Source organism: Natrinema sp. LJW11 (assembly GCF_056135975.1).
Map to the genome: position 1 here is coordinate 392,214 of NZ_JBWBDM010000004.1, position 112,416 is coordinate 504,629.

The 112,416-nt window shown below is 65.5% G+C and carries 105 protein-coding genes (2 of these 105 running past the window's edge); 53 read left to right on the forward strand and 52 right to left on the reverse strand.

Annotated elements, in window-relative coordinates:
• Both AC0QDI_RS13730 and AC0QDI_RS13735 read right to left on the reverse strand, forming a co-directional pair.
• Nucleotides 1-1,009 carry the 5' portion of an acyl-CoA dehydrogenase family protein gene (locus AC0QDI_RS13730; RefSeq protein ID WP_474669040.1) on the reverse strand. It extends 854 nt beyond the left edge of the window, so 1,009 of the gene's 1,863 nt are visible here — the first part of the coding sequence; its start codon is at nt 1,007-1,009; its stop codon lies off the left edge, out of view.
• Between the two features lie 133 nt (nt 1,010-1,142).
• Entirely contained in the window at nt 1,143-1,766 is a 624-nt protein-coding gene (locus AC0QDI_RS13735; RefSeq protein WP_474669042.1) for an SWIM zinc finger family protein, read from the reverse strand.
• Nucleotides 1,767-1,962: 196 nt separating this feature from the next.
• On the opposite strand from AC0QDI_RS13735, the gene AC0QDI_RS13740 reads away from it, so the two are divergent.
• Nucleotides 1,963-2,235, forward strand: coding sequence for a DUF7472 family protein (locus AC0QDI_RS13740; RefSeq protein ID WP_474669044.1), 273 nt, complete (start codon nt 1,963-1,965; stop codon nt 2,233-2,235).
• A gap of 42 nt (nt 2,236-2,277) precedes the next feature.
• The gene (locus tag AC0QDI_RS13745) at nt 2,278-2,670 is read left to right on the forward strand and encodes a hypothetical protein (protein WP_474669046.1); all 393 of its coding nucleotides are present in this window, start codon (nt 2,278-2,280) and stop codon (nt 2,668-2,670) included.
• A gap of 54 nt (nt 2,671-2,724) precedes the next feature.
• Here AC0QDI_RS13745 and priL read toward each other — a convergent pair whose 3' ends face one another.
• Complete coding sequence (priL, locus tag AC0QDI_RS13750) at nt 2,725-3,816, reverse strand: DNA primase regulatory subunit PriL (protein ID WP_474669048.1); 1,092 nt, start codon at nt 3,814-3,816, stop codon at nt 2,725-2,727.
• A 261-nt stretch (nt 3,817-4,077) separates the two neighbouring features.
• Here priL and AC0QDI_RS13755 point away from each other — a divergent pair, with 261 nt between their 5' ends.
• Nucleotides 4,078-4,947, forward strand: coding sequence for an alpha/beta fold hydrolase (locus AC0QDI_RS13755; protein WP_474669049.1), 870 nt, complete (start codon nt 4,078-4,080; stop codon nt 4,945-4,947).
• A 50-nt stretch (nt 4,948-4,997) separates the two neighbouring features.
• Here the strand turns inward: AC0QDI_RS13755 and AC0QDI_RS13760 are convergent, their stop codons facing one another.
• Both AC0QDI_RS13760 and AC0QDI_RS13765 read right to left on the reverse strand, forming a co-directional pair.
• Entirely contained in the window at nt 4,998-5,312 is a 315-nt protein-coding gene (locus AC0QDI_RS13760; RefSeq protein ID WP_474669051.1) for a HalOD1 output domain-containing protein, read from the reverse strand.
• A 78-nt stretch (nt 5,313-5,390) separates the two neighbouring features.
• A complete protein-coding gene (locus tag AC0QDI_RS13765; protein WP_474669244.1) occupies nt 5,391-6,134 on the reverse strand; it encodes a DNA polymerase sliding clamp in 744 nt (247 codons plus the stop codon).
• 254 nt (nt 6,135-6,388) lie between these two features.
• Between AC0QDI_RS13765 and AC0QDI_RS13770 the strand changes: the two genes are divergently transcribed.
• Complete coding sequence (locus AC0QDI_RS13770) at nt 6,389-7,165, forward strand: 23S rRNA (uridine(2552)-2'-O)-methyltransferase (protein ID WP_474669052.1); 777 nt, start codon at nt 6,389-6,391, stop codon at nt 7,163-7,165.
• Between the two features lie 8 nt (nt 7,166-7,173).
• Here AC0QDI_RS13770 and AC0QDI_RS13775 read toward each other — a convergent pair whose 3' ends face one another.
• Both AC0QDI_RS13775 and AC0QDI_RS13780 read right to left on the reverse strand, forming a co-directional pair.
• A complete protein-coding gene (locus AC0QDI_RS13775) occupies nt 7,174-7,350 on the reverse strand; it encodes a ribbon-helix-helix domain-containing protein (protein WP_098725150.1) in 177 nt (58 codons plus the stop codon).
• A gap of 445 nt (nt 7,351-7,795) precedes the next feature.
• Nucleotides 7,796-10,123, reverse strand: a complete 2,328-nt coding sequence (locus AC0QDI_RS13780; protein WP_474669054.1) for a twin-arginine translocase subunit TatC — start codon at nt 10,121-10,123, stop codon at nt 7,796-7,798.
• A 140-nt stretch (nt 10,124-10,263) separates the two neighbouring features.
• On the opposite strand from AC0QDI_RS13780, the gene tatC reads away from it, so the two are divergent.
• The 5 genes from tatC to AC0QDI_RS13805 all read left to right on the forward strand — a co-directional run bounded on the left by tatC (nt 10,264) and on the right by AC0QDI_RS13805 (nt 17,865).
• Nucleotides 10,264-11,280, forward strand: a complete 1,017-nt coding sequence (tatC, locus tag AC0QDI_RS13785) for a twin-arginine translocase subunit TatC (protein ID WP_474669056.1) — start codon at nt 10,264-10,266, stop codon at nt 11,278-11,280.
• A gap of 524 nt (nt 11,281-11,804) precedes the next feature.
• Nucleotides 11,805-13,967 carry an assimilatory nitrate reductase NasA gene (gene nasA / locus AC0QDI_RS13790; protein WP_474669246.1) on the forward strand — a complete coding sequence of 721 codons (2,163 nt, stop codon included), beginning with the start codon at nt 11,805-11,807 and terminating at the stop codon, nt 13,965-13,967.
• Nucleotides 13,968-13,973: 6 nt separating this feature from the next.
• A complete protein-coding gene (locus tag AC0QDI_RS13795; RefSeq protein WP_474669058.1) occupies nt 13,974-15,323 on the forward strand; it encodes an MFS transporter in 1,350 nt (449 codons plus the stop codon).
• Between the two features lie 401 nt (nt 15,324-15,724).
• Nucleotides 15,725-17,494, forward strand: coding sequence for a nitrite/sulfite reductase (locus tag AC0QDI_RS13800; RefSeq protein WP_474669060.1), 1,770 nt, complete (start codon nt 15,725-15,727; stop codon nt 17,492-17,494).
• A gap of 83 nt (nt 17,495-17,577) precedes the next feature.
• Entirely contained in the window at nt 17,578-17,865 is a 288-nt protein-coding gene (locus AC0QDI_RS13805) for an amphi-Trp domain-containing protein (RefSeq protein WP_474669062.1), read from the forward strand.
• A gap of 68 nt (nt 17,866-17,933) precedes the next feature.
• Here AC0QDI_RS13805 and AC0QDI_RS13810 read toward each other — a convergent pair whose 3' ends face one another.
• Nucleotides 17,934-18,290, reverse strand: a complete 357-nt coding sequence (locus AC0QDI_RS13810; protein ID WP_474669063.1) for a hypothetical protein — start codon at nt 18,288-18,290, stop codon at nt 17,934-17,936.
• A gap of 234 nt (nt 18,291-18,524) precedes the next feature.
• The gene (gene larE / locus AC0QDI_RS13815; protein WP_474669065.1) at nt 18,525-19,379 is read right to left on the reverse strand and encodes an ATP-dependent sacrificial sulfur transferase LarE; all 855 of its coding nucleotides are present in this window, start codon (nt 19,377-19,379) and stop codon (nt 18,525-18,527) included.
• Between the two features lie 175 nt (nt 19,380-19,554).
• Here larE and AC0QDI_RS13820 point away from each other — a divergent pair, with 175 nt between their 5' ends.
• Nucleotides 19,555-20,115 (forward strand): DUF6789 family protein, encoded by a 561-nt coding sequence (locus tag AC0QDI_RS13820; protein ID WP_474669067.1) that lies wholly within the window; start codon nt 19,555-19,557, stop codon nt 20,113-20,115.
• On the opposite strand, the gene AC0QDI_RS13825 is transcribed toward AC0QDI_RS13820, so the two are convergent.
• The 4 genes from AC0QDI_RS13825 to AC0QDI_RS13840 form a co-directional block, all read right to left on the reverse strand.
• Complete coding sequence (locus AC0QDI_RS13825; RefSeq protein ID WP_474669068.1) at nt 20,112-21,266, reverse strand: glutamate-cysteine ligase family protein; 1,155 nt, start codon at nt 21,264-21,266, stop codon at nt 20,112-20,114. The genes AC0QDI_RS13820 and AC0QDI_RS13825 overlap by 4 nt on opposite strands.
• A 202-nt stretch (nt 21,267-21,468) precedes the next feature.
• On the reverse strand, nt 21,469-21,972 hold the full coding sequence (locus tag AC0QDI_RS13830; protein WP_474669070.1) for a YciE/YciF ferroxidase family protein: 504 nt from the start codon (nt 21,970-21,972) through the stop codon (nt 21,469-21,471).
• Nucleotides 21,973-21,985: 13 nt separating this feature from the next.
• Nucleotides 21,986-22,570, reverse strand: coding sequence for a YciE/YciF ferroxidase family protein (locus tag AC0QDI_RS13835; protein WP_474669072.1), 585 nt, complete (start codon nt 22,568-22,570; stop codon nt 21,986-21,988).
• Between the two features lie 36 nt (nt 22,571-22,606).
• On the reverse strand, nt 22,607-22,936 hold the full coding sequence (locus AC0QDI_RS13840; RefSeq protein ID WP_474669074.1) for a DUF5789 family protein: 330 nt from the start codon (nt 22,934-22,936) through the stop codon (nt 22,607-22,609).
• Nucleotides 22,937-23,392: 456 nt separating this feature from the next.
• Between AC0QDI_RS13840 and AC0QDI_RS13845 the strand changes: the two genes are divergently transcribed.
• Complete coding sequence (locus AC0QDI_RS13845) at nt 23,393-23,734, forward strand: hypothetical protein (RefSeq protein ID WP_474669076.1); 342 nt, start codon at nt 23,393-23,395, stop codon at nt 23,732-23,734.
• On the opposite strand, the gene AC0QDI_RS13850 is transcribed toward AC0QDI_RS13845, so the two are convergent.
• The 3 genes from AC0QDI_RS13850 to AC0QDI_RS13860 all read right to left on the reverse strand — a co-directional run bounded on the left by AC0QDI_RS13850 (nt 23,731) and on the right by AC0QDI_RS13860 (nt 26,834).
• The gene (locus AC0QDI_RS13850) at nt 23,731-23,946 is read right to left on the reverse strand and encodes a hypothetical protein (RefSeq protein WP_474669078.1); all 216 of its coding nucleotides are present in this window, start codon (nt 23,944-23,946) and stop codon (nt 23,731-23,733) included. The two genes, AC0QDI_RS13845 and AC0QDI_RS13850, sit on opposite strands and share 4 nt — an antisense overlap.
• 97 nt (nt 23,947-24,043) lie before the next feature.
• On the reverse strand, nt 24,044-25,003 hold the full coding sequence (locus AC0QDI_RS13855) for a DUF368 domain-containing protein (RefSeq protein ID WP_474669080.1): 960 nt from the start codon (nt 25,001-25,003) through the stop codon (nt 24,044-24,046).
• A gap of 238 nt (nt 25,004-25,241) precedes the next feature.
• Nucleotides 25,242-26,834, reverse strand: a complete 1,593-nt coding sequence (locus AC0QDI_RS13860; protein WP_474669082.1) for a SagB/ThcOx family dehydrogenase — start codon at nt 26,832-26,834, stop codon at nt 25,242-25,244.
• A gap of 80 nt (nt 26,835-26,914) precedes the next feature.
• On the opposite strand from AC0QDI_RS13860, the gene AC0QDI_RS13865 reads away from it, so the two are divergent.
• The 3 genes from AC0QDI_RS13865 (at nt 26,915) to AC0QDI_RS13875 (ending at nt 30,444) form a co-directional block, all read left to right on the forward strand.
• Nucleotides 26,915-28,975, forward strand: coding sequence for a MutS-related protein (locus AC0QDI_RS13865; RefSeq protein WP_474669084.1), 2,061 nt, complete (start codon nt 26,915-26,917; stop codon nt 28,973-28,975).
• A gap of 110 nt (nt 28,976-29,085) precedes the next feature.
• Nucleotides 29,086-29,253: a DUF1059 domain-containing protein gene (locus AC0QDI_RS13870; RefSeq protein WP_474669086.1), complete on the forward strand. Its 168-nt coding sequence runs from the start codon at nt 29,086-29,088 to the stop codon at nt 29,251-29,253.
• Between the two features lie 60 nt (nt 29,254-29,313).
• Nucleotides 29,314-30,444: an ORC1-type DNA replication protein gene (locus tag AC0QDI_RS13875; protein WP_474669088.1), complete on the forward strand. Its 1,131-nt coding sequence runs from the start codon at nt 29,314-29,316 to the stop codon at nt 30,442-30,444.
• 37 nt (nt 30,445-30,481) lie between these two features.
• On the opposite strand, the gene AC0QDI_RS13880 is transcribed toward AC0QDI_RS13875, so the two are convergent.
• On the reverse strand, nt 30,482-32,533 hold the full coding sequence (locus tag AC0QDI_RS13880) for an SLC13 family permease (RefSeq protein ID WP_474669089.1): 2,052 nt from the start codon (nt 32,531-32,533) through the stop codon (nt 30,482-30,484).
• A 237-nt stretch (nt 32,534-32,770) separates the two neighbouring features.
• Between AC0QDI_RS13880 and AC0QDI_RS13885 the strand changes: the two genes are divergently transcribed.
• Entirely contained in the window at nt 32,771-32,899 is a 129-nt protein-coding gene (locus AC0QDI_RS13885) for a hypothetical protein (RefSeq protein ID WP_474669091.1), read from the forward strand.
• Between the two features lie 72 nt (nt 32,900-32,971).
• On the forward strand, nt 32,972-33,388 hold the full coding sequence (locus AC0QDI_RS13890) for a DUF2267 domain-containing protein (RefSeq protein WP_474669093.1): 417 nt from the start codon (nt 32,972-32,974) through the stop codon (nt 33,386-33,388).
• A gap of 75 nt (nt 33,389-33,463) precedes the next feature.
• Here the strand turns inward: AC0QDI_RS13890 and AC0QDI_RS13895 are convergent, their stop codons facing one another.
• Nucleotides 33,464-33,733 (reverse strand): DUF7553 family protein, encoded by a 270-nt coding sequence (locus AC0QDI_RS13895; RefSeq protein ID WP_474669095.1) that lies wholly within the window; start codon nt 33,731-33,733, stop codon nt 33,464-33,466.
• A gap of 134 nt (nt 33,734-33,867) precedes the next feature.
• Here AC0QDI_RS13895 and uvrB point away from each other — a divergent pair, with 134 nt between their 5' ends.
• The 5 genes from uvrB to AC0QDI_RS13920 all read left to right on the forward strand — a co-directional run bounded on the left by uvrB (nt 33,868) and on the right by AC0QDI_RS13920 (nt 40,834).
• On the forward strand, nt 33,868-35,922 hold the full coding sequence (gene uvrB, locus AC0QDI_RS13900) for an excinuclease ABC subunit UvrB (RefSeq protein WP_474669097.1): 2,055 nt from the start codon (nt 33,868-33,870) through the stop codon (nt 35,920-35,922).
• 851 nt (nt 35,923-36,773) lie between these two features.
• A complete protein-coding gene (locus AC0QDI_RS13905) occupies nt 36,774-37,289 on the forward strand; it encodes a hypothetical protein (RefSeq protein ID WP_474669099.1) in 516 nt (171 codons plus the stop codon).
• On the forward strand, nt 37,279-37,815 hold the full coding sequence (locus AC0QDI_RS13910) for a hypothetical protein (protein WP_474669100.1): 537 nt from the start codon (nt 37,279-37,281) through the stop codon (nt 37,813-37,815). The genes AC0QDI_RS13905 and AC0QDI_RS13910 overlap by 11 nt, the downstream gene beginning before the upstream one ends.
• Complete coding sequence (locus AC0QDI_RS13915; RefSeq protein WP_474669102.1) at nt 37,815-38,777, forward strand: hypothetical protein; 963 nt, start codon at nt 37,815-37,817, stop codon at nt 38,775-38,777. Before AC0QDI_RS13910 ends, AC0QDI_RS13915 begins: the two co-directional genes overlap by 1 nt.
• Complete coding sequence (locus AC0QDI_RS13920; protein WP_474669104.1) at nt 38,777-40,834, forward strand: AAA family ATPase; 2,058 nt, start codon at nt 38,777-38,779, stop codon at nt 40,832-40,834. The genes AC0QDI_RS13915 and AC0QDI_RS13920 overlap by 1 nt, the downstream gene beginning before the upstream one ends.
• Before the next feature lie 147 nt (nt 40,835-40,981).
• Here the strand turns inward: AC0QDI_RS13920 and AC0QDI_RS13925 are convergent, their stop codons facing one another.
• Nucleotides 40,982-42,409, reverse strand: a complete 1,428-nt coding sequence (locus tag AC0QDI_RS13925) for a sodium-dependent transporter (protein WP_474669106.1) — start codon at nt 42,407-42,409, stop codon at nt 40,982-40,984.
• A gap of 518 nt (nt 42,410-42,927) precedes the next feature.
• Here AC0QDI_RS13925 and AC0QDI_RS13930 point away from each other — a divergent pair.
• The 5 genes from AC0QDI_RS13930 (at nt 42,928) to AC0QDI_RS13950 (ending at nt 47,297) form a co-directional block, all read left to right on the forward strand.
• Nucleotides 42,928-43,224: an SUI1 family translation initiation factor gene (locus AC0QDI_RS13930; RefSeq protein WP_474669108.1), complete on the forward strand. Its 297-nt coding sequence runs from the start codon at nt 42,928-42,930 to the stop codon at nt 43,222-43,224.
• A gap of 118 nt (nt 43,225-43,342) precedes the next feature.
• Nucleotides 43,343-43,819 (forward strand): N-acetyltransferase family protein, encoded by a 477-nt coding sequence (locus AC0QDI_RS13935; RefSeq protein WP_474669110.1) that lies wholly within the window; start codon nt 43,343-43,345, stop codon nt 43,817-43,819.
• A 99-nt stretch (nt 43,820-43,918) separates the two neighbouring features.
• A complete protein-coding gene (locus AC0QDI_RS13940; protein WP_474669112.1) occupies nt 43,919-44,401 on the forward strand; it encodes an N-acetyltransferase family protein in 483 nt (160 codons plus the stop codon).
• A 100-nt stretch (nt 44,402-44,501) separates the two neighbouring features.
• The gene (gene nrfD, locus AC0QDI_RS13945; RefSeq protein WP_474669248.1) at nt 44,502-45,824 is read left to right on the forward strand and encodes an NrfD/PsrC family molybdoenzyme membrane anchor subunit; all 1,323 of its coding nucleotides are present in this window, start codon (nt 44,502-44,504) and stop codon (nt 45,822-45,824) included.
• Between the two features lie 246 nt (nt 45,825-46,070).
• On the forward strand, nt 46,071-47,297 hold the full coding sequence (locus AC0QDI_RS13950; RefSeq protein WP_474669114.1) for a putative manganese transporter: 1,227 nt from the start codon (nt 46,071-46,073) through the stop codon (nt 47,295-47,297).
• A 176-nt stretch (nt 47,298-47,473) separates the two neighbouring features.
• Here the strand turns inward: AC0QDI_RS13950 and AC0QDI_RS13955 are convergent, their stop codons facing one another.
• Entirely contained in the window at nt 47,474-49,255 is a 1,782-nt protein-coding gene (locus AC0QDI_RS13955; protein WP_474669116.1) for an excinuclease ABC subunit C, read from the reverse strand.
• A gap of 26 nt (nt 49,256-49,281) precedes the next feature.
• Complete coding sequence (locus AC0QDI_RS13960) at nt 49,282-50,040, reverse strand: hypothetical protein (protein ID WP_474669118.1); 759 nt, start codon at nt 50,038-50,040, stop codon at nt 49,282-49,284.
• A gap of 169 nt (nt 50,041-50,209) precedes the next feature.
• On the opposite strand from AC0QDI_RS13960, the gene AC0QDI_RS13965 reads away from it, so the two are divergent.
• From AC0QDI_RS13965 to AC0QDI_RS13985, 5 genes are all read left to right on the forward strand, one after another.
• Nucleotides 50,210-50,479, forward strand: a complete 270-nt coding sequence (locus AC0QDI_RS13965; protein ID WP_474669120.1) for a DUF7967 family protein — start codon at nt 50,210-50,212, stop codon at nt 50,477-50,479.
• A 119-nt stretch (nt 50,480-50,598) separates the two neighbouring features.
• Nucleotides 50,599-51,531 carry an ABC transporter ATP-binding protein gene (locus AC0QDI_RS13970; protein WP_474669122.1) on the forward strand — a complete coding sequence of 311 codons (933 nt, stop codon included), beginning with the start codon at nt 50,599-50,601 and terminating at the stop codon, nt 51,529-51,531.
• Nucleotides 51,528-52,487 (forward strand): ABC transporter permease, encoded by a 960-nt coding sequence (locus AC0QDI_RS13975; protein WP_474669124.1) that lies wholly within the window; start codon nt 51,528-51,530, stop codon nt 52,485-52,487. The genes AC0QDI_RS13970 and AC0QDI_RS13975 overlap by 4 nt, the downstream gene beginning before the upstream one ends.
• 100 nt (nt 52,488-52,587) lie before the next feature.
• Nucleotides 52,588-53,592, forward strand: a complete 1,005-nt coding sequence (locus tag AC0QDI_RS13980; protein ID WP_474669126.1) for an ArsA family ATPase — start codon at nt 52,588-52,590, stop codon at nt 53,590-53,592.
• 57 nt (nt 53,593-53,649) lie between these two features.
• Entirely contained in the window at nt 53,650-53,835 is a 186-nt protein-coding gene (locus AC0QDI_RS13985; RefSeq protein WP_474669128.1) for a multidrug transporter, read from the forward strand.
• Between the two features lie 267 nt (nt 53,836-54,102).
• Here AC0QDI_RS13985 and ligA read toward each other — a convergent pair whose 3' ends face one another.
• The 4 genes from ligA to AC0QDI_RS14005 form a co-directional block, all read right to left on the reverse strand.
• A complete protein-coding gene (ligA, locus tag AC0QDI_RS13990) occupies nt 54,103-56,205 on the reverse strand; it encodes an NAD-dependent DNA ligase LigA (protein WP_474669130.1) in 2,103 nt (700 codons plus the stop codon).
• A 93-nt stretch (nt 56,206-56,298) separates the two neighbouring features.
• Entirely contained in the window at nt 56,299-56,673 is a 375-nt protein-coding gene (locus AC0QDI_RS13995) for a 2Fe-2S iron-sulfur cluster-binding protein (protein ID WP_474669132.1), read from the reverse strand.
• 34 nt (nt 56,674-56,707) lie between these two features.
• On the reverse strand, nt 56,708-58,120 hold the full coding sequence (locus AC0QDI_RS14000; protein WP_474669134.1) for a selenium-binding protein SBP56-related protein: 1,413 nt from the start codon (nt 58,118-58,120) through the stop codon (nt 56,708-56,710).
• 61 nt (nt 58,121-58,181) lie between these two features.
• Nucleotides 58,182-58,550: a 2Fe-2S iron-sulfur cluster-binding protein gene (locus tag AC0QDI_RS14005; RefSeq protein ID WP_474669136.1), complete on the reverse strand. Its 369-nt coding sequence runs from the start codon at nt 58,548-58,550 to the stop codon at nt 58,182-58,184.
• A gap of 165 nt (nt 58,551-58,715) precedes the next feature.
• Here AC0QDI_RS14005 and rio1 point away from each other — a divergent pair, with 165 nt between their 5' ends.
• Both rio1 and AC0QDI_RS14015 read left to right on the forward strand, forming a co-directional pair.
• Nucleotides 58,716-59,591: a serine/threonine-protein kinase Rio1 gene (rio1, locus tag AC0QDI_RS14010; protein ID WP_474669138.1), complete on the forward strand. Its 876-nt coding sequence runs from the start codon at nt 58,716-58,718 to the stop codon at nt 59,589-59,591.
• Nucleotides 59,592-59,678: 87 nt separating this feature from the next.
• Complete coding sequence (locus AC0QDI_RS14015) at nt 59,679-60,182, forward strand: metallophosphoesterase (RefSeq protein WP_474669139.1); 504 nt, start codon at nt 59,679-59,681, stop codon at nt 60,180-60,182.
• 49 nt (nt 60,183-60,231) lie between these two features.
• On the opposite strand, the gene AC0QDI_RS14020 is transcribed toward AC0QDI_RS14015, so the two are convergent.
• Nucleotides 60,232-60,990 carry a proteasome assembly chaperone family protein gene (locus AC0QDI_RS14020; protein WP_474669141.1) on the reverse strand — a complete coding sequence of 253 codons (759 nt, stop codon included), beginning with the start codon at nt 60,988-60,990 and terminating at the stop codon, nt 60,232-60,234.
• Nucleotides 60,991-61,234: 244 nt separating this feature from the next.
• Here AC0QDI_RS14020 and AC0QDI_RS14025 point away from each other — a divergent pair, with 244 nt between their 5' ends.
• The 5 genes from AC0QDI_RS14025 to thrC all read left to right on the forward strand — a co-directional run bounded on the left by AC0QDI_RS14025 (nt 61,235) and on the right by thrC (nt 67,383).
• Complete coding sequence (locus tag AC0QDI_RS14025) at nt 61,235-61,792, forward strand: KH domain-containing protein (protein ID WP_273738640.1); 558 nt, start codon at nt 61,235-61,237, stop codon at nt 61,790-61,792.
• Between the two features lie 331 nt (nt 61,793-62,123).
• Nucleotides 62,124-63,791: a thermosome subunit alpha gene (thsA, locus tag AC0QDI_RS14030; protein ID WP_474669250.1), complete on the forward strand. Its 1,668-nt coding sequence runs from the start codon at nt 62,124-62,126 to the stop codon at nt 63,789-63,791.
• A gap of 385 nt (nt 63,792-64,176) precedes the next feature.
• Complete coding sequence (locus AC0QDI_RS14035; RefSeq protein ID WP_474669143.1) at nt 64,177-64,950, forward strand: class I SAM-dependent methyltransferase; 774 nt, start codon at nt 64,177-64,179, stop codon at nt 64,948-64,950.
• A gap of 122 nt (nt 64,951-65,072) precedes the next feature.
• Nucleotides 65,073-66,071 carry an ornithine cyclodeaminase family protein gene (locus AC0QDI_RS14040; protein WP_474669145.1) on the forward strand — a complete coding sequence of 333 codons (999 nt, stop codon included), beginning with the start codon at nt 65,073-65,075 and terminating at the stop codon, nt 66,069-66,071.
• A gap of 88 nt (nt 66,072-66,159) precedes the next feature.
• Nucleotides 66,160-67,383, forward strand: coding sequence for a threonine synthase (gene thrC, locus AC0QDI_RS14045; RefSeq protein WP_474669147.1), 1,224 nt, complete (start codon nt 66,160-66,162; stop codon nt 67,381-67,383).
• Between the two features lie 191 nt (nt 67,384-67,574).
• On the opposite strand, the gene AC0QDI_RS14050 is transcribed toward thrC, so the two are convergent.
• The 4 genes from AC0QDI_RS14050 to leuS all read right to left on the reverse strand — a co-directional run bounded on the left by AC0QDI_RS14050 (nt 67,575) and on the right by leuS (nt 74,452).
• Nucleotides 67,575-68,336, reverse strand: coding sequence for a YqjF family protein (locus AC0QDI_RS14050; RefSeq protein WP_474669149.1), 762 nt, complete (start codon nt 68,334-68,336; stop codon nt 67,575-67,577).
• Nucleotides 68,337-68,475: 139 nt separating this feature from the next.
• Entirely contained in the window at nt 68,476-69,240 is a 765-nt protein-coding gene (locus AC0QDI_RS14055) for a bacteriorhodopsin (RefSeq protein ID WP_474669151.1), read from the reverse strand.
• Nucleotides 69,237-71,486, reverse strand: a complete 2,250-nt coding sequence (locus AC0QDI_RS14060; RefSeq protein WP_474669153.1) for a methyl-accepting chemotaxis protein — start codon at nt 71,484-71,486, stop codon at nt 69,237-69,239. The genes AC0QDI_RS14055 and AC0QDI_RS14060 overlap by 4 nt, the downstream gene beginning before the upstream one ends.
• A 308-nt stretch (nt 71,487-71,794) precedes the next feature.
• Nucleotides 71,795-74,452 carry a leucine--tRNA ligase gene (gene leuS / locus AC0QDI_RS14065; protein ID WP_474669155.1) on the reverse strand — a complete coding sequence of 886 codons (2,658 nt, stop codon included), beginning with the start codon at nt 74,450-74,452 and terminating at the stop codon, nt 71,795-71,797.
• A 275-nt stretch (nt 74,453-74,727) separates the two neighbouring features.
• On the opposite strand from leuS, the gene AC0QDI_RS14070 reads away from it, so the two are divergent.
• Complete coding sequence (locus tag AC0QDI_RS14070; protein WP_474669157.1) at nt 74,728-75,498, forward strand: SDR family NAD(P)-dependent oxidoreductase; 771 nt, start codon at nt 74,728-74,730, stop codon at nt 75,496-75,498.
• Between the two features lie 87 nt (nt 75,499-75,585).
• Here the strand turns inward: AC0QDI_RS14070 and AC0QDI_RS14075 are convergent, their stop codons facing one another.
• The 3 genes from AC0QDI_RS14075 to AC0QDI_RS14085 all read right to left on the reverse strand — a co-directional run bounded on the left by AC0QDI_RS14075 (nt 75,586) and on the right by AC0QDI_RS14085 (nt 77,478).
• Complete coding sequence (locus AC0QDI_RS14075) at nt 75,586-76,374, reverse strand: hypothetical protein (RefSeq protein WP_474669159.1); 789 nt, start codon at nt 76,372-76,374, stop codon at nt 75,586-75,588.
• A gap of 166 nt (nt 76,375-76,540) precedes the next feature.
• Nucleotides 76,541-76,960, reverse strand: coding sequence for an Hsp20/alpha crystallin family protein (locus AC0QDI_RS14080; protein ID WP_474669161.1), 420 nt, complete (start codon nt 76,958-76,960; stop codon nt 76,541-76,543).
• Nucleotides 76,961-77,019: 59 nt separating this feature from the next.
• Nucleotides 77,020-77,478 (reverse strand): peroxiredoxin, encoded by a 459-nt coding sequence (locus AC0QDI_RS14085; protein ID WP_474669162.1) that lies wholly within the window; start codon nt 77,476-77,478, stop codon nt 77,020-77,022.
• A gap of 124 nt (nt 77,479-77,602) precedes the next feature.
• Here AC0QDI_RS14085 and AC0QDI_RS14090 point away from each other — a divergent pair, with 124 nt between their 5' ends.
• Nucleotides 77,603-77,761 carry a hypothetical protein gene (locus AC0QDI_RS14090; protein ID WP_474669164.1) on the forward strand — a complete coding sequence of 53 codons (159 nt, stop codon included), beginning with the start codon at nt 77,603-77,605 and terminating at the stop codon, nt 77,759-77,761.
• Nucleotides 77,762-77,851: 90 nt separating this feature from the next.
• Here AC0QDI_RS14090 and pheA read toward each other — a convergent pair whose 3' ends face one another.
• The 3 genes from pheA to AC0QDI_RS14105 form a co-directional block, all read right to left on the reverse strand.
• A complete protein-coding gene (gene pheA / locus AC0QDI_RS14095; RefSeq protein ID WP_474669166.1) occupies nt 77,852-78,667 on the reverse strand; it encodes a prephenate dehydratase in 816 nt (271 codons plus the stop codon).
• 70 nt (nt 78,668-78,737) lie between these two features.
• Complete coding sequence (locus AC0QDI_RS14100) at nt 78,738-80,048, reverse strand: MFS transporter (protein WP_474669168.1); 1,311 nt, start codon at nt 80,046-80,048, stop codon at nt 78,738-78,740.
• A 455-nt stretch (nt 80,049-80,503) separates the two neighbouring features.
• Entirely contained in the window at nt 80,504-80,812 is a 309-nt protein-coding gene (locus tag AC0QDI_RS14105) for a non-histone chromosomal MC1 family protein (RefSeq protein ID WP_098727332.1), read from the reverse strand.
• Between the two features lie 238 nt (nt 80,813-81,050).
• Here AC0QDI_RS14105 and AC0QDI_RS14110 point away from each other — a divergent pair, with 238 nt between their 5' ends.
• Nucleotides 81,051-81,248 (forward strand): SymE family type I addiction module toxin, encoded by a 198-nt coding sequence (locus tag AC0QDI_RS14110; RefSeq protein ID WP_098725211.1) that lies wholly within the window; start codon nt 81,051-81,053, stop codon nt 81,246-81,248.
• Nucleotides 81,249-81,462: 214 nt separating this feature from the next.
• Here the strand turns inward: AC0QDI_RS14110 and pheT are convergent, their stop codons facing one another.
• Together pheT and pheS are read right to left on the reverse strand one after the other, a co-directional pair.
• Entirely contained in the window at nt 81,463-83,226 is a 1,764-nt protein-coding gene (gene pheT / locus AC0QDI_RS14115; RefSeq protein ID WP_474669170.1) for a phenylalanine--tRNA ligase subunit beta, read from the reverse strand.
• A complete protein-coding gene (gene pheS, locus AC0QDI_RS14120; protein WP_474669172.1) occupies nt 83,226-84,752 on the reverse strand; it encodes a phenylalanine--tRNA ligase subunit alpha in 1,527 nt (508 codons plus the stop codon). The genes pheT and pheS overlap by 1 nt, the downstream gene beginning before the upstream one ends.
• Before the next feature lie 452 nt (nt 84,753-85,204).
• Here pheS and AC0QDI_RS14125 point away from each other — a divergent pair, with 452 nt between their 5' ends.
• Both AC0QDI_RS14125 and AC0QDI_RS14130 read left to right on the forward strand, forming a co-directional pair.
• Nucleotides 85,205-86,152 carry a UbiA family prenyltransferase gene (locus tag AC0QDI_RS14125; protein ID WP_474669173.1) on the forward strand — a complete coding sequence of 316 codons (948 nt, stop codon included), beginning with the start codon at nt 85,205-85,207 and terminating at the stop codon, nt 86,150-86,152.
• Between the two features lie 84 nt (nt 86,153-86,236).
• Entirely contained in the window at nt 86,237-87,943 is a 1,707-nt protein-coding gene (locus AC0QDI_RS14130; RefSeq protein ID WP_474669175.1) for a histidine kinase N-terminal 7TM domain-containing protein, read from the forward strand.
• An 11-nt stretch (nt 87,944-87,954) separates the two neighbouring features.
• On the opposite strand, the gene AC0QDI_RS14135 is transcribed toward AC0QDI_RS14130, so the two are convergent.
• Together AC0QDI_RS14135 and AC0QDI_RS14140 are read right to left on the reverse strand one after the other, a co-directional pair.
• Nucleotides 87,955-89,301: a hypothetical protein gene (locus tag AC0QDI_RS14135; protein ID WP_474669176.1), complete on the reverse strand. Its 1,347-nt coding sequence runs from the start codon at nt 89,299-89,301 to the stop codon at nt 87,955-87,957.
• A 137-nt stretch (nt 89,302-89,438) separates the two neighbouring features.
• Nucleotides 89,439-91,085 (reverse strand): tryptophan--tRNA ligase, encoded by a 1,647-nt coding sequence (locus tag AC0QDI_RS14140; RefSeq protein WP_474669178.1) that lies wholly within the window; start codon nt 91,083-91,085, stop codon nt 89,439-89,441.
• Between the two features lie 105 nt (nt 91,086-91,190).
• On the opposite strand from AC0QDI_RS14140, the gene AC0QDI_RS14145 reads away from it, so the two are divergent.
• Both AC0QDI_RS14145 and AC0QDI_RS14150 read left to right on the forward strand, forming a co-directional pair.
• On the forward strand, nt 91,191-91,586 hold the full coding sequence (locus tag AC0QDI_RS14145) for a methylated-DNA--[protein]-cysteine S-methyltransferase (RefSeq protein ID WP_474669180.1): 396 nt from the start codon (nt 91,191-91,193) through the stop codon (nt 91,584-91,586).
• A gap of 87 nt (nt 91,587-91,673) precedes the next feature.
• Nucleotides 91,674-92,603: an ornithine cyclodeaminase family protein gene (locus AC0QDI_RS14150; protein WP_474669182.1), complete on the forward strand. Its 930-nt coding sequence runs from the start codon at nt 91,674-91,676 to the stop codon at nt 92,601-92,603.
• Between the two features lie 15 nt (nt 92,604-92,618).
• Here AC0QDI_RS14150 and endA read toward each other — a convergent pair whose 3' ends face one another.
• The 8 genes from endA to AC0QDI_RS14190 all read right to left on the reverse strand — a co-directional run bounded on the left by endA (nt 92,619) and on the right by AC0QDI_RS14190 (nt 98,890).
• Nucleotides 92,619-93,695 carry a tRNA-intron lyase gene (gene endA, locus AC0QDI_RS14155; protein ID WP_474669184.1) on the reverse strand — a complete coding sequence of 359 codons (1,077 nt, stop codon included), beginning with the start codon at nt 93,693-93,695 and terminating at the stop codon, nt 92,619-92,621.
• Nucleotides 93,696-94,007: 312 nt separating this feature from the next.
• Nucleotides 94,008-94,784, reverse strand: coding sequence for a DUF91 domain-containing protein (locus AC0QDI_RS14160; protein WP_474669186.1), 777 nt, complete (start codon nt 94,782-94,784; stop codon nt 94,008-94,010).
• Between the two features lie 95 nt (nt 94,785-94,879).
• Nucleotides 94,880-95,110, reverse strand: a complete 231-nt coding sequence (locus AC0QDI_RS14165) for an Lrp/AsnC ligand binding domain-containing protein (protein WP_474669188.1) — start codon at nt 95,108-95,110, stop codon at nt 94,880-94,882.
• An 81-nt stretch (nt 95,111-95,191) separates the two neighbouring features.
• Nucleotides 95,192-95,896 carry a hypothetical protein gene (locus AC0QDI_RS14170; protein ID WP_474669190.1) on the reverse strand — a complete coding sequence of 235 codons (705 nt, stop codon included), beginning with the start codon at nt 95,894-95,896 and terminating at the stop codon, nt 95,192-95,194.
• A gap of 112 nt (nt 95,897-96,008) precedes the next feature.
• Entirely contained in the window at nt 96,009-97,166 is a 1,158-nt protein-coding gene (locus AC0QDI_RS14175; protein WP_474669192.1) for a DUF7345 domain-containing protein, read from the reverse strand.
• A 192-nt stretch (nt 97,167-97,358) separates the two neighbouring features.
• Nucleotides 97,359-97,709 (reverse strand): hypothetical protein, encoded by a 351-nt coding sequence (locus tag AC0QDI_RS14180; protein ID WP_474669194.1) that lies wholly within the window; start codon nt 97,707-97,709, stop codon nt 97,359-97,361.
• A 268-nt stretch (nt 97,710-97,977) separates the two neighbouring features.
• Nucleotides 97,978-98,352, reverse strand: a complete 375-nt coding sequence (locus tag AC0QDI_RS14185; protein ID WP_474669196.1) for a hypothetical protein — start codon at nt 98,350-98,352, stop codon at nt 97,978-97,980.
• A gap of 10 nt (nt 98,353-98,362) precedes the next feature.
• Nucleotides 98,363-98,890 carry a hypothetical protein gene (locus tag AC0QDI_RS14190; protein WP_474669198.1) on the reverse strand — a complete coding sequence of 176 codons (528 nt, stop codon included), beginning with the start codon at nt 98,888-98,890 and terminating at the stop codon, nt 98,363-98,365.
• Between the two features lie 264 nt (nt 98,891-99,154).
• On the opposite strand from AC0QDI_RS14190, the gene AC0QDI_RS14195 reads away from it, so the two are divergent.
• The 3 genes from AC0QDI_RS14195 to AC0QDI_RS14205 all read left to right on the forward strand — a co-directional run bounded on the left by AC0QDI_RS14195 (nt 99,155) and on the right by AC0QDI_RS14205 (nt 101,378).
• Entirely contained in the window at nt 99,155-99,763 is a 609-nt protein-coding gene (locus tag AC0QDI_RS14195; RefSeq protein ID WP_474669200.1) for a DJ-1/PfpI family protein, read from the forward strand.
• Between the two features lie 257 nt (nt 99,764-100,020).
• Nucleotides 100,021-100,479 carry a TRAM domain-containing protein gene (locus AC0QDI_RS14200; RefSeq protein WP_474669201.1) on the forward strand — a complete coding sequence of 153 codons (459 nt, stop codon included), beginning with the start codon at nt 100,021-100,023 and terminating at the stop codon, nt 100,477-100,479.
• A 242-nt stretch (nt 100,480-100,721) separates the two neighbouring features.
• A complete protein-coding gene (locus AC0QDI_RS14205) occupies nt 100,722-101,378 on the forward strand; it encodes an HAD family hydrolase (protein ID WP_474669203.1) in 657 nt (218 codons plus the stop codon).
• A 52-nt stretch (nt 101,379-101,430) separates the two neighbouring features.
• Here AC0QDI_RS14205 and AC0QDI_RS14210 read toward each other — a convergent pair whose 3' ends face one another.
• From AC0QDI_RS14210 to AC0QDI_RS14220, 3 genes are all read right to left on the reverse strand, one after another.
• Nucleotides 101,431-103,791, reverse strand: coding sequence for a DEAD/DEAH box helicase (locus AC0QDI_RS14210; RefSeq protein ID WP_474669205.1), 2,361 nt, complete (start codon nt 103,789-103,791; stop codon nt 101,431-101,433).
• Nucleotides 103,792-103,898: 107 nt separating this feature from the next.
• Complete coding sequence (locus AC0QDI_RS14215; protein ID WP_474669207.1) at nt 103,899-104,495, reverse strand: DUF7978 family protein; 597 nt, start codon at nt 104,493-104,495, stop codon at nt 103,899-103,901.
• Nucleotides 104,496-104,628: 133 nt separating this feature from the next.
• Nucleotides 104,629-105,144: a PH domain-containing protein gene (locus AC0QDI_RS14220; protein WP_474669209.1), complete on the reverse strand. Its 516-nt coding sequence runs from the start codon at nt 105,142-105,144 to the stop codon at nt 104,629-104,631.
• Between the two features lie 107 nt (nt 105,145-105,251).
• Between AC0QDI_RS14220 and lipA the strand changes: the two genes are divergently transcribed.
• From lipA to lpdA, 5 genes are all read left to right on the forward strand, one after another.
• Nucleotides 105,252-106,292, forward strand: coding sequence for a lipoyl synthase (lipA, locus tag AC0QDI_RS14225; RefSeq protein ID WP_474669252.1), 1,041 nt, complete (start codon nt 105,252-105,254; stop codon nt 106,290-106,292).
• A gap of 270 nt (nt 106,293-106,562) precedes the next feature.
• Complete coding sequence (gene pdhA / locus AC0QDI_RS14230; RefSeq protein ID WP_474669211.1) at nt 106,563-107,669, forward strand: pyruvate dehydrogenase (acetyl-transferring) E1 component subunit alpha; 1,107 nt, start codon at nt 106,563-106,565, stop codon at nt 107,667-107,669.
• A gap of 4 nt (nt 107,670-107,673) precedes the next feature.
• A complete protein-coding gene (locus AC0QDI_RS14235) occupies nt 107,674-108,669 on the forward strand; it encodes an alpha-ketoacid dehydrogenase subunit beta (RefSeq protein WP_474669213.1) in 996 nt (331 codons plus the stop codon).
• 1 nt (nt 108,670) lies between these two features.
• Nucleotides 108,671-110,335: a dihydrolipoamide acetyltransferase family protein gene (locus AC0QDI_RS14240; RefSeq protein WP_474669215.1), complete on the forward strand. Its 1,665-nt coding sequence runs from the start codon at nt 108,671-108,673 to the stop codon at nt 110,333-110,335.
• 71 nt (nt 110,336-110,406) lie between these two features.
• Entirely contained in the window at nt 110,407-111,870 is a 1,464-nt protein-coding gene (gene lpdA / locus AC0QDI_RS14245; RefSeq protein ID WP_474669217.1) for a dihydrolipoyl dehydrogenase, read from the forward strand.
• A 358-nt stretch (nt 111,871-112,228) separates the two neighbouring features.
• Here lpdA and AC0QDI_RS14250 read toward each other — a convergent pair whose 3' ends face one another.
• Nucleotides 112,229-112,416 carry the 3' portion of a DUF7521 family protein gene (locus tag AC0QDI_RS14250; RefSeq protein ID WP_474669219.1) on the reverse strand. Its footprint extends 109 nt past the window's final position, so the window shows 188 of its 297 coding nt (coding positions 110-297); its start codon lies off the right edge, out of view — the gene reads right to left on this strand; its stop codon occupies nt 112,229-112,231.

Sequence of the window (112,416 nt, forward strand, 5' to 3'; positions counted from 1 at the left end):
TCTCGAGCAGCGCCCGACCCATGACGCCACAGGAGGCGGCGGCGTTCGCCAGCCGCTCGAGGTTGAGCATCTCCGTCATCTGCCTGAAGCCCGCCTCTCGCTCGCCGACGAGGAACGCCTTCGTCTCCTCGAAGTGGACTTCGCCGGTCGGGACGGCGATCGTTCCGAGCTTATCCTTCAGTCGTCGGTAGCGCTGATCGTTGAGCGCGTCTCCCGGCGGCGCCCCCTCGAACTCGCGGCGGTCGCCCTTGGTCAGGACGCCCTGGTCGGGATCGCCGTGGGGCACGAGAAACATCGAGAGCCCGTCGGTCCCCGCCGGCGCGTCGTCGACCCGCGCGAGCGCGAGCGTTCCCTCGGCGTCGATATTGGAGCAGAACCACTTCTCGCCGGTGAGCCGCCAGCAGCCCGCCTCCTCGTCGTAGCGCGCCGTCGTCTCGTTCGCGCCCACGTCGCTGCCGCCTTGCTCTTCCGTGAGGAACATCGCGCCCTCGATCAGCTCGTCGTAGTCGCGGCTGGTCAGGCCCCGGTAGTAGGGCTCGAGGTCGCCGTCGTCGACGCGCTCCAAGACGTGCGCCGCGCCGGCGGTCATCGCGACGGGACAGCCGAAGCCGGCGTCGGCGTAACACAGCAGCTGTAACATCGCGAGGAAGTGAGTGAACGGCATCGGCTCGTCGCGGCCGGGCGGGGCCTCGAACGCGTCGGCCACGACGCCCGACTCGTAGACCAGTTCGTCGCTCTCGAGCTGTTCGGCGGGATAGCGAACGTAGTTCTGCACGTCGCCGTACTTGTCGTCGGCCCGGAGTTCCGGTCCGTGGTCGTCGACGTAATCGGCGTTGTCCGCCACGGTGTGGCCGATTAACTCCCCGAAGTCGGCGAGCCTGGGTTCACCCCACTCGAACGCCTCGGCGTCGGAGACCCGACGCAGCTCGCGCCGGAGCGTGCGGTCGAGTTCCCAGTAGTTCACGTGTCGTCCCTCGTCGAACTCGCCGTAGTCGATTCCCGAACCCATGCCTCGCTAGTCGATACCGTCCCACAAGAAAACGGGTACTGTCAACCGGCGGCGCGTTGGAAGGCGTTGTCGACGCGGCGGCAGCGGCGGTGTCTGCCGGCTCACTACCTCCCCGCGAAGCCGGCTCGAGTCGCTACGTCGCCTTCTCGAGGCGCGTCCGCGGGAAGACGTAGACTCGCAGCGATGAGGGGACGACGCCGTTGGGCGCGACGGTGGCGTGGGGGTAGATCGCGCCGACGACCGGGACGTCGGGATCGTAGTCCGCGTTGGTCTCGTACTCCGCGACGGTGGTGTCGGCAGCTCCGATTTCGACCGCGTCGGCCCGCAGTTCCGAGACGTCGACGACGGTGAGCCGATCGCCGGTCTCGCGGTCGACGACGGTGTCGCCCGCGTAGATCGCGTGCTCGTCGCAGTAGAACGGCGCGGGTTCGTCCTCGTCGACGAAGATCGTCTCGCCGCAGTCGCGACAGTCGACCGCGACCTCGCCCGGCGGCGGGGTCCGGCCCTCCGTGATCTCGATCGCGACTCTGCGAATGTGCTTGCAGCGCGCCTCGCGGAAGACGTGATCCGGACAGGTGCACCGACCCGCCTCGAGGTCGACGAGGTAGGTGTGGTCGCTCGCGGACTCGACCTCGTAGAGGCCGTCGCCCAGCGGCAGGACCGACATCGGTTCGGTGCGCGCCCGGCGCGATCGCTTCGTGAGGTGGTCTGTGGACGGTACGGGAAGCGGTGCTTTCGGTGACGCTGTTGTTTTCATCGGTGCGTCGAAGTGGGTTCGCTGGTCGGCTGGCTATTCGATATGGATAGGGGCTCGACGAGCATAACGGGCCTGCTTGCGAGATCATGGCCGCGGTTTATACGGTGGCTGCGGACGACTGACGACCGCAGTCGACGATCCGCCACGAGGGACCCTTCGAAGCGCTTTTCACCGGCCCGGCGAAACCGCTGGGACAATGCTCGATCGCGAACAGCTCATCGAAATCGTCGTCGCCGTTACTACCGTCTTCCTTATGCTGGGGGCTATGATCGCCGTCGGATCCTCCTACGGGACCGAGAACAGCACGCTCTCGCCCGAAGGCGGACAGATGCTCGTGGCGGTCATCGCCGGCTTCATCCTCCTGATGACCGCGGCCGGCATCCTTCTCGCGTACCTGCTCAACGACTCCGGGAACGGCCTCGAGGCCAACGACGATGACGACGATGCGGACGCGAAGGGAACGTTCTGAGGGCGTCGGTACGTTTTTCACTTTGGAAAGTTGACAACATCTATGGGTAGTGGTGACTCCAGTTCGACTCGAACGAACGGATTCCGTTTCGGCCAAGCTGGCGCCGTCGTCGTGCTCGTGCTGCTCTGTTCGTCGCTGCTCGTGGGCGTCCTGTCCATCGTCGACCCGGTCGTCGCCGCCGGCGCGGTGGCGGGGCCGACCGTCCTCGCGCTCGCGCTCCTGTGGCGACTGGCCGCGACGGACGGGTCCACGGCCGATCGCGAGGCCGCCGACGACGAGGGTGAGGACTCGAGCGTCTGGAACGCGATCCCCTCGGACCAGTACGACGGTCGACACGCCGAATCCGGCGGTATCGCCCGCGGCGAGCAGGAACGGGCGCTACGGGACATCCAGCGACAGGCGGACGAACTGTCCGACGAGCCCCAGAAGAAGTGACGAACCGAGCGGAATTACCACATTTCGACTACCCGCGATCACCATCTCTCGTCCTCAGTCGCCGCTCGCGGCACTGTCCTCGCCGTCGGACTGCTCCCGCCAGTCCTCGATCTCGTCGTCGTCGGCGTCGTCGATCCGCTGTTCGTAGTAGGCCATCGGATGCGGAATGCGCTCGCAGAGGTCGTCTTTGTTCACGCAATCGCCGTAGGACTGCATCGTCGCACACGAGGGCGGCGAGTACTCCGTGGGGGAGCTATCGCCACGGATGTGATCGGTCTGGTAGCGGGTCATCTCTTCCCCGAACGACGAGTTGACGCGGTAGAGGTCGACGATCTGATCGGTGGTCATCCCGATACTCGTCAGGAACGCGGTGATCGCGAACCGGGAGTGGTGCGCCAGGTGCTCGCCCTTCTGGATCTGGTCGAGCAGGGCCTTCATACACGGCGGGAACAGGTCCGGAACGACCGTGTCGATGTCCTGGGTCAACTCGAGATCGGCCAGCACCTCGCGGATCTCGGCGGCGTCGTCCTCGAGCGCGGTCGCGATGGTGTCGGGTACCTCGAACGGGAGGCCCTCCTCGATACGGCTCCGGATCGCCTCGCGCAGGAGCGCGAGCAGTTCGTCGGCGTCGACCGGCACCTCGCCGGCGACCAACGGACGATTAACCAGCCGCCACTCGTCTTCCCACAGGTCCTCGGCCAGCGGGAGGTAGGTGCCGACGTCGATCCGATAGCCGTCGCCGTCGGGCGCCTCGCGAACGTCGTCCCGCAGGTCGAACTCGGCGAGCAGATCCTCGAGTTCGAGCCCCGTCGTCTCGACGCTCTTCAGTTCGGTGGTGTCGGCCATGTCGGCGGTGAAGCGGTCGTAGGCCGTCGCGGCCTCCCCGCGAGCGTACTTGCGGACGAGCACTCGCTCCCCGACCAACGAGACGAGCACCCGTGCGACGGGATAGGAGAGCAACTCGACGCGGGCATCGCGGTGTGAGTCCTCGACCTCCCCCTCCTCGAGCGCGGTAATCACGCGTTGGCGCGCGCGGTCGACGACCGCCTGGTCCTGCTCGACGACGGTCGCGAGATCGACCGCCTCCGTCGCGACGGACTCGCGAGCGGCCTCGAGAAACGGGTACCGCGCGTGCAGTCGCTGCATCGGTAACCATATTTTACCGAGACGGGATAAACGCGCTGATTACCACGATCGGTCTTTATCCGCCGAACCGTTCCGAGGGGTGGGTCTCGAGGAGGATCGGCGGTCGAGCGTCACTCAAGCGCCCGTCTCGCGGCCGTCGCGAGGCCGGCACCGCGGCGATAAAATCGGATTACCGGTTCCCCAGTCGATCCCACGACACGGGACGACACCACCCACAGTTCGAGGATCGATTTCAAGGGTGTTCGACGCGTCAGTCCGGGTATGCCACAGGCGACGAGAGACGGCATGTCGATCTACTACGAACACGAGCGGGGCGACGGAGACGGACGTGCGCCGGTCGTGTTCGTGCAGGGACTCGGATTCGGTCGGTGGATGTGGCGGTGGCAGCGCGAGGCGGTCGCCGACGAGTACGACGTGATCGCTCCGGACAACCGGGGCACCGGCCGCTCGGACGTCGGCCTGCCGCCGCTCGTGGCGCGACTGCCGGGAACGCTCCGCGGCCTCGTCCTCCTCAAACTGGCCGGCTACTCGATGGGCGGCCTCGCAGCGGACCTCGAGGCCGTCCTCGACGACGCGGGGATCTACGACGCCCACATCGTCGGCGCGAGCATGGGCGGGATGATCGCCCAGCGCTACGCGCTGGAGTACTCCCGGGCGAAATCACTGACGCTGTGTTGTACGTCCCACGGGGGCCCCGACGCGGCACCGGTGCCCGAGGAGACGCAAGAACGCATGTTCGAGACGCCCGACGGAGCCAGCGAGCGGGAGACGATCCGTCACCGAATGCGCCCCGCGTTCAACGACCGGTTCACCAACCGGAACCCTCACCTGCTGGATCGGATCATCGAGTGGCGACTCGAGCAGGACGCCGGTGCTCCCGCCCGCGAGGCCCAGGCCGCCGCCGTCCAGAACTTCGACGTCAGCGACCGCCTCGACGGGCTTCGAATTCCGACGCTGCTCCTCCACGGGACGGACGACCGGGTCGTCCCCGTCGAGAACGCGCGGCTGCTCGCGGAGAAGATTTCGGACAGCCGCCTCGAACTCGTCGAGGGCGGCTCGCACCTCTTCTTCATCGAAGACGACGAACTGGTCAACGAGCACCTGCTGGCCTTCCTCGACGAGCAGGCGTGACGAGGGGGGCGCGACTTCCGGCCGTCGTGGCGATGTTCGAGAGCCGCTCGTCAGCTGGCTGCAGCGCCGTCCCGGATCCGGATCTCGCCGTCGCTTCGGACCCCCACGTCGAGGCCCTCGTAGGTGAACCAGACCAGATGGGTGCCGTCGGTCTCCCCTCGCTGGGCGTGTTCGACCAGGTCGTTGAGCGCGCCCGGATCCGTGACGTCGTACAGCGGCGCTAGCTCGGCGGGTTCGGCCTCGAGAACCGCGGCGACTGCGGTGACGACGGCCTCGCTCGGCCGTCCGTCAGCCGGATCGAACGTGGTGACGTAGCTGTGATCGGGCGACTCCGACTCGTCCGTCGAATCGTTCGGGGAGGGCATACCCTGCCATTGTCGAGAACTCCGGTAGCCACTCGCCTGCCTATATCGTCGTATTAAGTAGCCGATGACGCTCGAGCGTCAGTCGCTCTGGATGCGCGGCGCGAGCATGTAGGTGACCTGTCCCTGCCCCTCCGCGAAGCCGAAGTAGATCTTGACGGGGAACTCCTCGCCGAGATCGAGCGTGACCTCGGTGTCCGTTGGGATCGCCTTGTTCATGTCCTTCAGGTAGTCCAGCGAGAACAGCGAGCGGGCCGGGCCGACCTGCAGATCGATCAGATCGTCCCGGGTGAGCTCGAGGTGGACGTCGTCGGTGTCGCCCTCCGCGTTGACGTAGAAGAACTCGTCAGTTTCGTCGACGCCGAGTGCGATGTGATCGGAGACCATATCGGCGGCGGTCACCGACCGGTTGACGTCTTTCCCCTCGAGGACGACTTCCGCGGGCAGATCGAGGTCCGGAATGTCGGGCTCCTGGCGAATCGAGTCGGGATCGATCAGCGCGAGCGTGTACTCGAGCCCGTCGATCTGGATGTGGAGCTTGCGGGTCTCCTCGTCGAGTTCGAGCTGGATGAGCTGGCCGGTGTCGGCCATACCGGCGATATCCTCGAGCCGCGAGAGGTCGACGCCGATCAGTCCGCCGTCCGCCTCGTAGGATTCGAACGCAGACGCATCGAGCGAGAGGTCGACCATCCCGACGTTCGCGGGGTCGACGGCGCGGATCTCCAGTCCGTCTTCCTCGAGGTGGATCTTGCACTCGTCGACCAGCACGCTCACCGAATCGAGCGCGCTGGTGAGCGTTTCGGCGCTCACGATGGCCTTGAACATATAGGTCGGCGTACGGACGGTTGCCATAAAAAGGCACCCTTTACGCGCGAGCGGACTCGAGCAGTATCGACTCGTAGCTCGGCGGTGATTGCCGGACGACACCGCCTCGAGTCGGCGCTCCGGGGACCGCTCGATCGAACGGGCGGTGATGGACGCGGCTTCTCGAGCGGGACCGCGTATTCGCGGCCTGAAACCGCGAGTCGCGGCACCTATCCGTCTCGACCGTCTAGCGACGCTAACTGAGTGCAACTTCGATGGCAGGCAAAGACCACTACTACAACAAGGCGAAGCAGGAAGGGTATCGCTCTCGAGCGGCCTACAAGCTCAAACAACTCGACAACCTCGAGAACGTCATCGATCGCGGCGACACCGTCGTCGACCTGGGGGCGGCCCCCGGCGGCTGGCTCGAGGTCGCCGCCGAGGCGGTCGGCTCGGAGGGGAACGTCATCGGCGTCGACTTCCAGCGAATCAAGGACTTTGCGGACCACGACAACGTGGAGACGCTCCGGGGGGATATGACCGAAGACAAGACCCGCGATCGGGTCATCGACGCCGCCGGCGGCCCGGTCGACGTCGTCATCTCCGACATGGCGCCCAACATGTCCGGGGAGTACTCGCTCGATCAGGCCCGCTCGCTGCACCTCGCGCGGCAGGCCTTCGAGACGTCCATCGAACTCCTCGACAGCGGCGGGGACTTCGTCGTAAAGGTCTTCGAAGGGCCCGACGTCGACGACTTCCGAGCGGATGTCGAGGAGGAGTTCCAGTACGTCCGCGCGACGTCGCCGAAGGCGAGTCGGGACGAGTCCTCCGAGGTGTACTTCATCGGCAAGGGACGGCTCACCGCCACGGTGCGGCCGGGCGACGAACTCGAGGTCGAGATCGACGCCGTCGGGAACGAGGGCGACGGCATGGCGAGCGTCGACGGCTACCGGTTGTTCGTCCCCGACACCGAGGAAGGCGAGACGGTCACGGTGCGCGTCGAGGACGTCAAGCCGAACTTCGGCTTCGCACAGCGGATCGACCGGGACTGACCGGTCGGCTACTCCTCCGTCTCGAGGCGGTCGTGGCGCTCGTCGATCTCGTCTAAGATGTCCAAATTCTTTCGGATCGAGGATCGAATCGCGTCGCTGCGGTTGACGAACTTTCCGTCGTCGCCGACGTGGTCGTCCAGATCCTCGAGGAGCTCCTGCGGAATTTCGACGCTGATCTTGGGCATCAGTCTGGGTAGTCGTTCGCGCGTCCTCGTCTTAAGAGGGTTGATCGCTCGATTTTCGAGGGCTCGAGAGCGACACCCAGTCGGACGACTCGATCCGAGATCGAATGAACGGTCTGGTTCGGGAGTGAAAACGACGACGAAGCGGCCCTGCCACCGTGGTACCAGGGGACCGCCACGCCCTCCCCAGCCGATTCGCTCACTGCTCACGGTTCCTATCGGTCACCGTTCGCGATCGAGGGATTCACTCCGTTCATCCCTCGCACCGTTCGCTCATCCCTCGCACGACTTCGGGCCGCGGTTCACTGGCGTTCACCACGCTCCAGCGCGCGCCACCGCAGTTGGGTGACCAGTTTGAGCGATAGACGGATCTCCTATACGAAGCAGTTCCAAGACTGAGCGAGCGATGAAACGTCGTGGAGGAACAGTGAACGTGCGGTGAACGCCGTCACTCCGTCGCGGTCGCACCGGTGTCCTCGGCGTCCGGTGCCGCCGAGCCGCCGCCACCACCGCCGAACAGCCGGCCGCCGCCCGTGAGGACGTAGAGGACGGCGAGGCCGAGCAGGTAGGTCAGCGAAATCGGGATGGCGAACAGCAACATCATCAGGATCCCCTTCGGGCTGAAGAAGGCGGCGATGACGAAGATGCCGACGACGACCGGCCGCCAGCGCTCGAGCATCGAGCGGTAGCTGGCGACGCCGCCGACGTGGAACAGCGCCATCGTGACGATGATGTTGAGGAGGAAGCCGATGCCGACGGTCGTGGCGATCACGAGCCAGAAGAAGCTCTTGATCCGATAGGAGATGACCATTCCGTTGCTGATCGCGTCCGAGACCAGATACGAGATGATCGTGGGCGCGACCCAGAAGAACCCGAGGTAGGTTCCGACGGCGAAGCCGACGAGCAAGCCGCCACCCCAGACGACGAAGGTGCGCCGGTCGCCGTACACTAGCCCGCGCTCTTTGGCTGCCGGCCAGGCGTAGAACAGTACCAGCGGGAGGGTGGCGACGAGTCCGGCGAGGGCGCTCACCTTCGCCTCGAAGATGAGGACCTCGACCGGGTGCAGGGCGACGACGATGTCCATCGCCTCGACGAGTTCGCCGAGATCCATCCCGCTCGGATCGATATCGTTGCGGGCGGCGACCTCGTCGAGCACGTGCTGGGGAACCCGATCCAGGAAGAGCCTGAGGATGTCCCCGAGACCGCCCGAGTAGAGCCAGAAGAAGGTGCCGCCCATGACGACCATGAACAGCCCGACGATGCGGAACACCTTCGAGGTGAGACTGTTGAAGATGAAGGCGATGTCGTAGGCGTAGCCGCCGATGTCGTCCTCGGTGGTCTCGTCCTCGGTAAAGGGATCGAGCATACCGGCGGCGGTGTTCGCGAAGAGGCTCTCGTCTTCGCCGGCGTCACCGTCCGCACCGCCTGCGGCGCTCGCGGCACCGCCCGCGGCCGCGCCGTCGTCCGCCGCCTCTATCGAATCGAACCTGTCGAGGATGGCCTGCGCCTTTTCCCGGTCGTCGTCGTACATCGCCTGCCGGGAGTACTCGAGCGCCTGGTCTTCGCTCATGCTCAGGAAGACCTGCGTCGACACGTCGTCGATGTCCTCGACCGCGAGCGTCTCGAAGTCGACGTCCTCGTGGGTGTCGGCTCGTCGAATGTCGTCCGATCGCGGATAGACCGGCTGCTGGAGCACGTGGATCGTATAGCCCAGCAGGACGACGAACCCGACGGCCGCGGTGACCAGGAGACCGACCGCGATCTCACCGGCGAGACCGTGCGTGTTCGCCATCGTCTCGAGCCCGAGTGTCCCGCTGGGGCGCAGCCACGACGGGAACGTGGGGTAGACGGACTCGCGGAGGTAGCCGAAGCCGCCCTGGTTGACGGCGACGGAAATCGCGGCCGCGACGACGGCGAGCACGCCGCCGAACTGGAGGAGACGCCGCTTGACGTGGTCGGTTCCCGTCCCCTCGGATTTCGCCGCGCCGCGCCGGCGGACGTTGGTGACGACCTTGGCCAGCCCGAGGCTGAAGACGTAGAGGATGACCATCGGCATGGCCCACATGACCTGCGTGAACGGGTCCGGCGGCGAGAACAGGGCGCCGAAGACGACGATTCCGACGACGGCGTGTCGCCACTTGTCCCGGAACGTCTCGTAGGGGATGATCTCGGTGTAGGACAGCACGCCCATCAACAGCGGGAGCTGGGCGGCGAGTCCGAACGAGAGCGTCAACAGCGCCATGAACTCGGTGAACTCGGTGATCCCGTAACTTGGTTTGACGCCGGCGCTGACGGCGTTCCCCGCGAGGAAGCCGAACGCGTACGGGAAGAAGATGCTGTAGGCGTAGATGACCCCCGCCACGAACAGCGAGAGCGCCATCACGACGAAGCCGGCGATGTACCCCTTCGAGATCGGGACGGCGCTGTGATAGCCGCGGCGACGGATCGCCTTCCGAGAGAAATAGAGCAGTGCGGGAATCGCGACGACGGCGCCCGTGATCATCCCGATCTTGGCCTGTAAGAGGATCACCTCGAACGGCGTTCGCGTGATGATGTCGGTCGAACCGGCAATCTCCTCGTTCATCTGACCCTTCGCGGTCGCCTCGAGGAAGTCCCAGACGACCACGCGGAGCGCGTAAAAGGAGCTGACGAAGCCGATGAGAAAGACGATAAACACCTTCTGCAGGTGCTCTTGGGCACCCGAGAGGAGCGCGCCGATCGTCTCCCGGCCGCCGTTGATGGCTCGGGCGGTGTCCTCGTCGACGGCAGAACTCATTGGGTTGGGGTAACTGACATCCAGTTATCAACCTTTCGAGTGGGTGTGCGGGTTCGTGGGGCGAGCGAACGGCCTTCTCACTCTCGAGGGGTGGTCGTAAGAAAAAGGCCTATAACCGGTGGCCTATCAGTATTCCGTAGATGTCGGACGAGCCGGCGGACGATCGCGATGGCGAGTCTCCCGAAGAGTCACGGGACGACCCCGATATCGAGGGTCCCGAGGAGTCACGGGACGACCTCGACGAGCGACGGCCGGCTCCCGACGATGCCGCCGTATCCGACTCCGACCCCGCCTTCGATACCGAATCGTCAGCGACCGCCGGCGTGGAGTCGTCGACCCTCGAGACCGACGGCGAAGGCGTCGTTAGCGATCCGCACAACCCCGAGCAGTCCTACCCGGATCCCGACGACGATATCGGGGGGCTCTCGACGCCGCCGGACGACGAGGAGATGCCCCTGGCCGATCACATCGAGGAGATGGTGCTCCGGCTGGCGGTCGTCTTGCTGTTCGGGGCCGGCGGGACGGCGATCGGGCTGTTGTGGGCCTCCGACGCGATCGAGTTCATCTGGTTCAACGTCTTCCCGTACGACGCTGGCGAGGTCCCGCCGCCCCACGTCTACAACCCGCTCGAGCTGTGGTTGACCCGGATCAAGATCTCGTCGCTGCTCGGGATCATGATCGCGCTGCCGGCGTTCGTCTACGAGTGTTACCTGTTCATGCGGCCGGGACTGTATCCGAACGAGCGAAAGTACTACCTCGCGGCGGTCCCGACGAGCGTCGTTCTCGGTGCGATCGGGATGCTGTTTTCCTACGTGCTCGTGTTGCCCATCCTCTTTCGGTACTTCACCTACTACGCGGAGGAAAGCGCCGAGATCGCGTACGCGCTGGGCGAGACGTTCAACCTGATCATCACGCTCATGGGCTTTCTCGCGATCGTCTTCCAGATTCCGCTCTTCATCATGCTGGCGATCATGATGGGCGTGACGACCCGCCGCTGGCTGGCCCAGAAGCGGCTGTACTTCTGGGCGGCGTTCGCGGGGCTCTCCTTTATGTTCACGCTCGACCCGACCGGGATGGCTCCCATCCTCGTCGCCGTCACGATGATCCTGCTGTTCGAAGGGACGCTGTTCGTCCTGAAGTGGGTCGGGCGGACGTAACCCGACGCGGACCGTTTTCGAGCCGGTAGCGAGTCGATCGTGTCCCTCTCGTCCGTCATACGAACTGCTGTCAGTCAGCTCCGGCGCGACCGCAATCGGCCTGCGGTCGTACCGGGACATCGGTACAGCAGACCGTCTCAGTCCGTGCGATCGATCGGACGATCTTCCGAGCACTTCTCGACGGCTGCGATCGGTCGCTCGCTATTCGACGATCCGTCCCTGCCAATCCCGCGGAATACATTCGTGGACATACGTCCGCTCGACGCGGCCGAATAGCCGCCGTTTAATCCCCTTATATTCTCCCTATCCGTTCGCATATTGCGGACTCTCTCTGATTCGACTCGAAAAATACGCGATTTGTAAACGATCACCGTTTAGTAGTTGTGTATGTTTTCTTGAGGCGTGAAACTCTGAATGATATCGCGCAAATCTCTCTCCGATGGGTGTGATTGTAAACCACACGTCCCCGTCCGCGCCGCGCCCCGGAGGTGTGAGCCGTGACCGAGCTGGTGCCGACCACGTGTATGCGGTGTGCGGTCGGCTGCGGGCACGTCCAGCAGGCCCCCGATCGCGGCTACGGCCTCGGGACCGTCCGCGGCGATCCGAGTCATCCGGTCAACAGGGGACTGGCCTGTCAGCGCGGCGTCAGCGAGACCGCCGACCCGGGCGGCGAGTGGCTCACCAGGCCGCTCGTCCGCAAGGACGGCGAGCTCGTGGCGACCACCATCGAATCGGCCCTCGAGCGCGCGGCGGAAGGACTCGGTACCGCGCTGGAAGACGGCGGGAGCGACAGCGTCGCGGTACTGGGAAGCGGGCAGCAGACGAACGAGGCCGCCTACGCGCTGGGCAAACTCGCCCGCGGCGGCTTCGGAACTCGCTACTACGACGCCAACACGACGCTGTGTATGGCCTCGGCCGTCACGGCCTACTACGACGCGTTCGGCAGCGACGCGCCGCCGCCGACCTACGACGACATCCCCGAGGCCGAGACGCACGTCGTCTGGGGCGCGAATCCGTCGGCCGCCCACCCGGTCATGTTTCGCTGGATTCGCCAGTCGGCAGACGAGGACGACTCCGAACTGATCGTCGTCGACCCCGTCCACAGCGAGACCGCCGAGGTCGCCGACCACCACGTCCCGCTCGAGCCGGGCGGCGATCTCGCGCTGGCTCGAGCCGTTCTCGCTCGCATCGTCGAGACGGGCCGCGTTGACGAGGAATTCGTCGACGAGGCGACGGTCGGCTTCGACGAACTCCGCGCGGAACTTCCCGACGCGGCCGAGGCCGCCGAGATGGCGGGCGTCTCGATGGCCGACGTCGACCGCCTCGCGGACGCGCTCGAGGATCCCGCGCTGCTCTACTGGGGAATGGGCATCAATCAGAGCGTCAACGGGACCGCGTCCGCGGGCGCGCTGATCGATTGCTGCCTCGCGACCGGCAACCTCCGGCCGGGGTCGGGCCCGTTCTCGCTGACCGGGCAGGCCAACTCGATGGGGACCCGCGTCTGCTCCTCGAAGGGATCCTGGCCCGGTCATCGCCCGTTCGCGGATCCGGACCACCGCAGGGCGGTCGCCGAGACGTGGGACGTGCCGGTTTCGCGGTTTCCCGACGACGCGGGGCCGGGACCGGTCGGCGTCGTCGACGCGATCGGCGACGACGTCGATGCCGTCTACGCGGTCGCGACCAACCCCGTCGCCGGCATGCCCGACGCGACGCGCGTCCGCGAGAAACTCTCGGACGCGTTCCTCGTAGTGCAGGACGCCTTCCAGAGCGAAACGATCGAGTACGCCGACGTCGTCTTGCCCGCGGCGACGTGGGGCGAATCCGAGGGGACGACGATCAACATGGAACGGACCGTCTCCCGGGTTCGGGCCGCGACGGAGACTCCCTCGGGCGTCCGGACGGACCTCGCGTTGATCGGCGATCTCGCCGATCGCATCGTCCCCGACCTGTTCGACGAGACGCCGAAACCCGAAGCGGTCTTCGACGAGTTCGCGGCGCTGACAGCCGGTACGCCGGCGGATCTCTCGGGGATCAGTTACGACCGCCTCGAGGCCGAACGCGCGGTTCGCTGGCCAGCACCGGAACCTGACGTGTCGGCGGGGTATCGGTACTACGAGGTCGGGGACGTCGACGAGCGAACGGCCGACGACGGAGATGGGGTCGGCGACGGGACCGATTCCGGCGGCTCGACCGACGAATCGTGGTCGTTCTACACCCAGTCCGGCCGCGCGCGGTTCTCGACGGGCGAGGCCCGGCCGCTTCCCGAACCGACCGACGAGTCCTATCCGTTCACGCTGACCACCGCACGCCGCCCGGACGCGTACAACACCGGGGTTCGGACCCGCGAGGACGAACCGCCGACGGCGCGGGTCGGCCCGGCGACGGCCGCCGCGATCGCGGACGAACTCGAGGCCCTCGACGACGGCCACGTGGGCGACGAGGGAGACGAGGACCGGCAGTACGGCCGCGTGGTTTCTCGACGGGCATCGGTCACCGTCAGCGTGGAGACCGACGAGGCGATCCCCGACGGGGTCGTCTGGCTGCCGATTCACCACCCCGACGTCAACGATCTCACGCTGCCCGACGTCGACCCGCGCTCGAACGAGCCGAACTTCAAGCAGTGTGCGGTCCGCCTCGAGCCCCCGCGGGAGCGGGATGTCAGGGCGGTCGCGGAAGCGAGTGCCTGAGGACTCATGACCGCGAAACCGACACCCGAGTCCGCGAGCGGCGGCACACCCCCGATCCGGGGGAATCCGCGCCGGGGCGTCGCGTCCGCGACGCTCGGCTTCTTCGTCGGCTTCGCCGGCGTGGTGCTCTACGGCCCGGTCGCGTCCGAACTCGAGGGGGCGATGGGCTTATCCGGGCTCGCGCTCGGACTGCTGGTCGCAGCGCCGCAGTTGACCGGCTCGCTCCTTCGGATTCCCTTCGGCGCGTGGGTCGAAAATGTCGGGGCGGCGAAGCCGTTCCTGGTGTTACTCGGCGGTGCCGTCGTCGGGATGGCGGGCCTATCGACGATTCTCGTGACCCTCGGGACCGACGGTCTGACGATGGCCCACTATCCGCTCGTCTTCCTCTTCGGCGCGCTTTCGGGCTGCGGGATCGCGACGTTCTCCGTCGGGGCGGCCCAGACGTCGTACTGGTCGCCCGAAGACCGACAGGGGACGATGCTCGCGGTGTACGCGGGCCTGGGCAACAGTTCGCCGGGGGTTTTCACCCTCCTCGTCCCCGTCGCGCTCGCCGCGCTCGGACTGACGGGCGCATACCTCGCGTGGTTCGCCTTCCTCGTCTGCGGGACGTTCGTCTACGGCCTCGTCGCCGTCGATCCCCCGTTTTTCCAGCTCCGGAAGCGGGGTCTCGACGGCGACGCGGCGAAACGGGCGGCCGAAACGCGAGGGCAGGACCTGTTCCCGAGCGGGGACGCGACGGCGTCGATCCGCGAGGCGGCCGGCATCCCGCGAACGTGGGCGCTCGTCGCGCTCTTTTTCGCGTCCTTCGGCGGCTTTCTCGCGCTGACGACCTGGTTCCCGTCCTACTGGACGGCCGTCCACGACCTCGACCTGCAGGCGTCCGGTGCCCTCACCGCGGTCGCGTTCACGCTGCTGGCGGCGCTCGTTCGCGTTCCGGGCGGCGTCATCAGCGATCGCATCGGCGGCGAACGGACCGCGATCGCGAGTTTCGCCCTCGTCGCCGTCGCCGCGGCCGTGCTGATGGCGGCTCCGACCGTCTCGATCGCAGTCGGCGCGACGGTCCTGCTCGGTATCGGGATCGGCGTCGCCAACGCGGCGGTGTTCGGACTCGTCCCGAAGTACGTGCCCGAGGCCGTCGGCGGGGCGTCGGGGCTGGTCGGCGGACTCGGCGCGTTCGGCGGCTTCGCCATTCCGCCGGTGCTCGGGCTCTTCGTCGACCTGCAGGGGACCGCCGGCTACGCGAACGGCTTCGTCGTCTTTCTGGTCCTCGCGATCGCCTCGATCGGCCTCTCGGGCGGGCTGTACCGCGCTCGAGTGGTACCGACGCCGGACGGCCCGGTTCCGTCCGACGATTGAACCCGTCCGGTTTTCGATCCGATTTCTGTCCGGCCGTCGAGTCCGAGGCCAGCTACACGCTCGGTCGTGATCCCATCCTGGCCCCGTCACCGCCGCGAGTCGACCTCGCGTCTCGAGATCGAAGCCGATCGCCGCGATTGCTCGCGTGAACGGGGCCGAGTCGCGCCGACCGGCTTTGAAATCGGCCATTCTCCGCCCCGCTGATCCGCGATATACATCCTAATACAGACCATATCTCCTTGGATATCCCACGCCCGGCTCCGAATACGCGCTAAAAATAGTTATTTGTAAACGATTACCGTTATATGCTTTAGGAACATGGCGTAGAAACGTGAATTACGAGATGTTTGGCGAGGAACTTTGCAGATTCGAATCCGATCGTCCGGTCGGGGTGGTCCGCAGTGGCGCATAAGAAAGAGGAACTCAAGGCGGGCTGTTACGGCGACGAGGTCCGCGAACACATCCTCGAGTTCGCCGACAACGGCGGCTACGAGGCGATTCCGGAGGACGAACGCGAGAAGTGGTTCACCCGGTTCAAGTTCTGGGGTCTGTTCCACCAGCGCTCCGGGCAGGAGTCGTACTTCATGATGCGGCTGACCAACGCCAGCGGCATTTTAGAGCCCGATCAGCTGCGAACGATCGGGGAGGTCGCCCGCGAGTACGCGAAAGGGCCCGTCGCTAACCCCGAGTTCGGCAACGGCTGGATCGACCTGACGACTCGTCAGTCCGTCCAGCTCCACTGGCTCGAGCTCGAGGACGTGCCCGAAATCTGGGAGCGACTCGAGTCCGCCGGCGTTCACTCCCGATCCGCGGGCGGTGACACGATGCGTAACATCTCGGGCTGTCCGCTCCACGGGAAGGCCGAAGAGTTCGTCGAGGCCGGCCCCCTGCTCGAGCGCTTCGAGGAGGAGCTCCGGACGGACGACGCGCTCGCGAACATGCCCCGAAAGTTCAACATCAGCGCGTCGGGCTGTACGGTCGGCTGCGCGCAGGACTCGATCAACGACGTCGGGTTCGAGCCGGCGACGAAGGAGATCGATGGAGAGACCGTCAGGGGATTCAACGTCCGCGTCGGCGGCGGGCTCGGCGGCCGACAGCCCCGCGCCGCGACGCCGCTCGATATCTTCGTTCGCCCCGAGAACGCCTACGAGGTCGGTCGCGGCTTCGTCGAGCTCTACCACGACTACGGCAACCGTCAGAACCGTTCCAAGAACCGCGCGCGGTTCTTCGCCGAGGACTGGGGGATGGAGAAAATTCGGGAGACGCTCCAGGAGGAGTACGTCGAGTTCGAAATGCACACGGCGGGCGAGGACTTCCGCGAGGAGTACACCTACAACGCCGGCCGCCCGGTCGCGGACGGCCGACACGACCACGTCGGCGTCGGCGATCAGAAAGACGGACAAAAGTACGTCGGGCTGAGCGTTCCCGTCGGTCGGCTCCCGGCCGAGGACGCCATCGAACTGGCCGACTACGCCGACGAGTACGGCTCCGGCGAGGTCCGCCTGACCCGCCGCCAGAACCCCGTCATCGTCGACGTCGCCGACGAGGATCTGGACGCCCTGCTCGCCGAACCGCTGCTCGAGGAGTATCCCCCCGAGCCGAGTCCCTTCGAGCGCGGCGCGATGGCCTGTACCGGCACCGAGTTCTGTTCCATCGCGCTGACCGAAACGAAGGGCCGGATGGCCCGCATGCTGCGCTGGTTCAACGGGAACGTCGAGCTGCCCGACGACGTCGGCACGATCAAGATGCACTACTCCGGCTGTACCGCCGACTGCGGGCAGGCGATGACCGCGGATATCGGTCTGCAGGGGATGCGCGCCCGCAAAGACGGCGAGATGGTCGAGGCCTTCGACATCGGCGTCGGCGGCGGCGTCGGCGAGGAGCCCTCGTTCATCGACTGGGTGCAACAGCGCGTGCCGGCCGACGAGGCCCCCGGCGCGATCCGGAACCTGCTCGAGGCCTACGCGGCCCACCGTTCGAAGGGCCAGACGTTCCGTCAGTGGGTCGAATCGACTGGCACCGAACAGCTCGTCGAGTTCTGCGAGCCCGAGGAGACGGACTTCGAGGCACCGTACATGGCCGACGCCAAGCAGTCGTGGTATCCATTCGCGGAGAGCGAGTCCGCGGCGGCCGCGACCGGCGAGGAGTCCGCGGCTCCATCGGACGACTGAGACTGAACGACCGCGGTTTGCTCGCGGTCTCGAACCGATTTCTCGAGCACGTATTTATCAACTTCCGGACCGTATACTCTCGTATGCCCGAAGACGTACTCTTCAAATCCGAGAGCGAACAGAGCCGAGCGGATATCGCGACGTTACTCCGTCGCGTCGCGGACAACCTCGAGGACGACGAGGCGATCACGCTCAAAGCGGGATCCGAATCCGTGACGCTCGACCCGCCCGCCCGTCCCACCTTCGAGGTCAAAGCCGAGCGCGAGGGGCCGACCGACGCGCCCGGCGAACTGAGCGTCGAGTTCGAACTCGAGTGGGACGAAGCCGACGACGGGGACGAGAACGGCGGTGGAGCGCTCGAGATCGAATAAGCCAGCCGGTCGGCTTCGTGCGTCGGTGCGCGCGATGACCGCCCGCAGTCGACCGGCGAGCGACGCCGTCAGCGGTGCTCACGCGTCCGTTCGTACGCGTAGCCGAGGGCGTCCTCGAGCGAGCCGGGGCCGTCGTAGCTGGCCGAGAACAGGTCCATGAACTCCCGGGCGATCCGGTTGCACCGTTCGAACGTCAGGACGGTTCTGACCCGCATCGTTTCGGAGAGGTCGAGCCCCGGATAGCTCGTCGCCGTCAGCGAGTAGCCGGGATGATCTTCACCGTCGAGCGAGGCGGGCGCGACCTTGAGCCGCAAATCACCCGAGTCGTGGAGATACGTCCGATACTGCATTTCCCGGTCCGCGTCGGCCGGGGTGTAGGTCCGACACTCTTCGGTGTTCCACTCGAGCGGCACGTCGGCTTCCATCGATCACTGATACTAACTCGAGTGCTACGTTCGTATCGCAACGAGCAATATTATCGGACGCAAGTCCAGAATCTGAAATATCAATGAGTTCTATGGGCCGTTCCCGGTTATATACTGGCTGAACGTCTATTTCCCCCACGCAGTATCCGACCGATCGACGAATCCGTCCTCGTCGCGGCAGCCGGTTTCGCTCTCACGACCGGTGATCGGTCGGGAAGGGACAGTCCGTCGTTGTCAGTCGTCGCTCGAGGAGTCTGCCTCGGCGGCCAACGCCTCGTCTCCGGCCTCGGGACTCACGCTCCCGGTCCGGTAGCCGTGGAGATCGAGCGTGACGTGGTCGAAGCCGAGCTTCGAGAGCGCCGTCCGGACCGTCTCGACGAATTCGCGTTCGAGGGCGCGCTCGAGCTCGTCGGGCGCGACCTCGATGCGGGCGAGTCCGTCGTGGTCGCGGACGCGGAACTGGTCGAACCCCCACTGGCGAAGCAGCGCTTCGGCCCGCTCGATCCGCGCGAGTCGGTCGTCGGTGACGTCGAGCCCGGTCGGAATCCGCGAGGAGAGACAGGCCATCGAGGGCTTGTCGGCGACCGACAGCTCGTAGCGGTCGGCGATCTCGCGGACCTCGTCTTTCGCGATGTCGTGGGCCAGCAGCGGCGAGTGAACGTCGAGTTCCGCCACCGCCTGCAGTCCGGGCCGATGGCCCGCGCCCGGATCGTCCGCGTTCGTGCCGTCACAGACCGTCCCGACCGCGAGGTCGCGAGCGGTCTCGAGCATCTCGCCGAGTCGCATCGTCCGGCAGTGATAGCAGCGGTCGTCGTCGTTTTCGACGAACGCGTCGCTCTCGAGTTCGGAGAAGGAGACGATCTCGTGGCGGATGCCGATCTCGCGCGCGACCCGCTCGGCGTCCTCGAGCTCTGCCGCGGGGAGCGTCTCGCTCTTTGCGGTGCAGGCGACGGCGTCCTCGCCGAGCGCGTCGTGGGCGAGCGCGGCCACCACGCTCGAGTCGACCCCGCCGGAGAAGGCCACGAGGACCCCGTCCCGGCCGGCGAGGTCCTCGCGCGCGGCCTCGAGTTTCTCCTCGACCGATGTCATGGTCGTCGTTCGAACCGGACGGGCAAAAGGACGTTGTCGTCGCTTCGAAGGGAGTTCCCCGCCCGACGCGAGCGGCCGCGCGGCGGTTTCCGAATGCGTCTCGAGACCGGTTGCAGTCACCAGCGCGCCGGAGGGTTAAGGGGGTATCCGTGGTATCGCCGGCATCGAGACTACGATGTCCGTATCCGATCTCCTTCGACCGATCATCGACACCGAGGGCGACACCGAAGCCACCGACGAGCACTCTCGGCTGGAACACGCCGCTGGGGCGGCTGTCCGCGGGATTCAGGCGGGGTTCGTCGCGACGCTCATCATGACCGCCTTTCGCCTGCCGATCCTGCGCTCGCTGCCGCCGTCGGCGAACTTCTGGTCGCAGTACGTCGCCGGCGGCGATCCGGACGACCATCCGGTCGCCGGCCTCGCCCTCCACCTGGTCTACGGGGTCAGTTCGGGCGTGATATTCGGCGGGCTGTTCTCCCTGTACGACGCCGGCCGGTCCATCGAACCCGAACAGCGCGGGCTCGTCTGGGGTTCGATCTACGGCATGGTCCTGTCGGCTTTCGGCGCGCAGGTCATCCTGAAGGAACTGCTCGACATCCGCCTCGAGGCCGACGAACTCGCGCTCTTTCACGCGGGCCACCTCGTCTACGGCCTCTCGCTCGGAGCCTGGATCGGTTCGCGAACCGAGGGCGTCGAGGATCCGGAACGGGAGTACGAGTACGACGACGGCAACTAGCCGTCGGCCCCGCTCAGCGCGTCGACGTCTTCCTCGAGTCGGCTCGCGTACTCGAGTCGTAGCTCGCGGGCGTCGGCTTTCGTCACGTACTGACGGCCGTCGATCTGCGTCGAGATCGGGTGGTAGTCGCCGACGGTGAACCCCATCCGCTCGAGGTAGCTCGCGACGGCCGCCGACTCGAGGCCCCGCTCGATCGCCGCCTCGGCGAGACCGCGGACGGTTTCGAACGCGGGGAGGGCGATCCCGTCGTCCGTGACATGGCCGGGTCGAGCCCGCGGAACGTCGCCGTCGCTCGCGATTCCGCCGTCGGCGCTCCCCCGGCGGCTGCCGTTTCTCCCGCCCGCATCGTCGATCCGGACGGTGGTGTGGTGGAGCCGCTCCATCACCGTCTCGAGCTCGTCGACCAGTCGGAGCAGCTGGCTCGGGAGGGCGGCGTCGGGCGAGCGCCACTCGACGGTCGGCATCGAATCGCGCAGTCGCACGGGCGTCCAAACCACGTCGTCGGGCGAGAACTGCTCCTCGACGGCCGCCTCGTCGACGCCCGCCGCGACGGCCGCCGTTTCGAACTCCTCGTAGCAGTGCTCGAGCCGCCGGTGCCACTCGCCGACGTTTTCGACGTAGCGCCACAGCTGGCCGTGCTTTGGGAACGCCTCGTAGCTCTTCTTCCGGTAGCAGTGGGCGCGGGCCCCGTTGGCGATCCGTTCCCCTCGATGGTACGGCGACGAGTTGACCAGCGCGAGCGCCGGGTCGAGGGCGATGAGCGCGTTGAGCTGGTCCGTCACGTTTCGCTTCTCGACGTGGACGTGGGTCCCGGCGCAGTACTTCGCGTAGTCGAAGTTCTCGCCGATCACTTCCTTCTGGATACGGCCCCGCTCGTCGGGGCGGCGGTCGATCTCGTCGCCGTTGATCGGCGTCCCCAGCGGGACGAGATGCTTGTCCAACTCCGCGGCTCTCGAGAGAACGTCCTCGAGTTCCGTGACGAGTTCCGCTCGGAGCTCCGCGACCGTCTCGCAGGGCGGCGTCTTCAGTTCGAACAGCGGTTCGACGAACTCCCGCTCGGTTTGGGCCGACACGTCGGCGAGCGGCCCCGGTTCGACGAGGTTGCCGTCGCTATCGACGACCCAGTACTCGACTTCGATGCTCGTTTTCATGCTCGAGGTGACTGCGTTCCCACCGGTCGGGCGGACGGCGTCGGTTTCGGACGGTCGCAACGTCGTTAGACGGACTCGATCGGCTCGGTCGGCCGGCTCGAGGACCGGTCTTCGAATTCTGTGATCGTGTCGGTCCAGTAGGACGGAGTCGCCGAAGTGACCGCGCCCTGCAGCCGCCACCGCTATTTCACCGGGGCCGCTGTTACGACGACCGGCCCGTTTCCAGCGAATCGACGACCGAGATCTCGGTCTCGATGCCCTCGAGTCGCCGGAGCGTCGCTCGTTCCTCCTCGAGATTCTCCTCGAGCGGCTCGATGATATCGTCCGCGTAGGCGAGGCGACCTGCGAGCGCGAGCAGTCCCTCGTAGGAGCGGATCTCGAGGCGCTCCGCCGTGAGCCCGATCTCGAGGTCGACGTACTCCGGCGGGGACTCGCCGTCGGCCGTGCGGGTCCGTCGCGACTCGGCGAGGCCGTCGGCTGCTCGCGATCGACTCGCGCGCGGTCGGCGACCGAGCGCCGCGAAGACGCGCTCGAGGCGGTCGACCTGCCGTTCGGTCTCGTCGCGGTGGGTCGCGAACGTCTCGGCGATGTCGTCGCTCGCGGCGTCCGCCGCCATCTCGGCGAGCAGTTCGACGTGGGTGCGTTCGACGTAGTAGGCGTGCTGTAACTGGAAACCGAAGCTGTCCTCGAGCGTTTCGATGTTCATGGTGTGCGTATCCTCATCTCCGATCGAGTGAGCCGCGGCTGGCCTCGCCGACCGGACTCGACGCGAGCAACAGTTCGACGGCGTCGCTGTCCGATAACGACTCGAGTTCCGTTCGCATCGCCCGCTCGTCGTCGTAGTTCGGCCGGAGTGCGTCGACGACGCGTTCGCCCGCCTCGCCCTCGAGCGAGTTCGCGAGCGCCATCGTCGTCTCGTAGATCGTACACTCGATCGCCTCGAGTTTCAGTGTGGTTTCGATGTAGTACAGCGGCCGAAGTTCGTCGTTCAGCACGACATTGTTGAACGCCTCCTTGTCGGCGAGCAGGCCGTCAAATTCCGGAACGCGTTTGGTTTCGGGATCCTCACCGAGCGCGTCGAAGGCCCGTTCGATGCGCTCGCAGTGTCGCTGGGTCTCGTCGCAGTGACCGTCGATCGTCTCCCAGAGTCGCTCCCGACACTCCGTGACGCGGCCGTCGTCCAGGGTATCGATCGCGACGTCGGCCGCCAGCGTCTCGAGTTCGCCGCACAGTTCCCGCTCGATGTAGTAGAGTCTCTCCAGTTCGGTCGTCAGCGCGTCGTGGGTAGTCGTTGTCGTACTCATGGCTGTCTCGTCCGTCTCTCCGCGCGGACCGATCGGTCAAAACGACTGCTGGCCTCGCATCCCTTCGTCGATGACGTGGGGGCTGTCCCCGCGGTCGCTGTACCGCGGCCGACCCACGGCGTCCCGCCCGACCCCGTTGAGAATCGCCAACTCGAGTTCGTCCTGCGTCTCGTAGGTCTCGTGACCCGACGTCTCGAGGATCGTCCGGAGCGAATCCGATCGGCGGGGGTACGTGATCTCCACGTCGGCAAACTCCGCGAGCACCTCGTCGGTCGTCATCGGGAACGTCGCGTCCCCGAAGAGCTGACTGACTGACCCGATCTCCAGCGATCGGACCTCGTCCGTCTCGGTGTCGATACGGTTCATCGGGCGCTCCTACCCCGATGGACGGCAAAGTACTACAGCCTGCATGCGACGACAGTGCGTCGCCGTCGGTCCGGGGTTCGTTGCGCGCCTCTCTCGGTCGATTTCGGACCGGCGCGCTCGAGTCCCACGTTCCCGAGGACCTGTCGCTGGCCGAGCTGACGCTCCGGTGGAGCCTCGACCACGGGCGGTCTCGACGGTCCGGGGACGACCTCGCCGGAACACGTCCGGAGCAACGCCGCCGTCTCGGAGCTGTCGCCGGTATCTCACCGGGTTCACGGTGCCGTCCGCGACGTCTACGAGGAGCACGTGTTCGAAGTCATCCACCATCGCTGGTAGCGCCGCCGGCGACGCCGCGGAGACGGTCTCGGCGGCTGTCGACCGACGCGACGCGGGCTCGTCTGTCTCGCTGAAAACGCAAGGCACACGCCGATTTTCTAGGGTGGCGTAGGCGTGAACGTGACCGACTACGAAATGCACGAGCCCGACTTTTCGGGCACGACGACCGAGCAATGGGACGAACCGCAACTCGAGGACTTCGATACCGACGACTTAGGGGAGGTCGCGGACCACTTCATCCTCTCGTCGTCGGGATTCCCGCCGGAGAACTTCACGGACTGCAAACTCCCGGTGGTCGATCCGGACGGCAACCTCAACAAGAACGCCCTGCAGACGGCGAAAAGCGGCGGCCACGGCGTCGGCGCGGTCGAAGACCTCGACGACGACAAGCGGGACGACATCGAGGAGCTGATCGACGATCTCGCGAACGAGCAGTTCGAAGACGCCGACTTCGGCGACTAAGCGGCCGGCCGCCGATCGCGGCGTCGCGCACCGACGAGCCGACGGGCAGTCAGGTCGACGACCGCTCCCGCCCAGACGAGGACGAGGATACTACAGAGTACGAGCCCGCGCGTCCAGTTCCCGCCGTCGAACTCCCGCGCCGCCGCCGAAATCACCGCACGGACCGACACCGCCCGCGTCGGTTTCGTCCCGAAGAGGGCCGTGATTGGCATACGTGCCTTCGCTGCGCTACCGATATAACGCCGTCTCGGAGCATGCAAGGGTGAGGTGTGCGTCGGATTGCCGCCCGCCCCGTCGCGTTCGTTGCGTTCACTCCGGATCGAATCCGCCGACGAGATACTCGAGGGCGAACAGTGCGACCGCACCCACTGCGGCCCACGCGGCCGTCAGGGCGATCGTTTCCGTCGTCCACGCGTGCGTTTCGCCGATGTTGTGCAGGGGAGCGGGGACCGAGCCCGCGATCAAACTCACCAGGAAGACGAGCGTCAGTTCGCGGTTGCGGGCCAGCGCGGTGCGCACGACGCGGGCGATGGTAACGAGGCCGACGACCCCGCCGGCGACGAACAGCACCACGGTCGTTCCCGGATCGGCCGCGGCGGCCAGCGAGCCGCCGCCGACCAGATCGCCGAGCGCGCGGACGAACGCGCTCAGCTCCGAGGAGAGGAAGACGTACTGGCCGAGCAAGATCAGGATCAGCGAGCCGGAGATTCCCGGCAGAATCATGGCGCTGACCGCGATCGCGCCGGCGACGACGATCACGATCGGACCGCCCCCCGGGAGCGCGACGAGGTCGGCGGCGACCAGTAACGCGAGCCCGGCACCCGCGGTCGCGGTCCCCGCGTGAAGGGGCGTCGTGAACGTGAGGGTCCGGCCGAGCGTGATCGCCGAGGCGGCGATCAACCCGGTAAAGAAGCCGAACATCGCGACCGGGTGGGACTCCGCGAGCGTCGAGACGAGATCGGCGATCAACACCACCGCGGTGGCCATGCCGACGCCCAGCGGGAGCACGAATCCGAGATCCAGTTCGAGCAGCGCCTCGCGCGCCCGCTCGCGCCGCTCGGGACGGTACCCCCGGAGGATGGCGACGGCCCGGAGCGGCGTAAACGCCGTGACGGCGGCGATCAGCCGGCCGTAGAAGCCAAGCAGGAGCGCGACGGTGCCGCCGGAGACGCCGGGGAGGGCGTCGGCCGTCCCCATGCAGAGCCCGTAGCCGTAGGCCCGAAGCAACTCGAGTCGGTCGACGACCACGTCGGTTCGTTCATACTCCATGTGTTCGTTCCTGGCGTCGCCGATCGGCGTCGCGGCCCGACAGCGTTCGATGCCACCGTCTCGAGCCCGGGCGACCGAGCCGCCGTTTCGCCTGCATGGTCGATGGGGCGACGCGCGTCCGTATAAAAGTGCGACAACCTCGTCAGCGCGTGCTCCCCGTCCTCGTTTATCGTCCCCGTCTCCTTCTCGTCTCCGTCCCCGGCCACCGTCGCCGTCCGGCTCGGCGAACCGCGCGGTTTCAGGCCGGCCGCCCCATCGTGTACAGGAACATCGGCGTCTGTCCCGCGGCACGGGGTGCGAAGAAATCCGAGACGATGTCGTCGTAGAACGTCAGCCCGGTCCCGCCGAGGTCGCGGTGGGCGTACGTCCCCAGATACAGCCGGCCGGCCGTCAGCGACGCCTCGAGCTGTGCCACCCGGTAGCCGCGATCGCCGAGCGCGTCGACGATCTCCTCGAGGTCGGACACGAAGTAGACGCAGACCGCGGCGTCGGCGGCCAACCGCTGATCCAGCGCGAGGTGACCCGCCTCGCTACGACACTCGCCGGCCCACAGCCGCTCGAGTTCGCCCCGGGCCGGATGGTAGCGGTAGCTGCCCGACGCGAGGCCGTCGACGCCGTTGACGATGAGATAGGGATCGACGAACGAGAGCGGCGGGTCGTCCGCGAGACGGCCGTCCATCGCCACCCCGCGAACGGCCCGGTCGAGCACGGTCGACAGCTTCCGAAAACTGATCGGCTCGCGCTCGTACTCGCGACAGGAGCCGCGGCGGCGGATCGTCTCGTGGAGCGGCCGGCTCGAGGCCGTCTCGCGATCGATCGGCTCGAGTTCGATCCGTTCGCCGTCGCCGGGTTCGCGGGTGCCGATCGGTCCCGCCGGCCGCCCGGACCGCCAGGAGTCGGCCGCGCCGCCGCTCTCGAGAACGCCGGCCGACCACGCCTCGCGGATCAGCGGGAACTCACGCTCGTTCGGCGATAGCGGTTCGGTGTCGGGATCGATCGGATCGACGTCGGTCGAACCGGAATCGGCACCGAAATCGGACTCGGGTCCAGCGTCGCTCGAACCGATCGGAACGATCTCGAGCGGCGCTTCGCGTTCGGGCTCGAGTCCGAGCAGGTCGGCGACGGGTCGGTCGGCGAAGCCGGTGACGACCTCGGCGCGGTAGTCGAGCGCGTGGGCGACCGCCAGCAGGTTCGCGAGGTGCGTCCCGGAGTCCCAGAACGCGTGACGAAACGTCCGATTCCCGTACTTCCAGGCGTTCCGCCACCACGTCGAGGTCGCGACGACCGACAGCGGCGCGTCGGCGACGCCCGCGCGATCGCTGGCGCCCGCGAGCGCGCCGCGGTAGTCCCCTTCGCGGAGCACGTCGAGCGACAGCGTCCGGGGATCGAAGTGGTAGACGCCGGCCTCAAGTTCAACTGCAGCGTCCGAGCCGCCCCTCCCCTCGGCGTCGACCCCCAGATCACCGCAGACGACGTACAGATCGACGTGGTAGAGCGCGCCGGTCGTCGCCGCGGCGCGAAAGCGGAGGGTGCGACCGCGCCTGTCGATCCGCTTCGTGATACCGGCAGCGTAGTAGCACAGGCTCGTGACCGTCTCGAGGTCGGGCTGGCGGGCTCGAGTCGGATCGCCGTCGGGCGTCGGCTCCGCGATGGCTGCGAGCGCGGGTTGCTGGGGCGGGCGAATTCGACCGGCGAGCGCCTTCGAGGACAGGTCGATATATTCCTTGTACGGCCGCGGTTTGTTGTCGAAGTTCAGACCCCGACCACCCTCCTGAATGCTTCTGGGCGAGTGTTTCGTCCGCTCGTGGTAGTCGATCGCCCCGGTTGGCATGCGCCGAGCTACCACGGCGACGCGGAAAAACCCGGGCAGGAACTTTTTCCTCGCTCCGGTTTGTTACACCGCTCGAGAACATGGACCTCGAGTCGATTCCGGGCGTCGGCGAGAAGACCGCCCGAGCGCTGTCCGCGCTCGACGATCCCGAGCGCGCGCTCCGAGCGGGCGACGTGGAAGCGATCGCGACCGCGCCGGGGATCTCCCAGGGGCGGGCCGCCCGCATCGCGCGCGGCGCGATCCGGCTCGAGCACGACGATCCCGGCGGGTTCCTCGCGACCGAGCGCGCCCGCGAGGTCTACCGCGAACTCCTCGGACTGCTCGAGGAGCGCACGGTCACCGACTACGCCGCCCGGCGACTCGAGACGATCTATCCGAGTCCGCGGCGCTCGCGTATCGAGGAGGTGCAGGCGTTCGCTCGCGATGCCCTCGAGCGCGACCCCGATCCCGCGGTGCTCGACGCGCTCGAGGGGGTCCGACCCCTCCGGGAGCCGGGCGACGTGCGGGTCCGCGAGCGCTGTCTGGCGACGACCGACGCCGAGCGCTACAGCGAGGCGCGCGAGGCGATCCCGGAGCTCTCCGTCGAGATCGTCGAGGACGCACAGGGGCTGGCCGAACTCGCTCGCGGGTACGCGACCGTGATCGCCCTCGACGACTCCTTCGCCGGCGTCGCGCTCGAGGGCGACGTGCAGGTCCGACCCGACGCTCTCGAGAACCCGGCCGAGGTGGTCCCCGAGCGGCCGCTGGCCTTCTTCTCGCGCAATCGGGATCGGCTGCAGGCGGCCGTCGAGGTCCACCGCGCCGCAAGTCTCGAACCGCCCTGCGACCTCGCGGCCCTCGAGGACGGTCTCTCGCGGCTCGACGAGGACGGCACGGTCGCGGGCGACGACGAACTCGACCGGCTGACGACGGCGGTCGACGACCTCGACGCGGCGGCGAGCGCGGCCGAGAGCGTCGCCAACGACCACCTTCGGGAGGCGATCCGCGAACAGGACGTGACGATCGAGGGGTCGGACCTGCTCTCGCTGGTCGAGCGCGGAGCCGGCGTCGATTCCCTGCTCTCCCGCGAACTCGCGGACGAGTACGCCGCGGCGGTCGAGGCGGCCCGCGACCACCTCGTCGACGCGCTCGACCTGGATCAGGGCGAGGCCGAAATCGCGCGCCGCGCGTTCAGCGACGAGCCCACGTTTCCGGTCGAGCGCGACGAGGACGTCATCGGTCGGTTACGCGAGGAGCTGACGGCGGCCAAGGACCGTCGCGCGGGCAAACTGAAGCGCGAACTCGCGGCCGATCTCGCCGACCAGCGCGACGGTGCCCGTCAGCTCGTCCGGGACGCCCTCGAGCTGGACGTCGAACTCGCGATCGCCCGTTTCGCCCGCGAGTACGAGTGTACGATGCCGGAGTTCGGTACGCCGGACGATGCAGCGGGCGCACGGGGCGACACCGGATTCGCGATCGAGGGCGGCCGCTCGCCTCTGCTCGACGAGCCCCTCGAGTCGATCGACCCCGTCGATTACGAGGTCTCTGGCGTGGCGCTCCTCTCGGGGGTCAACAGCGGCGGGAAGACCTCCACGCTCGATCTGGTCGCGAGCGTCGTCGTGCTGGCCCACATGGGGTTGCCCGTCCCCGCCGAGCGCGTCCGATTGCGGCGGTTCGACGACCTGCACTACCACGCCAAGACCCAGGGGACGCTCGACGCGGGCGCCTTCGAGTCGACCGTCCGGGAGTTCGCCGACCTCGCGCAGGGCGGCGAGGGCTCGCTCGTGGTAGTCGACGAACTCGAGAGCATCACCGAACCCGGCGCGTCGGCGAAGATCATCGCCGGGATCCTGGAGGCCCTCTCGGCGAACGGCGCGACGGCCGTCTTCGTCTCCCACCTGGCCGGCGAGATCCGCGAGATGGCCGACTACGACGTGACCGTCGACGGCATCGAAGCCGTCGGGCTCGTGGACGGGGCACTCGAGGTGAACCGGTCGCCGGTCAAGGACCATCTGGCGCGGTCGACGCCGGAGCTGATCGTCGAGAAGCTGGCCGGCGAGGCCCGGGATGAGGCGGTCGCGACTAACGGCGGGGCGCCCGTAGACGGCGAGGGAGACCCGGAACCCCTGTTCTACGATCGGCTCCTCGAGAAGTTCGAGTAGTCCCCCCGTGCTTCCCGGCGGCCGGACCGGCCGAAACCGACACCAGTCGCCGCGTTGCACTGGGGTATGCAAGTGTAATACCTACCACCGCCGACCGTCTGTGCTACAGTATGCCGTATCAGTTCCAGTGTCCCAGGGACGGGTGCTCCTTCGAACTCCGCTGTGACGCCGATCGCGAGGCCGCGCGACTCGCGCGAGCCCACGCCCGCGTCGCACATCGCGACCGAATTCCCCCGGCGGATCTCGATCGCTGGCTCGAGCGAATCGAGGCGGCCTGACGCCGCTCGAGCCGAGAATTCGGCAAACATCTAAGTAGCTTCGACAGCGTGGTGAAAGTGATGGCAGACGACCCCGAGGAGGGGATGTTGTCGTGGGACGAATCCGTGTTCAGCAACGAGCACGTCTTCGAGATCGACTACGTCCCCGAGACGTTCAAGCACCGCGAGGGCCAGACCCAGAGCCTGACGTACGCGCTGCGCCCCGCGGTGCGGGGGTCGCGACCGCTGAACGTCGTGGTTCGGGGGCCGCCCGGGACGGGAAAGACGACGGCGATCCAGAAGCTGTTCGACGAGGTGGGCGCCCAGACGAGCGAGGTCCGAACGATTCGAGTCAACTGTCAGGTCAACGCGACCCGCTACTCGGTGTTCTCGCGGCTCTTCGAGGGCACGTTCGACTACGAACCGCCGTCGTCGGGGATCTCCTTCAAGAAGCTGTTCGGCCAGATCGCCGAGAAGCTCGTCGAGGAGGACAGGGTGCTCGTCGTCGCTCTGGACGACATCAACTACCTCTTCTACGAGAACGAGGCTTCCGATACGCTCTACTCCCTGCTGCGGGCTCACGAGGAGTACCCCGGCGCGAAGATCGGCGTCGTCGTCGTCTCCTCCGATCCCGCGCTGGACGTCATCGACGAACTCGACTCTCGAGTCCAGAGCGTCTTCCGCCCGGAGGACGTCTACTTCCCGGTCTACGATCAGCCCGAGATCGTCGACATCCTCGACGAGCGCGTCGCCCGCGGCTTCAACGACGGCGTTATCGCCCGAGAGACCTTAGAGTACGTCGCCGAACTCACCGCCGAGAGCGGCGACCTCCGGGTCGGGATCGATCTGCTCCGGCGAGCCGGACTCAACGCCGAGATGCGGGCCAGCCGAACCGTCGAGCGCCAGGACGTCGAGAACGCCTACGAGAAGTCGAAGTACATCAACCTCTCGCGCTCGCTGTCGGGACTGACCGACACCGAACGGGCGCTGCTCGAGGTGATCGCCGAACGCGACGGCGACCGGGCCGGGGAGGTCTACGAGGTCTTCCACGACCGAACCGACCTCGGCTACACGCGCTACTCCGAGATCGTCAACAAACTCGACCAGCTCGGCCTGATCGACGCCGACTACGCGGACGTCGACGGCCGCGGTCGCTCGCGCTCGCTCACGCTCTCCTACGAGAAAGAGGCGGTCCTCGACCGGCTCGAGTAATTTCGATCGGACGCGGACTCCGAAACGACCGCTCGTTTTAGATGCCCCAGAGCAGCGCGATGCCGCCCGTCGTGACCACTGCCAGCAGGAGCTGTAGCGGCCCGCCGACTCGCAAAAAGTCGGTGAACTCGTAGCCGCCGGGGCCGTAGACCATCAGATTCGTCTGATAGCCCACCGGCGTCATGAAGGAGGTCGCGGAGGCGAACATCACCGCGAGGAGAAACGAGAACGGCGTCGCTCCCAGACTCCCCGCGGCGTCGACCGCGACGGGGATCATCAACACCACCGTCGCCACGGGCGTGATGACGTTCGCGAGCAGCCCCGTCACGACGGTGAACAACAGCAGGACCGCGACGAGCGGCAGGAATTCGGCGGTCCCGACCAGCGCGCCGGCGATGACCTGCGAGCCGCCCGTCGCCTCGAGGGCGACGCCGAGGGGTATCACGCCCGCGAGCAGGAACACGACGTTCCACGAGACGGCGTCGTACGCGTCGGTGGTCGACAGACAGCCGGTCACGATCATGAGGAAGACGCCGGCGAACGCCGCGATGACGATGGAGACGAGACCGAGCGCTGCGGTGCCGACCACGCCGGCCATGATCGCGAGCGCGATCGGCGTCTTCGGCGACAGCGGCGCGACGTCGTCGATCCCGTCCTCGAGCAACTGATCGGCGACGTCGTCGACGACCACGAGGTCGCCGGTCTCGGTGACGTACTCGATCGTACTGGTGACCGTCTGAACCAGCAGCAGATCGCCCGCTTCGAGCGTCACCTCCTCGAGGTCGGTCCGGAGCAACTCGCCGTCGCGACGGATCGCCAGCACGGTCAGCTGGTAGACCTCCCGGAGATGCGTCTCGGAGAGCGTCGCGCCGACGAACGACGACTCGACGGGGACGATCGTCTTGGCGAGTCGCTCATCGCCCGCGGACCCCTCGAACGTCTCCTCGGTCACCGACTCCCGGTGGAGTTGTCGCAGTTCCTGCTCCTCGACGAAGCGGTTGACCGCCTGCAGGCTCCCGTGGACCGTGAGCACGTCATCCTCTCGAATGCGCTGGCGCTGCCCCGGTTCGATCACCGTCGTCCCGTCGCCGTCGCGGGCGTGACCGTCGCGGGTTCGCTGTTGGCCGGCCCCCTCCCCATCGCCTCCCGTGTCGACGGTCTCGTCGCGGGAAAATCGCTGGTCCCGATCCGCTCCACCGGCCGGTGGCTCGCGGTCGCCCTGTCCATCGCTATCGCCAGCGCCGTCGTATTCGAGCACCCGCTCGTTGACTGCGGACCGGGCGTCACGCTCGCCGTGTCGACGGTGCTGGAGGATACGAACGTCTCCCCCGCTCCGTTCCTCGAGTTCGTCGACCGTGAGTCCGACCGGTGCGGAGTCCGCGCCGACGCTGACCTGCGTGAGGTGATCCTCGAGATCGAACTCCTCTACGAGGTCCGCATCGACCGGAATTCGGGCGGGCGTCAGCCACCGACCGACGGTCATGAGGTAGGCGAGGCCGACGACCAAAATCACGAGACCGAGAGCCGAGAACTCGAACATGCCGATGGGGGATCGACCGAGCAGGTCGGCGGCGAACTCGCTGGCGAGCAGGTTCGTCGAGGTGCCGACGAGCGTCAGGGTCCCGCCGAGGATCGCGGCGTAGGAAAGCGGCAAGAGGAGCTTCGACGGCGAGATGCCGGTCTTCTCGGCGAGATCCGAGATCATCGGGATGAAGATCGCGACGACGGGCGTGTTGTTGATAAAGCCCGCGATCGGCCCAGTCGTGGCGATCGTCGCCGCCAGCGCACGCGTCTCGTCGCCGTCGGTAAACGCCGCCAGCGAGAGGCCGAGTCGCTGGACCACGCCGGTCCGCTGGATACCCGCACTGAGCATGTACATCGCGACGATCGTCACCGTCGCGGTGTTGGCAAAGCCCGAGATCGCCGCCCGGTGGCCGACGCCGGTCAGCGGCTCGAGCGCCGCCAGCGAGACGACGATGCCGATCGCCGTCACGTCGTTCGGAATCGCCTCCGAGACGAACAGGACGAGGGCGACGGCGATGAGTCCGAACACGACCATCGCACCGCTCGATAGCTCCACACCGGTCATCGTCTGCCGTCCGGGTTTCCGAAACCAGTCATATCTCGTGTCTGTGAGCTATTGCCAAATTTATGTTTCGAGAGACGATCGACTGGCCGTCGGTATCATAGCGATGCCGGCCTGCCGCTTCCCCATCGGGAGCGTGTGCTCGAGGTGTACTCTCACTTCTGCGGTAGGGCTCGGACGGCTTCGTCGGAAGACAGACGGCGGCGACGAGGCCGATCGCGCGCGGAACGAACCCGACTTTTGCGGACCGTCGTCGGGGCACTGCTCGAGCACGTCGACGAGGAGGAAGCCGACGGGCTGCGCGAGCGACTCGAGGAGTTCGGCTACGAGGAAATCGTCCCCGAATCGGGTCCCGGAGCCGAGCGCTAACGACCCGAGGGTGGCGCGAACCCGGCAGCTGCCGCCCGAACCGTGAGGGGCGTCATCGCCGTGGCCACGGCTATGGAACGAGCGGAACTGCTCGAGCGAGTGAGCGACCGGACCGCCGCTGATGAACAATCGGCGACCGACGTCACGCGAGCGGTCCTCGAGACGCTCGGCGAACGATTGAGCGAGGACGAGGCCGAGGATCTGGCCGCGCAGTTGCCGGGAGCGCTGAGCCGGCACCTCACCGAGGGCGAGTCGGGTCGCCGCTTCTCCGAGGAGGAGTTCGTCTCGCGGGTCGACCGGCGCATGGACACCGTCGACGTTCCCGGACAGGAAGCTGCGACGGCCGTGTTGGGGACGGTCCTCGAGGCGTTCGACGAGAGCGACCGCGCGGCGGTCGTCGACCAGTTCGATCGGGACGGCTTCGAGGAGTTGCTCGCGGAGACGGACGCGGACGTCGACGTCGGGGATCGAACGCCGGGAGAATACTGACCGTCGCGGTTTCGTTCGTCGGGGTCGCTCGTCGATTCCGATTTCGTTCGGTTATTTCGGTCGTTGGATTCGCTCTCAGGCCTGATCGAGGGTCTCGCGATAGTCTTCGGTCGTCTCGATGGCCGACTCGAGCTTGTCCTTCGTGTTACCGTCCGCCTGTTCGCGGGCTTGGCGGAGCGTATTGAGTCGTTCGTCGAGGACGGCGTGATCGGGTTCGGTATCGCTCATCACGTAGTCGGCGAACGCGTCCGTCGTCTCGCGGATGTCCTCGCGGACGTCGTCGCTGTCGGCCGATTTCGCAGCTTCCTCGAGGTCGTCGCGGGCCCGCTGGAGTTGCTCCGTCATATCCGAATTCACCACGAGCCGATGCATAACGGTTGGGCGAGCAGTGGCCACGTTCGGATCGTTTCGGGTTCGAGTCGACCGCACCGCGGTCCACATGCGAGCGCGTAAAGTGGCTCGAACCCCTGACTCAGATAATGAGTGACGCGCAAGGTCCCCTCCAGCCGGACCGGCCGAACGTCGATCACCCGTTCCGGGTCGACGCACCCTTCGAGCCGGCGGGCGATCAGCCCGAGGCGATCGAACAGTTAGTCGACGGATTTCGGTCCGGAATGGACAAACAGACCCTGCTCGGCGTGACCGGGTCGGGGAAGACCAACACCGTCTCCTGGGTCGCCGAGGAGATCCAGAAACCGACGCTGGTGATCGCTCACAACAAGACGCTGGCGGCCCAGCTCTACGAGGAGTTCCGGAACCTCTTCCCGGACAACGCCGTCGAGTACTTCGTCTCCTACTACGACTACTACCAGCCCGAGGCCTACGTCGAGCAGAGCGACACCTACATCGACAAGGACGCCTCGGTCAACGACGAGATCGACCGCCTGCGCCACTCCGCCACGCGGTCGCTGCTGACCCGCGAGGACGTCATCGTCGTCGCGAGCGTCTCCGCGATCTACGGCCTCGGTGACCCGCGCAACTACATCGACATGTCGCTACGACTCGAGGTCGGCGAGGAGATCGGTCGCGACGAGCTATTGAAGCGGCTGGTTGATCTGAACTACGAGCGCAACGACGTCGACTTCACGCAGGGCACGTTCCGGGTGCGGGGCGACACCGTCGAGATCTACCCGATGTACGGCCGGTACGCGGTGCGCGTCGAGCTCTGGGGCGACGAGATCGACCGCATGGTCAAGGTCGACCCCCTCGAGGGGAAAACCAAGGGCGACCAGCAGGCCGTCCTCGTCCATCCCGCGGAGCACTACTCGATTCCCGAGACCACGCTCGAGGACGCGATGGACGAGATCCGCGACGATCTGGACTCCAGAATCTCGTACTTCGAGCGGCAGGGCGACATGATCGCCGCCCAGCGCATCGAGGAGCGGACGAGCTTCGACCTCGAGATGATGCAGGAGACGGGCTACTGTTCGGGGATCGAGAATTATTCCGTCTACCTCTCAGATCGCGAGTCCGGCGAAGCACCGTACACGCTGCTGGACTACTTCCCGGACGACTTCCTCACCGTGGTCGACGAGTCCCACGTCACACTGCCGCAGATTCGCGGGCAGTTCGCCGGCGACAAGTCCCGGAAGGACTCGCTGGTCGAGAACGGCTTCCGGCTGCCGACGGCCTACGACAACCGGCCGCTCACCTTCGAGGAGTTCGAGGAGAAGACCGATCAGACGCTGTACGTGAGCGCCACGCCAAGCGACTACGAGCGCGAGGAGAGCGGACAGATCGTCGAACAGATCGTCCGCCCCACCCACCTCGTCGACCCGGCGATCGAGGTCTCCGACGCGACGGGGCAGGTCGACGACCTGATGGACCGCATCGACGAGCGCATCGACCGCGAGGAACGCACGCTCGTGACGACCCTCACGAAGCGGATGGCCGAGGACCTCACCGAGTACCTCGAGGAATCCGGCGTCGACGTCGCCTACATGCACGACGAGACCGACACGCTCGAGCGCCACGAGATCATCCGCTCGCTGCGATTAGGGGAGATCGACGTGCTCGTCGGGATCAACCTCCTGCGGGAGGGCCTGGACATCCCCGAAGTCTCGCTGGTGGCGATTCTGGATGCGGACCAGGAGGGCTTCCTGCGCTCCGAGACGACGCTCGTCCAGACGATGGGCCGAGCGGCCCGGAACGTCAACGGCGAGGTCGTCCTCTACGCCGACGAGCCCTCGAACGCCATGGAGTCCGCGATCGAGGAAACCCAGCGCCGCCGCGAGATCCAGCAAGAGTACAACGAGGAACACGACCTCGAGCCCACGACGATCGAAAAGGAGGTCGGCGAGACCAACCTGCCCGGCAGCAAGACCGACACCAGCGAGGTCTCCGGCCGGGAGATCGAGGGCGAGGACGACGCGGCGCGGTACGTCGACGAACTCGAGGAGCGGATGCAGGACGCGGCGAGCAACCTCGAGTTCGAGTTAGCGGCCGACATTCGCGACCGGATTCGGGAGGTTCGGGAGGAGTTCGAACTCGAGGGCAGCGACGAGGGGATCGCGCCGCCGACCGAGGAGTTCTGAACGAAACTCGGTCAGCGGACGGTCGTCGAGTCGTCGGACGGCGTTGACGCCCGATAGGAAGCGATTCGTTCGGAATCGCCGAGTCCGAGCGGGCTTCGCTCCCTCGAGACTTCGACGAGGGCGCGACTCCGTCGCGTTCGCAGACATCGCGAATTCTGGCGAGACGTCCGTCACGCTGACCTCGCGGGAACGAAGCTCCCGCTTACTTCGATTCGCTCAGTCACGGAAGACGCAAAGCGTCTTCCGGACGACGGCGCAACCGTTCGGGTCGCGCTGAGCGACGTGTCTCATACGGCACAAATTCGGAAGGCTCTGAGCTACAAACCACCACGCTGCTTATACTATTCTACTGGATGGGGCCCAATACTATCTAATAGTCGCAACGATGTTAGAATGATATCAAATACCTATTCTACTGATCTCTTAGTTGTGTGCTATTAGAATATTCTCGTAAAGTATATTGTAGAGAAAACGATCAAGTTGAAGCGGATACCAGTAAGCAATCAAAGAATCATAAACAATGACTGGACAATATTCGTCAAACAATGGAAGTTAGAAAGAGAGTTCGCGGAGGAGTAGAACATCTTACGTTCGGTCTTCGGATTCACTATCTACTCAAGATTCTTATTCTGCAATTCGGAACTCTGTTTATCACTCTTCAATTCAGGAGAGATCTTACCATCGAAATCATCGATCAGACGGTATTTATTATCGTATATTTAGGGGTCTCTCTGTTCCTGTTAGCAATAATGGGTGCTCTAGTCAAAGACATGTGTCTCCGGACGTTCAGTTCAAAATCCCATACCAGATGGCATATTTTGTTCTCGATTATTCTGTACACCGGTTCGTCAATGTTGATCGTCACCATAGGTTTTGTCTCGCTAATTCTTGCTTCGGAGGGCGTATCTGGCATCGACAGATTCGACGTAGTCGCAGGAATATTCTTTATGACAATATTTGCTGCTCTGCTAGCAGTTGGATACCACGATCGCCTGGAATCAACTGGTCATCCTACTAAGTCAGAGATTCGAGACTCAATCTCAAAATGGCAGCAGCACCAGTCATGGGTCAAATGTATGGAAGGTAGTCAAAAGAAGGATGACCAACGAGATTTGTTTGAAGACGCCTGTGATGACTTGGAGACGCTGCTTCAATATGCAAATACCATACGAGGTGAGCAGCTGCACTCTGACTTTGCCTCTTGGTGGGATGAATATGATGGGCATGAACCGATGGGTAAGGAAATGATTATCAAGGGACAAGATAAACAAGACCTGAAGAACGAAGACTTGGAAAAAGAGCATCAGTCGTTCCTGAGTATTAAAAAGAGAATGAATAAAATTCACCCCAAAGTAAATGATCGATAAGTACGAGGATCTATCTGATACCGTGCCCCACGAGGAGTATGTCGTTTGCGTCACAAATTCTGGCACGTACGATGGATTTGAATTCAGCACTATCATATCGGAGGTCACGGACGGAATTCGGGGAGACAAATTGGATTTACAAGAGTACTATCCCTCCACTAACAAAGTGAATGACCACCAGAAGCTGATACAGAATAGCGTCTGGATTCTGCATATGGACGACTGTGTCTCATCTTCTGACTCTGGGCCACTGTTCAAACAGAAATATCTTGAACTGCAGACCTTCCTAAGTACAAGGAGGTATCCCGATAATGCAGGAATATTTCTTTGCGTAGATGACATCCCATCGGCCAAACTATCCGAAATAAGACAAGAATTTCCCGAACTCATGATCGCAAAAAGCAAGGAGTTGTTAGTCGGGATGCTTCTAGGACATTTTGCAGATGCAAATCCAGTATCTACCCGTGGACAAAAGAACGTCTTGAAGTGGAACAACGATGTCTGCGAGACCTTGGGGGTTACATAATGCCCAACGAATGGAAGGTCATTATTCGTGCTGGAGATATTCTCAATCTGTCCCAATCTAATGAAGAGGAGTACGCCCGTTTAGCATCAAACGTATACGCAGACAAAATTTCGGAAGCACCTTCGTCCAATAACCCTGAACAGTTCGACAAATTCCTCAACAGAGAAGTGTTCTCGGACCCACGGATTGTCGAATTCGTTCGTAGCAAAGATGTCTCTCAAGAAACCGTAGCTGAATTTAAGAATGGAGAAATACAGATAGAGAACTTGGTCAAGTCATGGCACCAGATTCAGTTCAGTCTTGATGAATTGATTGACATGGTGATGATGCTCAAGTTGGTCCGAGATTACAGCTATGCATCCCCTGCCGGCAGAATTAATTCCAGATACCGATTACAGAAGCTAATCTACAAGGTCAACTCCATAATTGAACAGGAAGAAGTAGTCAACTCTTCAAATAAGTATGGTGAGGAACTAGGGATGCTGGACAGAACGGGCTATCGCTATCAATTCTTCAAGCGAGACTCCGGACCATTTGCTGAACAAGCATACGAAGACAAGAATCGTCTATTCGCATGGAGTCTTCTTGATGAGCCAGTCGTAGGGTCAGAAGGTACAGGAGAAGTTGCCGAGCAAAACCGTCGCTATGGGATTGAGCTGTCCGCTCAGGGGGAGATATTGACTGAGCAGTTCTACGACAAGATCGAGAACTCGGAGAGTCTGATGGTATCAACCTGGAATCTAGCACAAAAAGAGGCTGTCCAGTCAATCGCGAAAATGGGTCACGATGAGCTAGGAGTTCACATTGAGGAGACGGTGGCCCCTAGCAGGAGCGTGGGTGATAAGCTACTATCCGGACCGAATCGAAAATTCAAAAAGAACGATGTTCGGTTCCTCGGTCAACTCGCAGAGAAAGTTGAGAAGATGACTAATGCTACACCGTATCAAGAGGGGGTTGCTTAATGCCAGATAGAGAGCAAATCACAGAAGAGATTATCTCTACCATTCGGGATGACGAGGATCTCCCTGACGAACACATAGAAGAGTGTAGAAAATTAATCGAAGAGAATTATCAGAAGACACACCTTCCTCAACATCATGTGAAATTGCGCCACCTTGATGTGAAGAATTTTAGGGTGATCAAGGATCAAGATCTTGTCTTTGAGAAAGAGAATACTGTGCTGTATGGCCCTAATGAATCCGGAAAGACAACAGTCTTGGAGGCAATCCGGTTCAATCTCTTGGGAATGCAAGAGAAGCAGAGAGTCGAGCTTACCGATCCAATAAGAGATACTGACTCTAGTTCGGTAACGCTTGAGACGACAGGAAATTGGTCGGTGAAGAATAACCACTACCTCCTGTACCGAAACCTCTCTCGTAATGGAGGATACTCCTCTCAAACCAAGCTTAATACAAGGCCTAAAACTTTTAACGACATTCCATTTAGTGGTGGGAATACTCAACAGGATGTATCTGAAGAGTTCGGAATGTGGTCCGTTGAGCGCCGAAACCTTGGCAGATACAACATGTTCTCTCTTTTTTCCTTAATGCCAGAGGATTATAAGGCATTTCTCAGATGGCAAAAGAAAGATGTACTGATTGACATCCTCTTTGGTATCGATCTGGCCGCTGTCGTGGAAGCCAGTAAGACCCGGCGTCAAGAGGAATATCAGCTGGAAGGACTCGAAGAAGATGCCAAGATGAATCTTGGGAAAGCAACGAACCGTCGAAAAAACCTCAAATCCTCCAAGCGAGATCTGAAAAAAGAACTTGAGGAAATAGAAACCGACTTAGCCGATAAAAACCAGGAACTTGATCGTATTGAGGAAATTCTTGACGACGATAACGATACAGATCAATTAAAAGATAAAAAACGGCAAGTTGAGCGTCAGTGTGACAAGCTCAGATCTAAGAGGAGAGAATATCGAACTGAACTCCGTGATACTCGCCTCCAGATCGAACGGCTTGAGGAAGTTGGTTCCAGTGATGAGTTTATTGAGTTGGCAGAGGAACTTCAGAAGTTCACCAGCGTACCAGATCGGTGTCCTGTCTGCACGAATGATGTGGACGAAAAGCAGCGCAAACGGCTCTTAGAAGATGCTCATTGTCCTCTTTGTGCTAAAGACGTTCCTCACGATCGAATCGAAATAGGAACAGAACGAGATGTCGAGCAACAGATATTGGAACGAGAAAAACAAAAAGAGGAATTGGAAGAGAGTGGAGAAAGAGAGCGAGAACTAGAGAACCAAATCAGCACTTTGGATTCGAGAATAGCAGATTATGAGTCAGAAACTGAACGCCTGGAAGAACAAATTGAAGACAGCGATCATCGAGATCTTGTTGAACGTCGAGACGAATTAGAGGTGAAAGTCGATGAACTAGATCGAAAAGCGACCCGTATTCAAGTAGAAATTAATGCAAAACGTGAGGAGATCACGGAAGTAGAAGATCGCATCGTTGAACTTGAGGATGCTGTTGAAGCACAGGAGAGGAAATTTTCTTATCAAGCGAGCCTCAGGACCTTTGAGAAGGTAGTCAACAATAAGATACAGCAGGAGCGGTCGAGCGTGAAGAATTCGATCCAGAAGCGGATGAATTCTTTATTAGATTATTTCCAATCCGGCACGCTCTCAGACGCAACTTCGATCACTATCAGCGGCAATAAGGGATACGACTTCACCGTTCATGTTGAGGGGGGCGACGATATTCCCTCTGACCGGCAGAATCAGAACTCGAACGAAGGGAAAATGATCGCCCTAATTTTCCATACTGCCGTTCTACAGGAACTCTCTCAACTTGATCATACATTCCCTATCCGTCTATTCTTAATTGACTCTCCGTACTCCAAAGCGCCAGATAAAGAGAATACTCCGGATATCACTAACTTCCTCATGGCTCTCCCAGAGGAGTTAGAGGACTTTCAGGTACTCCTGACTGTTGCTGACTCGGACATGGTTGACAGAACGGTCTTTGAAGCAGGATACAACGTGGAAGAATTGGAGAAGAAAGCGAACAACTAGGCTGTCCGCCTATTGAGTCAACAAGGGGTGCAACGTATACGATGCTTAGAGTACTCTACATGATACGGTTTGTTGTACCGATGTACCGGTGCGACCGCGATCCGGCCTGCGGTCGCGCCGGAGATGACTGACAGCAGACCGTATCAGTCAGTCCGTGCTCTCGCTCGGTTGCGGTCGGTGCTCGGAGACGGAACGGCGGGCCACGAAGACGAGCGCCATCACCGTCAGCAGCGTCGCGACCACCAACGGCCCCGTTCCCGCTGAGAGCCCGACGAGGGTCGCGACGTCGGCGTAGAACGTAAAGAGGAGAAACGCCGGTAGGAGGGTCCCGATCGCGTATCGCCACGGGATCACCAATGGACGTGAGAGCCGCCCCGCACCTTCGAGGTACTCCTCGATCGCGGCCGGACCGAGGACCCAGGCCGTGTACACCATGAACCCGGTCAGGCCGAGCACCAAGAGTAGATCGACGAGGTGGTTCGCGAACAGCGTAAACACCGCGGGGCTGAACGCGTTCACGCCGCCGGTGAGCGCGATCAGTGCGAACAGCCCCCGGGTCGCCGTCGACCGCTCGAGATCGAACTCGTCAACCAGAAACGAGACCGGAATCTCGAGCATGCTGATCAGACTCGTCAGGGCTGCGAGGAGAACGACGAGGAAGAAGGTCGCGCCGAGAAGTCGCCCGCCGGGCAGGCTCGCGAACGCGCCGGCGATCCCGACGAACAGGGCACCGGGGCCGCCCTCAGTCGGGCCCGGCGCGAACGAGAACAGCAACGGGAACACCACGAGTCCGGCCAGGATGCCGATGCCGAGATTGAATACGGCGATAACCGAGGCGTCGAGGGGCAGCGAGCGGTCGTCGTCGACGTAAGAGGCGTAGGTGATCATCGTCCCGCTTCCGATCGAGAGGGTGAACAGCGCCTGGCCGGCGGCCGCTCCCAGTACCGAGAGAAAGTTCTCCGCGAGGTAGGAACCGTCGAATTCGAGGTAGAACTCGTATCCCTGCGCGGCGCCGGGTTGTCGAGCCGCCCAGATCGCGAGTCCGACGAGCAACACCACGACGCCGGGTATCATCACCTTCGTCGTCGCCTCGATGCCGCGTCTGATCCCCGCGGCGACGATCAGAGACGCGGCCGCGAGGACGGCGAGTTGGTAGCCGAACGCTTCGGCACCGTAGCTGATCGCCGCGAAGTGGGCTCCGGGATCCGCAAAATAGGCACCCGTCGCGCTCTCGAGGAAGTACCGAAGGATCCAGCCGCTGACGACGCTGTAGAACGACATCAGCATGATCGATGTGACGACACAAAGCCCGCCTAACGCCGCCCAGAAACGGGATCCGGCGAGCGATTTGAACGCCCCCACAGGGTTCCGATTCGACCGTCGCCCGATCACGAACGCGGCCAGCAATCCCGGCACCCCGACGACGAGGACGATGAGCAGATACAACAGCAGAAAGGCGCTCCCGCCGTTCTCCGCGGTCATCCAGGGAAATCGCCAGATGTTCCCCAGTCCGACCGCGCTTCCGACCGCGGCCAGTATGAATCCGGCGCGACTCGCCCAACTTTCACGTACCATCCTGTCTCAGGGAACCGACTGGGCGCGCATAAGAATTGTTTATCAGTGGCTCAGTTCATTCTCGGTGACATGGAATTAAGGAACCTGAACACGACGCTTACCCCGGTCAGTTAGCATCCGTAGTTGTCGAATCAGACGTTTCAGTTTCTGATCCAACGCTTGATAACGGAATCTCATTATCGAATACTATCGGAGGTTTGGTAAGTTCCTGATGAGTGCTCTACTATCGCGCCAACGGAATCACTACGTCTTCCCTAGTCGGTTCGTTCGCTCATCCCTCGCGCAAGTTAGTGCCGCGGTTCATTGGCATTCACCGCGACACAGCGCGCGCCACCGCAGACGGTTGACCGGTTTGGCGTGGCACGTCGTTCGCAGCTACTGACCGGGACAACGACCGAAGGACGTAACTCGAGAGCAGCGACGGAACGATCGGTCCGAATCGACCGTCGGATCCTCGAGCCCTCGACCGTTGCGAAGGCAAGGACAGGGCTATCCTCGCACACGTTCCATGTGAGGATATGGCAGACAACGACGACATCGACGACCTGCTCGACGAACTCGACAGTCAGGGCGACCTCGAGACCTCCCAGCAGGTGCTGTCGCTGCGGACGGAGAGCCGGCGCTACGACAAGCCGGTGACGATCATCGAAGGGTTCGATCTCCCGGAGTCGGAGATCCGATCGACCGCCTCGGACCTCAAGAGTTCGCTCGGGACGGGCGGAACGGTCGACGAGGGCCGCATCGAACTGCAGGGCGACCACCGCGACCGCGTCCCGGACCTGCTTCGGGACCGAGGGTTCGACGTTCGGGAGTGACCCCCGCCGGGAGCGGCTCCGCTATACCCGTGCGTTTCGCGGGAGCCGAGTCGCGGTTCCGTCGGCGCGGTCGTCCCGCGGCAGCGTATTATTTATGTCCCACGTTCGATGATGAGGTATGAACGTTCGACCCGCGACGGCAGACGACTTCGAGGCGATCACGGCCGTCGCCCGCGCCACCTGGCACGACACCTACGACGAACTCGAGGCCGACATGATCGACCGGACCGTCGACGACTGGTACACCGACGACACGATGCCGCTCGAGGCACCCGGAACGGTCGTCCTCGTCGCGGAAACGGACGGCGACCTCGTCGGCTTCACCCACGCGGTCGCGCAGGGCGAGACGGCCGACATCCTCCGCATGTACGTCCACCCGGACCACCAGGGCGAGGGAATCGGGGCGGAGCTCCACGAGCGCCTGATGTCGGAACTCGAGTCCCGCGACGCCGAGCGGGTTCGCTCGTTCGACTTCGCGTTCAACGACACCAGCCGGGCGTTCTACGAGGGACTGGGCTTCGAGCAGACCGACGAGGGCGAGGTCGAGATAGACGGCGAGTCCTACCCGGAAGCCGTCTACTCGCTCGAGTTGTAACCGCCAACCGTCGCGGAGTGTATCCACGATCGCCGTCCACAGACACCACCTGCCTGAGACGGTGCAATCACTTTGGTACTCGGTGTCGTCGCACACGGTATGGAGATCAGACCTGCGAACCGAGACGACCGCGAGCGGATCAGGACCGTCGCCCGGGAGACGTGGCACGAGACGTACGACGAACTCGAGGCGGAGACGGTCGATCGGACCATCGACGAGTGGTACGGCGACGAGGCCCTCGAGACGGCGTTATCGAAGTCCGGCACCGCCTTCCTCGTCGCGGAACGAGACGGGGAAATCGTCGGCTTCGCCCACGGCGTCGTCACCGAGGACGAGGGCGACGTCCTGCGACTGTCCGTCCACCCGAACCATCAAAACGAGGGGATCGGGACCGCGCTGTACGAGCGGCTGCGCGAGGACCTGCGAGACTTCAACATGAAGCGAATGCGCGCGATCGACCTCGCCTCGAACGAGGGCGGCCGGGAGTTCTACGAGACCCACGGGTTCGAACCGACCGACGAGGACGAGGTCGAAATCGGCGGCGAGCGGCGACGGGAAGTGGTCTACACGCTCGAGCTGTAGCGCGCGACGGCGACGAAGCGGCTGAACCCGATCGCACCGAGACCTTGCAAATGCACCGCACGGACGCAAGTGAGGCGCTGGTGTGGTCCACCGTAGCACGATGGGGACGAAAACGCCGAGCAAGTCCGACATCCTGCGGCCGATCGGGACGACCTCGAGAACGTACTTCGTGATGGTCGCCGTGGCGGGACTGGCGCTTCTCGCCTTCCTCGTCGGCTGGGCCTACCAGCTGCAGCAGGGGCTGGTCGTCACCGCGCTCGGTGACTGGGGGAGCGGGGGCGGTGTCACGTGGGGGATCTACATCGGCGCGTTCATCTGGTGGGTCGGCATCGCCCACGGCGGGATCATCCTCTCGGCCGCGGTCCGCCTGCTGGGGATGGATCGCTACATGCCGGTCGCTCGACTCGCCGAGTTGCTGACTCTCGCCGGACTGTCCGCGGCGGGCTTTTACATCATCGTCCACCTCGGCCGGCCGGATCGGATGGTCACGAGCGTCATCGGCCACTACCACGTCACGGTCCACGCCTCGCCGCTGGTGTGGGACGTGACCGTCATCACGGCCTACTTCGTGTTGACGGCGACCTATCTCGCGCTCACCCTGCGGTACGACGTCAGCAGGTTGCGCGACCAACTCCCGGACCGTCTCGATCCGATCTACCGGCTCGTGACGATCGGCTACACCGAGACGGAAGATCGGATCGTCCAGCGCATGGTCTGGTGGCTCGCGCTCGCGATCATCATCATGGCTCCGCTCTTGCTCCACGGCGGCGTCATTCCGTGGCTGTTCGCGGTGATCCCCACGATGCCGACCTGGTTCGGCGGCGTGCAGGGGCCGCAGTTTCTCACCATCGCGCTCACGTCGGCCATCAGCGGCGTGATCATCCTCGCCTACTCGTTTCGCTACGCCTACGACTGGGACCACATCTTCACCGACGACATCTTCCGCGGACTGCTCCTCTGGCTGGGCTTTTTCTGTCTGCTCTTCCTGTGGCTACAGCTCCAGCAGAACATCACCGGGCTGTTCACGGCCCCGGTCGACCTGACCGTCGCTGCCCTGGCCAGAGCGACCAACCCCATCTACCTCACCTCGATGTCGCTGGTCTTCCTGACCCTGACGTACATCTTCGCCCAGACGCTCCGGCCGACGCTGTTCACCAAGCGACGCGCCGTCGTCGCCGGCCTCGCCGTCCTCACCGCGACGATCCTCGAGAAGGTGCTGTTCGTCGTCGAAGGATTCCTGCACCCGACGTTCGACATCTACGCGGCCGTCCCGGGCGTCTACGTGCCGAGCCTGATCGAGATCGCGTCGATCTTCGGGACCATCGGCATGGTCTGTCTGTTCTTCCTCACCATCGCCAAAATATTCCCCGTGGTCGAACTCCACGCGATCGAACACCTGCGCGAGGACCACGAGAACGAGTAGGACCGAGTGACGACGCGAGCAGGAGCGATCGCTTCCGGTCGCTCGTGGAAACGGGATCGAGAGCAGACGGTTGTGGGACGGGACGGACGGCCGTGAAACGCGAGAGAGAGACGCGAGCGAGCCGTCGAGGACGTCCGCGGGCGGCCGGCAACGGCCACCAGCAACTATTTATCCAACGGCACTAAACCCATTTTTAGATGGATCTAATCTTTGGTTCGCCTATTCCCAAAGCGCGGGTGAAACATCGTGAATGAGCTGCTCGAGGTCCTCCTCGCATCGCTCCGGGACGGCTACGTTCAGGTGAGCGCGTTCGTCGCGGTAACGGTGCTGGCCTTCGGACTGCTCCAGTACGCGACCGACGGGGCCGTCATCGGCGCGATAGAAGGGAACGAACGACTGCAGGTTTTGTTCGGCGGACTCCTGGGGCTAACCCCCGGCTGTGGCGGCGCGATCGTCGTCATGCCGCTGTACGTCCGCGGGACGGTCAGCTTCGGGACCGTCGTCGCGACCCTCGGTGCGACTGCGGGCGACTCGGCGTTCGTCATCCTCGCGCTCGCACCCGAGGCAGCGATCTACGCCTACGCCATCGCCTTCGCGGCCTCCGTCGCGACCGGCTACCTCGTCGACGAGGTCGGGCTGGGCGTCTCGCGGGTCGACGCCGCCGTCGCGCGGCTCTCGCCCGCCGCGACGCCCGACGGCGGCACCGTGGTCAACGGCGGCGTCGGACCCAACCCCACCCACGATTACGGCGGCCCGGCACCCACCCACTCCCACGAGTCGGGCCCGGATCGTCACTCCCGAGTCCTCACCCCGCTCTCGCACCTCGCGCACGTCTTCTGGTGGGGAGCCGCCATCTCGGGGCTCGTCCTCGGGACGATCTACCTGCTCCGCGGCGGCCCCGAGGTCGCGCTGGTCGCCGACCTCGGTTTCGACGGACTGTTCACCGTCGTCGGCATCGTCGGCGCGGTCCTGTCGCTGTACCTCTACGCCGTCGGCCGACACTACGTCGGCGAGGGGGAGATCGCCCGGGCTCGAGACTCCTTCGGCTCCGTCTACGACACGCTCACCCACGCGGCGATGGAGACGAGTTTCGTCACCGTCTGGGTGCTCGTGGCCTTCCTCGTCTACGAGTACTTCGTCCTCTTCAGCGGGGCGAACATCGCGACCCTCGCCGCGGCGGCGGGCGTCCTCGCACCGATCGGCGGCGCCGTCGTCGGGCTGATCCCCGGCTGTGGCCCCCAGATTCTGCTCGCGAGCGTCTACGCCGAGGGCGGACTGCCCTTTTCGGCGTTGTCGGCCAACGCGATCGCCCAGGACGGCGACGCCCTGTTCCCGTTACTGGCCGTCGACGCCAAAGCGGCCATCGTCGCCACGATCTACAACTTCCTGCCCGCGGTCGTCGTCGGCGTCGCGCTCCACTTCCTGTGGGGGCCGGTTTTCGGGATGGCAGAGTTCGGTTTCGGCGTGCTGTGACCGGCTACGGGTAACAGCCAGCCACTGACATACTCTGTATTACTCCGGACCGAGGAACCAATATGCGGTGGCACACGCTGAGGGCTGGTTGATCGATAGCGAAGACAGTCGATAACGCTGTGCGAGGTCGTTGCGAGTAGTGCGAGACCAATTCTTCCATACGGCCTCTTCCCCTGTTAGAGCCGCGATTTAATCGTCTCGGCCGTCTTCTCGCCGATTCCCTCGACGCTCCGGAGGTCCTCGAGGCTCGCGCCCCGAACGTTCTCGACGCTGCCGAACCGTCCCAGAAGCCGTTTTCGGGTTTCGGGGCCGACCCCCTGCACGTCGTCGAGCACCGTTTTGACTTCGTCGCGAACCGTCTGGTGGTACTGCACGGCGAAGCGGTGGGCCTCGTCCCGCACGCGCTGGAGGAGGTGCAGGTGCGGCGCGTCGCTCGGCCACGAGAACGACCGATGGGGCGTGACCACGCGTTCCTCGGCCTTCGCCAGCGCGACCGCCGGAACGTCCCAGCCGACCGCCTCGAGCGCGTCGCGGGCGGCTTCGAGCTGTCCCTTCCCGCCGTCGATCAGCAACAGATCGGGGTCGGGCCGGTCGTCGCGGTCCTCGACGGCGCGGCTGGCGCGCCACTCGAGCAGGGCTCGCATGTTGTCGTAGTCGTCGTTCTGGTCGGTCAACTTCTTTCGCCGGTAGTCGGCCTTCTCGGCGCTCCCGTCGACGAAGGTGACGTCGCTGCCGACCGCCGCTTTCCCCTGGGCGTGGCTCACGTCGAAGCCCTCGATCCGCCGGGCCGAGTCGATTTCGAGGGCGTCCGCGAGCATGCCACACTCGTCGCGACGGCCCACGTTGCGCCGGGCGTTCTTCAGCGCGAGTTCGACGAGTTTGGCCTCCCGGCCCGCACCCGGGACGCGGACGGAGACACCCTCGGCCTCGAGCCAGGCCGCGACCTCGTCGTCGCCGTGGCGTTCGGGCAACAGGAGGGCGTCCGGAAGCTCGCGTTCGGCGTAGTATTGGACGATGAAAGCGGCCAGAACAGTGGAGACGCCGTCAGCCTCGCCGTCGGCCTCGACCCCCGCGGAGCCGGGCGCCTCGAGCGTGTGCCGGTCCCGCTCGATCAATTTGCCGTGCTCCGCGCGCAGCCGGGCGACGGTCGCGTCCTCGCCCTCGATGGCGACGCCGAGCACGTCGACGCCCCGCTCGTCACCGACCGACTGGATCGCCTCCCCGCCCTCGCCGTGGAAGGCCTCGACGGTCTCGAGTCGGTCCCGCAGGTTCGCCGCGCGCTCGAAGTTTCGCTCCTCGGCGGCGGCTTCCATCTCCCGGCGGAGCGGATCCGCGAGGACGCCGGTCTCGCCCTCGAGGAAGCGTTCGACGGCGGTAACGTCTTGGGCGTAGCTCTCGAGGTCGATCTCGCGGGTGCAGGGCGCGGTGCAGAGCCCCATCTCGTAATCCAGACACGGCCGGTCGCGGCCCGCGTACTTGTGATCCGAGCAGCCCCGCACGCCGTACGTCTCCCGCAGCGCTTTCACGACCGTCTCGACCTGTTTCTTGCTGGTGTAGGGGCCGAAAACGGTCGCGGCTCCGTTCGCGGCGCTTTGCACCTCGCCGTCCGGATCTCGCGTGATCTCGATCCGCGGCGCGTCGTGGGCCGTCAGCTGGACCATCGGATACGACTTGTCGTCCTTGAGCCGGACGTTGTACCGGGGCTGGTGGCGCTTGATCAGGTTCGCCTCGAGCAGCAATGCCTGCGTCTCGGTGTCGGTGACGGCGATCTCGATCTCGCCGGCGCGGTCGACCATCCGGCGGATCCGCGCGCTGCGGGGGTCGGCGTAGGATCGGACCCGACTGCGGAGATCGACCGCCTTCCCGACGTAGAGGGTGGTTCCGTCCGCCCGGAACTGGTAGACGCCGGGCTCTCGGGGCAACGATCCGGCGCGCTCGCGAACCGCGTCGGCGTTCATCGGCCGCCCTACGGAGTCAGGAGGTTTTAGCCTGACTCCTCGTCCCCGAACCACTCCGCGTCGGGTCGGTCCGTCCGCCCCCGCTCGTCATCGCGCGGATCGTCCCGCAGCCCCTCGCCGCGCCCGCCGTTGGTATCGGCGTTCCCCTCGAGCGTCGACGCCGACGCTGAGCCCGCTTTCGGTCGAATCGCGGTCTCGATCTCGCCGATCAGACCGGTCTCGAGATCGGCCCGGCTGACGGGAACGACGAGATCGGTCCCGCCGCGCACCCGGAGGACGAGCCGGCGCGAACGCGAGCGGACGTAGCGCCAGACGAGGGCGGCGGCGACGGCCAGCGCGCCGCCGCCGCTCAGGAGAACGGCCCAGTCGAGCACCAGAAGCGCCGTTTCGATCGCCGAGAGCGCGCCGTCGACGAGGCGCGCGATGGCGTTCGCTCCCGGGAGCGAGCCGGTGTTCTGGAGTCCGACCGATGGCGCGAAATCGACGAACGCGACGGCCCTCGCCGTCTCGAGCAGCCCGACGCCGACGAAGGCGGCGACGATTCCCCAGCCGAGCCGGCCGAGCCGGTCGGCCGTTTCGACGCTCACGGTCCCGACGTTCGGCCGCTCGGCGTGGTGAAACCCCGGCCCGTCCGCGTCCGGGACGAACGTCATGACGCGACGGTTCGTGACGACGACCGTCGCGTTCTCGAGGTCGACGCGCCGTTCGACGCTCTCTCCGTCGTCACACAGCTCGTCGACGTGCTCGCGCCACTGCGCGACGCGCTCGCTTCGGGTCTCGGGCATCGGCGATCGCCATCACTGCTCCACCGTCGACCCCCAAGTACGTCGGTGCCCGTTCGCGCGAGTAGGGCGCGCCTTCGGGACGGATCCGATGCCGTCAGACGGCGATCGAATCCGTCGGGGCGGGTTCGACACGGTACTTTCTCGGTGCTCGGCCGACAACCCGACGCGTATGAGTGACTCGATGGTTCGGTGCTGGCTCGTCGAACGAACGTTCGACGACCGCAACCTCGTGACGATCGTCTACGCGACGCCCGACGGCTCGCGCTACCAGCAACGGGAGCGATCCGCGACATCGCTGCGAACCGGGTCGGCGGTCACCGCGGCCGCGGAAATTCCGGAAGACGAACTCGAGCCGGTCGCCGACGAGGCGACCCGCGAACGCTACGCTACGGAGGTCGAACGGACCGTCGAACAGCACGAGCCCGACGACCCGATATAGGCATGATAATCCTTCACATTTAGATCGATGATATCGGCGCGTAACGGCCGATAACCGTTGAATACACCTGTAACGGTGATGTCACAAACCTTATCGGGCAACGCTACGACCACTTTGCCATGCCCGCTATCACAGTCGACGACCTGACCAAGTCGTTTGGTCAAACCGTCGCACTCGATGACCTCTCCTTCCGGGTCGAAGAGGGCGAGGTGTTCGGATTCCTCGGCCCCAACGGCGCCGGGAAGTCGACGACGATCAACATCGTTCTGGACTTCGCCCGCCCGACGGCTGGCGAGGTCAGCGTTCTCGGAATGGACGCCCAACGGTACAGCCGAGACATCCGACAACGAACCGGCGTCCTCCCCGAGGGCGTCGAGTTGTACGACCGGCTGACCGCCCGCCAGCACCTCGAGTTCGCGATCGACTCGAAAAACGCCGACGACGACCCCGAGGCGCTGCTCGAGCGCGTCGGCCTCGTCGATGCGCTCGACAGGAAGGCCGGCGGCTACTCGAAAGGGATGGCCCAGCGGCTCATGCTCGCGATGGCGCTGGTCGGCGAGCCCGACCTCCTGATCCTGGACGAGCCCTCGACCGGTCTCGACCCGAACGGAGCCCGCGAGATGCGCGAAATCGTCCGCGAGGAGAACGCTCGCGGGGCGACCGTCTTCTTCTCGAGTCACATCATGGAGCAAGTCGAGGCGGTCTGCGACCGCGTCGGCATCCTCCGGGACGGCGAGATGGTCGCCGTCGACTCCGTCGAGGGGCTGCGCGACTCCGTCGAAGGCGGGACGACGCTCCGCGTCACCGTCGATCGGATCGACGACGACGCGCTGCAGGCGGTCCGCTCGCTGCCCGATGTCAGTAACGCCACCGTCGAGGGGCAGAACCCGCCGACGGTCGTCGTCGCCGTCGACGGCTCCAAGACGGCCGTCCTCTCCGCGCTCGAGGACCGCGGCATCGAGATCCGGGACTTCGAGACGACCGAAGCGTCGCTCGAGGACGTCTTCCAGTCGTACACGACCGACGCCGGGACGGAGGTGCACGCGCGATGAGCACCGATACGGGTACCGGAACGGGGTCCGTGGATTCGGACGGATCGCCCTCGAGTACGATCAACCTCGAGAGCGTCCGCGCGGTCGCGAAGAAGGACTTCCAGGACGCGGTTCGCTCGTGGCTGTTCTGGGGCCTGAGCGTCTTTTTCTTCGTTTTAATGGCAGCCCTGGCCGGCTTCCTCTCGTGGGCGAATCCGGACAACTTCACCACCCTCAACTTCATTAGCACGATCAGTCAGGTGAACAAGCTGATCATCCCGCTGATCGCGCTCGTGCTCGGCTGGAAATCGATCGCTGGCGAACGCGAGAGCGGGAGCATCAAGGTCCTGCTGTCGCTGCCCCACTCTCGGAAGGACGTCCTCCTCGGGAAGCTGATCGGTCGGACGGCCGTGCTCACGCTTTCGTTACTCATCGGCTTCCTCATCGCGATGGTCGCCGTCGCGTTCGCGGTTTCGGAGTTCTCGTTCCCGGCGTACATCGGCTTCCTCGCGATGACGATTCTCTACGCGCTCGCGTACATGAGCATCGCCGTCTCGCTCTCGTCGCTGACCCGTTCGACGACGATGGCCGGTGCGGCGATGTTCGGCGTGTTCGTCCTGTTTTACATCATCTGGAACTCCATCCAGCAGGCGCTACGGCTTCTGATGAACCGAGGCTACTTCGAGGGCGTCACCTACACCGTGTCCGGTCCGGGCAGCCAACCGTTCGAAATAACTCGGTTGCCGAACTGGGCGCAGTTCATCAACATGATCGATCCGGGAACCGCCTATGCGAACACGATTACTATCTTTAGTGCGCTCTCGGGGGACGAACTCGGCACGGCATTTCAGGAGGCCGCCTATCCCGACGGAATCCCGTTCTACTTGCAGGACTGGTTCGCCTTCGTCATCTTGCTGTTCTGGATCGTCGTCCCGATCGCTATCGCGCTCTACCGGTTCGATCGCGTCGACATCTAGTCGAGACCAGAGCTGGCGGCCTGAGTGCCGTTTACGGAACGCTCGAGTGCTTTTCTGTCCGGGGTATCCGTTTACGACAGCGGCCGTGGTACGCGCCGCTATGACCGACTGCATCTGCTACGGCGGGAAGGGCGGCGTCGGCAAGACGACCTGCGCCGCGGCGACCGGGCTCTCGCTTGCCGCTTCCGGTTTGCGGACGCTCGTCGTCTCGACCGACCCCGCTCACTCGCTGGCCGACTCGTTCGAGGCCGATATCGGATCGGAGCCGACCGAACTCGAGATGCCCGCTCTACGTGAGGGTACCGAGACGGCCGCGCCACTCGAGCCCGAGGTCGACCGATCGGGGGGCCTGTGGGTCGTCGAGATCGATCCCGAAACGCAGCGAGAGCGCTACGAGAAACTGGCGCGAGCGCTGGCGGCGGACCTGCGCAGCGCCGGAATCAGCCTCTCTGATTCGGAGGTCGAGGAACTCTTCGCCGGGGGCGCGCCGGCCGGCAGCGACGAGATCGCGGCGCTCGATTTGCTGGTCGAGTACGTCGATTCGGGCGAGTGGGACGTCGTCGTCTTCGACACCGCGCCGACGGGCCACACCCTGCGGCTGTTCGACATGCCCGGGGCCATGGGACGCGCGCTCGAGACGGCCCGTTCGCTTCGCGGGCAGGCCCGCCGGATCGGGTCGGCGGCTCGGACGGCGGTGCTCGGGCCGATGTCCATGCTCGGCGGGCGGAGCGACGACGAGGACGAGAGCCTCGCGGCGTTTCAGGCCCGCCTCGAGCGCGCACGCGAACTGCTGACCGATCCCGAGCGCACCGAGTTTCGGGTCGTTCTGATTCCGGAGGCGATGGCCATCGCGGAGTCCGAACGGCTCGTCGCGCGGCTTCGCGAAGCCGGCGTGTCGGTCGAGCGGCTGGTGGTGAATCGGGTGCTCGAGGACCCTCACGAGGGCTGTCCGCGCTGTGAGTCGCGACGAACTCGTCACGAGGAACGGCTCGCGGAGATCCGCGAGACGTTTCCGGGGCTCGAGGTGGTGACGCTGCCTGACCTCGAAGGTGAGGTGCAGGGCGGGGAGTCGCTGGCGGTGATCGCCGAGCGGCTGCCGACCTGAGCGATCACAGTGGTTTTCGCCACCAGACCTATGGTGTCAGACGGTCTACACACGACTATGGCACTCTCGCTCGGTCGGAACTCGTCCCCGCTTGTCACGGCGATCGGCGCGGCCGTCGCGCTCGTGGCGATCGTCGGTACGCAGGTGCTAGGCTGGGGGTGGGGCTCCGGACAGCTCATCCCGACGATTATCGGCGTCGTCGTCGCCGTGATCGCAGTCTTCGTGGTTCTCACTCGTCGGTAATCAGAGTCGTTTTCTCAGAATTTTCTCTCGCCGTTGGGTGGGACATCTACAGGAAGCGTTCTGCTTACGCTGGCAACAGGGAATCACCACACCCTCCCCAACCGATTCGCTCGGTCATTCTTCCCTCGCTCATCCCTCGCACGAGTTCGCAGTGCGGTTCGTCGTCGACTCACCGCACTACAGCGCGCGCCACCGCATGATGGATGGTCGATCTGGAAACGGACCGAGAGTGAGTCTCTCGGAGTGCTCGCGCCTCATCCCGAGCAACTACCCGAGGTCGACTCCTTCCTCCTCGAGCAGTGCCTGGAAGTCGGACTCGTCGAGGATCGGCACGTCCTCGTCTCGGGCGTCCTCCTGCTTCGTCGCGCCTGGATTGTCGCCGGCGACGAGGTAGTCCGTATTGCCGGAGACGCTTCCCGTCGCGTTCGCGCCGTGGGTCTCGACGAGTTCCTGCGCGTCGCCTCTGGTCATCTCCTCGAGCGAGCCCGTGAAGACGAAGGTCAGTCCCGCGAGCTCGTCGCCGCCGGTGTCGACGTCGACTTGCTGCGGGGAGACGTGCTCGAGCACGCCGTCGACGACGGCAGCGTTCGCTTCGCTCGTGAAAAAGTCGCGTATCGTCTCGGCGACGGTGTCGCCGATTTCGTCGACGTCCTCGAGTCGCTCGTGGTCGGTTTCCGCGACCTCGCGAAACGCGTCGAAGGTGCCGAACTCGCGAGCGAGCTCCCGGGCCGTCGCCGGGCCGATGAGCGGAATGCCGAGCGCGGAGATGAAGTCGGAAAGGGGCGGCTCGCGACTGGCCTCGATCTCCGCGAGCAGGTTCTCTGCGCTGGTCTCGCCCCACCCCTCGAGCGCCAGCAGATCCTCACGCTCGAGTTCGTAGAGGTCCGCGACGGACGCGAGCAGGCCGGCGTCGACGAGCTGGCGGACGCTCTTTTCGCCGAGACCCTCGAGGTCGAGACCGTCGTCGCCGGCGTAGTACTCGATCGATCGTCGGAGCTGGGCGTCACAGCCCAGCCCGCCGGTACAGAAGGCGATCGGCCCGTCGCGCTCGACGGGGCTGTCGCAGACGGGGCACGCGTCGGGCATCTCGTAGTGTCCCTCGCTGTCCTTCTCGACGACCTCCTCGACGTAGGGGATCACGTCGCCAGCGCGCTGGACGCGGACCGTGTCGCCGACGTTGACGTTCTTCTCGGCGATCTCCTCGGGGTTGTGCAGGCTCGCCCGCGACACCGTGACGCCGCCGACGTCGACCGGCTCGAGCAAGGCGACGGGCGTCAGTCGCCCGGTCCGACCGACCTGCAGCGCGACGTCGACGATCGGCGTCACCTCCGCGCGGGCGGGGAACTTGTAGGCGAAGGCCCAGCGGTCGTGGCGCGCCGTCTGCCCGAGTTCCTCGCGGGCGTCTCGATCGTCCACTTTGATCACGACGCCGTCGATCTCGTAGTCCAGGTCGTCGCGGGCCTCGAGCAGGCGGTCGCGGTACTCGATCGCGTCCTCGATGTCGTCGACGACTTCGACGCGGTCGTTCACCCGCAGGCCGAACTCGGGGAAGCGCTCGAGCTCGCCTCGGTGGGTGTCCTCGAGTTCGCTGGCCGCGAGCACGTCGAAGTAAAAGACCGCGAGCGGGCGTTCGGCGACGACGGTCGGATCGAGCTGGCGGATCGTGCCGGCGGTCGCGTTCCGCGGGTTGGCGAAGGGCTCCTCGCCGCGCTCGATGCGCTCGCGGTTGTGCGCCTGAAACGCGTCCTTGGGCATGTAAACCTCGCCCCGGACCGCGAGAAACTCGGGGTGATTCCCGTGGAGTTGCTGCGGAACGGAGCCGATCGTACGGGCGTTGCGCGTGACGTCGTCCCCTTCGCGGCCGTCGCCGCGGGTGACGGCGCGCTCGAGGCTGCCCTCCTCGTAGACGAACTCCATCGAGACGCCGTCGAACTTGGGTTCGCAGACGTACTGTACGTCGCCTGCGTGCCCGCTGGCACGCAACTCTCGCTGCACGCGATCGCCGAAGTCCCGCACGTCCGCCGGCTCGCCGCTCTGGTCGATCGAGAGCATCGGTTCGACGTGTTCGACCGTCTCGAACGCCTCCATCGGCTCGCCGCCGACGCTTCGGGTGGGGCTGTCGGGATGGGAGAGGTCGAACGCGTCCTCGAGATCGCGCAGCCGGGAAAAGAGCGCGTCGTAGGTCCGGTCGGCGATCAGCGGTTCGCTCTCGACGTAGTACCGGCGGTCGTGCTCGCGGATTGCCTCGCGGAGCAGTTCCACCTGCTCGCGGGCCTCCTCCTCCGAGAGCTCTTCGATCGGCGCGAAGTCGTTGGGGGGATCCCGGAGGTAGGGGTTGTCTTCGTTCGCGTCCTCGTCGGCGACTGGCATTCTTGCTCGAGGGTAGCCGCTCGCACCCGTTAATGGTATTGACCGCGGGGCGGCCGCTCCGTTTCGACCCGACTCGAGTCGGGGCGAGGCCCACTATTTCCACGGGTTGTCCACCAGTTCGCTGTGGACGGTCGAGCCGACGGCGATCCGACAGTCGGTTCGCGGTGTGGCGATACACAACAGGACGTAGCCGTCCGCTCGGTGTCGATCCTTCAGGGCTCGAGGCGGACGGCGATACGCGAATACGGCGTCGATACCGGCTCCTCCCGTATCGCCGTCGTCTCCGGGTTCCGTCCCGTGGGCCTCGAGTAGCCGTCCCGTACAGGTCCCGCAGGCACCGGTACGACAGCCGTACGGGAGCCCGATATCGTTCCGTTCGGCGGCCTCGAGGACCGTCTCGTCTTCGCGAACCCCGATCGTCCGCGTTCGGCCGTCGGGCCACTCGAGGGTCACGTCGTGGCTCGTCATGGCTCCGCTCTCTCCGGACGATTACCCGCGGCGATCACTGCCAGACGTCGCTCGTGCAGTCGCCGTCGGGCCACCGGATCTCGTGGGCGCGGGCGGGCCCCTCCGGACACTCTCCCCAGTCGACCAGGAAGTCCTCGTCGAGTTCCATCGTCCCCTTCCGGGGATCGACGTCGGCTTTCAGCATGACGGACCCGCGCTCGGCCTCCTCGGGGTAGAACTGGTCGTCCCACGAGGAGAACAGCGAGGTGGTCCAGTAGAGGCGTTCGCCGTCCAGCGAGAGCTGTATCATCTGCGGGCCGGCGGCCAGTTCGCGGCCCTGAACCTCCTGGACCTCGCCGAAGGTGCCGCCGACGGACAGCGAGTCGGCCCGCCGCGGGTTCGACGGGTCCGAGACGTCGTACATCCAGACCTCGCCGTGGAGCCAGTTCGAGCCGAACAGGTAGCGATCGTCCATCGAAATCAGGATGTCCGTCGGGAGCGCGGGGACCGGCATGTCCCAGTCGTCGTGCTCCCGGCTCTCGAAATCTATCACCTTCTCGGCGCGGTACGCTCCGTCGCCGCCGTCCGCGTCGTCATCGTACCAGAAGTGGAAGACGTTCGACGAGAGCGCGGCTCCGACGAACCCGTGGGTCGACTCGGGGGTGTGGAGGAAGCGCACCTCCAGGGGGATCAGTCCCTCCTCGCCGAGATCGATCGTCTGCTCGACGGTGCCCGCCTCCCAGTCCCAGAAGTGGAGCCGCCGGCCGTAGTTCCCTTCCTCGACGTCCTCGAGATCGAACCCGGGGTAGTACGTTTTGGGGGCGGCCCACTCGCTCGAGACCATCACGTTCTGGCGGGGCTGGTACCAGTAGTCGTAGTTCATCTCGATCTCGCCCGGCGGCTCCCATCGGCCCTCGATCTCGAAGTCCTCGTTCAACTCGAGGAAGCCGCCCGGCAACTCGCCGTCGGCGTCACCGAGCATGCTGATCAGGATCTCTCCGTCCGGGATGCAGTGGACGGTGTGCGGTGCCGAGAGATCGTACTCGAAGACTTCCTCGGGTTTGATCACCGTCTCGAGTTCGGGGTTCCGTCGGTCTTGCGCGTCGATCACGTGGATCCGCGAGGAGCGCTGGCCAGGGACGATCAGGTGTCGCCGCTCGAGGCCCTCGACGTGACACGACGACGAGCAGGCGTTCCACCCGAAGTGGTGGAGTTCGTCGCCGCGATTCGGCAGTTCGATGCGGTCGACGATCTCGCAGTACGTGTCCGAGTCGGGATCGAGATCGACGACCGAGACGAAGTCCGGCGCGTCGACGTCGGTGCCGACGTAGAGGCTCATCACGTAGGCCAACCGTTCGCGCTCACCCTCTTCGATGGCGGCCTGAGGCGTCGCGTAGCCGGGTCCCTCGTGGTGGTGCTCGTGATCGTGGCTCGATTCGACGTCGTCTGGTGTGCTAGCATCACTCATGGGTGTACCGACCACGAACGAGTAGATAAATCTGGTCGGGGGTGACGAGAGCGGGCGGGAATTACGCCCAGGGGCTGTCGCCGACTTCGGCGCGGACCCGCGGACCGACCTCGAGGCGGCAGTCGGCCCGCGGCGAGGCGATACAGAGCAGGAGGTAGCCGTCCGCGCGTTCGGTCTCGGTCAGCGCCGCAGGCGTCCGTCGATAGGTGAACGCGTCGGCGACGTCGAGCGGGCGATCCGTTTCGCCGTCCTCTCCGGCCTCGAGTCCGATCAGCCGACCGACGCAGGTGATACACGTTCCCGTCCGACAGTCGTACGGGAGCCGAACGCCGGCCCGCTGGGCCGCCTCGAGCACCGTCTCGTCCTCGTCGACGGCGATCGTTCGGGACGGGCCGTCGGTCCGCTCGAGCGTCACGTCGTACTCCGTCATCGGTGTCCCTCGGCTGTCGAACGCCGTTCGATCGTGCGACTCATATTCGGTGCTACGACGGGCAGTCGGAAAAGGGAGACGCGAGCGCTCGCCCGGTCGCGTCGGCTCGAGAACGGCCGACCGATACCCAGTATTTACCCGCACCCGACCCGTAGAGCCGGACAGATGGGACAGGGAACGGAGTTCGGACTGGTCGACCTCGAGGACGTCGAGAGCCCGGGCGACGAGTGGGAGGAGATCGACGTCTCGGAGACCGACGCCGATCGCATCGCTCGCAAGCGCGATCGGAAGTTCGAGCAGTTCGAGGAGCGGATCAAGGACGCCGACCAGTTCAAGGTCGAGCAGTCGGTGTTCGACGACGCGACGCTGGCGGCGCTCTACAAGCTCGTCCAGGACGGCTACGTCGAGGCCTTTGGCGGCCCGCTCTCGACGGGCAAAGAGGCCAACGTCTACCTCGCGCAGGGCGACGACCGCGAGGTCGCGGTCAAGATCTACCGGATCAACGCCTCGAACTTCACGCAGATGCGCGACTACCTCGAGGGCGACCCCCGCTTCGAGGGTCTGGGGGGCAAGAAGAAAGACGTCGTCCTCGCGTGGACCAAGAAGGAACTGGCGAACCTCCGGCGAGCGCAGGCGGCCGGCGTGCGGGTGCCCGAACCGCTCGCCACCGAGCGCAACGTGCTGGTCATGGAGTACATCGGCACCGAGGACGGTCGCGCGAAACGCCTCGGCGAGGTCCAGATCGAGAATCCCCAGACGGCCTACGAGGTCATGCGCGAGTACATGCGCCGACTCTACTCGGCGGGGCTGATCCACGGCGACCTGAGCGAGTACAACGTCGTCTTCGACGAGAGCGAGGGCCAGCTCGTGTTCATCGATCTCGGGCAGGCCGTCACCGTCCACCACCCCAACAGCCGCGAGTTCCTCGAACGAGACTGTCGGAACGTGGCGAGCTTCTTCTCCCGGCAGGGGCTCGCGGTGACCGGCGACGAACTGTTCGAGTTCGTCACGAGTCCGGAGCCGGATCCGTCGCGGAGCTGATCGCCCCACTGCCGTCTAGTCGTCCTGAAGCCCTCTGTCGCCGAGGCGTCCCGAACGCCTTAGTGGCTCGCCCGCGCGCGAACGAGTATGAACGTCGGCATCATTTCGGACACGCACGATAACGCCGAGGCGACCGAACGCGCCACCGAGATTTTTCGGGAGGAAGGGGTCGAGATCGTCATCCACTGCGGCGACTTCGTCGCCCCGCTGATCGTGCCCTCCTTCGAGGCGTTCGAACTCCACGGCGTTCTCGGGAACAACGACGGCGACGTCGCCAACCTGCAGGCCGCGTTCGACTCGCTGGGCGGTGAGAGCCAGCTTCACGGCCGGTTCGCGGATCTCGAGTTCGACGGGCTCTCCCTTGCAGTCCTCCACGGCGAGAGCAAAGCCGAGGTCGAAGCGATCGCGGCCGGCGAGACGTACGACTTCGTCTGTTACGGTCACCACCACGAGCGCGAGCTCGCCGATGACGGACGGACGACGGTACTCAACCCCGGTGCCCACTTCCTGCCGAAGTCCGAGGAGGACCGGACCGTCGCGGTCCTCGACACGCGCTCGGAATCGGTGCGGTTCCGATCGGTGCTCGAGTAGCCGTTTCGACGGCCGATCGAGCGGTGCCGGCCGCCGCCGGCTCCCGCGTTCACATGAACATTCGATCCTCCGGGAAACTCCGATTCTCGGGGTTCGCCTGGGACTCGAGCGCCTCCATTCGATCCGCGAGCTCACCGTAGTACCGCTGGAGCTCCGTGGCCCGTTCGCGAAGCTGTTCGTCGTCGATCTCGAGCCCGTAGACGGTTTCCAGCAGTTCCAGATACCGAAGTGACGCCTCGAGGTCCGGCCCGGGCGGATGCGTCGGGGTGACGAACGCGCCGAGCGGCGGGGCTTCCCGTTCCAGACTGCGTCTCGTCAGTGCGCCCGCGACGCCGTCGAGGACGCCCCCGCTGACCGGCGAGACGGTCGACTCCGCGAGCCGACGGTCCCTGTACTCCGGCGTGGCGACGGAGAAGACGTCGTGTTCGTCCGGGCCGTGCGGATACGGAACGCCGTGAAAGACGGCCAGCTCGTCGATGTCGGTCGAGTCGATCCACTCCAGAACCCCGTCGACGAACGCGTCTGCAGTCCACACCGGGACGAACAGTTCGCTGAGCAACACGGTGCAGTCGATCTGCGTCGACGCGTACACGCGCATCGGATGTCGCGGTTCGCCGTTTTCGACCGGGGTGATCTCCGGCAGGCCGCGGGATCGAACGTACCCGACTCGTTCGAACTCGCGGTGTGTGACGAGGTAGTCGACGGCCGTGAGTCCCGCCAGTCCGACGTTCGCGAGCCCGACGAGCAGCGTCCCCTCGAGCGGGTCGTCTGTCGAGACGGACACGTCGTACACCGGTTCGGGTGCCATACCGTTCGCTACGTTCGAGCGCGACTTATAAGAGCAGCCCCGCGCTGACCGCGGAACCGTCGGACGGTCATCCGCGGGTCGGCTCGCGGCGGGAGTCCCGGCCATCGCGAACCGGCATCGAATCCGATCCGTCGACGGCTCGGGTCGGCCACCGGCGACCGAGACGGCCGCGTGCGTCGGTGTCACGAGCCACCCAGTGCTCGCGGACCAAGGTCTTAACCTCACCCAGCCAGTAGCGGACCGTATGCAGCACGTGAAGATTCCGCAGGACCGCATCGGCGTTCTCATCGGTGAAGGAGGCGAGACGATGCGCGAGATCGAGGCGGAAGCGGAAGTGCGACTCGACATCGACTCGGAGAACGGCTCCGTCGCCGTCGAAACCGTCGGCGATCCCGTACTCGGCCTCAAAGGCCCCGAGATCGTTCGCGCGATCGGCCGCGGATTCGCACCCGAAGACGCCCTGCGACTGCTCGAGGACGACATGATGTTGTTCGACGTGGTCGACATCGACGCCGCCTCGCGCAACAAGACCGACATGAAACGCAAGAAGGGCCGGCTCATCGGCGAGAGCGGCCGGACCCGCGAACTGATGGAGGAGCTGACCGGGGCCGACGTCGTCATCTACGGCTCGACGCTCGGCGTCATCGGCGGCCCGCAGGAGGTCGACGTGGTCCGCAGCGCCGCCGAGATGCTCCTCGACGGGGCACCCCACGGCGCGGTCTACTCCTTCCTCGAGGAGAAGCACAACGAGATGAAACACAAGGGGATGGAGTACCACCGGTTCCCCGGCGGCCAGTCCTAACCGAACACTCGGGGCACTCACGACTCGGTTTTCCTCCGCTCCGTCGATACAGCGGTATTCGACTGGTTCGTTCGCGTCGTTGACACACCTCCACGCGTCCTGTCAGCTGACCGGCCGAGTTCGGTTTCCCGCGGCTGTCCGAACGTCGCTACAATCACCGGCGACGCGCAGCCGTTCGACGATTCTCACGCAGTGTGACCATATATACCCGAACGCCCATCGGATCGAAAACGCCAGACAGGGGCCGCCTCGAGCACACTCCTCCATCTGATAGAGAAAGCCTTATATAGAATCACAAACAATCACTCGAGTGACTATGGCTCAACAGCAGATGGGCAATCAGCCCCTTATCGTACTCTCGGAGGACAGTCAGCGAACCTCCGGAGAGGACGCGCAGTCGATGAACGTACAGGCCGGGAAGGCCGTCGCCGAGTCCGTTCGGACGACGCTCGGCCCGAAGGGGATGGACAAGATGCTCGTCGACTCCTCGGGCAACGTCATCGTCACCAACGACGGCGTCACGCTGCTCTCGGAGATGGAGATCGACCACCCCGCGGCCGACATGATCGTCGAAGTCGCCGAGACCCAGGAGGAAGAGGTCGGTGACGGCACCACCAGCGCCGTCGTCATCGCCGGCGAACTCCTCAGCCAGGCCGAGGACCTCCTCGACCAGGACATCCACGCGACCACCCTCGCCCAGGGGTACCGAGAGGCCGCCGAGGAAGCCACCGCGGCGCTCGAAGAGATCGCCATCGACGTCGACGAGGGCGACACCGAGATCCTCGAGCAGATCGCCGCGACGGCGATGACCGGCAAGGGCGCGGAGAACGCCAAGGACCTGCTCTCGCGACTCGTCGTCGAGGCCGTCCGCGCAGTCGCGGACGACGACGGCGTCGACACGGACAACATCAAAGTCGAGAAGGTCGTCGGCGGCTCCGTCGAGAACTCCGAACTCGTCGAAGGCGTCATCGTCGACAAGGAACGCGTCTCCGACAACATGCCGTACTTCGCCGAGGACGCCGACGTCGCGATCGTCAACGGCGACCTCGAGATCAAGGAGACCGAGATCGACGCCGAAGTCAACGTCACCGACCCCGACCAGCTCGAGCAGTTCCTCGAGCAGGAGGAGGCTCAGCTTCGCGAGATGGCCGAAGCGGTCGCCGACGTCGGCGCCGACGTCGTCTTCGTCGACGGCGGCATCGACGACATGGCCCAGCACTACCTCGCACAGGAGGGCATCATCGCCGTCCGTCGCGTCAAGTCCAGTGACCAGGCCCAGCTCGCCCGCGCGACCGGCGCGACGCCGGTCTCGAGCGTCGACGACCTGACCGAGGACGACCTGGGTGCCGCCGGTAGCGTCGCCCAGAAGGAGATCGCCGGCGACCAGCGCATCTTCGTCGAAGACGTCGAGGACGCGAAGGCCGTCACCCTGATCCTCCGCGGTGGCACCGAGCACGTCATCGACGAGATCGACCGCGCGATCGAGGACTCGCTGGGCGTCGTTCGTACGACCGTCGAGGACGGTAAGGTGCTCGCCGGCGGCGGCGCACCCGAGATCGACGTCTCGCTCTCGCTGCGCGACTACGCCGACTCCGTCGGCGGCCGCGAACAGCTCGCAGTCGAGGCATTCGCCGACGCGCTCGAGGTCATTCCGCGCACGCTGGCCGAGAACGCCGGGCTCGACCCAATCGACTCCCTCGTGGAGCTGCGCAGCGCCCACGACGGCGGCGACACGGGTGCCGGGCTCGACGCCTACACCGGCGACACCATCGATATGGACGCCGAGGGCGTCTACGAGCCGCTCCGCGTGAAGACGCAGGCGATCGAGTCCGCCACCGAGGCGGCCGTCATGCTGCTTCGCATCGACGACGTCATCGCCGCGGGCGACCTCGCGGTCTCCCACGACGACGATGACGAAGAGATGCCGCCGGGTGGCCCCGGCGGTGGCATGGGCGGCGGCATGGGCGGTATGGGCGGCGGCATGGGCGGCATGATGTAAGAGAGGTCTGAGCGAAGCGAAGACCTCTGAAAGGCGAGCGGGGAGCGAACGCGACCCGCGAGCCAGAACTAAATTTTGCTCTGCGGGCGCGGCGAAACCGCGCCCTCGGCAAAATTTAGTATAAAAGCACTCCTCCGTCCGTTCCGGTCCCTTCGGGACCTCCACATCGGTCGTCGGCCCGCTCGGGCCTGCGTCCCTCGCGGTGTGAACGGAGGACTTCCACCCGCATTGCCCACTGCAGTCGGCCCCATTTTGTCGTTCTCTCTTTCGGTAGCGCTCCCGGATCCCCTACTCCCGTAGTTCGCGCTCCCATGAATCGAATCGATCGAGACTCGAGTGCCGTCGCCTCGCAACCCTCATGTATGTTTAGATACAAGAATCGGTCGTGACGAACGACGCCGACAGAAAGCGAGACGTAGCGACCGCCTTCAGCGGCGCGACGGACGGCTACCGGGACGGGGCCGTCCTCAAGGAGGGCGCGGACCTCGAGCGCCTCGTCGACTGGACCGCGGGCGCGACGCGGGCGCTCGACGTGGCCACCGGTGCGGGCCACGTCGCCGGTGCCGTCGCCGACCGGGGCGCTCCGCGGGTCGTCGCGGCGGACCTCTCCCCCGAGATGGTCGCGACGGCGACGGCCGACTACGACGGGCTCGAGGGGACCGTCACCGATGCCGAACGCCTCCCCTTCGCGACGGACTCGTTCGACGCGATCACCTGCCGCTTCGCCGCGCACCACTTCCCGGCTCCCGAGGCGTTTCTCGCCGAGGTCGAACGCGTCCTCGCGCCGGGCGGGACGTTCGCGCTCGAGGATCTCTGCGTGCCGGCCGACCCCGACCTGGCGGCGTACGTCAATCGGATCGAGCGGATTCGGGACTCGGGACACGTCGAGACCCACTCTCGGGAGCAGTGGCGCGACTGGCTCGAAGCCGCGGGGCTGACCGTCGAGACGGTCCACGAGACGAGCCGCCGGCTCGAGGTCGACGCCTGGCTCGACCGAATGGACGTGCCGGCCGACGATCGCCGAGCGATTCGGTCGTTGCTGGCGGACGCACCGGCGGCACTCGAGAACGCCTTCGAGTTTCAGTACGACGACGGCGGCGACGAGCGCCGACTCGAGTCGTATCGGACCGGCGTGGTGTTGTTCCGGGCGGCGGCCTGACGCCCCCGGAACTGGGACCGCTCACCATAGCGGTGGAACCAGGACCCATACCGGGCGTTCCCGAATCCCATGTTGCCGTGGATTCACGACGAACTAAGTGATCTCCCGCAATATTCGCCAGTATGAACACGCTCCTTCTGGACAGCGACGACGTCGACGAGCACGCCGCGCTCGCGGACGTCATCGACGCGGTCGAGCAGGCGTTCGCGGCCTTCGAGCGCGGAACCACGCAGATGCCCGCGAAATCCTACATCGACCTCCCGCAGTACAACGGCGACTTCCGGTCGATGCCCGCCTACCTCGACACCGGCGAGTGGGACGCGGCCGGGCTGAAGTGGGTCAACGTCCACCCGGACAACCCCGCGGACCACGACCTGCCGACCGTCCTGGGGACGATGATCTACTCCGATCCCGAGACCGCGTTTCCGCTGGCGATCATGGACGGGACGGCGCTCACGATGAAGCGGACCGGCGCGGCCGCGGCCGTCGCGACCGACTATCTGGCCGTCGAGGACGCCTCGAGTCTCGGCATCGTCGGCGCCGGCGTCCAGTCCTATACCCAACTCGAGGCGATCAGCGAGGTCCGGCCGATCGAGACGGTCGTCGTTTCGGATCCCGACGACGAGCGGGTCCGGCGGTTCGTCGAGACCTACGAGGGCCGCTTCGACGTCCGCGGCGGTTCGATTTCGGAAGCCGGGCACTGCGACGTGCTGTCGACCGTGACGCCCGTCGAGGAGCCGATCGTGGGACTCGAGGACGTCGGCGAGCAGACGCACGTCAACGCCATCGGGGCCGACGCCGAGGGGAAACACGAGCTGGCAGATGCGCTGCTCGAGGCGGCGACGATCGTCATCGACGACCGCGAGCAGTGCACCCACTCGGGCGAGATCAACGTCCCCTACCGCGCTGGGACGTTGAGCGACGCGGACATTCACGGTGAGATCGGGGAACTCGTGGTCGGATCGAAAGCGGGGCGGACCGACGAGACCGGGATTACGGTGTTCGACTCGACCGGACTCGCGATTCAAGACGTGGCTGCCGCGCGGGTGGTTTACGAACGGGCCTCGGCGGACGGTGCGGGCTACGGGTTCGACATGGTCGGGTTCGAGGGATCCCCGTGAGTCGCTTCGCGGTCCGCCGTCCGCCGATCGAATCGCCGGTCGCCAGGGAGTAACTTCTACTTGCTCTCGCTCCTGTCTTGATACACCAATGGAACACGTACGGACGCTCGAATGTACGCTCTGTGGCGAGACGTACGACCCCGAGCAAATCGTCTACACCTGTTCGAACCACCCGGGCGTTCAGGGGATACTCGAGGTGCAGTACGACTACGACGTCGTCCGCGAGCGCTTTGACGAACCCCTCGACGGGAATATCCGAGATCAGTGGAAGTACCGGGCGTTCCTCCCGGTCGAGGCGGACGCGGAGCCGGTGACGTTGCAGGAGGGCGGAACGGACCTCTACGATGCGCCGCGCCTCAGCGACGAACTGGGCGTCGAGATGCGGGTGAAAGACGACGGACGCAATCCGACGGGCGTCCTGAAGGACCGCGCGACCAGCGTTTCGGTGACGAAGGCGATCCACGCCGGGCGCGACGTCGTTACGTGCGCGTCGACCGGCAACGCCGCGGCGTCGCTCGCCGGGTACGCTGCCCGGGGCGGAGTCGACTGTCGGATCTTCGTTCCGGGCGATGCGCCCGAAGGGAAACTCGCACAACCGCTGGTCTACGGTGCGGACGTACTCGCCGTCCGGGGGAGTTACGACGAAGCCTACGATCTCAGTATGGCGGTGACCGAGGAGTTCGGCTGGTACAACCGCAACGCTGCGATCAACCCGTTCCAGGTCGAGGGCAAGCGAACCGTCGGTCACGAACTCGCCGAGCAAACGCGGGGCGACGTGCCGGACTGGCTGGTGTTCTCGATGGGTGACGGCTGTACGATCTACGGCGGATGGAAGGGGTTTCGCGAATTTCGCGATCTCGGGTTCGTCGACGAAGCGCCGAAAATGCTCGGCGTTCAGGCCGCGGGTGCGAGCGCCATTCACGACGCGTACCACGAACACGACTCGACCGACGACGTCGCGAACACGCTCGCGGACAGCATCGCAGTCGGCCGTCCGCGCAACACGGTGAAGGCGGTGAAAGCGCTGAACGAGAGCGGCGGTACGTCGGTCGTGGTCAGCGACGACGAGATCCTCCGCGGGGAGAAGACGCTCGGTAGCGCCGAGGGAATCTACGCCGAACCCGCCGGGGCGGCCCCCATCGCGGGGATTCGAAAGGCGCTATCGAAGGGGATAATCGACGAGGACGAATCGGTGCTCGCCGTCGTCACCGGCTACGGACTGAAAGACGCGAAGAGCGCCGTGGAGGCGTCCGGGAGCGCCACGGAGATCGCGGCGGAGCTGGACGAGGTAAAGAAGCGATACGGTTCGTAAGATCACTCCCGCTCAGAGGGTGTCTCGCCGCCGATCGGGCGTTTCGGGAGTCTCGACTCGCCACGTCTCTCGATGCTGTGTTTCGTCCCTCTGACCGTCTCCGATACGCCTTCTCACTCGCTGCGTTCGCGGAAGCTGGTAGCCGAGCGAACTGCGCCCACTCTGGATTCACTGCTGGCCGCTCGCGATACTCACGTGCCGCGCAGCCGTCGCGGAATCGAACCGGTCATCGACAGCTCGTCGGCGTAGTGGACGACCGGGTCGCCGGTCGGCGTCGGCAGGCCGTTGGCCTCGAGCATCGTGTTCTCGTGGATCGTCACCGCGGCCGGTTGGAGCGGCCACGGATCGTGTGCGATCTCGCCGGCCAGGACGCCGCTGGCGGTCGGCGCGTAGAACCGCCGACGGGCGGTGAGCCAGTGCTCGAGCGTGTCCGGTTCGGCGGTTCGGATCTCGCCGTCGGGACGGTAGGTCGCGGCGAATCGAGCGGGCGTGTTACCGTCCGTCCGCCGGCGCTCGCTCGCGAAGGCGACGTGGTTCTCCTCGGTGGCTCCAACTCGAATGTTCGCGTCGTAGACGGGCAATCTCGTCCTTCGGCCGATCGTTGCCGCGACCACCGAACTGTCGAGATCGATACTGAAGAAGAAGAGCCCGGGATCGCCACGATAGCGGACGTAGGTCCGGACGTTGAGTTCGGGAAACGCCAGCCGGGTGATCGACGGCGTCCCGCGGAGGCCCACGTTCGTCAGCACGAACGGGAGCACGCTCAGCCAGGCGCGACCGTCTCTGGTCTCGAGAGTCAGTTGACCGGGGACGTGCGGTCGAAGGGCGTCCGGATCGACCGGCCAGTGGACGAACAGTCCGTCGCGCCAGGTCATCGAGGCGACGTGCGGTGCGGTCGGCGACGATCCCCCTGCGAACCTCCATCGGAACGGATCCGTGCGTTGTGCAGTCATCCTCGGAACCAACAGGTACTGTCAGTACCCGACGACGGGGCGACGTAAATACTATCTAGAATGCTGTCAAATTCGATGGTGGTTCTGCCACTACCCTGCGAACAGGGCCGCTGTCCGATGCCGGACCGTGGCGCCGGCGTCAGTCGGCCGGATCGACCGCTGTGTCGTCGGATCGCTCGAGCGTGACGCCGTCCGAGCCGTCGTCACCCGCATCCGGCGATTTGAGACTCTCGATCACCTGATCGGTGGCGTCGGTCGCTCGCAACACCAGCACGCCGAACCCGATCCGGGTGAGGATGTCGAGGTAGGAGGCGACGAAGATACCGCCGAACGCGTCGAGCAGTCCGAGCCCCTGTCGCGAGACGAACCCCATGACCAGATAGAACACCCAGAGCAACAGGAGCAAGTTCCGGAGCTTCCCGTAAAGCAGGACGCGCTCGCCGCTTTGCTCGCCCGAGCGTTTCGTGATCGGCCACACCATCAGGAAGACGATCCCGATCAGGCTGACGATCGTGACACCGTTCATCACCGCTGCCAGCGTCGGATCGACGAGATATCTGGCGGCGCTCGTGCCGACCCAGACGAAGCTCAGGCCGACGAGCGCGGCGAGCTGTCGGCGGGTCGCGCCGGCGACCAGCCCCGCGATGCCGACCATGATCGGCGTCACGATCACGTAGTCGACGTAGCGGCTCATCGGGATCGGCGCACCGCCGGCCGTCGTGATGCGGAACAGCTCGATCGACATCCCGAAGTTCGCGAGCCCGAGCGTGCCACAGATGATCGGCACCGGGAGGTAGTACCGCCGTTTTCCCGCGGGTAGCGTCGCGATCCACCCGAGGAAGCCGACCGTCGCGACCGCCATCGCGTAGAACGCGAAGCGATAGAGCTGGTGTTCGGGGATCATCGGGTCTCACCCCCCTGTGCGGGGGCGGTCGTGGACCCTGGTTCCGCGGTCGAGACGGTGAACTCGTCGACGGCGTCGGCGAGGTTCGCCGCCCGTTCGTCGAGCCGCGTCGCCTCGGCGGAGACGTCGGTGATCGTCGCAGTCGTCTCTTCGGCGGCCGCCGCGACCTGCTGGGCCTGCGAGGTCGTCTCGTCGGCGACGCTCGCGACGTCCTGGACGATCGTCGCCAGCTCTTCGGCGGACCCCGCCTGTTCGTCGGTCGCCTGATCGATCTCCTGGACGCCGATCGTCACCTGTTCGATCTCCGTCGCGATCCGGTCGAGCCTGTTCGAGAGCGAGTCGACCTGTTCGGTCGCCGACCCGATCGTCGATTCGGCCGCCTCGATCTGCGTGGCACTCTTCGTCGCGCGCCGCTGTATCGATTCGATCATAGTTTCGACGTCGTCGACCGCTTTCTGGGTCTCAGCTGCGAGTTCCTTGACCTCGTCCGCGACGGCCTGGAAGCCGCCGCTATCGCTCGAGGCGCTTTCGGATCGCGCGGACTCGATTGCCGCGTTCAACGCGAGCATGTTGGTCTGGCCGGCGATCTCGTCGATCAGCTCGACGATCTCCTGAATCTGTTCGGCCTCCTCGTCCAGCGACCGGATCGTCTCGGCGACGGCTTCCGTCTGGTCGCTGGCCGCGTGCATCTCCGCCGTCGTCTCGGCGGCCGCCCGCTGGCCGTCGGTCGCCAGTTCGTCGACCTGACTGGACTGCTCGGCGATGGTACTCGTCGCGGCGGCGACCTCCTCGACGGTCGCGGACATCTCCTTGACCTCGGTCGACGCCACCGACAGGTCCTCGGCCTGCGACGCGGAGCCGTCCGAAATCTCCTGAACCGACGTGCTGACCTCTTCGCTCGCCCGCCGGATCTCGTCGGAGCTGGTCTGGACCTCGGTACTCGTCCGCGCGACCGCCGCGGAGATCGTCTTGACCTGGGCGACCGTCTCCTCCAGATCGGCGATCATCTCGTTGAACGCCTCGGCGATCGAGACCATCGCCTCGTGGTCCGTCTCGGGCTCGAGACGCCGCTGGAGGTCACCGTCGGCACACGCCGCCATGACCTCGCTGTAGCGCTCGGCTTCGGCCTCGAGCTCGCGGTTTCGCTCTTCGGTCGTACGCTGGGCTTCGCGGGCGCGTTCGCGCTGGTCCTCGAGGTCGGACAGCGTCTCCCGAAGCGAGTCTCGCATCGACGCGAAGGAGCCGTAGAGCGATCCGACCTCGTCGATCCGGTCGGTCTCGAAACCGACGTCGAGGTCGCCGTCGCCCATCCGTTCGGCTTTGCCGGCGAGCCGCCGGAGGTTCAGCGAGATGTTCCCGCCGAGGACGACTCCGACGAGGCCGAGGTGGAGGATGACGACCAGCAGCAAGGCGACTAGCGACGACGTCGCGGTCCGCTGTGGGCCGTAGACTGCCGCCGCGGTATCGTAGCTCGTAACCGTCAGCGATTCGCCGCCGACGTCGATCGCCGCCGACGTGGCCGCGAACTCCGTGTCGGCGTCCTCGGGGGTCCCGGTTGCGACGCCGTCTCCGACCGGCGAAGCGGCGGCGAGGACGGCGTCGTCGCCGACCGTCGCGGCCTCGCCGACCGCCGCGATCCGCTCGCCGTTCGCGTCGGTGACGATCGTCCGCCGGTCGTCTGCGGTCTCGAGCGTCGAGCCGAATGCGCTCGCGGGGGCGGAGACGGCGACGTAGCGGTCCGATTCGTCCTCGACCGCGGCGACGAACGAGAGCACCGACTCGTCGCTCGCGACCGCGTCGTGGGCGGCGCTGGGCCCGTCGGTGGGACCCTCGACGCCGGCCGTTTCGAAGAAGTTCTCGCCGACCGCGCCGTCCGCGCTACTCGCGAGCACCTCGCCGTCGCCGTCGAGATAGTGGACTTCGCTGATTCGGTCCCCGCGCGCCGACTGGGCCGTCGCGAGCCGTTCGCCGATCTCGGCCTCGGTCCCCTCCCGGACGGTCGCATCCGCGGCCAGCCCGTCCGCCGTTTCGGCGTTCGTCTCGAGCCAGGTCGCTGCGACGTCGCTTCGGTCCGCGGTTCGATCGCTGAAGTGGTCTTCCGCTGCCGGCCCGACCGTGCCGGAAACGTGTCCCAAAAAGAGCGCGGAAACCAGCACCGTCATTACGACGACCAGCAAGAATATGAGACCGATCTTTACACTGTACGTTTCTCTGAGCCGATCAGGGAGATAGTCCTCGAATGCCATAGTGTCTCGTTGAGCCGTCGGGCGGCGCGACGCTACCCGATGTCTTCTTTAACAATGTTTACCCGCCCCAATTGAATGTATCGGTTGGACTGATTGTCGCAAATGATAGTCATACACTATCCCGTGAGAATCAGTTCTAGAGACGTTAGTTCCGCCATTTGCTTTCGACTATCAACCAATCAGATAAATATAATTATAGTTACTCGGGTGATAGCGGGGCGAAAATCGACGGAATATCGGCGAACTGCCATCGTCTCTCCGCAGAAGGCGCGATTCGATTTACGTGGCGGCGATCACCGGGGTCGGGTTCAGTCGTCTATCTCGATCGCCGGGCGACCGGGTTCGGCGTTTTTGCGCACGTCGTCGTCGGCCTCGTCGGCGCGAACGACGCGAACCGCTGCCTCGAACTCGCGTTCGATCAGCCACGCCGCGGACTCGAGGGCCGCGTGTTCGTCGTCCGGCCCGAGCGTCATCGACAGCGCCTCGCGTTCGGCCTGGAGGTCCTGCCCGTAGTCGGCCGCGGCGTCGCCGTGCTCGCGGATGTGGCTTTCCTGCATGAGCTCGCCGATCAGGTTGTCGGCGTCGCTCTCGATCGCGATCTCGAGGGCGTCGTACTTCCAGTCGGGGGCGACGACCACGTCGATCGCCGTCGGATCCTCGATCCCCGCAACGTCGACGATGTCGCGGATGTCCTCGCGGGTGTTCGCGACCAGTCGACGGCGCTTGGCGACGTAGTCTCGGTCGACGTCGGCGGTCGGCCACTCGGCCTCGGCGACGAACCCGTCGTTGCCCAGCGTCTCGTACAACGCTTCGGCGAGATGGGGAGCGACCGGCGAGAGCAGGCGAACGACCGCCGACAGGCCGCGCTCGTAGGTCTCGGCGTGGGGTTCGGTGTACTCTGCATACTGTCGAAGCGTCCGCACCAAGTCCTGCGTTTCGCGCAGCGCCTTGTTGAACGTCAGGTCGTCGTACTCGTCAGTGGCGATGGCGATCGTCGCGTCGATCTCCGCGTCGACGTAGCTCGCGACGGCGTCGTCGTCGCCGTCGGGTTCGTTCGACGTGAAGTCCTCGACCATCACCTTCAGCCGATCGAGGAAGGCGTAGGTCGACTGCACCCCCTCCTCGCTCCAGTCGAAGTCGCGCTCGGGCTGAGCGGCTTGCATCATGAACAGGCGCGCGGTGTCGGCCCCGTACTCCTCGACGATCCGCTGGGGCGAGACGACGTTACCCTTCGACTTGGACATCTTCTCGCCCTCGAGCTGGACCATCCCCTGTGCGAGCAGGTTCGTGAAGGGTTCCCGGTGCTCTAAGCCCTCGTGGTCGGCGAGCACCTTCGTGAAAAAGCGCGAGTAGAGCAGATGCATCACGGCGTGTTCGATGCCGCCGACGTACTGATCGACGGGCATCCAGTCGTCGGCCCGCTCGCGGTCGAAGGGCGCGTCCTCGAGACCCGGCGAGACGTACCGCAGGAAGTACCACGAGGAGTCGACGAAGGTGTCCATCGTGTCGGTCTCCCGGACCGCATCCCCACCGCACTCCGGACAGGTCGTCCGCTTCCACTCCTCGGCGGCGTCCAGCGGGTTTCCGGTCGTGTTGATGAACTCCGGCAACTCGACGGGCAGGTCCTCCTCGGGGACCATCACGGGGCCGCAGTCGTCGCAGTGGATCACCGGAATCGGGGTGCCCCAGTAGCGCTGGCGGGAGATGCCCCAGTCGCGCAGCTGGTACTGCGTGGCCTCCTCGGCGCTCTCGACGTCCGCGGTCAGTCGTTCGCGAGCCGCCTCGCTCTCGAGACCCGAGTACTCGCCGGAGTTGACGAGGACGCCGTCGTCGGTGTACGCCGCCTCGCTCACGTCGGGTGCGCCGGGAATCGTCTCACCGTCCCAGCCGTCCGGTTCGAGGGCGATGACGGGCTCGATGTCGATCCCCATCTTCCGTGCGAACGCGTGGTCGCGCTCGTCGTGACCCGGAACGGCCATCAGCGCGCCCGTTCCGACGTCGGAGAGGACGAAGTCGGCGACGTAGACGGGAATCTCCTCGCCGGTGACTGGGTTCGTCGCGGTCAGTCCCGTCTCGACGCCGTTGGGTTCGTCGCCCTCGGGGTCGGCCTCGTGGTCGACGAACTCCCTGATCTCCTCGTTTTCGACGGCCAGTTCCTCGCTAATCGGGTGGTCCGGTGCGAGCGCGAAGAACGTCGCGCCGTAAACGGTGTCGACGCGGGTAGTGAAGGCCGTAACTGAACCGTGGTCCTGGATTTCGAAGTCCAGTTCCGTCCCGTACTGCCGACCGATCCAGTTGCGCTGCATCTGGCGGACCGAGTTGGGCCACCCCTCGAGGTCGTCGATCGCTTCCAGTAACTCGTCGGCGTACTCGGTGATCTGCAGGAACCACTGCTCGAGTTCGCGCTGCTCGACGGGCGTATCGCAGCGCCAGCAGAGTTCCGCCTCGCCCTCGACTTGCTCGTCGGCGAGGACGGTCTCGCAGTGGGGACACCAGTTGACCTCGGCGTCGCGGCGCTCGACGAGCCCCTCCTCGTGGAACCGCTCGAAGAGCCACTGGTTCCACCGATAGTAGTCGGGCGTGCAGGTGGCGATCTCCCGCTCCCAGTCGTAGCCAAAGCCCATCGACTCCATCTGTTCGGTCATCGTCTCGATGCAGTCGAACGTCCAGTCGCGGGGGTTGGTGTCGCGCTCTTTGGCCGCATTTTCCGCGGGGAGACCGAACGCGTCCCACCCCATCGGATGGAGAACGTCGTCGCCGCGCATTCGGCGATACCGGGCGTACGCGTCCGTAATCGTGTAGTTGCGGACGTGGCCCATGTGGAGTTTGCCCGACGGATACGGGTACATTCCGAGGACGTACGTCGGATCCTCGACGTCGTCGGGCGTCCGATAGACGTCCGCCTCGTCCCACGCCTCCTGCCAGCGCCGTTCGACCGTCGCGTGGTCGTATCCCGCGTCGCTCATTTGCTTATATACGTATAGGAGGGGACGCCGTTCTATAGCTTTCCATACCGTACCCCGTCGAGGCCGTCGAACGCCCCCGTCGAATGCCCCTCGAGCCGCCGGAACGGAGCGGCGGCCGGCTCCCAGAGCTGTCGGCGGCTGGCCCGCAGAGCTATCGGCGGCCGTCGACGCCGACGTTGACTCGGCCGATCGCCACCCCGAGCCGTCCCGAACGCCCGTCCCGAGCGGTTCCGGAAGGCAAGCGGTTTTATTCTCGTCTCGTCCCATCCTGTGGTATGGTAGCAGATTCCACCGTTTTCGTCACGGGTGCGAGTCAGGGACTCGGCCGCGAAATAGCCGTCGCGTTCGCCGACGAGGGCGCGAACGTCGCGCTCGCGGCCAGAAGCGACGGCATCTACGAGACCGCGGACCTGATCGACGCCCCCGAGCGGACGCTGGCGGTCGAGACCGACGTGACCGATCGCGACTCGGTCGCAGCAGCCGTCGACGAGACGATCGAGACCTTCGGCGGGCTGGACTGTCTCGTGAACAACGCCGGAATCGCCGGCCCCACCGTGCCCCTCGAGGAGACGACAGACGACGAGTGGCTCGAGACGCTGGACGTCAACGTCGTCGGCGCGGCTCGCGTCACGCGGGCGGCGGCCCCGCATCTGCGCGAGTCCGAGCGGGGTAGCGTCGTCAACATCTCCTCGATTGGCGGCAAACGGCCCTACGCCAACCGGGGGCCGTACGCGGCCTCGAAGATGGGGCTGATCGGTGTGACTCGTGCGCTGGCGGCCGAGTTCGGCGACGACGGCGTCACAGTCAACGCGATCTGTCCCGGCCCGGTCGAGGGCGACCGGATCCGGGGCGTCTTCGAGCGACAGGCCGAGGCGGCGGGCGTCCCCGCGGAGGCGGTCGAGGGAACGGTCCTCGAGAGCCTCATGATCGACGAACTGGTCCCGCCCGAGGAGGTCGCGGACACGGCCGTCCACCTCGCGAGCGAGGCGTCGCGCCACGTCACGGGGCAGGACATCAACGTCTCGTCGGGCGGAGCCTGGTACTAAAAACTCATACGGTCTCCTGTCCGTCATTGCCGGTGGGACCGCGACCCGTCCTGCGGTCCCACCGGTAAATTGGGACAGCAAACCGTCTCAGAGGACGGCGAGAACCGCGACGAGCAGGCCGAGGCCGACGAATACCCCGCCGCCCGCCCGGCGGAGCCGGACCGACGTGCGCACCTGCTTCCGCTGCTCCTCGAGACTTCCGGTCGCGATCACGAGCGGCGTCTCGTCGGTCCCCCGCAGGACGTACCCGTCAGTAGTCTCGGTCAGTTCGCCCCGGACGACCAGTTCGTCGCCGTCCCGGACGGCGGTGGCCTGATACTTGTCGGGCATGGTGGTCTTTCCGCCGACGCTCACGTTGAACTCGAGGTCGCTGACGACGCCGTCCTCGCCCGCCAGCCCGGTTCGCTCGAGGAAGCGGTTGACCGGGCCGAGCTCGCCGAGATAGGACTCCGTCTCGGGATCGCCGAGGAACAGATTCGGCGAATCGAAGGGATCGTCGTCCGCGTCCGTCGCCAGCGTCGCTGCGTCCACGCGGACGCGATCCCAGCTGTGATCGATGGCGAACTCGCCGATCGCGAGTTCGGACTCGGCGGTCCGCCACCATTTGTCGTTCCGTTGGCGGACCCGCCACGCCCAGAGGGCGGCCGAATCGCTCTCGTTCAGATCGGGGCTGGTCCGCGTCGGCGACGCCGACTCGAGGACGCGAACCGGACCGCTGATCGTCGCTTCGCCGCCCGGTTCGACCCGCTCGTCGCCCGCCGACGCGAGTTCGCTGATCGTTTCGCTTCGATCGTCGAGTTCGCCGGCTCGAGACAGTACGACACCCCCGAACAGGAGAAAGCCCCCCGCGAAGACGAGTGCGACCACTTGGACCATGGCCGAGATACTGTCACCGAGACATAATAACTGCCCGGAAACGGCCGATCACGGCGACGGGCCGTGGTGTGACCGCGCGGACGCCGTCGCCGCGTTCGCGTCGCGGCGTCGCTCCTCGACCGTTCTACAACCGAAAACGGACGGCTTCGAGGGGCTCCAGCCGCGGCTACTCGATATCGATCCGCTTCGAGTCCTCACCCTCCGAAACCTTCGGGAGGTGTACCGTCAGCACGCCGTTCTCGAAGCCGGCCGCGACCCTCTCCTCGTCGACCGGTTCCGGCAGGCGGATCCGGCGACTCGCCGACGTTTCGGTCCGCTCGCGACGGATGTACCGGCCCTCGGCGTGCTCCCCCTCGCCGGTCCGGGTGGCCTCGAGGCGCAGCGTGCCGTCCGAGAGCGTCAACTCGATGTCGTTGGTCTCGTAGCCGGGGAGGTCAGCCGTCACGACGTACTGCTCGTCGGTGTCGGCGACGTCGACCGGCACCGAGCCGGGGACCTGCAGCCCGCCTGCGGTCATGCCCTCTTCGACCTGTCGGCTCACGCGGTCGAGCAGCTCCTCGATATTGTCGAACGGATTGCGTCGCATGCTCGAGCGTAGGGGCCCGAGGGGGATAAATTCTGCCCGCAGTGCGACGACAGAAGCGGCTACTCCGGGAGCGTAACGAGCCCGTCCTCGAGCGCGTCGAGCAAAACGTCGCGCGCGTGGCCGTCGGGATCGACGCCCTCGTAGACCGCCTGTACTTCGCCGTCGGACAGCAAAAACGTCGTCCGGGCAGTCACGCCGCTGTCGCGCAGTTCGACGTCGAACGCGTCGGCGAGCTCGGCGTCGGGATCGGCCAGCAGGTCGAACTCGAGCCCCTCCGAGTCACAGAACGCACGATGGGAGTCGACGTCGTCGATCGAGACGCCGTAGACGTCGACGCCGGCCTCGCGGTAGGTCTCGAGTTCGCGCTGGAACTGGTTGGCTTCGACCGTACAGCCCGGCGTCTCGTCCTTCGGGTAGAAGTAGACGACCGTCGGTTCCTCGAACGCCGTCGAGACCTCCTCGCCGTCCTGATTGCGTGCGGTCACGGTCGGCGCGTCGTCGCCTGCAGCGAGTGGCATACTCGTGGTAGCGCGGGGCGCGAAAAAACAGTTTGCGGTCCCGAGCGGCCGTGAAGTAGTACCGAAAACGGTCAATTCTGCCCGTGTCGGTCGAATTATCTCGCCCGTTCGCCTCTATCGGCCCATGATCGATACCGCACTGCACACCGGTTCGGAGCACCCCGACCTCCTGTGGATCCTCGTCCCCTCGTTCCTGACGTTCGTCGCGGGACTCGGTGTGGCCACCTACGCCGGCCGGATTCGCGAGTGGATCAGTCCCGAACGCAGTACGACCACCGAGTGACCGTCTCCGTCACCCAGTCTCCGCGGCGTTCGTGACGGTCCGTTCGATCGAGTTTCGAGTCGCCGGGAGTCGGTCGACGTTCTCGAATCCCTATTCGACGACGTGTTCGGTGTCGTACGAGCCGAGCCGTCGCACCCAGCCGTTCTCCGCGAGCTCTTCGAGATCCTCGAGCGCTTCCTTCGTCCGCGACTCGTAGAGTCCGGCTTCGAAGTCGACGTGGAAGACGTAGTCGCCCAGTCGCTGGCCGCTCGGTCGGGACTCGACGCGAGTCAGGTTGATATCCCGATCCGCGAACGGCTCGAGCAACTCGAGCAGCAGGCCGGGATAGTTCGCGTTCGGGTAGACTACCAGCGAGGTCTTGCCGCCGCCCGTCGAGCGCTCCGAAGCGGGTGCGATCGCCAAAAAGCGCGTCGCGTTCGAGTCCTGATCCTGAATGTCCTCGGCCAGCACCTCGAGGTCGCCGCCCGCGTTCGCCGGGTGACCGATCCCCGCCATCGTTGGATCGTCGCGAGCAAACTCGACGCCCTGGGCCGTGCTCGCGACGGCCTCGAGCGTGGCGTCGGGGTACTCGCGATCGAGGTAGGTGCGACACTGCGCCAGCGCCTGCGAGTGGCTGGCGACGGTATCGAACTCGGGGCCCTGCGCGAGCAGGGCGTGTCGGATCGGCGTGACGATCTCGCGGACGACGGCGACGTCGTAGTCGGCGATGGCGTCGAGACTCTCCGTCACGGAGCCCTCGATGCTGTTCTCGATGGGAATGACGCCGCGGTCGTATTCGCCCGCGGCGACGGCGTCGACGATCGCCGTGACCGACTGCCGGAAGTCGATCTCGTCGTCGTCGTCGGCGATCGCGCTCGTCGCTCGGTGTGAATAGGTTCCTTCGGGTCCCAGCGTCACTGCAGTCATTACTCGCCGATAGTAGGCTACGGGTCAAAAGACCGTCGGGTTCCGCGGGTCGACGGCGATTCGCCGGCGCTCAGTCGTCGATCGGCGTCCTCGTGGTGGTGCTATCGCCGCTCGAGGCGAGGAAGCCATCGTCGGTCGCCCGTTCGGCGATGCGGGGCTGGAAGACCCACGCGCACAGCAACAGGATGGGGATCATCGTGACCGCGACGACGGAGTAGCCGGTGTGGAGGCTCGGCATCATCGGTGCGGCGTAGACGAGCGGGTAGGCGATTCCGCCGACCGTGCCGACGCCGCCGACGACGCCGGCGACGCTGCCCGAACTGTTCGGAAACATCGCCGGCACCTGCGCGAAGATCGCTCCCTCGGCGAACGCACAGCCCATGCCGACGATGAAGCCGGCCGCGACGGCCAGCAGCACCCGGCCGGTCAGGCCGGCCAGCGTCATCCCGACCATCGCGAGCACGATGAAGCACAGCGAGACGAACGTCCACTGCTCGCGGTAGCGGCCCGTGAAGATCGGGAGGATGTTCTTCTCCTTGCGGGCGAGCAGGTCGCTGACGTAGCCGCCGATCGGCCGAAGCAGGCCGGCGGCGACGGAGAACGTCGCGGCGAACGTGCTAGCGAGCACGAGGTTGTCCGTGTTGAACCCCTCTCGGTAGTACGTCGCCAGCCAGCCGTTCATCGAGAGCTCGAGGCCGAAGCTCATCACGTACGCCAGCGCGAGCACGACCGTTCCGTAGCGGGTGGCGGTGTAGAGCCAATCTTTGAGGTTCGCGGTCGACTTGGTCGCCTCCCGTTTCGCGTCGCTCTTGGCGGCCTCACCGATCGTGTAGTAGACGATCGCCAGCAGGATCGAGAGGATCCCGGTGTAGAAGAAGGCCGCTCGCCAGCTCGTCTCGAAGATCGGGCCGCTCCAGTTTTCGGTGAACACGCGCGGGAGGATGAGCGCACCGCCGGCGGCACCGGCGTTGCCGACGCCGGCGTAGATTCCCTCCGCGGTCCCCAGTTGTTCCTCGTCGAACCACTCGGAGACGTGCTGGATCCCGATGACGAAGGTGATTCCGGCGGTCGCGACGATCAGCCGTTCGACGAAGAAGACGGCGTAGGACTGGGCGAACGCCGACGCGATGGAGAAGACGCCGACGTAGGTCAACACGATGGCGAACACCGTCGGCGCGCCCCAGCGGTCGGAGAGCCAGCCGGTCAGAATGCGGCCGAACGGCGCGAGCCAGATCGCCGCGCTCGCGAGGATTCCGATCTCCGCGAGCGAGAGGCCGAACTCCTCGGCCATCGGCCCCGTGAACGGCGCGAAGGAGAACCAGATCAGGAACGAGAAGTTGAACCCGATCGTCGCTAACACCAGCGTCCGCCACTTGGTCATCGTGATCACGACTGCTCACCCCGACTGAAGACGCGAAAGATACACTTCGGTTCACTCGCTTCTACTGCGTTAGTAGAAACAAACGTTTTATTCACGTCTGATTTTTCACGCTTTCCGGACCATATTTTTCGTATTTTCCCAATGTATCTCAACATGGCTCACTCGAGTTGTTCGGGAACTCCCGTATAAATCCACTTATTAGAATATCACCAACTGTACGGCAGTGATCTAACAAAGATGCGCCGTATTATGCCGTTTAATTTCCAGACAATCGGTCTATTCTGGAGTTATTGTAAAAATATGAAACCCTATTCTCGACGGGTATCATCGTCCGTTCGGTTCTCTCGCCGAACCGGATTCGTCGGTTCACATGGTACGCGACGGCATGCCATTTCCGAGCGATCGACACCGCTCCTGGTCGGCGCTTCACCGGAGAAAACTACCGATCGGACGGCTTACTCGTCGAGGTGCTCGATTCCCTTCTTCGAGACGTTCGCTTCCGTGATCTCGTCGGGCATCCAGTCGGGCTTGTCGTCGGGAGCCGTCTCCTCCCACGCCCAGCCGTCGTAGATGTGTACCTTGTCCGTCCCCTTCTCGCGAAGTTTGAGTTCGACGCGGTCCGCCGCCTCCTCGCTCGAGCCGGGCTCGAGCCGTCTGGCCGCCTTGAGTGCGGCCTGTCGGGGTGTGTTACCCGAGAAGACACTCGACTCGTCGTCGGGTGATTCGCGCAGTGCAAAGTTTCGTTTACCGTCTTCGCGTACCATGATTTTCGCCTCCATGTCAGTCAAGCACACGATCCGACATAAAGATATCCCCCAAAACCGACCGACTGCGCCGGTATCTTTAAGTAAGTAGGGTACACCATTCCACCGCAATATCGACACCCCGGAACCGGTCGCCGTGCCGTCGTCGTTCGCCGGCTGCGCGCGTACCACGGTCGCGCTCGGGGCGTCGAAAACACTTAAGTATATCCTACGGCGAAGTTCGGAATAGAATCCCGCGATGGTACGGAAAAAGAAGCTGAGTCCAAGCGGTGCGAAAGACGACGACGGTAACTACCACAACGTCCACCTCAACCTCCACGAAGACGAACTCGAGGTCGCGGGCATGGATATCGGCGACGAGGTCTTCGTCCGGGTCCGGGACGGCAAGATAATCATCCAGAAAGCCAACGAGGACGACGTCGAACACGAGTTCTAACGAAATTTTGCTCTGCGGTCTATCGCGCTTGCGGCTTCGCCGCAAGCGCGATGTCCCTCGGCAAAATTTCGATCAAAAGCACTCCTCCTTCCTCTCCGTTCGCGCTGCTCACTTCGAGTCAGTCGTCGGCCCGCTCGCTCCCGATGGTCGCTCGCGGTAGAAGACGTTGAACCAACCGCAAACCGGAATGCGCTCGAGAAAACTGCCGTCTCCCTCAGCGTAGCGCCTCGAGGTCGAATTCGAACGCCGAGACAGGTACCTCGAGGTCGTGCTCGACGAGCACCTTCGGATGGACCTCGCCGATCACGCCGACCTCATCGCCGTCGATGACGACCGCCGCGGTTCGACCCGAAATGAAGGTCGGGTGGTCGGTCGGCGGCGTCTCGAGGTCGACGTCGAAGTTGCGAGCGAGGGTCTGCAGCCGCGCCTTGGCGTCCTCGTAGCCCGCGTCGTGGTGGGCGAGGACGGCCCCGACGCGGCGGCCCTCCGCGACGCCCGTATTCTCGCTCTCGTCGACCTCGGCGGCGAAGCCAATTTCGGCGAGGTTTTGTGGGTAGGATCGGTGGGTGTTCCGCTCGAGGACCATCAACAACGAGGGCGTGACCCAGGTCCGGAGCATGGTGAAGTCCTCGCTGTAGGGCTCTTTGATGGTCGCGGGCTCGCCGGCACCGTAGGCGTCGTCACCGGGGGCCACGTCGAGCCGGTCGAAGTTCTCTCCCTCGCTGATCATGTGGAAGTTCAGCAGGTCCTCGAAGCCCAGTCCGACGAGCTGGGTTCTGGCGGCGTTCTCGAGCCGCGAGCGCTCGTGACGCCCGCCGACGGTCCCCGCGTCGGGGTACCGGGGCTCGAGTTCGTTGAAGCCGTAGGCCCGCCCGAGGTCGTCGATGACGTCCAGCGGGTGGAGCACGTCGACGCGGTAGGGCGGGATCGTCACCTCGTAGACCAGCTCGCCGTTTTCGTTTTCTTCTTTTTCCGCCTTGAGACCCGACCGCTCGGCGAGGTCGATCACTTCGTCGGGATCGAGTCCGATCCCGAGGATCGTCTCGATGCGGTCGTGGGCGACCGTCTTCGTCTTCATCGAGAGATCGGGACGCACGAGATCGAGTCCGCCCGACTGCGTCCGGCTCCCGTCCGAGTCCGCGTTCGCGGACTCGCTGTCAGGGTACTCGACGGTGACTTCCTCGAGCGTGGCTCCGCGGGCCGACAGCGCGTAGCAGACGATGTTCAGCATCTTGTCGATCGTCCACTGGTCGGTGCCCGTCATCTCGACGAACAGGTCCCGCGAGTCCGTCGAGACCTCGGTCCGGCGGCCGTTGATCACCGGCGGGAACGAGAACAGCCCGATGCTGTCGTAGATCGCCGGATACCGCTCGTACTCGCTGACCAGATCGGCGTAAGTCTGGCCGGTCTGGTGCTCCTCGAGCACGTCGGCCGGCGTCATCTCCCGATCGGAATCGAGCGGCACGAATCGGTCCTCGTCGGGCTCGACGCCGACGTACTGGATAGTCGGGTTGCCCTCCGTCGCGGCGGTCCCTTTGAGCATCGTCAGGTCGTGAATCCCGATCGCGCCCTTCGCGCGCTTGCGTCCCATCGTCGCGTGGAGCTTCTCCTGGAGCTGGATGATCGAGTCGAGAGCCTCCTCGTCCAGATCGACGTCGCGGACGACTGCGCCCGTGACGTAGGGGCGCTCGTCGGGAACCGACTCGTCGACTTCGATGGTCCACTCCGACGAGTTCGGCGAGGGAACGTGGACGCCCCGCGCGTCGCCGTACTGGTACCGCATCGAGCGGGCGACGCCCTCGACGGACAGCCGATCGAGGCGGTCCGGTGCGAACTCGAGTTCGAACTCGTCGTCCTCCGTGCGGCCCTCGAACTCGAGGCCGAGGCCGAACAGGTCGTCGATCAGGTCGTCGTCGCTCTTCTCATCGTGTCCGGTCAGATCTCGCAGTTCGTCGGGGTCGATATCGACGGTGGGCATCAGTAGGTCACCTCCGTTTCGCGCAGCAGTTCGAGATCACACAGGGTTCCGTGGATGTCCCGGATGTCCTCGAAGCCGTACATCAACATGAGCAGTCGTTCGAGGGCGAGTCCCCAGGCCATCACGTCACACTCGACGCCCAGCGGCTCGAGCATCTCCTCGCGGAAGATCCCCGAGTTACCGATCTCGACGAGTTCGCCGGTCGTCGGGTGGGTGCCGAAGAGCTCGAAGCTCGGCTCCGTGTAGGGGTTGTAGTGGGGCTTGAACTGAACGTCCGTGATCCCGAACTGGGCGTAGAACTCCTCGAAGGTGCCCATCAGGTCGCGCACCGAGAGGTCCTCGGCCATCACCCAGCCCTCGATCTGGAAGAACTCGAGCAAGTGCGTCGGGTCGAGCGTGTCGTTGCGGTACACTTTCTCGACGCTGAAGTACCGTGCGGGCGGCTCGATTTCGCCGACCTCCTGACCCGCCAGATAGCGCGTCGACAGCGAGGTGGTGTGCCCGCGGAGCGCGAGCGCTCGGGCGAAGTCCTCGTCCCACGGCGAGTGATAGCCCTCGCCGTCCGGGCCGACGCCCTCCCGGTGAGCGCGCTCGACGCGGTCGACGAGGTCCGCCGGTAGCTCGTCGATGTGGGTCGGCCGCTCCAAGGCGAACCGATCCCAGTGCGTGCGCGCGGGATGATCCTGGGGCATGAACAGGCAGTCGTTGATCCAGAAGTCCGCGTCGACGTGGGGCCCGTCCATCTCCTGGAACCCCATCCCGACGAGGGTGTCTTTGACGCGCTCGGCGGTCTGGCGCAGGATGTGGACCTTGCCGCCGTCGAAGCGCTCGGCGTCTGCCTCGACGTTGTACTCGGAGAACTCGACGTCCTCCCACTCGCCGCTCGTCAGGAGCTCCGGGGTGACCTGGCCGACCGTCTCGCTCGTCTCGATGCCCGCCATCAGCTCCGTGACGGCGCGCTCAGTCAGCGTGACTTCGCGGACCGTCGACTCGCGGCGCTCGAGCAGACCGCGGCGCTCGAGCCCCTCGAGCGTCTCCGCGTCTACGTCGACGCCGTCGACCGGCGCGTCGTCGGCGTCGGCGAGCGCCTCGAGCGCGTTCGCCTCCGCATCGGCGTCCGGATCCGCGTCGGGGTCGGCGGTGATCTCGCCGCTATCGATCGCGCCGTACCCCTTGCGCGCGTAGTTCGAGAGCGCGATGTCGACCGCGCCGCCCTCGAGCCCCGACGCGCCGATGACCTGCCCCATCGAGACGGGATCGGCGTCGGCTCCGGCCTCGAGTGCGGCCTCGTAGAGCCGGACCTCGGGAAGCCCGTCGGTGACGTACTCGCGCCCCTCGTCGGTCGGCGCGACCGTTTCGTCGACGCGCTCGCTGACGGCGACCAGTCCCTCGTCCTCGAGTTCGAAGACGGCCCCGGTGACGGTTTCGGGGGGGAGGTCGGTCGCCGCGGCGAGGGCGTCGACGGACGTTGCCTCGTCCGCGTTCGCGGCCTCGAGGACCGCGACCTGTTGTGCTGGAAGTTGCATTCGCTTGTTCGTATGCCTGCGTGTCGGTCAGTTAGCGGTTCCGGTATGCCCGGGCGTCGGGGCCGGGGGGCGGAGAGCGGTCGGTTTCGCCGCGAGCGCTCGGTGTGAGCGCTCGCGGATCCACCGATCCGGCGTTACCGGGCGAAGAAGAAACCGAATCCCGACCGCTCGTACGCTGACTGTCCGCCGACACCGGCCGTCCGGGATTCGGGTGCCATAGGTCTCGTCTCTCGACGATGCGCGAAAAAACTTGCGCCCGGCGCGGCTCTCGTCGTGACGGGAGGGGATCGCTCCTCCGAGCCGTACTCGTCGCGGGTCGCGATCGACCGCCGATCCGCGTTTCCGGACGGTAATCAAATTCGGCAGCATCCCACACTTACATCGTCTAGTACTGCCGATATATTTAGTACGGGACGGCCGGTAGGCGGCCGCTCTCGAACACTATTGAAACTATGAGACGAACCAATCAGACGCTCTCAGACGCAGGTAGCACGGCGGCCGCGCTACTCAGCACGTTGCTCGCTCGGCTTCCCTCGAGGTCGGAACGGGCCTGGAACGCACTGGTGTACAGTTCGGCGTATCTGTCGCTGATCGCGATGGCCGAGGTGGTCATCGTCTCGACCCTCCTCTCGCTGCCGCCGAGTCCGGCGGCGGTCGTCGTGGGGCTGGTCGTCTTCGCCGTCTACACCAACGACCGCCTCGCGGACGTCGACACTGACGTGATGTCGAACCCCGGACAGGCGGCGTTCGTCAGACGACATCGAGACATCCTCTACGTGCTGGCGTCGATCGCGTACGGGCTCGCGGTCGCCCTCTCCGTACTCGGCGGCCCGATCGCACTCGCGGTCGCCTTGCTCCCGGGCGCGCTCTGGGTGTGCTACGCCACGAACTGGATTCCCGGAAGCGGGAACGTCGGGCGCGTCCAGCGGCTGAAAGACGTCTTCCTCGTCAACACGATCGTCGTCGCGCTCGCGTGGGCCGCGACCCTCACCTTCCTTCCGCTCGCGTTCGCCGGGGAATCGATCACGATTCCGACGCTCGTCGTCTTCTCGTACTTCTTCCTTCGGGTGGTTACGAACACGGAGATCCCGAACGTCCGCGACGTCGACGGCGACCGGGCGATCGGCGTCCGGACGATTCCGGTCGTCTTCGGCGTCACTCGGACGCGCTGGATCCTCTCCGCGATCGACTGCAGTACGGCCGCACTCGTGGTGCTCGCAGTCTCCCTCGAGGTCCTCTCTCCCGCACACGGGCTCGCGCTCCTCGCCGGTATCGCCTACTCGCTCCCCGTCACGTCGCTGATCGGCCGGGTCGAGAACGAGCGACTGCTGGCGAAGGTCGCGGAGTGCGAGTACCTCGTGGTTTTCGCCGTTCTCGCGCTTGTCGTCTCGCTTCCCTAACAACTACACGCTTTCATTTTCTTTCGCGAAGGGACGGTTTCCCCAGCACGTTTAATACCGAACAGCGACATCTCCTCCGTATCTGTGTTCTCTCTTACTGTTTTGTCGGCGATATTACTCGCAACCATTGCGATCGGAACGGCGGCGGCGCTCCTCGCCTGGCGGGAACGACCCGAGCCCGGCGCGGTGCCACTCGTCATCCTGCTCGCCGGACAGTGCTGGTGGTCGGCGCTCTTGCTCTTCGACATCGAGGCGTCGACGCTCGGCGCGAAACTCTTCTGGGCGGATCTCAGATGGATCGGCGTCGTCGCCATTCCGGTCGGCTGGCTGCTCTTCTCGCTGGAGTACACCGGTCGGGATCGGTACATTCAGCCGCGCTACGTCGCGCTCCTCTCGATCGTGCCGGTGCTCACCGTCGTCTTTTCACTGACTGACACCGGCTTGCTCTATACGGACTCGAGGCTGGTTCGCGAGGACGGTATGCTGTTGCTCAGCCGGACTCCCGGTCCCTGGTTCTGGATTATCACCGCCTACACGTACCTGCTGGGGCTGCTCGGTTCCGTTCCGCTCCTGGAACTGATCCGAGACGACTCGCTGCCGTTCAGGGGCCAAAGCGCCGCGCTTCTCATCGGTATCCTGGCCCCGTGGGCGAGTAACGTTCTCTTTCTCGTGGGTGCCATCCCGGTCACGGGCCTCGACCCCACACCGGTCGCGTTTTCGATCTCCGGCGTCGCCTGTCTCGGCGCGCTCACGCGCTTCCAGCTCCTGGGAAAGAGCCCGTCACCGAACCCGCGCGCGCGCCGACTGCTCTTCGAGCGGATGCCGGACGGTGCCATCGTCACCGACAGCCACGACTACGTCGTCGAAATCAACGACGCCGGCGCGGACGTCCTGGGAACCGAACCCAGTCGCGTGCTCGGCAGGCCGCTTCAGGAGATCGCTCCCGACGACTCGCTGCTCCCGACGAACGGATCGGTCGCGGTGCAACGCTCGTTCCAGAGCCCGCACGACGGCCGGCTGTACGACGTGACTGCGACCGCCATCACCGACATCCACGATCGGACGATCGGCCACGTCATCACGTTTCACGATATCAGCGAACACGCCCGACAGCAACAGCGCCACGAAGTCCTGAACCGCGTCTTCCGGCACAACATCCGGACGGAAACGAACGTCATCAGCAGCTACGCCGAGTTACTCGCTGACGGAGACGGTCAGGGCGCTGCCGACGAAATCACGGCGAGCGCGCAACGAATCGAAGAGTTGGGCGTCAAAGCCCGCGAAATCGTCGACGTCTTCGAACGAGGGCGGGACTCGATCGAGGCCGTCCCGCTCGAGTCGCTCCTCGCGGACGGAATCGCGACCGTCCGCGACGAGTATCCGACCGCTCGCATCGAGTGTGAGTCGGACCTGGAGGAGATATACGTCGCGAGCGTCCTCGAGCCGGTGTTCGTCAACCTCATCGAAAACGGTATCGAGCACAACGCGGGTCCGAACCCGTCCGTTCGAGTCGCGGTCGAATCGGACGGCGATCGGGTACGGATCCGTATCGCAGATAACGGATCCGGAATCGACGACTACGAACGGTCGATCCTGGAGCGCGGAACGGAAACCCCGCTGGAACACGGCAGCGGTCTCGGGCTCTGGTTAGCCAAGTGGGGCGCCGAAATCGCCGGCGGTGTGGTGACGTTCGAGACGGACGATCTGACCGGTTCGATCGTTACCGTCGACGTTCCGGTGTTATCTCCGCCCACCTCCCCTCGAGCCGAATCGGATAGAACCCCGTCGTAACGGCCGACGCACTATTGATTCGAGAGCCGCGTCGTCTCGAGCGAGCCGGGATCGACCCACTCGAATCCGGCCCGCTCGGTCGTCGACGTCGTCTCGGGGACGTCGACGGGCGCACAGCCGTCGGCGAACTCGATGCGGGTCTCCTCGGACTCGACCGCAGGGAGCTCCGGAAGGAACTCGTCGTCCTCGAGCAACCCCCGAACGGAGACGTTCCCGCCCGCGTCGAGCGCCACACCGAGCGCCTGATAGCGGTCGTCCTCGGATCGGGGCTCGAGTTCCGTCCCGAACGAGTCGTTGTCGATGCGCGCCGTTTCGCTGGTCCCGGAGAGCGTTCCGAACTCGTCCGCGTTCGTCGCGTCCTCGTCGCTACTCGTCGTACTCCCTCCGTCGTCGAACGCGGTCGCCTCCACCTCGCAGTTCTCTGATCGTCCGTCGTCAGCTTCCCGTCCCGAGTTCGCGGGAGTTCCCCGGAGTTCGAAGCCGTCGATCTCGCTCGAGGGGGGCGACGTAGTCGATCGTTCCGCTGCTTCCCTCGACGGGTGTGGGGGTAGCGCATCGCTCGAGACCCGCTCGGAGGCAGCCCCCGAGTTCGACTCCGATCGCGCGGACGGCTCGGCTTCGTCGATGAGCGATTCGACAACCGCGGTCGAATCGCTCGAGCGGTCGGTGCCCCGCTCGAGCGCCCACCGCGGCCACGGACCGTCGCCGTCGGCACCGAGACCGTCGCCGTCGAGTCCGGTCGCGTCGTCGGCCGCCACGGCGGGAACGTACGCCTCGAGTCCGTGGGGCGGACAGAGCGGTCGATCGACGGCTTCGATTCGCCGGCCGTAGCGACCGCGGAGCCGCTCGAGCGCATCCGTTTCGACCAGTGCGGCCCGCCAGCGGTCGACGCCCGTCGAGAGGAGGACGAACCGCGCGCCGGTCCCCGCGAGGACGGCGTCGTTGATCGTCCAGAGGACGGCGGGGAGGTTGTCGGTCCCCAGCGGCGTTTCGGGGTAGGTGACCGACGTCTCGCGGCGGCGGCCACGGGGATCGGTGGCGGTGAGTGTCAGTCCGTTCTGCGTGTGCGTGATCGTGACCGACCAGCGGATCGACTCGAAGACCGCGGCGAGTTCGCGCTCGAGATCGGTCTCCGAGTACCGGGCCGAGCAGGCCAGCCCGCGGTCGCTCCGCGTGATCGTCCGACGAAGCACCGTCCGCCGGTCGACGCCCGTGGAGAGCGCGTCGGCCAGCGCCGTCTCGAGGCTGTCGCCACCGGCCGAACCCGGTCGGAGATCCGCCGGCGTGACGCCGAACGCGCCGAGCACGTCGGCGGGAACCAACGGGTCATCGTTCGACTCACTGAGGGACCGGGCCATCGATATCTCCCGGTTCCACAACCGGCCCTATATATCTTCGTCAGACGCTGAAAACGCATCGCCGCTCGCGCCCGAAAAAACATCAGCTCGATCACCCGATCGCCAGCGACCGGCACCACCGTCCGGTGAATCGTCGCTCAGCGACGCCGCGGCGACTCGAGTTCGATGTCGGCCGCCTCGAGCAGGTCCGCGACCTCCTCGCGTTTCTCCTGGTGTTCCGCGAGGAACTCCCGCATGAGTTGGGCGGCCTGCTCCTTGCAGTCGCCACAGAGGCGCTCGCCGCCGACGCACTCGTCGTAGACGCGCTTGGCGAACTCGTCGTCGTCGCCGGCCAGCAGATACGCGTAGAGCTCGTAGACGGGACACTCGTCGGCGCGGCCGCCCTTTTCGCGCTGTTCTTCGGCCGTCTCGCGGCCGCCGGTCGTCGCCGCTTTCACCTTGTCGTAGCCGTCCTCGGGATCGTCCAGCAACGAGATGTGACTCGCCGGGATCGAGGAGGACATCTTCCCGCCGGTTAGCCCGGTCATGAATCGGTGATAGATCGACGAGGGCGGCTGGAAGCCGTAGCCGCCATTGTCGACCTCGACCTGTCGGGCGAGTTCCTCGGCCTCGGCGCGGTCGATCTCGAAGGCGTCGACGTGACTCTCGTAGACTCGCTTCTCGCCGTCGAGGGCGTCGATCAGCGCCTCGAAGGCGTCGTCGGTCGCCCGTCGATCGAAAAACCGGGTCCGCGGTCGGATCGGTTCCATGCCCGCCTCAGTCAGTTTCGTCAGGACCGAGCTCAGCGTCTCCGCGCTCGCGTCGACCTCCGAGAGCGGCGTCTCCTCGAGCGTTTCGGCGACGTGGACGCACCGAAGCGTGTCGTCGTCGAAGTCGGCGGGGGCTAAGTCCTCGTAGAACTCGGCGACCAGTTCGCGCTCCTCGTCCGCGAGTTCGAAGCTGGCGTACGCCTCGCTGACCTTGAAAAAGCGCATCCGCTCGGCGAGGTCGCGAGCCAGCCGGACGTGGGGGTCCTGGTCCGGGCCAACGGGGATCACGGTCGGCTTGGGCTCCTCGAGTTGCGGGTAGAGGATGTCGGCCATCTGGGTGACGACCGACTGCATGTGCGAGACGTCTGTCTCGCCGTCGAAGCCGTAGATCGCCTGAAACTCCGAGAAGTTAGCCTCCGCGCCGAGATCGAAGGCGAGGTCCTGTACCTCGCGGTTGGTCGACTGCCGGTAGAGTTCGCCCTCCTCCGGGTCGAAGCCGAGTGCGAGCAGCGAGAGCAGATAATTGCGAGCGTGTTCGTCGATCTCCTCCCAGCTCATCCCGCGGGCGGAGTTGGCCTCGAGATCGGCGATCAGGCCGTAGGCGTCGGCCCCCTGTTCCTGATGCCAGATGATCTCGTCGAAGACCAGTTTGTGGCCGATGTGGGGGTCCCCGGTGGGCATGAATCCCGAGAGGACGGCCGCGGGCTCGTCGTTTTGTAGCGCCTCCGCGACCGGTCGATAGTCGCGGTGGCCGAAGATGACGCCGCGGCGCATCAGGTAGTGCGGGTTGGGCACCTGGTCGAGCAACTCGTCGAACTCCTCGATGCCGAACTCCTCGAAGAGCTTCCGGTAGTCGGAGACGCTCGAGGATCCCCAGGGGTCCAGCGCGACGTCATCCGCACCTGCGGCTCCACCGTCGGAGCGGAGCTCCGACGAGGATCGCGATCCAGGGGATCGCTCACCCCCGTCTGTCAGCGGTTCCCCGCTCGTCGGTTCCCCTGACTCGGACTCCTCGAGTGGATCGTCTCCGGTCATTACGTACGTTTTGGCTCGGCAGCGCGCAAAAACCTTCGGCTTCGCCGTCGCCGAAATCTTCGGTCGACGGGAGTAAAGAGGGTGCGCGCCGAACGTCGATCGACGATGCACGTTCAGGTATTCGGGCGTCAGCGGGAGATCGACGACTCACGGATCGACGCGGACCCGGGAGCGATCCGCGAACAGGTACGGGAGTACGAGGCCGGCGAGCGGGGGGCGTTCGACCTCGAGATCGAGTTTCCCGACGGGTTCACTGGCAGCGTTATGCGGGCGATGACGGCGATTCCGGCCGGCGAAACGCGAACGTACGGCGAGATCGCGGACGACCTCGAGAGCGCGCCGATCGCGGTCGGGCAGGCCTGCGGTCGCAATCCGCTTCCCGTGATCGTCCCCTGCCATCGGATCGTCGGCGTGGACTCGCTCGTGGGCTACGGCGGCGGACTCGAGTTGAAACGGGAGTTGCTCGAGCACGAGGGGGCGGCGCTTCCGGGCGAGTCGTAGGCGTTCGCCGCTCACCGTTGCCGTGTCAACGGGCGAGACCCGCCGCGCGGCTGAACTGTTATGGTCCACCCGCCCGACGGGTCGACTATGCCCGACTTCCCTATCCTCACGGACGGCGACGTCTACTCGCAGTTCGAGTACGCGCAGGTCGTCGACGCCATGCGCGACGCGTTCGCCGAACGCGCTGCGGGAACGCTCGAGGCCCCGCCGCGCTGGGGCGTCGACGCCGGCGAGGGCGAGTTGGTGTTCACCGCCGGCTCCGCGACCGGGCCGGCGAACGCGACCGGATTCAGGGTCTACGAAACGCACCCCGAGTCCGGCGACGGACACACGGAACTGGTGGCCGTCTTCGACGCGACCACCGGCGCGTTCGCGGGCCTGTTCGTCGGGTTCGCGCTCGGCGGGCTCCGGACCGGCGGCATCGGCGGCGTCGCGATCGACCGCCTCGCCCGCGAGGACAGCGAGACGCTCGGAATTCTCGGCTCGGGGTTTCAGGCTCGAGCGCAGGTCGGCGCGGCGTGTGCGGCCCGCGACTTCGCCGAGGTACTGGTCTATAGCCCGACCGCTGAAAGCCGCGAGTCGTTCGCCGAGACCGCCGACGGCGAGGTCGAGCCGCCCGTCCGCGCGGTCGACGATCCCGAACCGGTCGTCCGCGACGCGGACGCGCTCGTCTGTGCGACGAACAGCGAGGAGCCGGTCTTCGACCCCGACTGGCTCGAGCCCGGCACCCACGTCACGACGATCGGGCCGCGATTCCGAGACGCCCACGAACTCCCGCTCGAGGTGGTCGACCGCGCCGACGCCATCGCGACCGATTCGCTCCCGCAGGTCGACGCCTACGACAGGCCGTACGTCGCGTCGGGCGGCGACCGCGAGCGACTGGTCGAACTCGCCGACGTGCTCGAAGACCCCGATCTCGGCCGTCGGCGCGCGGCCGACATCACGCTGTTCTGTTCGGTCGGGCTCGCGGGAACGGAGGTCGTGCTCGGCAAGGCGTTCCTCGAGCGGTTCGCGTAAAAGGAGGTCCCGTTACTACGGAGTCAGCCGCTCGAGCGACCACCACTCGATTCCACCGTCCGCGTCTCCACCGGCATCGTCGCCGACCAGCGCGAACACCATCGTCTTCCGGACTCCGTGGGCGAGCCGAACGTCCAGCGCCAGATCTCGAGGCTCGAAGACGTACGCCGCGGGATGGACGCGAACCAGTAGTTCGGAGTGACCGAGGTTCTCGACGGACTCCACGTCCGCGTAGGTCCGGAAGTCGGCACCGAACTTGTACCCCGTCTTGGGGACCACGCCGCGTTCGCGCAACTCGGTGTAGACGGTCAGCCGTCGATCGAACCGCTCGCCTTCGACCTCGCGACCCCGCTCGCGGACCGCGTCGCCCTCGAGCGCGAGCGCCCCCCGCTCGGCCAGGTAGGTCGCCTCGAGCAGGGAACACTGCAGCGTCGGCTCGTCGTACTCCCGTCCCTCGAGGGGCTGGCCGTAGAACGTCTTCTCGTAGAGGGACAGCGGCGGCTCCCAGACGACGACCCGATCGGCGAGCAGGTCGGCCTCGCAGTCCTCGGGAAGCGCGGTATCGGCACCCGACGTGCCGGTCGGATCCCGCCGTCCCACCTCGAAGTAGGTAATTTCGCTCTCCTCGTCGACGACCGCCAGCACGCCTTCTCGGAGTTCGGCGGCCGGAATGTCGGTTCGCTCGCCGATGATCCGCAGCGCGTAGGCGATCTCGCCGTCTCGAGGCCCCTTCCCCCGCGGAAAGACCGCGAAATCCGCCTCGCCGGTCGGCGGGTTCGGAACCCACGGCTCCGCGGCCGGCGAGAGGTAGAAGCCCCGCGATCGCAGGTCGGCGTAGACCAGAAATCGGACCCCGAAATCCTCGCCGGGCTCGCGGGCTACGAACTCCCGAAACCCGAGGCGCTCGCCGCTGTCGGCGTCGACGACCGCCTCGAGGTCCCCCCGATACAGGAGGTGGGCCGCCTCGACCGGCGCGAGGGCGATCTCGTTGCCCTCGAGCGGATAGCCGTAGCCCCGCGAGTCGTGATAGCGCTGGCGCGCGTCGCCGCCCACGCGGACGACGCCGTCGTCGAACCGCCCCTCGAGTGCCATGGCCGGGGTTTTGCGGGCCGTGACTAAGTGGCTGCGGATCGATTCCCATTCGAAGGTGCTGGGATGGACACTGCTGGACGTGCAGACGCGAGAACCGTGGGCGGGTTCAGGACCGTCTCCGCTACAAACACCTCGAAAGCCCCTTCCAGCCTCGACTCCCTGGACTTGCTGCGCGCCTCGCTCGCTTCGCTCGCTGCGGTGCTTGCGTCGTCCGGGTTCGTCGAGGCCGGAAGCCCCTTTCAGTCCCACCCACCGCAGCGGCGGCTGGTCGGGTGGCTATAGCCCGGTGGTCGTCTCGATTTCGATCGATCGTCAGTCGTCAGCGGCGGATTCGGCCTCGAGCGCCCCCTCGAGCCCCCGATCACAGGTCGCATCGAGACAGCGGGTGCCGCTGGCGGTCTCGAAGGTCGGCAGCCCGCAGTTGCAGTCGCCTTCGAGGACGCCGGCGGGGACGGCGAAGCCGGTGTCGCAGTCCGGATAGTGCTCGCAGCCGGCGATGAGGCCGCCGCGCCGGAGGATTCGGAGGTCACCGTCGCAGTCGGGCTCGGGACACGCCCATTCGCGGTCGAAGGCCTGTTTGACCGCCGCGTCGAGGGACTCACAGCCTCTGTCGAGGCAGACGTTGAACGCCAGGCCGCGCTCGACGCGCATCTTGGGGAGACCACACTCGCAGTCGCACTGCTCGTCGCGAATCGTCGCATCTGCGGGCACGCCGTAGCGGTCGCCGCAGCCGACGCAGTGGACCCCGCTCGAGCGCACGAGTGCGCCGTCGCAGTCGGGACACGTCCCGACGGGCGTTCCGGCCGCCGAGGCCGGGTAGTGGGCGAAGCCGTCCTGATCGTGGGTGGCGATCCGCAGCGTCTGGGTGTCCTTTTTCGCGACGAGGGTGAAGCCGCCGGTGCGATCGCTCGAGACGCTGTCGGCGCGGGTCAGCCACGCGACGGGCTGGTAGCCGTCGGTGTCGTGGACGAGGATGGTGTTGTCGGGTTTGACGATCGTCGTCACCCGGCCGCGGTACTCCTGTCGGTCGTCGTCTTCGGCGATAACGGTGCAGTCGCCCGCGAGGACGCGGATCGCGTCGTCGATCATGGGCCGTCTGGCCGCGGGTTCGTACTTAAAGTCGCGGACGAACGGCTGCCGCGTCTCGGCCCGATCGGGATCGGGCGACCGACACACTCGTTGGCTCACTCGAGACAGACGTACGTTCGCGTCGTCCCGACCCCCTCGAGCGGTCGCACGGTGTCGGTGATCGTCTCGAGAATATCGTGCGGCTCGTCGCCCGCTAACTCGACCATGACGTCGAAATCGCCGGCGATGACGTGTGCGTCGATCACCCCCTCTGCATCGCGCAGGGCCTGACACACATCCTCGGCGGTCCCGGTCGCGGTGTCGATCATCGCGTACGCGTCGACCATCTCACCGAGCTACGGAACCGAGCGGCAAAAAACGGACGTGCAAACCCCCGCCGAGTAACGGGTGTACACCTCCCACCCCGGTCACGCTTCGCTCGACTCCGCTGCAGTCACGTCGTCGCCGCTGACGCCCGCTTCGTCGGTTCGGTTTTCGCCGCCGACGTCGATCGGACTGCCGGAGTCGCGGTCGGGACCGAGCGATCGTTCACCGTCGTCCCCGGCGATCGAGCGAGCGATTTCCGCGGTCTCGGGTCCCCCGAGGTCGCCGGCGCGGTCTCGGAGCGTTCGGATCGAGTCGACGTCGATCCCGCGCTCGGTGAGCACCGCTTGGGGGAGTCCGGCCGCGGTCGTCTCGGCCGTCGCCGCCTGTCGCTCGAGGGTCCGCATCCTGACGACGATCGTCGCGACTTCCGCGCGATAGCGCCCCTCGCTGATGTCGCCGGCCTCGCGGGACTCGTTCCGTTCCTCGAGTCTGTTCTCGAGTTCGGTGAGGCGCGCTTCCGTCTCGTCGAACTGCGCGGCGACGACGGCCGCTTTCGACTCGTTGGTCTCCGCGTTCGCGATTCGGACGCCGAAGGCCCGCTCCGAAACGTCACCTTCGATTTCGGCGTTTTGGACGCCGACGGCGGCGGTGAACTGTTCACCGGGTTTGATCGACTCGTTTCCCGCCTCTGAGTCACTCGTCGCCTGTCCGCTCGCGCTCGAGGAGACGCTCGCCGCAGCGAGGGGAACCGCTATCGCGGCGACGACGAGTACCGCTGCCAGCGTGATCGATGTGGTTCGATTCATTGGTGCTCGTTGTCTTTCCGTGATGATAGACACTCGAGTCGATGACTTGGGTTCATCGACGGTTTCCGCCATTCAACGCCGTTTTCGATCCGTTTCCGTCCGGCGATTTCTCTCATTTGGATTCGTCACCGTCGGTATTCGTCGTGATCGGATCGTCCGCGTCGGGGAGCGAGAGCACGTTCTCGCGACCGAGGCGGAACGATTCGAGTTTCCCCGCATCGCGGAGCGCGCTGACTACTTTACTGGTCTTCGCGTCGGTCCAGTCGAGTTCTTCGACGACCGCCTGCTGTTTCATCCGGCCGCCGTTCTCTTCGACGAGCCGGAGGACCTGTTCTTCGTTGGTGAGCAGCGGCGGATCCGGCGCTGCGGTCGCACTCGAGCCCGCCGATCCGTCGGCCGTCGACGCCGACACCGATGCCGTTGCGGATCCCGAATCGGGTCCGGGTGTGCGCTCCGGATCGCTACCGGGGCCGGGAGCCCCGTCTCCGTCGGTCGTTTGCCCCGCCTCGGACGTGCGGTTGCGGTACCACCACAGACCGCCAGCGCCGAGACCGGCCACGACGATCACGATTCCCGCGATCATCGTCGTGCCGGGCCCGGTCCCGCCGCCAGCGCTGGTAACGACGACCCGCGGTTCGCCGGAGATAAAGTCCGTTTCGCCGCCCCGCCAGATCACCGCGTTCTCGCGTTCGTCGTCCGGATCGGGCGCGATCGACGCTCGCTCGTAGCCGTCTGGCCACTCGAGCAGCAATCGGGTCCCGTCGTCGAGATAGATTCCCTCGACGGCGTCGCCGGCGCGGATCTCGTCGCCCTCGACGGCGGCGAACCCGTCCCAGCGGAACGCGTATTCGACGACACCGTACTCGCGTGCGAGCGACTGTCGCGCGGTACTCACGCTGAACTCGTCTGCGGCCATCTCGCGGCCCGTCGCGTTGCTCGCCGTCGAAACCGTCTCGTTCATCCGATCGGCGAACGACTGCGTGTGGTTTTCGGGATCGTCCCGAATGTCCGCTCGCAGCGACTCGAACGCCTCCGTGCTCTCGTTGTCGTCGAGGCGGATCCAGAACTCGAGCGTCCACTCGGCGGTCCCGTCGGGCTCGAGTGCGACGTCCATTCGAACTTCGTCCGCGTCGATCTGGTCTTGCTGGAGCGTAAACGGACTCGGCTGGGGCTGGCCGGCGTTCGTGGTTCCGGTGGCGGCGCCGATCGCCCCCGTTCCGCCGAGAAGTACCGCGACGACCACGACCGTCAAGCCGACGCGACAGTTCATACGAGTCGGTACTTGCCACATCGCTTAAAACATGCGAAAATCGTGGAATCGGGCGCAACCGGACTCTCTCGGCGCTACAATCCGGATTCCATGCGAACGAGAGAGTAAAATATCACTACCGTAGTCACTGACCGTCACTGCACACCTGATCGAATAGGGGCGATCCGGCGGTGTTACGTCGATTAGCTGGCACTACGCGCCGGGAACGCCGAACGCTCCGACACCGAGGCCCAAGACGGCGTTGAGTACCAGGAGGATGACGAGCGCGGCGAGCCAGGCGATGAGCCCGATAGCCGCGGCCGTTCCCCAGCCGCCGGGATACCGCCAGTTGATCACCCAGACCCAGGCGATCAGTGCCAGTATCGGGCCCAGAAGCGGTATCCACGACGTGAGCGCCCACGCGATCGCTCCGAGGAGGGCCGTGACGATCGCGTGTGAATAGTCCTCGACATCGACGATGAGTCGCGCGCTGACGTAGATCGCCAACCCGCCGATGAGCAGTGCGACGACGAAGGCGACGAGCGATCCGATTACGGAGACCATGAGAAACACTTCGCCGTCCAGCCGATTATATCAATCCCTTTCAACACCACCGCAGGCGCGTCGACGGTGGTTAGACCGTCAGCACGGACGCTGACCGTCTCATCTGAAGCGACTACTGTAGCGTGAATACTGCTATCGTGGTCGATGTCGATACTACTACAGTCGTCTCTGATCCCGGCGCAGGAGGTTCGATGGAGGAACCGTCAGCGGGATGAGTTCGGTGGAAGAAAGCGTCAGCAGGGGAGGACAGCGTCAGCGGGAACGCGATTCAGGCACCCGGTACGCCGAGTGCCGAGACCGAACCGATACCGACCAACTCGAGGGCCGCGAGGACGACGACGGCCGCCGCCCAGGCGGCGATACCGGTCGCGCCGGATCCGATCCAGCCGAGCCGGTAGCGCCACTTGACGACCGCGATCCAGGCGACGATCGCCAACAGTCCGCCGAGCAGCGGTATCGGCTCGAGGAACGCCCAGGCCAGCGCGCCGAGCAGCGCCGTCACCACCGCGTGGCCGTACTCTCGAGCGTCAGCGACGACGCGGGCGGCGACGTGGAGGGCCAGACCGCCGACCAGCAGGCTCACGGTGAACGTCAGCAGCCGGTCCTCGAGACCGGTCGCCATCGGCGAAGCCGGTGCGGGCATGGAGAGTCAGTTACGCGTCAGCCCGTTCGTCGCTATCGGACGACTCGTTCTGTTCGTCATCGTCGTTCTGTTCGTCATCGTCGGTCTGCTCGTCGTCGCCACTCTCTGACTCGTCGTCGGCGTCGTCAGCCTCGCCGCTCTCGTCGACGGCTTCGCTTTCGTCGTCAGCGTCGTCGTCATCCGGCGTCACCGCGCTGACCGCGTCGCCGAGCGTGCCCTCGAGGTCACCGCTCAGGAACGACGAGATTCGGTCGTGAATTTGGGAGACGTGATCGGGAACCTGATCGGGAAGGTCGACGTTCGGCCCCTGTCCGTTGCGGTCGTCAGCACTACTGCTGGCAGCGGCTCCGTTCTCGCTTCGGTTCTGATCGTCGTCGGCTCGCTGTTGGTCGGCTGCGTGTTCGTCTGCGTGTCGGTCGTCAGTACTGTCCGCGTTCGCGTCCACGGACACGGGTCCGTTTCCGGGTGCCGCGGCGGCGAATCCGGTTACCGCGATCAGTGCAGCGAGCGCAACTGCGATGAGCGTTGTTCGGTTCATAGCTTGCATCCGACTCTCGGTGGTCCGGGACACTTGAAGGGGGTCCCTCGTAAACTCGCTTTTCGAGTGTTTGAAGCCGCTTGACGCACGATTTCGCCGGTTTGTGTCCCGTTCAACGCGGATCGAACGGCACCGATCGGTGACGACCGGCCGATCCGAACGCGACGGTGTGTCCGCCGGACCGAGGCGGTGGGCCCGCACTGGTCGGACGGCTCGACTCGAGAGAGGCGTAACAGGTTTGCCCCACGCTGACGACCGACGAATATGGTCGACCTGACCGCCGAAATCGTCCTGTTCGACGGCTTCGACGAACTCGACGCGATCGGTCCCTACGAAGTCCTCGAGAACGGAGCCCAGGCCGGCGCGGCGCTCGAGACACGGCTGGTCACGCTGTCGGAAACGGATCGCGTGACGGCGAGTCACGGCCTCCGCGTCGAGCCGGACGGGACGATCGGCCGACCGGATCTCCTGCTCGTCCCCGGCGGCGGATGGACGACCGAAGGCAGCGGTGTCCGTGCCGCCGTCGACGACGGGAGCCTGCCCGCGGCGGTCGCCGAGCGCGCCACCGCCGGCGCGACCGTCGCATCGGTCTGTACCGGCGCGATGGTGTTAGCCGAAGCGGGCCTGCTCGAGGGCCGGCCCGCGACCACCCATCGGGTCGCGATCGATGACCTCGAGGCCGCCGCCGGGGAGGTGGTCGACGCGCGCGTCGTGGACGACGGCGACGTGCTCACCGCCGGCGGCGTGACCGCGGGGATCGATCTGGCGCTGTGGCTCCTCGAGCGCGAGTTCGGCGCGGCGATCGCCGCGACGGTCGAAACGGAGATGGAACACGAACGTCGCGGCGAAGTCGTCGACTATCGTTGCCGCTGAACGTCACTGCACACCTGATCGCACGACAGCTGTGCGATCAGCGTGTAAATCGTTTCAGCGGCTACTGTAGCGCGCTCCCGTCTCGAGCGCGCTGACCGAGTGAAGCGATCCCGAAACCGGGAGTTCCCGGCCGCTTGTTGGGGTGGGAGTGCGGCGAAAACGCGCGAACGTCTCGCGGGGTCGAGCGACCGGCCACCGAGTCGACGTATTCAGTAGACTCAAGGGAACATGACCGTTCTATAAGACAAGGACATCCAATGAAGATATCCGATCAACTTCTCTGTCTGTTTTCCGGACGAGTAGAGGAGCGAGACGAATCGTACGTCGTCGAGGTACCCAAACGAGAACTGGAACTCGGCGATGTCGACGAGGGACGGGCGTACCGAGTCGCCGTCTTGTCTTCCTCGTCGGGCTCGAACGAGGGGGCCCAGCAGGAACCCGACGCGGAGACGGAACGAGACGCAGTGGCGACGACGGAGCAGCGATCGTCCCAAACGCACGGCTCACTGGAACCGCCCGTCGAAGCGGGCGAAACCCGGACGGTGGAGATCGAGGACGTCGGCGATCAGGGAGACGGCATCACGCGCGTCGAACGCGGATTCGTCGTCATCGTTTCCGGGACGGACAAGGGAGAACGGGTGCGGATCGAAATTACCCAGGTGCAAGAAAACGTCGCGTTCGCCGACGTGGTAGAACGACTGGATTACTACGAGTAACGTTCCGCGCGTCGACCACTGATCCGTCACGGAGGATCGAGTGATCGGTTCCCGAGTCATCCACTATGCACTCGCGGAGAGCGATCTGCTCCGTTCGCACGCTTTCGTTCACCCTCTCCCACCGCCGTACCGGTTCGTTCGCGGAACGCGGGACGAATCAGTTCTCGAGCAGCGGATCGGTTTGCAACTCCCACCGGAGATTGCCAAACGGCTATACGCGGCGATCGAATAGCCCGGCGTACATGACTGCTGTCCTCTTCGATATGGACGGAGTGCTCGTCGACAGCGAAGACTACTGGGTCGACTTCGAACGCGAGGAGCTCTTCCCCGCGGCCGTCCCCGACGCGGACGTCGACCTCGCCGAGACGAGCGGGATGAACTTCCGAGAGATCTACGACTACCTCGAGGTGGAGTACGGAACCGCCATCTCACGCGAGGAGTTCGTTCGGCGGTTCAACGCGGCTGCCGAGGAGATCTACACTGACCGCGCCCGAGCGCTCGACGGATTGCACGACCTCCTCGCCGAACTGGACGACCGCGGCGTTCCCACCGCGCTCGTCTCGTCGTCGCCACACGACTGGATCGGCATGGTCCTCGAGGAGTTCGACCTCGAGGGGTCGTTCGATCGCGTGATCAGCGCCGACGATATCGACGCCGCGAGCAAGCCGGCTCCCGACGTCTTCGAGCACGCGGCGGACGACATCGGCGTCCCGGCCGAGGACTGCGTCGTCGTCGAAGATTCAGCGAACGGGATCGAGGCGGCCGCTCGAGCCGGAACGATCGTGATCGCGTATCGGATCGCCGCCCACGGCGACATCGATCGGTCGCCGGCCGACGAAATCGTCGATTCGCCCGCCGAACTGCGAGAGCGCGTTCTCGCACTGGCGGAGAACGAGTAACGACGCCGACCGCCCCTCTCGCGATCGACCGTTGACCGCACCATTCACCCCGCTATCGAACGTCGACCGTCCGACTCGCTTCGATCGGAATCAGGGGCAGTTCGGGGAAGGCGACGCTGACGGTAAACTCGAGTTCCTCGGCGTCGGCACCGAAGACACCGATCGGGACGGTCTCCTCGTCGCGCAGGTAGGGGTTCGTGCTCGTCATCTCCACCCCATTGACGGTCACCCGGATGCCGGCGCGAGCGGGCTCGCCGACGTTTCGCACCGTGACCTCGCAGACCTCGTTCTCGCCCGTCGCGACGGTGTCGGGGAACTGCCCCCACTCGATTTCGACCGCCGGGAGCGACCGAGCACCCTCGGCGACGCGCTCGGCGACGCCCTCCGAGAGGCCGGCGTCGACGAGCCCCTCGACGCCAGCCTCGATGATGTCGCCGGGCGTCGACAGCCCTTCTTTCGCGAGTTTGCTCGCGCGACCCGGGCCGACGCCGTCGATGGCGGTCAGTCCGACGGCGTCCTCCGCGACGCCGTTCTCGATGCGGGCCTCCACCTGCCGCGCGAGGTTCGCGGCGCGGGGGCCGACGAAGCGATCGAGGAAGGCCCCGAGCGCCGAGAGGAGCCGCGTGGCGTTCTGTCGGATGACCCACGCGTCGCTGCGGAGTTCCGCGGGCGTGGACCCGCTGGCCGCCCCGCGGAGGATCGCGAGCACCTTCCGTTCGCCCGGATCGAGGTCCGCCGTGTCCTCCCCGACGAGCACCGCGTCGACCGCGTCGCGTTCGTCCTGCCGGGCCGACACCGAGTCGAACTCCTCGGCGGTCGCGACCGCCGCGAGGATGTCGCTCGCCTCGAGTTCGTCGTCCCCTTCGCTCCCCACGCGATCGCACAGTTCGGCGAAGCGCGCCGCCGTATCGAGTCTGAGGTAGTACTTCGAGGTCAACACGCCCCGCACCGTCGCCTCGATCGAGAGGTCCTCGCCGGTCTCGACGAAGCCCCGATCGACCAGCCCCTCGAGGCAGTCTCGCACCCGCTGGCGGAGGTTGGGAAAGTCGTACTCGTCGGGTTTGGACTGGCCGCGAACGTAGTAAAAGGTGGTCTCGAGCCAGTCCATCACGTCCTCGAGATCGGTGATGGTCCCCATCGCGATCTCGGCGTTGAGGTGGGTCTCCAAGCTCTCGGCCAGTCGGGACTCGATCTCCTTCCCGTCGCGGAGCAGCCGTCGGTACTTGTCGGCCTCGGCCGTATCGCAGACCACCCAGCCGTAGCCGACGTCGTCGTACCCCGGCCGCCCGGCGCGACCGAGCATCTGGAGCACGTCCAGCGGGCTCATGTCGACCTCGCCCTCGAGGGGGTCGTGCAGCTTCGTGTCCCGAATCACGACGCAGCGGGCGGGCAGATTGACGCCCCAGGCCAGCGTCGAGGTGGAAAAGAGGAGCTCGATGTGGCCCCGCTTGAACCACTCCTCGACGAGGTCGCGGTCGTTCTTCGAGAGGCCGGCGTGGTGGAAGGCCACCCCGTCGAGCGCCGATTTGCGGAGCGTGTCGTTCTCGAGGTCCTTCGATTCGGTGTGAAAGTCGTAGTCGCCGCGAGCGCCCATCGGAATGTCCCGCTCGGCGATTTCGTCTCTGGCCTTCTTCGCGGCCTGAACGGTGTCCTGTCTGGAAGAGACGAAGACGAGCGACTGGCCGTCCTCCCGGAGGTGGGGCTCCGCGAGGTCGAGCGCTCGATACAGCCGGCGGTACTTGTCGGCGAAGGAGTTGTCGCCGTGGGTGTAGGTCTTGACGCCCGCGTTGAGGTCGACGGGTCGGTACTCCTCGCCGAACTCGAAGGTCGTCTCCTCGGGCGCGTCGAGCCACGCCGCCACGTCGTCGATGTTGGGCATCGTCGCCGACAGCGCGACGATGCGGGGGGCACAGAGCCGCCGGAGCCGGGAGATCGTCACCTCGAGCACGGAGCCACGCCGATCCGCGTCCAGCAGGTGCACCTCGTCGATGACGCAGACGTCGATGTCGGTGACGAAGTCGTACCGTCGCGAATCGTGTTTGCGGGTCGCAGAGTCGAGTTTCTCGGGGGTCATCACGAGGATGTCCGCCCGGCGCGCGCGGCGGGGGTTCAGGTCGCGCTCGCCGGTGACGACGTAGACGGAGTGGTCCAGCGCCTCGAAGCGGTCCCAGTCGTCTTCCTTCTCGTTCGTCAGCGCTCGCATCGGGGCGATAAACAGCGCCGTGCCGCCGTCGGCGAGCGCCTTGCAGATCGCCAGTTCCGCGAGCGCCGTCTTCCCCGAGGCTGTAGGCGCGCTCGCGACCACGTTGTCCTCGGACTCGAGCAGTGCGGGCAGTGCCTCGCGTTGCATCCGGTTGAACTCCTCGAAGGCAAAGGCGTCGGCGAATTCGGGGAGAACCTCGGCGACCTCCATCACACGGTAAGGGGGAGTGCCGGGTCAAAGGCGTTTCCTTCGAGTCGCAAGCCGGTCGCCATCGGCTCTCTCTCGTGGCACTTCGCGTCTCCCGCTCGGCGCAGCGCCTATCGCGTATTGACGGCGGCGGCGATCGCAGCCCCCGCAGTGGCGAATACCAGCGGGTACAGTATGCCGCCGAGCACGATCGCGGGCAGGAGTGCCGGCGCGATCGAGCCGGTGACTTCGGCCCCGAACACGGACGCTTCCATGTTGAATTGGGCGACGACCGCACCGAGTCCCATAATCACGGCGTACCCGATGGTCACCGGCGCACCGGCGATGACGGCCTCGTCGAGAGCGGTGACGTTCCACCGCACGGCCAGGAACGCACCGACTGCGAACAACACGAGGGGTGGAAGCACGTACAACAGGTCGGCGCTCGAACTACTCGACTCGGCGATGAGGTTTTCGACCCATGTTCCGGCGAACGAACCGGCCTGTCCGCTGACCTCGATGTCGACCATGTGGGCCTCGTAGAAGTACCAGGCGACCCCCTTCCAGGTGGCGATCTCCTCGCCGCTCTCGCGCACCTCGCTCCCGATCAGCAGGAACGTGACGAGATAGCCGATAGCGGCGGCGAAGATGCCGAGTCCCGCACTCGCCGCGACGCTCGAGCCCCGCGATACTGATCCCTCTTCGGACGTTATCAGATCTGAAGACATTAACCATTCTAGGACCTCCTCGATCTAATGGCTTTGGTTCATCGATCGGTCCGAAAATGCCACCGACCGCTCGAGCGTTTCCCTGGCAGCGAAGGCCGGTCGACGACGCTCCTCACGGATTCCGCGTCGTCGCTCAGACAGCTGATCCGTCGGTCGCGACGTGCTCGAGCTGGTCGCTGAGCCGGCTGCTCGCCCGATCCGGCTTGGGGACGCGTTCGAAGGTCAGCTCCGGATCGCCGGAGCCGGCGGTGTAGACGGTCAGGTCGCCGTAGCCCAGCAGGCGGCCGATCCCCGACTGGCGCAGACTGGTGTTCTGGACGCGCTCGAGGCGAAACTGGGTGACGTCCCTCGAGACGATCCCGCGTTTCTTGTAGAGCTCCGAGGAGGTGATGACGTAGCGGGTGTTCGTCCAGACGAGATAGCGGACGGACGCGACGACCGCGCCGACGGCGATCAGGAGGACCCCGACGACCGTCAGGAGGCCGATGCCGTCGGTTGCGCTCCAGCCGGCGACCAGAAAGCCGACGAGCGCGACCCCGATCCCGATCGGCAGTCGAATCCCCATCGTGATCGGGTGGGGACGGCTCTCCCAGACGATGCTCTCGTCGTCGCTGATGTGAAACCAGTCTGGTGTCGAGCCGAAGGCCATCGGCCGCGCCTATTCCGTACCCGTCCGTAAAGCTATCGGGGGAACGGACCGATTAACGGCGATGTGGCTGAGTATCAGCCGTTTTGACGACACGCTCCGCCCCCGCTATCGCGACGGCCTGCCGGGGGACCACCACTGCTTTTCACTGCGCGGCCCGACGATGGGATATGAGCCGCGCGCGCAAACCCGACTGGCTGAAGAGCCGCCCGCCGTCGGGCCGGGAGTTCGCGGATATCCGGGAGACGCTCCGGGAGCACGACCTGCACACCGTCTGCGAGGAGGCCAACTGCCCGAACTTAGGCGAGTGCTGGTCGGGCCGGTCCGGCCCCGACGGAACCGCGGGAGCCGGCGACGCCGGCGGTGGGACGGCCACCTTCATGCTGATGGGCGACCGCTGCTCTCGAGCCTGTAACTTCTGCGACGTGAAAACGGGCGGGATGGAACCGCTCGATCCCGACGAACCCGCAAACGTCGCCGGTGCTATCGCCGAAATCGGGCTCGACTACGTCGTTCTGACGAGCGTCGACCGCGACGATCTCCCGGATCAGGGCGCGAGCCACTTCGCCGAGACGATCCGCGAGATCAAGGACCGTCACCCGGGCATCCTCGTCGAGGTTCTGATCCCGGACTTTCAGGGCGAGGAGCGACTCGTCCGGAAGATCATCGACGCCGAACCCGACGTGATCGCGCACAACGTCGAAACCGTCGAGCGCCTGCAGTTCCCCGTTCGCGATCGGCGCGCGAGCTACGAGCAGAGCCTCTCGGTGCTCGAGCAGGTCGAGCGCGAGTCCGACGTCTACACGAAGACCTCGATCATGCTCGGCCACGGCGAGTACGACCACGAGGTCTACCAGACGCTGGCCGACCTGCGCGAGCGCGGCGTCGACGTCGTCACGCTCGGGCAGTATCTGCGCCCGTCGAGAGATCACCTCGAGGTCCAGCGGTACGATCACCCCCACAAGTACGAGACGTGGCGACGCGTCGCCGAGGACGAGTTAGGGTTCCTGTACTGTGCGAGCGGCCCGATGGTCCGGTCGTCGTACAAGGCGGGAGAACTGTTCGTCGACGCCGTGTTGCGCGAGGGCAAGAGCGTCGAAAAGGCGCGAGCCGACGCGCGCCGCTCGAGTCCGGAGCGGTCCGAGCCCTGAGTAGGGACACCGGGACGGTCGCTTCGCTGCGCTGATCGGTGAACCAGCTTCGATCGAGCGCCCTTTTCACTCAGACCCAGTACGGTCTCGAGGCTCCGCTTCGACGATCAGCACAAAACCTCCATATCCGATCACTTCTGTCCAGAATCTTCCACTGAGGGTCGATATTTCCGAAGTGGCATGGCAAGAATCTCTCCGTTAGTAAACTATTTGGGAAACTCCTTTACCCTGAGCGATAGTTCACTAGGGTATGTACAGGTGGGTCTTCCCGTGAGTACGTTACAGCGCGATCCCGACGAGCGAGTACAGGTACTCGACGAGGCGGGCCGCGTTCGCGAGGGCGTCGACGTCCCCGACCTCACCGAGGACGAACTCGTCGAGATGTACGAGCAGATGCGGCTCGTTCGCCGCTTCGACGAGCGGGCCGTCAGCCTCCAGCGACAGGGACGGATGGGGACCTATCCGCCGCTGTCCGGTCAGGAGGCCGCACAGGTCGGCAGCGCTCACGCCCTAGACGCCGAGGACTGGGTCTTCCCCAGCTACCGCGAACACGGCGTCGGGCTGGTTCGAGGCCTCTCCCTCGAGCGAACGCTGCTCTACTGGATGGGCCACGAGCAGGGTAATTACATGCCCGAGGACGTCAACATCTTCTCGGTCGCCGTCCCCATCGCGACTCAGATCCCCCACGCGACCGGCGCGGCCTGGGCGTCGAAGCTCAAGGGCGAGGAGAAGGCCTTCATGTGTTACTTCGGCGACGGCGCCACGTCGGAGGGCGACTTCCACGAGGGGCTGAACTTCGCCGGCGTCTTCGACACGCCGAACGTCTTTTTCTGTAACAACAACCAGTGGGCCATCTCCGTCCCGCGCGAACGCCAGACGGCCAGCGCGACCCTGGCCCAGAAGGCCACCGCCTACGGTTTCGAGGGCGTCCAGGTCGACGGGATGGATCCGCTGGCGGTGTACAAGGTCACTCGCGAGGCCGTCGAGAAGGCGAAGAATCCCGGCGAGGGCGAACTGCGCCCCACCTTGATCGAGGCGGTCCAGTACCGGTTCGGGGCCCACACCACCGCCGACGACCCCTCCGTCTACCGGACCGACGACGAGGTCGAACGCTGGAAGCAGAAGGATCCCATCCCGCGCCTCGAGACGTACCTGCGCTCGAGGGGCGTGCTCGACGACGAGCGGATCGACGTGATCGAGGAGCGGGTCGAGGAGGCGGTTGCCGACGCCATCGACGGGGCCGAGTCGGTCGAACGCCCCGATCCCGAGGAGATCTTCGCCCACGTCTACGAGGGGATGCCCCGACGGTTACGGCGACAGCTCGAGTACTTCGAATCGATTCGCGAAGACCACGGCGACGACGCGCTGCTGGAGTGATATCATGTCCGTAGAATCCGACGCAGCAAACCTCACGCTGGTACAGGCGGTACAGGACGGCTTGCAAACCGAGATGGAACGGGACGACGACGTCCTCGTCATGGGCGAGGACGTCGGCAAGAACGGCGGCGTCTTCCGCGCGACCGAGGGACTCTACGACGAGTTCGGCGAGAATCGCGTGATCGACACGCCGCTCGCGGAGTCGGGGATCGTCGGCACGGCGATCGGAATGGCCGCCTACGGGATGCGGCCGGTGCCCGAGATCCAGTTCATGGGCTTCATCTACCCCGCGTTCGACCAGATCGTCTCGCACGCGGCGCGCCTGCGAACACGCTCGCGCGGGAGATACACGTGCCCCATGGTCATTCGAGCACCCTACGGCGGCGGCATCCGCGCGCCGGAACACCACTCCGAGTCGACGGAGGCGATGTTCGTCCACCAGCCCGGGCTCAAAGTCGTCATTCCTTCCACCCCCTACGACACCAAGGGGCTGCTGACCAGCGCGATCCGGAGTCCGGATCCGGTGCTCTTCCTCGAGCCGAAGCTCATCTACCGGGCGTTCCGCGAGGAAGTCCCCGAGGAATCGTACGAGGTCCCGATCGGCGAGGCGGCCGTCCGCCGCGAGGGGAGCGACATTTCGGTCTACACGTGGGGCGCGATGACCCGGCCGACGCTCGAGGCCGCGGAGAACCTCGCGAGCGAGGGGATCGACGCCGAGGTGGTCGACCTGCGGACGGTGTCCCCGCTGGACGAGGAGACCATCGTCGAATCGTTCGAGAAGACTGGCCGCGCTGCCGTCGTCCACGAGGCACCCAAGACGGGCGGTCTGGGAGCCGAGATCACCGCGACCTTACAGGAGGAAGCGCTCCTGTATCAGGAAGCGCCGGTGGAGCGCATCACGGGGTTCGACACGCCGTTCCCGCTGTACGCGCTCGAGGATTACTACCTGCCCGAGCCGGCGCGCATCGAGGACGGCATCCGAAACGCGGTGGAGTTCTAACATGGTCCGAGAGTTCGAACTCCCGGACGTCGGCGAGGGAGTCGCGGAGGGCGAACTGGTCTCGTGGCTGGTCGAAGCGGGCGACGCGGTCTCCGAGGATCAGCCGGTCGCGGAGGTCGAGACGGACAAGGCACTCGTGGAGGTCCCAGCGCCGGTCGACGGCACCGTCCGCGAGTTGCACGTCGAGGAGGGCGAGATCGTCCCCGTCGGGACGGTGATCATCTCGTTCGACGTGGCGGGAGAAACTGACGGGGCAGCCGAGACGGAGACCGAATCGGAGCGAGAGCAGACGAGCGAACCCGCCGGCGTCGACGAACCAAGCGAGCCACGGGACGCAACCGGTGACGCCGCCGGCGACCCCGGCGCGACCGGGGCGGACACCGAAGCGGTTGCACCGCCCGACGACCGCGTCTTCGCACCGCCGCGCGTCCGCCGCATGGCTCGCGAACAGGAGATCGACCTCTCGAGACTCGAGGGGAGCGGTCCCGGCGGTCGGATCACCGCAGCCGACGTGCAGGCCGCGACCGGGGGCGGGTCCGGTGACGGTGCGGCCCAGGTCCAGTCGCAGGCGGCCGAAGCAGCACCCGGCGGGGCGGAATCCCAATCGAGCGACTCGAGCGGAGCGAGCGCAGATACCGAGCCCACCGAGAAAACGGCGACCGAGAGTACGACCGCGGCCTCGAGTCCCCAGCGGACCGAGACGCCGACGCGGGTCGAGTCGGCGGACCGCGATACGACCCTCGCCGCGCCGGCGACTCGACGGATGGCTGCGGAGGAGGGGATCGATATCGACGCCGTCCCGACGACCGAAGAGCGCGACGGCGAGTCGTTCGTCACGCCGGAGGCGGTTCGGGAGTACGCCACCGCTCAGCAGCGGGCCCAAGACGCCGACCGTGAGGCGATCGAAGCGGGTGAACCGGTCAGTCAAACGGGGGTCGAATTCCCCGAGGGCGAGCGCGAACGCCGCGAACCGTTCAAAGGAGTCCGCAAGCGCATCGCCGAGGCGATGGTCGAGTCGAAGTACAGCGCGCCCCACGTCACCCACCACGACGAGGTCGACGTCACCGAACTCGTAGAGGTCCGCGAGGACCTCAAACCGCGCGCCGAGGAGCGGGGCATTCGACTGACCTACATGCCGTTCATCATGAAGGCCGTCGTCGCGGCGCTGAACGAACACCCCGAGATGAACGCGGTCATCGACGAGGCGAACGAGGAGGTCGTCTACCGCGACTACTACAACATCGGCATCGCGACCGCGACCGACGTCGGACTGATGGTGCCGGTGGTCGACGACGCCGATCGGAAGGGACTGCTCCAGCTCTCCTCGGAGATGAACGAACTCGTCCGGAAGGCCCGCGATCGGACGATCAGTCCCGGCGAACTACGGGGGTCGACGTTCACGATCACCAACGTCGGCGGTATCGGCGGCGAGTACGCCACGCCGATCATCAACTACCCCGAGGCGGGGATCCTCGCGATCGGCGAGATCAAGCGAAAACCGCGCGTGGTGACCGATGAAAACGGCGACGAGTCGATCGAACCCCGTTCGGTGCTGACGCTCTCGCTATCGTTCGACCACCGCTTGATCGACGGAGCCGTCGGTGCCCGGTTCACGAACACCGTGATGGAGTACCTCGAGAACCCCGGCCTACTATTGCTCGAGTGACCGAAGGCGAAGCTACCGACTATGGACGCGCACATTTCACGCACGACGCACGCGACGGAGGAGGATAGCTGATGGTCGTCGGAGACGTCACCACCGGAACGGACGTACTGATCATCGGCGCGGGCCCCGCCGGCTACGTGGCCGCGATCCGCGCCGGCCAACTCGATCTGGACGTCACGCTCGTCGAGAAAGACGCTTACGGAGGGACCTGCCTGAACTACGGCTGCATCCCCTCGAAGGCGCTGATCACCGCGACCGACGTCGCTCACGAGGCCGCCACCGCCGAGGAGATGGGGATCCACGCCGACCCCGCGATCGACCTCGCCGGGATGATGGACTGGAAGGACGGCGTCGTCGAGCAGCTCACGAGCGGCGTCGAGAAGCTCTGCAAGGCGAATCAGGTCACCCTGCTCGAGGGTACCGCCCGATTCGCGGACGAGAACACCGTCCGCGTCTCCCACAGCGGCGAGGGGCAGGGCTCGGAGACCCTCGAGTTCGAGCACGCCATCGTGGCGACCGGCTCGCGCCCCATCTCCATTCCCGACTTCTCGTTCGACGACGGTCCCGTACTGAACTCGAAACAGGCGCTCGCGCTCGATTCCGTCCCCGATTCGATGGTCGTCGTCGGCGGGGGCTACATCGGGATGGAACTGGCGAGCGTCTTCGCCAAACTGGGCACCGACGTGACCGTCGTCGAGATGCTCGACTCGATCCTGCCGGGCTACGACGACGACCTCAAACGACCGGTCAAACAGCGAGCCGAGGCCCTCGGGATCGACTTTCACTTCGGGTACACCGCCTCCGAGTGGTACGAGCCGGGCGACGGCATCCGCGTCGTCGCCGAGCCGGTCGACGGCGCTGCAGCGAACGGGGGGAGCACCGAGGCGATCGAAGCGGAACGCCTCGAGCTCGACGTCGAGAAGGTCCTCGTGGCCGTCGGCCGGTCCCCCGTCTCCGAGACGCTCGATCTCGAGGAAGCCGGTATCGAAACCGACGATCGCGGCTTCATCGAAACCGATTCGCGCGCACGCACGACCGTCGATCACATCTTCGCCGTCGGCGACGTCGCCGGCGAACCGATGCTCGCTCACAAGGGCAGCGCGGAGGGGAAGGTCGCCGCCGAGGTGATCGCCGGCGAGCCCGCGGCCCTCGACCACCAGGCGATCCCCGCAGTCGTCTTCACCGATCCCGAAATCGCCACCGTCGGAATGACCGAATCCGAAGCCGACGAAGCCGGCTTCGAAACGGCGACCGGCCAGTTCCCGTTCCGAGCGAGCGGCCGCGCGCTGACGACCGGCGATTCGGACGGCTTCGTGAAAATCGTCGCAGACGACGAAGACGGCTACGTCCTCGGTGCCTCGATCGTCGGCCCCGAAGCCTCGGAACTGATCGCCGAACTCGGCCTCGCGATCGAACTCGGCGCGACCCTCGAGGACGTCGCCGCGACGGTCCACGCCCATCCGACGCTCTCGGAGGCGGTGATGGAAGCCGCCGAGAACGCGCTCGGACACGCGATTCATACCCTGAATCGATGACGGCTCGATTCGTCCCGACGACGTGACGGCCACGATCCGCCGCGTCGCGCTATTTGGTAATCCGCTATGGCGCGCGCTGGCTTGCGGTTCGCCGACGGCGAACCGCAGGACGACTCCGTGCGAGGGATGAGAGAGCGGTGCGAGGGATGAACGGAGTGAATCCCTCGATAGCGAACGAATCGGCTGGGGAGGGCGTGGTAATTCCCCCTTGCCACGATAGCAATCTACTATTTCCTCTTCCTCATCGAGGCGATACGAAGCGTCCGTTCCGCGTCGCTTTCGCCTCGAGTCCGTCTTCTCACCTCGAGTCCGTCTTCTCACCTCGAGTCCGCCCTCTCTCGATCGGCGCTCGCGCTCGTTACTGCACGTACAGCGAGTATGCGATCACGAGAAACCCGGCCAGGACGAGCAGGCTCTCGAGCAGGATTCCGGTCGCGAGATCGACCTCGAGGAGTTCGTACAACATCCCGGCGAGTACCAGGCCGAGCGTCACGAGCCCGAACCCGGCCGCGAGATACCCGAGCGCGCGCTGTCGAGTCCGCCGGT

Excerpts from the sequence above, each read along its gene's own strand:
- AC0QDI_RS13735 (WP_474669042.1), bottom strand. The coding sequence starts at position 1,766 with ATGAAAACAACAGCGTCACCGAAAGCACCGCTTCCCGTACCGTCCACA.
- AC0QDI_RS13740 (WP_474669044.1), top strand. The coding sequence starts at position 1,963 with ATGCTCGATCGCGAACAGCTCATCGAAATCGTCGTCGCCGTTACTACC.
- AC0QDI_RS13745 (WP_474669046.1), top strand. The coding sequence starts at position 2,278 with ATGGGTAGTGGTGACTCCAGTTCGACTCGAACGAACGGATTCCGTTTC.
- priL (WP_474669048.1), bottom strand. The coding sequence starts at position 3,816 with ATGCAGCGACTGCACGCGCGGTACCCGTTTCTCGAGGCCGCTCGCGAG.
- AC0QDI_RS13755 (WP_474669049.1), top strand. The coding sequence starts at position 4,078 with ATGCCACAGGCGACGAGAGACGGCATGTCGATCTACTACGAACACGAG.
- AC0QDI_RS13760 (WP_474669051.1), bottom strand. The coding sequence starts at position 5,312 with ATGCCCTCCCCGAACGATTCGACGGACGAGTCGGAGTCGCCCGATCAC.
- AC0QDI_RS13765 (WP_474669244.1), bottom strand. The coding sequence starts at position 6,134 with ATGTTCAAGGCCATCGTGAGCGCCGAAACGCTCACCAGCGCGCTCGAT.
- AC0QDI_RS13770 (WP_474669052.1), top strand. The coding sequence starts at position 6,389 with ATGGCAGGCAAAGACCACTACTACAACAAGGCGAAGCAGGAAGGGTAT.
- AC0QDI_RS13775 (WP_098725150.1), bottom strand. The coding sequence starts at position 7,350 with ATGCCCAAGATCAGCGTCGAAATTCCGCAGGAGCTCCTCGAGGATCTG.
- AC0QDI_RS13780 (WP_474669054.1), bottom strand. The coding sequence starts at position 10,123 with ATGAGTTCTGCCGTCGACGAGGACACCGCCCGAGCCATCAACGGCGGC.
- tatC (WP_474669056.1), top strand. The coding sequence starts at position 10,264 with ATGTCGGACGAGCCGGCGGACGATCGCGATGGCGAGTCTCCCGAAGAG.
- nasA (WP_474669246.1), top strand. The coding sequence starts at position 11,805 with ATGCGGTGTGCGGTCGGCTGCGGGCACGTCCAGCAGGCCCCCGATCGC.
- AC0QDI_RS13795 (WP_474669058.1), top strand. The coding sequence starts at position 13,974 with ATGACCGCGAAACCGACACCCGAGTCCGCGAGCGGCGGCACACCCCCG.
- AC0QDI_RS13805 (WP_474669062.1), top strand. The coding sequence starts at position 17,578 with ATGCCCGAAGACGTACTCTTCAAATCCGAGAGCGAACAGAGCCGAGCG.
- AC0QDI_RS13810 (WP_474669063.1), bottom strand. The coding sequence starts at position 18,290 with ATGGAAGCCGACGTGCCGCTCGAGTGGAACACCGAAGAGTGTCGGACC.
- larE (WP_474669065.1), bottom strand. The coding sequence starts at position 19,379 with ATGACATCGGTCGAGGAGAAACTCGAGGCCGCGCGCGAGGACCTCGCC.
- AC0QDI_RS13820 (WP_474669067.1), top strand. The coding sequence starts at position 19,555 with ATGTCCGTATCCGATCTCCTTCGACCGATCATCGACACCGAGGGCGAC.
- AC0QDI_RS13825 (WP_474669068.1), bottom strand. The coding sequence starts at position 21,266 with ATGAAAACGAGCATCGAAGTCGAGTACTGGGTCGTCGATAGCGACGGC.
- AC0QDI_RS13830 (WP_474669070.1), bottom strand. The coding sequence starts at position 21,972 with ATGAACATCGAAACGCTCGAGGACAGCTTCGGTTTCCAGTTACAGCAC.
- AC0QDI_RS13835 (WP_474669072.1), bottom strand. The coding sequence starts at position 22,570 with ATGAGTACGACAACGACTACCCACGACGCGCTGACGACCGAACTGGAG.
- AC0QDI_RS13840 (WP_474669074.1), bottom strand. The coding sequence starts at position 22,936 with ATGAACCGTATCGACACCGAGACGGACGAGGTCCGATCGCTGGAGATC.
- AC0QDI_RS13850 (WP_474669078.1), bottom strand. The coding sequence starts at position 23,946 with ATGCCAATCACGGCCCTCTTCGGGACGAAACCGACGCGGGCGGTGTCG.
- AC0QDI_RS13855 (WP_474669080.1), bottom strand. The coding sequence starts at position 25,003 with ATGGAGTATGAACGAACCGACGTGGTCGTCGACCGACTCGAGTTGCTT.
- AC0QDI_RS13860 (WP_474669082.1), bottom strand. The coding sequence starts at position 26,834 with ATGCCAACCGGGGCGATCGACTACCACGAGCGGACGAAACACTCGCCC.
- AC0QDI_RS13865 (WP_474669084.1), top strand. The coding sequence starts at position 26,915 with ATGGACCTCGAGTCGATTCCGGGCGTCGGCGAGAAGACCGCCCGAGCG.
- AC0QDI_RS13870 (WP_474669086.1), top strand. The coding sequence starts at position 29,086 with ATGCCGTATCAGTTCCAGTGTCCCAGGGACGGGTGCTCCTTCGAACTC.
- AC0QDI_RS13875 (WP_474669088.1), top strand. The coding sequence starts at position 29,314 with ATGGCAGACGACCCCGAGGAGGGGATGTTGTCGTGGGACGAATCCGTG.
- AC0QDI_RS13880 (WP_474669089.1), bottom strand. The coding sequence starts at position 32,533 with ATGACCGGTGTGGAGCTATCGAGCGGTGCGATGGTCGTGTTCGGACTC.
- AC0QDI_RS13890 (WP_474669093.1), top strand. The coding sequence starts at position 32,972 with ATGGAACGAGCGGAACTGCTCGAGCGAGTGAGCGACCGGACCGCCGCT.
- AC0QDI_RS13895 (WP_474669095.1), bottom strand. The coding sequence starts at position 33,733 with ATGACGGAGCAACTCCAGCGGGCCCGCGACGACCTCGAGGAAGCTGCG.
- uvrB (WP_474669097.1), top strand. The coding sequence starts at position 33,868 with ATGAGTGACGCGCAAGGTCCCCTCCAGCCGGACCGGCCGAACGTCGAT.
- AC0QDI_RS13905 (WP_474669099.1), top strand. The coding sequence starts at position 36,774 with ATGTTGATCGTCACCATAGGTTTTGTCTCGCTAATTCTTGCTTCGGAG.
- AC0QDI_RS13910 (WP_474669100.1), top strand. The coding sequence starts at position 37,279 with ATGATCGATAAGTACGAGGATCTATCTGATACCGTGCCCCACGAGGAG.
- AC0QDI_RS13915 (WP_474669102.1), top strand. The coding sequence starts at position 37,815 with ATGCCCAACGAATGGAAGGTCATTATTCGTGCTGGAGATATTCTCAAT.
- AC0QDI_RS13920 (WP_474669104.1), top strand. The coding sequence starts at position 38,777 with ATGCCAGATAGAGAGCAAATCACAGAAGAGATTATCTCTACCATTCGG.
- AC0QDI_RS13925 (WP_474669106.1), bottom strand. The coding sequence starts at position 42,409 with ATGGTACGTGAAAGTTGGGCGAGTCGCGCCGGATTCATACTGGCCGCG.
- AC0QDI_RS13930 (WP_474669108.1), top strand. The coding sequence starts at position 42,928 with ATGGCAGACAACGACGACATCGACGACCTGCTCGACGAACTCGACAGT.
- AC0QDI_RS13935 (WP_474669110.1), top strand. The coding sequence starts at position 43,343 with ATGAACGTTCGACCCGCGACGGCAGACGACTTCGAGGCGATCACGGCC.
- AC0QDI_RS13940 (WP_474669112.1), top strand. The coding sequence starts at position 43,919 with ATGGAGATCAGACCTGCGAACCGAGACGACCGCGAGCGGATCAGGACC.
- nrfD (WP_474669248.1), top strand. The coding sequence starts at position 44,502 with ATGGGGACGAAAACGCCGAGCAAGTCCGACATCCTGCGGCCGATCGGG.
- AC0QDI_RS13955 (WP_474669116.1), bottom strand. The coding sequence starts at position 49,255 with ATGAACGCCGACGCGGTTCGCGAGCGCGCCGGATCGTTGCCCCGAGAG.
- AC0QDI_RS13960 (WP_474669118.1), bottom strand. The coding sequence starts at position 50,040 with ATGCCCGAGACCCGAAGCGAGCGCGTCGCGCAGTGGCGCGAGCACGTC.
- AC0QDI_RS13965 (WP_474669120.1), top strand. The coding sequence starts at position 50,210 with ATGAGTGACTCGATGGTTCGGTGCTGGCTCGTCGAACGAACGTTCGAC.
- AC0QDI_RS13970 (WP_474669122.1), top strand. The coding sequence starts at position 50,599 with ATGCCCGCTATCACAGTCGACGACCTGACCAAGTCGTTTGGTCAAACC.
- AC0QDI_RS13975 (WP_474669124.1), top strand. The coding sequence starts at position 51,528 with ATGAGCACCGATACGGGTACCGGAACGGGGTCCGTGGATTCGGACGGA.
- AC0QDI_RS13980 (WP_474669126.1), top strand. The coding sequence starts at position 52,588 with ATGACCGACTGCATCTGCTACGGCGGGAAGGGCGGCGTCGGCAAGACG.
- AC0QDI_RS13985 (WP_474669128.1), top strand. The coding sequence starts at position 53,650 with ATGGCACTCTCGCTCGGTCGGAACTCGTCCCCGCTTGTCACGGCGATC.
- ligA (WP_474669130.1), bottom strand. The coding sequence starts at position 56,205 with ATGCCAGTCGCCGACGAGGACGCGAACGAAGACAACCCCTACCTCCGG.
- AC0QDI_RS13995 (WP_474669132.1), bottom strand. The coding sequence starts at position 56,673 with ATGACGAGCCACGACGTGACCCTCGAGTGGCCCGACGGCCGAACGCGG.
- AC0QDI_RS14000 (WP_474669134.1), bottom strand. The coding sequence starts at position 58,120 with ATGAGTGATGCTAGCACACCAGACGACGTCGAATCGAGCCACGATCAC.
- AC0QDI_RS14005 (WP_474669136.1), bottom strand. The coding sequence starts at position 58,550 with ATGACGGAGTACGACGTGACGCTCGAGCGGACCGACGGCCCGTCCCGA.
- rio1 (WP_474669138.1), top strand. The coding sequence starts at position 58,716 with ATGGGACAGGGAACGGAGTTCGGACTGGTCGACCTCGAGGACGTCGAG.
- AC0QDI_RS14015 (WP_474669139.1), top strand. The coding sequence starts at position 59,679 with ATGAACGTCGGCATCATTTCGGACACGCACGATAACGCCGAGGCGACC.
- AC0QDI_RS14020 (WP_474669141.1), bottom strand. The coding sequence starts at position 60,990 with ATGGCACCCGAACCGGTGTACGACGTGTCCGTCTCGACAGACGACCCG.
- AC0QDI_RS14025 (WP_273738640.1), top strand. The coding sequence starts at position 61,235 with ATGCAGCACGTGAAGATTCCGCAGGACCGCATCGGCGTTCTCATCGGT.
- thsA (WP_474669250.1), top strand. The coding sequence starts at position 62,124 with ATGGGCAATCAGCCCCTTATCGTACTCTCGGAGGACAGTCAGCGAACC.
- AC0QDI_RS14040 (WP_474669145.1), top strand. The coding sequence starts at position 65,073 with ATGAACACGCTCCTTCTGGACAGCGACGACGTCGACGAGCACGCCGCG.
- thrC (WP_474669147.1), top strand. The coding sequence starts at position 66,160 with ATGGAACACGTACGGACGCTCGAATGTACGCTCTGTGGCGAGACGTAC.
- AC0QDI_RS14050 (WP_474669149.1), bottom strand. The coding sequence starts at position 68,336 with ATGACTGCACAACGCACGGATCCGTTCCGATGGAGGTTCGCAGGGGGA.
- AC0QDI_RS14055 (WP_474669151.1), bottom strand. The coding sequence starts at position 69,240 with ATGATCCCCGAACACCAGCTCTATCGCTTCGCGTTCTACGCGATGGCG.
- AC0QDI_RS14060 (WP_474669153.1), bottom strand. The coding sequence starts at position 71,486 with ATGGCATTCGAGGACTATCTCCCTGATCGGCTCAGAGAAACGTACAGT.
- leuS (WP_474669155.1), bottom strand. The coding sequence starts at position 74,452 with ATGAGCGACGCGGGATACGACCACGCGACGGTCGAACGGCGCTGGCAG.
- AC0QDI_RS14070 (WP_474669157.1), top strand. The coding sequence starts at position 74,728 with ATGGTAGCAGATTCCACCGTTTTCGTCACGGGTGCGAGTCAGGGACTC.
- AC0QDI_RS14075 (WP_474669159.1), bottom strand. The coding sequence starts at position 76,374 with ATGGTCCAAGTGGTCGCACTCGTCTTCGCGGGGGGCTTTCTCCTGTTC.
- AC0QDI_RS14080 (WP_474669161.1), bottom strand. The coding sequence starts at position 76,960 with ATGCGACGCAATCCGTTCGACAATATCGAGGAGCTGCTCGACCGCGTG.
- AC0QDI_RS14085 (WP_474669162.1), bottom strand. The coding sequence starts at position 77,478 with ATGCCACTCGCTGCAGGCGACGACGCGCCGACCGTGACCGCACGCAAT.
- AC0QDI_RS14090 (WP_474669164.1), top strand. The coding sequence starts at position 77,603 with ATGATCGATACCGCACTGCACACCGGTTCGGAGCACCCCGACCTCCTG.
- pheA (WP_474669166.1), bottom strand. The coding sequence starts at position 78,667 with ATGACTGCAGTGACGCTGGGACCCGAAGGAACCTATTCACACCGAGCG.
- AC0QDI_RS14100 (WP_474669168.1), bottom strand. The coding sequence starts at position 80,048 with ATGACCAAGTGGCGGACGCTGGTGTTAGCGACGATCGGGTTCAACTTC.
- AC0QDI_RS14105 (WP_098727332.1), bottom strand. The coding sequence starts at position 80,812 with ATGGTACGCGAAGACGGTAAACGAAACTTTGCACTGCGCGAATCACCC.
- AC0QDI_RS14110 (WP_098725211.1), top strand. The coding sequence starts at position 81,051 with ATGGTACGGAAAAAGAAGCTGAGTCCAAGCGGTGCGAAAGACGACGAC.
- pheT (WP_474669170.1), bottom strand. The coding sequence starts at position 83,226 with ATGCCCACCGTCGATATCGACCCCGACGAACTGCGAGATCTGACCGGA.
- pheS (WP_474669172.1), bottom strand. The coding sequence starts at position 84,752 with ATGCAACTTCCAGCACAACAGGTCGCGGTCCTCGAGGCCGCGAACGCG.
- AC0QDI_RS14125 (WP_474669173.1), top strand. The coding sequence starts at position 85,205 with ATGAGACGAACCAATCAGACGCTCTCAGACGCAGGTAGCACGGCGGCC.
- AC0QDI_RS14135 (WP_474669176.1), bottom strand. The coding sequence starts at position 89,301 with ATGGCCCGGTCCCTCAGTGAGTCGAACGATGACCCGTTGGTTCCCGCC.
- AC0QDI_RS14140 (WP_474669178.1), bottom strand. The coding sequence starts at position 91,085 with ATGACCGGAGACGATCCACTCGAGGAGTCCGAGTCAGGGGAACCGACG.
- AC0QDI_RS14145 (WP_474669180.1), top strand. The coding sequence starts at position 91,191 with ATGCACGTTCAGGTATTCGGGCGTCAGCGGGAGATCGACGACTCACGG.
- AC0QDI_RS14150 (WP_474669182.1), top strand. The coding sequence starts at position 91,674 with ATGCCCGACTTCCCTATCCTCACGGACGGCGACGTCTACTCGCAGTTC.
- endA (WP_474669184.1), bottom strand. The coding sequence starts at position 93,695 with ATGGCACTCGAGGGGCGGTTCGACGACGGCGTCGTCCGCGTGGGCGGC.
- AC0QDI_RS14160 (WP_474669186.1), bottom strand. The coding sequence starts at position 94,784 with ATGATCGACGACGCGATCCGCGTCCTCGCGGGCGACTGCACCGTTATC.
- AC0QDI_RS14165 (WP_474669188.1), bottom strand. The coding sequence starts at position 95,110 with ATGGTCGACGCGTACGCGATGATCGACACCGCGACCGGGACCGCCGAG.
- AC0QDI_RS14170 (WP_474669190.1), bottom strand. The coding sequence starts at position 95,896 with ATGAATCGAACCACATCGATCACGCTGGCAGCGGTACTCGTCGTCGCC.
- AC0QDI_RS14175 (WP_474669192.1), bottom strand. The coding sequence starts at position 97,166 with ATGAACTGTCGCGTCGGCTTGACGGTCGTGGTCGTCGCGGTACTTCTC.
- AC0QDI_RS14180 (WP_474669194.1), bottom strand. The coding sequence starts at position 97,709 with ATGGTCTCCGTAATCGGATCGCTCGTCGCCTTCGTCGTCGCACTGCTC.
- AC0QDI_RS14185 (WP_474669196.1), bottom strand. The coding sequence starts at position 98,352 with ATGCCCGCACCGGCTTCGCCGATGGCGACCGGTCTCGAGGACCGGCTG.
- AC0QDI_RS14190 (WP_474669198.1), bottom strand. The coding sequence starts at position 98,890 with ATGAACCGAACAACGCTCATCGCAGTTGCGCTCGCTGCACTGATCGCG.
- AC0QDI_RS14195 (WP_474669200.1), top strand. The coding sequence starts at position 99,155 with ATGGTCGACCTGACCGCCGAAATCGTCCTGTTCGACGGCTTCGACGAA.
- AC0QDI_RS14200 (WP_474669201.1), top strand. The coding sequence starts at position 100,021 with ATGAAGATATCCGATCAACTTCTCTGTCTGTTTTCCGGACGAGTAGAG.
- AC0QDI_RS14205 (WP_474669203.1), top strand. The coding sequence starts at position 100,722 with ATGACTGCTGTCCTCTTCGATATGGACGGAGTGCTCGTCGACAGCGAA.
- AC0QDI_RS14210 (WP_474669205.1), bottom strand. The coding sequence starts at position 103,791 with ATGGAGGTCGCCGAGGTTCTCCCCGAATTCGCCGACGCCTTTGCCTTC.
- AC0QDI_RS14215 (WP_474669207.1), bottom strand. The coding sequence starts at position 104,495 with ATGTCTTCAGATCTGATAACGTCCGAAGAGGGATCAGTATCGCGGGGC.
- AC0QDI_RS14220 (WP_474669209.1), bottom strand. The coding sequence starts at position 105,144 with ATGGCCTTCGGCTCGACACCAGACTGGTTTCACATCAGCGACGACGAG.
- AC0QDI_RS14235 (WP_474669213.1), top strand. The coding sequence starts at position 107,674 with ATGTCCGTAGAATCCGACGCAGCAAACCTCACGCTGGTACAGGCGGTA.
- AC0QDI_RS14240 (WP_474669215.1), top strand. The coding sequence starts at position 108,671 with ATGGTCCGAGAGTTCGAACTCCCGGACGTCGGCGAGGGAGTCGCGGAG.
- lpdA (WP_474669217.1), top strand. The coding sequence starts at position 110,407 with ATGGTCGTCGGAGACGTCACCACCGGAACGGACGTACTGATCATCGGC.